Annotated in this window: 106 protein-coding genes, 1 tRNA gene and 3 pseudogenes (1 of these 110 cut by a window edge); 45 read left to right on the plus strand and 65 right to left on the minus strand. The window is 68.6% G+C overall.

The annotated features are described in order from the left end of the window. Positions 1-330 precede the first annotated feature (330 nt). Complete coding sequence (locus BLS95_RS54150; RefSeq protein WP_143043723.1) at positions 331-660, plus strand: hypothetical protein; 330 nt, start codon at positions 331-333, stop codon at positions 658-660. Positions 661-966: 306 nt separating this feature from the next. Here the strand turns inward: BLS95_RS54150 and BLS95_RS15875 are convergent, their stop codons facing one another. Continuing rightward, the gene (locus tag BLS95_RS15875) at positions 967-1,371 is read right to left on the minus strand and encodes a hypothetical protein (RefSeq protein ID WP_245765069.1); all 405 of its coding nucleotides are present in this window, start codon (positions 1,369-1,371) and stop codon (positions 967-969) included. Between the two features lie 816 nt (positions 1,372-2,187). On the opposite strand from BLS95_RS15875, the gene BLS95_RS57890 reads away from it, so the two are divergent. Continuing rightward, complete coding sequence (locus BLS95_RS57890; RefSeq protein ID WP_245765070.1) at positions 2,188-2,412, plus strand: hypothetical protein; 225 nt, start codon at positions 2,188-2,190, stop codon at positions 2,410-2,412. Further along, on the plus strand, positions 2,393-2,668 hold the full coding sequence (locus BLS95_RS55690; RefSeq protein WP_245765088.1) for an MmyB family transcriptional regulator: 276 nt from the start codon (positions 2,393-2,395) through the stop codon (positions 2,666-2,668). Before BLS95_RS57890 ends, BLS95_RS55690 begins: the two co-directional genes overlap by 20 nt. Before the next feature lie 202 nt (positions 2,669-2,870). On the opposite strand, the gene BLS95_RS15890 is transcribed toward BLS95_RS55690, so the two are convergent. Further along, a complete protein-coding gene (locus BLS95_RS15890; RefSeq protein WP_143043724.1) occupies positions 2,871-4,097 on the minus strand; it encodes a glycosyltransferase in 1,227 nt (408 codons plus the stop codon). A gap of 151 nt (positions 4,098-4,248) precedes the next feature. On the opposite strand from BLS95_RS15890, the gene BLS95_RS15895 reads away from it, so the two are divergent. The 3 genes from BLS95_RS15895 (at position 4,249) to BLS95_RS15905 (ending at position 8,883) form a co-directional block, all read left to right on the plus strand. Continuing rightward, entirely contained in the window at positions 4,249-7,113 is a 2,865-nt protein-coding gene (locus tag BLS95_RS15895; protein WP_218135788.1) for an AfsR/SARP family transcriptional regulator, read from the plus strand. Positions 7,114-7,219: 106 nt separating this feature from the next. Then, entirely contained in the window at positions 7,220-8,056 is an 837-nt protein-coding gene (locus tag BLS95_RS15900) for an alpha/beta fold hydrolase (protein ID WP_090931783.1), read from the plus strand. Further along, positions 8,053-8,883, plus strand: a complete 831-nt coding sequence (locus BLS95_RS15905) for a class I SAM-dependent methyltransferase (RefSeq protein ID WP_218135789.1) — start codon at positions 8,053-8,055, stop codon at positions 8,881-8,883. The genes BLS95_RS15900 and BLS95_RS15905 overlap by 4 nt, the downstream gene beginning before the upstream one ends. A gap of 92 nt (positions 8,884-8,975) precedes the next feature. On the opposite strand, the gene BLS95_RS15910 is transcribed toward BLS95_RS15905, so the two are convergent. Next, positions 8,976-9,236 (minus strand): hypothetical protein, encoded by a 261-nt coding sequence (locus tag BLS95_RS15910; protein ID WP_090931785.1) that lies wholly within the window; start codon positions 9,234-9,236, stop codon positions 8,976-8,978. Between the two features lie 32 nt (positions 9,237-9,268). Then, positions 9,269-10,156, minus strand: a complete 888-nt coding sequence (locus BLS95_RS15915; RefSeq protein WP_176993213.1) for a hypothetical protein — start codon at positions 10,154-10,156, stop codon at positions 9,269-9,271. A 302-nt stretch (positions 10,157-10,458) separates the two neighbouring features. Between BLS95_RS15915 and BLS95_RS15920 the strand changes: the two genes are divergently transcribed. Continuing rightward, complete coding sequence (locus tag BLS95_RS15920) at positions 10,459-12,312, plus strand: AfsR/SARP family transcriptional regulator (RefSeq protein WP_090931788.1); 1,854 nt, start codon at positions 10,459-10,461, stop codon at positions 12,310-12,312. A gap of 7 nt (positions 12,313-12,319) precedes the next feature. Here the strand turns inward: BLS95_RS15920 and BLS95_RS15925 are convergent, their stop codons facing one another. Genes BLS95_RS15925 through BLS95_RS15935 form a run of 3 tightly spaced genes read right to left on the minus strand, consistent with a single transcriptional unit; the run spans position 12,320 to position 15,803 of the window. Continuing rightward, positions 12,320-15,127, minus strand: coding sequence for an AfsR/SARP family transcriptional regulator (locus BLS95_RS15925; RefSeq protein ID WP_090931790.1), 2,808 nt, complete (start codon positions 15,125-15,127; stop codon positions 12,320-12,322). Positions 15,128-15,185: 58 nt separating this feature from the next. After that, complete coding sequence (locus BLS95_RS54155; RefSeq protein ID WP_143043725.1) at positions 15,186-15,566, minus strand: hypothetical protein; 381 nt, start codon at positions 15,564-15,566, stop codon at positions 15,186-15,188. Positions 15,567-15,569: 3 nt separating this feature from the next. Further along, positions 15,570-15,803, minus strand: coding sequence for a hypothetical protein (locus BLS95_RS15935; protein WP_090931794.1), 234 nt, complete (start codon positions 15,801-15,803; stop codon positions 15,570-15,572). Between the two features lie 192 nt (positions 15,804-15,995). Between BLS95_RS15935 and BLS95_RS55695 the strand changes: the two genes are divergently transcribed. Continuing rightward, entirely contained in the window at positions 15,996-16,994 is a 999-nt protein-coding gene (locus tag BLS95_RS55695) for a phytoene desaturase family protein (RefSeq protein WP_090931796.1), read from the plus strand. A 702-nt stretch (positions 16,995-17,696) separates the two neighbouring features. Then, positions 17,697-18,644: a cytochrome P450 family protein gene (locus BLS95_RS15945; RefSeq protein ID WP_176993215.1), complete on the plus strand. Its 948-nt coding sequence runs from the start codon at positions 17,697-17,699 to the stop codon at positions 18,642-18,644. 51 nt (positions 18,645-18,695) lie between these two features. Here the strand turns inward: BLS95_RS15945 and BLS95_RS15950 are convergent, their stop codons facing one another. After that, on the minus strand, positions 18,696-19,091 hold the full coding sequence (locus BLS95_RS15950) for a hypothetical protein (protein ID WP_143043726.1): 396 nt from the start codon (positions 19,089-19,091) through the stop codon (positions 18,696-18,698). A 237-nt stretch (positions 19,092-19,328) separates the two neighbouring features. On the opposite strand from BLS95_RS15950, the gene BLS95_RS15955 reads away from it, so the two are divergent. The 3 genes and pseudogenes from BLS95_RS15955 to BLS95_RS15965 all read left to right on the plus strand — a co-directional run bounded on the left by BLS95_RS15955 (position 19,329) and on the right by BLS95_RS15965 (position 22,996). Beyond that, positions 19,329-20,096, plus strand: a complete 768-nt coding sequence (locus BLS95_RS15955; RefSeq protein WP_143043727.1) for a transposase — start codon at positions 19,329-19,331, stop codon at positions 20,094-20,096. A gap of 660 nt (positions 20,097-20,756) precedes the next feature. Then, positions 20,757-21,442, plus strand: a pseudogene (locus BLS95_RS15960) (TIGR00266 family protein). A 654-nt stretch (positions 21,443-22,096) separates the two neighbouring features. Next, positions 22,097-22,996, plus strand: a complete 900-nt coding sequence (locus BLS95_RS15965) for a hypothetical protein (RefSeq protein WP_090931805.1) — start codon at positions 22,097-22,099, stop codon at positions 22,994-22,996. A 191-nt stretch (positions 22,997-23,187) separates the two neighbouring features. Here BLS95_RS15965 and BLS95_RS56840 read toward each other — a convergent pair whose 3' ends face one another. Both BLS95_RS56840 and BLS95_RS56845 read right to left on the minus strand, forming a co-directional pair. Continuing rightward, positions 23,188-24,096, minus strand: a complete 909-nt coding sequence (locus BLS95_RS56840) for a transposase (protein WP_218135791.1) — start codon at positions 24,094-24,096, stop codon at positions 23,188-23,190. Between the two features lie 28 nt (positions 24,097-24,124). Then, a complete protein-coding gene (locus tag BLS95_RS56845) occupies positions 24,125-24,808 on the minus strand; it encodes a transposase family protein (protein ID WP_218135792.1) in 684 nt (227 codons plus the stop codon). Between the two features lie 1,160 nt (positions 24,809-25,968). Here BLS95_RS56845 and BLS95_RS15980 point away from each other — a divergent pair. The 4 genes from BLS95_RS15980 to BLS95_RS15995 all read left to right on the plus strand — a co-directional run bounded on the left by BLS95_RS15980 (position 25,969) and on the right by BLS95_RS15995 (position 29,206). Continuing rightward, positions 25,969-26,700: a replication initiator gene (locus BLS95_RS15980; protein ID WP_342742713.1), complete on the plus strand. Its 732-nt coding sequence runs from the start codon at positions 25,969-25,971 to the stop codon at positions 26,698-26,700. Then, positions 26,697-26,888 (plus strand): helix-turn-helix transcriptional regulator, encoded by a 192-nt coding sequence (locus BLS95_RS15985; RefSeq protein ID WP_090931807.1) that lies wholly within the window; start codon positions 26,697-26,699, stop codon positions 26,886-26,888. The genes BLS95_RS15980 and BLS95_RS15985 overlap by 4 nt, the downstream gene beginning before the upstream one ends. 68 nt (positions 26,889-26,956) lie before the next feature. Continuing rightward, positions 26,957-28,264 (plus strand): tyrosine-type recombinase/integrase, encoded by a 1,308-nt coding sequence (locus tag BLS95_RS15990; protein ID WP_342742715.1) that lies wholly within the window; start codon positions 26,957-26,959, stop codon positions 28,262-28,264. 432 nt (positions 28,265-28,696) lie between these two features. After that, entirely contained in the window at positions 28,697-29,206 is a 510-nt protein-coding gene (locus BLS95_RS15995; RefSeq protein ID WP_090931811.1) for a hypothetical protein, read from the plus strand. A gap of 230 nt (positions 29,207-29,436) precedes the next feature. Here the strand turns inward: BLS95_RS15995 and BLS95_RS16000 are convergent, their stop codons facing one another. Next, on the minus strand, positions 29,437-29,634 hold the full coding sequence (locus BLS95_RS16000; protein WP_143043728.1) for a hypothetical protein: 198 nt from the start codon (positions 29,632-29,634) through the stop codon (positions 29,437-29,439). Positions 29,635-30,027: 393 nt separating this feature from the next. On the opposite strand from BLS95_RS16000, the gene BLS95_RS54165 reads away from it, so the two are divergent. Both BLS95_RS54165 and BLS95_RS16005 read left to right on the plus strand, forming a co-directional pair. Further along, positions 30,028-31,404, plus strand: coding sequence for a hypothetical protein (locus BLS95_RS54165; RefSeq protein WP_143043729.1), 1,377 nt, complete (start codon positions 30,028-30,030; stop codon positions 31,402-31,404). A 134-nt stretch (positions 31,405-31,538) separates the two neighbouring features. Then, entirely contained in the window at positions 31,539-32,102 is a 564-nt protein-coding gene (locus BLS95_RS16005) for an NUDIX hydrolase (RefSeq protein WP_090931821.1), read from the plus strand. On the opposite strand, the gene BLS95_RS16010 is transcribed toward BLS95_RS16005, so the two are convergent. Continuing rightward, positions 32,080-33,303 (minus strand): helix-turn-helix domain-containing protein, encoded by a 1,224-nt coding sequence (locus BLS95_RS16010; RefSeq protein ID WP_090931823.1) that lies wholly within the window; start codon positions 33,301-33,303, stop codon positions 32,080-32,082. The two genes, BLS95_RS16005 and BLS95_RS16010, sit on opposite strands and share 23 nt — an antisense overlap. Before the next feature lie 118 nt (positions 33,304-33,421). Here BLS95_RS16010 and BLS95_RS16015 point away from each other — a divergent pair, with 118 nt between their 5' ends. From BLS95_RS16015 to BLS95_RS16055, 11 genes are all read left to right on the plus strand, one after another. Continuing rightward, the gene (locus BLS95_RS16015) at positions 33,422-33,841 is read left to right on the plus strand and encodes a hypothetical protein (RefSeq protein ID WP_245765072.1); all 420 of its coding nucleotides are present in this window, start codon (positions 33,422-33,424) and stop codon (positions 33,839-33,841) included. Further along, positions 33,838-34,173: a hypothetical protein gene (locus tag BLS95_RS54170; protein WP_143043730.1), complete on the plus strand. Its 336-nt coding sequence runs from the start codon at positions 33,838-33,840 to the stop codon at positions 34,171-34,173. Before BLS95_RS16015 ends, BLS95_RS54170 begins: the two co-directional genes overlap by 4 nt. 303 nt (positions 34,174-34,476) lie before the next feature. Continuing rightward, positions 34,477-35,193, plus strand: coding sequence for a GntR family transcriptional regulator (locus tag BLS95_RS16020; RefSeq protein ID WP_090931827.1), 717 nt, complete (start codon positions 34,477-34,479; stop codon positions 35,191-35,193). Positions 35,194-35,313: 120 nt separating this feature from the next. Then, entirely contained in the window at positions 35,314-35,724 is a 411-nt protein-coding gene (locus tag BLS95_RS16025) for a plasmid replication, integration and excision activator (RefSeq protein ID WP_090931828.1), read from the plus strand. Further along, positions 35,721-36,014: a hypothetical protein gene (locus BLS95_RS16030; protein WP_090931830.1), complete on the plus strand. Its 294-nt coding sequence runs from the start codon at positions 35,721-35,723 to the stop codon at positions 36,012-36,014. Before BLS95_RS16025 ends, BLS95_RS16030 begins: the two co-directional genes overlap by 4 nt. Positions 36,015-36,098: 84 nt before the next feature. After that, positions 36,099-37,523, plus strand: a complete 1,425-nt coding sequence (locus BLS95_RS16035) for an FtsK/SpoIIIE domain-containing protein (protein WP_090931832.1) — start codon at positions 36,099-36,101, stop codon at positions 37,521-37,523. Then, positions 37,523-37,723: a hypothetical protein gene (locus tag BLS95_RS16040; RefSeq protein WP_090931834.1), complete on the plus strand. Its 201-nt coding sequence runs from the start codon at positions 37,523-37,525 to the stop codon at positions 37,721-37,723. Before BLS95_RS16035 ends, BLS95_RS16040 begins: the two co-directional genes overlap by 1 nt. Continuing rightward, positions 37,716-37,865 (plus strand): hypothetical protein, encoded by a 150-nt coding sequence (locus BLS95_RS55700; RefSeq protein WP_176993216.1) that lies wholly within the window; start codon positions 37,716-37,718, stop codon positions 37,863-37,865. The genes BLS95_RS16040 and BLS95_RS55700 overlap by 8 nt, the downstream gene beginning before the upstream one ends. A 38-nt stretch (positions 37,866-37,903) precedes the next feature. Next, on the plus strand, positions 37,904-39,478 hold the full coding sequence (locus BLS95_RS16045) for a replication initiator (protein ID WP_090932070.1): 1,575 nt from the start codon (positions 37,904-37,906) through the stop codon (positions 39,476-39,478). After that, on the plus strand, positions 39,475-39,666 hold the full coding sequence (locus BLS95_RS16050; protein WP_090931836.1) for a helix-turn-helix transcriptional regulator: 192 nt from the start codon (positions 39,475-39,477) through the stop codon (positions 39,664-39,666). The genes BLS95_RS16045 and BLS95_RS16050 overlap by 4 nt, the downstream gene beginning before the upstream one ends. Next, positions 39,663-41,027, plus strand: a complete 1,365-nt coding sequence (locus BLS95_RS16055) for a tyrosine-type recombinase/integrase (RefSeq protein ID WP_090931838.1) — start codon at positions 39,663-39,665, stop codon at positions 41,025-41,027. The genes BLS95_RS16050 and BLS95_RS16055 overlap by 4 nt, the downstream gene beginning before the upstream one ends. 218 nt (positions 41,028-41,245) lie before the next feature. Here BLS95_RS16055 and BLS95_RS16060 read toward each other — a convergent pair. Then, positions 41,246-41,330 (minus strand) — tRNA-Tyr (locus tag BLS95_RS16060). 482 nt (positions 41,331-41,812) lie between these two features. Between BLS95_RS16060 and BLS95_RS16065 the strand changes: the two genes are divergently transcribed. After that, on the plus strand, positions 41,813-42,313 hold the full coding sequence (locus BLS95_RS16065; protein WP_218135793.1) for a YajQ family cyclic di-GMP-binding protein: 501 nt from the start codon (positions 41,813-41,815) through the stop codon (positions 42,311-42,313). Between the two features lie 563 nt (positions 42,314-42,876). Beyond that, positions 42,877-43,347, plus strand: a complete 471-nt coding sequence (locus BLS95_RS16070; RefSeq protein ID WP_176993217.1) for an NUDIX hydrolase — start codon at positions 42,877-42,879, stop codon at positions 43,345-43,347. A gap of 272 nt (positions 43,348-43,619) precedes the next feature. Here the strand turns inward: BLS95_RS16070 and htpX are convergent, their stop codons facing one another. The 7 genes and pseudogenes from htpX to BLS95_RS16105 all read right to left on the minus strand — a co-directional run bounded on the left by htpX (position 43,620) and on the right by BLS95_RS16105 (position 52,916). Next, the gene (gene htpX, locus BLS95_RS16075) at positions 43,620-44,471 is read right to left on the minus strand and encodes a zinc metalloprotease HtpX (RefSeq protein ID WP_090931844.1); all 852 of its coding nucleotides are present in this window, start codon (positions 44,469-44,471) and stop codon (positions 43,620-43,622) included. Between the two features lie 138 nt (positions 44,472-44,609). Beyond that, complete coding sequence (locus tag BLS95_RS16080; protein ID WP_090931846.1) at positions 44,610-46,199, minus strand: NADH-quinone oxidoreductase subunit N; 1,590 nt, start codon at positions 46,197-46,199, stop codon at positions 44,610-44,612. After that, the gene (locus BLS95_RS16085) at positions 46,196-47,866 is read right to left on the minus strand and encodes a complex I subunit 4 family protein (RefSeq protein ID WP_090931849.1); all 1,671 of its coding nucleotides are present in this window, start codon (positions 47,864-47,866) and stop codon (positions 46,196-46,198) included. The genes BLS95_RS16080 and BLS95_RS16085 overlap by 4 nt, the downstream gene beginning before the upstream one ends. 121 nt (positions 47,867-47,987) lie before the next feature. Further along, positions 47,988-49,880: an NADH-quinone oxidoreductase subunit L gene (locus BLS95_RS16090; RefSeq protein ID WP_090931851.1), complete on the minus strand. Its 1,893-nt coding sequence runs from the start codon at positions 49,878-49,880 to the stop codon at positions 47,988-47,990. A gap of 632 nt (positions 49,881-50,512) precedes the next feature. Then, positions 50,513-50,815, minus strand: a pseudogene (gene nuoK, locus BLS95_RS16095) (NADH-quinone oxidoreductase subunit NuoK); the annotation flags it as partial. Continuing rightward, complete coding sequence (locus BLS95_RS16100; RefSeq protein ID WP_245765074.1) at positions 50,815-51,579, minus strand: NADH-quinone oxidoreductase subunit J family protein; 765 nt, start codon at positions 51,577-51,579, stop codon at positions 50,815-50,817. The pseudogene nuoK and the gene BLS95_RS16100, both read right to left, overlap by 1 nt. Further along, positions 51,576-52,916, minus strand: coding sequence for a NuoI/complex I 23 kDa subunit family protein (locus tag BLS95_RS16105; protein ID WP_090931853.1), 1,341 nt, complete (start codon positions 52,914-52,916; stop codon positions 51,576-51,578). Before BLS95_RS16105 ends, BLS95_RS16100 begins: the two co-directional genes overlap by 4 nt. Before the next feature lie 152 nt (positions 52,917-53,068). Between BLS95_RS16105 and BLS95_RS16110 the strand changes: the two genes are divergently transcribed. The 3 genes from BLS95_RS16110 (at position 53,069) to BLS95_RS16120 (ending at position 56,397) form a co-directional block, all read left to right on the plus strand. Beyond that, positions 53,069-54,268: a serine/threonine-protein kinase gene (locus BLS95_RS16110; RefSeq protein WP_176993218.1), complete on the plus strand. Its 1,200-nt coding sequence runs from the start codon at positions 53,069-53,071 to the stop codon at positions 54,266-54,268. Positions 54,269-54,757: 489 nt separating this feature from the next. Further along, positions 54,758-55,237 carry a signal peptidase II gene (locus BLS95_RS16115; RefSeq protein ID WP_090931857.1) on the plus strand — a complete coding sequence of 160 codons (480 nt, stop codon included), beginning with the start codon at positions 54,758-54,760 and terminating at the stop codon, positions 55,235-55,237. 233 nt (positions 55,238-55,470) lie between these two features. Beyond that, entirely contained in the window at positions 55,471-56,397 is a 927-nt protein-coding gene (locus BLS95_RS16120) for an aminoglycoside phosphotransferase family protein (RefSeq protein ID WP_090931859.1), read from the plus strand. Positions 56,398-56,440: 43 nt separating this feature from the next. On the opposite strand, the pseudogene BLS95_RS16125 reads toward BLS95_RS16120, so the two are convergent. The 6 genes and pseudogenes from BLS95_RS16125 to BLS95_RS16150 all read right to left on the minus strand — a co-directional run. Continuing rightward, positions 56,441-56,656 (minus strand): annotated as a pseudogene (locus BLS95_RS16125) (ISKra4 family transposase); the annotation flags it as partial. Between the two features lie 42 nt (positions 56,657-56,698). Further along, positions 56,699-57,664 (minus strand): hypothetical protein, encoded by a 966-nt coding sequence (locus BLS95_RS16130; RefSeq protein WP_090931863.1) that lies wholly within the window; start codon positions 57,662-57,664, stop codon positions 56,699-56,701. 889 nt (positions 57,665-58,553) lie between these two features. After that, positions 58,554-59,495 (minus strand): NADH-quinone oxidoreductase subunit NuoH, encoded by a 942-nt coding sequence (gene nuoH, locus BLS95_RS16135; protein ID WP_090931865.1) that lies wholly within the window; start codon positions 59,493-59,495, stop codon positions 58,554-58,556. Further along, positions 59,488-60,048 carry an NADH-quinone oxidoreductase subunit C gene (locus BLS95_RS16140; RefSeq protein ID WP_090931867.1) on the minus strand — a complete coding sequence of 187 codons (561 nt, stop codon included), beginning with the start codon at positions 60,046-60,048 and terminating at the stop codon, positions 59,488-59,490. Before BLS95_RS16140 ends, nuoH begins: the two co-directional genes overlap by 8 nt. After that, on the minus strand, positions 60,045-60,575 hold the full coding sequence (locus tag BLS95_RS16145; RefSeq protein WP_090932072.1) for an NADH-quinone oxidoreductase subunit B: 531 nt from the start codon (positions 60,573-60,575) through the stop codon (positions 60,045-60,047). Before BLS95_RS16145 ends, BLS95_RS16140 begins: the two co-directional genes overlap by 4 nt. Before the next feature lie 82 nt (positions 60,576-60,657). Next, the gene (locus BLS95_RS16150) at positions 60,658-61,029 is read right to left on the minus strand and encodes an NADH-quinone oxidoreductase subunit A (protein WP_090932073.1); all 372 of its coding nucleotides are present in this window, start codon (positions 61,027-61,029) and stop codon (positions 60,658-60,660) included. Positions 61,030-61,572: 543 nt separating this feature from the next. On the opposite strand from BLS95_RS16150, the gene BLS95_RS16155 reads away from it, so the two are divergent. The 4 genes from BLS95_RS16155 (at position 61,573) to BLS95_RS16165 (ending at position 66,200) form a co-directional block, all read left to right on the plus strand. Then, positions 61,573-63,066, plus strand: coding sequence for a polysaccharide deacetylase family protein (locus BLS95_RS16155; RefSeq protein ID WP_090931869.1), 1,494 nt, complete (start codon positions 61,573-61,575; stop codon positions 63,064-63,066). 33 nt (positions 63,067-63,099) lie between these two features. Further along, positions 63,100-63,189: a putative leader peptide gene (locus tag BLS95_RS59820; RefSeq protein WP_425434727.1), complete on the plus strand. Its 90-nt coding sequence runs from the start codon at positions 63,100-63,102 to the stop codon at positions 63,187-63,189. A gap of 127 nt (positions 63,190-63,316) precedes the next feature. After that, positions 63,317-65,161: a 2-oxoacid:acceptor oxidoreductase subunit alpha gene (locus tag BLS95_RS16160; protein ID WP_090931871.1), complete on the plus strand. Its 1,845-nt coding sequence runs from the start codon at positions 63,317-63,319 to the stop codon at positions 65,159-65,161. After that, on the plus strand, positions 65,154-66,200 hold the full coding sequence (locus BLS95_RS16165) for a 2-oxoacid:ferredoxin oxidoreductase subunit beta (RefSeq protein ID WP_090931873.1): 1,047 nt from the start codon (positions 65,154-65,156) through the stop codon (positions 66,198-66,200). Before BLS95_RS16160 ends, BLS95_RS16165 begins: the two co-directional genes overlap by 8 nt. A 53-nt stretch (positions 66,201-66,253) precedes the next feature. Here the strand turns inward: BLS95_RS16165 and BLS95_RS16170 are convergent, their stop codons facing one another. The 9 genes from BLS95_RS16170 to BLS95_RS16210 are packed head-to-tail and all read right to left on the minus strand — an operon-like array spanning position 66,254 to position 76,543. Beyond that, positions 66,254-66,946 carry a hypothetical protein gene (locus tag BLS95_RS16170; protein WP_090931875.1) on the minus strand — a complete coding sequence of 231 codons (693 nt, stop codon included), beginning with the start codon at positions 66,944-66,946 and terminating at the stop codon, positions 66,254-66,256. Then, entirely contained in the window at positions 66,943-67,905 is a 963-nt protein-coding gene (locus BLS95_RS16175) for an NAD-dependent epimerase/dehydratase family protein (protein ID WP_090931877.1), read from the minus strand. Before BLS95_RS16175 ends, BLS95_RS16170 begins: the two co-directional genes overlap by 4 nt. Beyond that, positions 67,902-69,203: a nucleotide sugar dehydrogenase gene (locus BLS95_RS16180; RefSeq protein ID WP_090931879.1), complete on the minus strand. Its 1,302-nt coding sequence runs from the start codon at positions 69,201-69,203 to the stop codon at positions 67,902-67,904. Before BLS95_RS16180 ends, BLS95_RS16175 begins: the two co-directional genes overlap by 4 nt. A gap of 1 nt (position 69,204) precedes the next feature. Continuing rightward, positions 69,205-70,107, minus strand: a complete 903-nt coding sequence (locus BLS95_RS16185; protein ID WP_090931881.1) for a glycoside hydrolase family 191 protein — start codon at positions 70,105-70,107, stop codon at positions 69,205-69,207. 11 nt (positions 70,108-70,118) lie between these two features. After that, positions 70,119-70,976: an NAD-dependent epimerase/dehydratase family protein gene (locus BLS95_RS16190; RefSeq protein ID WP_090931883.1), complete on the minus strand. Its 858-nt coding sequence runs from the start codon at positions 70,974-70,976 to the stop codon at positions 70,119-70,121. A 13-nt stretch (positions 70,977-70,989) separates the two neighbouring features. Then, positions 70,990-71,742, minus strand: coding sequence for a sugar phosphate nucleotidyltransferase (locus BLS95_RS16195; RefSeq protein ID WP_090931885.1), 753 nt, complete (start codon positions 71,740-71,742; stop codon positions 70,990-70,992). Between the two features lie 21 nt (positions 71,743-71,763). Next, positions 71,764-73,179: a hypothetical protein gene (locus tag BLS95_RS16200; protein ID WP_090931887.1), complete on the minus strand. Its 1,416-nt coding sequence runs from the start codon at positions 73,177-73,179 to the stop codon at positions 71,764-71,766. After that, positions 73,176-74,579 carry a GT4 family glycosyltransferase PelF gene (gene pelF / locus BLS95_RS16205; protein ID WP_090931889.1) on the minus strand — a complete coding sequence of 468 codons (1,404 nt, stop codon included), beginning with the start codon at positions 74,577-74,579 and terminating at the stop codon, positions 73,176-73,178. The genes BLS95_RS16200 and pelF overlap by 4 nt, the downstream gene beginning before the upstream one ends. Positions 74,580-74,581: 2 nt before the next feature. Then, on the minus strand, positions 74,582-76,543 hold the full coding sequence (locus BLS95_RS16210; protein WP_143043731.1) for an Agd3-related carbohydrate deacetylase: 1,962 nt from the start codon (positions 76,541-76,543) through the stop codon (positions 74,582-74,584). A 379-nt stretch (positions 76,544-76,922) separates the two neighbouring features. On the opposite strand from BLS95_RS16210, the gene BLS95_RS16215 reads away from it, so the two are divergent. Then, entirely contained in the window at positions 76,923-77,759 is an 837-nt protein-coding gene (locus BLS95_RS16215) for an AfsR/SARP family transcriptional regulator (protein ID WP_090931893.1), read from the plus strand. 179 nt (positions 77,760-77,938) lie between these two features. After that, entirely contained in the window at positions 77,939-78,808 is an 870-nt protein-coding gene (locus tag BLS95_RS16220; RefSeq protein ID WP_176993219.1) for an NAD-dependent epimerase/dehydratase family protein, read from the plus strand. Here BLS95_RS16220 and BLS95_RS16225 read toward each other — a convergent pair. The 3 genes from BLS95_RS16225 to BLS95_RS16235 are packed head-to-tail and all read right to left on the minus strand — an operon-like array spanning position 78,798 to position 82,986. Continuing rightward, on the minus strand, positions 78,798-80,132 hold the full coding sequence (locus tag BLS95_RS16225) for a hypothetical protein (RefSeq protein ID WP_143043732.1): 1,335 nt from the start codon (positions 80,130-80,132) through the stop codon (positions 78,798-78,800). The genes BLS95_RS16220 and BLS95_RS16225 overlap by 11 nt on opposite strands. Next, a complete protein-coding gene (locus BLS95_RS16230; RefSeq protein ID WP_090931899.1) occupies positions 80,129-82,192 on the minus strand; it encodes a glycosyltransferase in 2,064 nt (687 codons plus the stop codon). Before BLS95_RS16230 ends, BLS95_RS16225 begins: the two co-directional genes overlap by 4 nt. 14 nt (positions 82,193-82,206) lie before the next feature. Further along, the gene (locus BLS95_RS16235) at positions 82,207-82,986 is read right to left on the minus strand and encodes a WecB/TagA/CpsF family glycosyltransferase (RefSeq protein WP_245765075.1); all 780 of its coding nucleotides are present in this window, start codon (positions 82,984-82,986) and stop codon (positions 82,207-82,209) included. A 136-nt stretch (positions 82,987-83,122) separates the two neighbouring features. On the opposite strand from BLS95_RS16235, the gene BLS95_RS16240 reads away from it, so the two are divergent. Continuing rightward, the gene (locus tag BLS95_RS16240) at positions 83,123-83,671 is read left to right on the plus strand and encodes a dTDP-4-dehydrorhamnose 3,5-epimerase family protein (RefSeq protein WP_090932075.1); all 549 of its coding nucleotides are present in this window, start codon (positions 83,123-83,125) and stop codon (positions 83,669-83,671) included. Here the strand turns inward: BLS95_RS16240 and BLS95_RS16245 are convergent. Beyond that, a complete protein-coding gene (locus BLS95_RS16245) occupies positions 83,610-85,088 on the minus strand; it encodes an O-antigen ligase family protein (RefSeq protein WP_245765076.1) in 1,479 nt (492 codons plus the stop codon). The two genes, BLS95_RS16240 and BLS95_RS16245, sit on opposite strands and share 62 nt — an antisense overlap. Beyond that, entirely contained in the window at positions 85,085-85,825 is a 741-nt protein-coding gene (locus tag BLS95_RS16250) for a hypothetical protein (protein WP_090931903.1), read from the minus strand. The genes BLS95_RS16245 and BLS95_RS16250 overlap by 4 nt, the downstream gene beginning before the upstream one ends. 143 nt (positions 85,826-85,968) lie before the next feature. Here BLS95_RS16250 and BLS95_RS16255 point away from each other — a divergent pair, with 143 nt between their 5' ends. Then, on the plus strand, positions 85,969-86,772 hold the full coding sequence (locus BLS95_RS16255; RefSeq protein WP_090931905.1) for a 2OG-Fe(II) oxygenase: 804 nt from the start codon (positions 85,969-85,971) through the stop codon (positions 86,770-86,772). A gap of 54 nt (positions 86,773-86,826) precedes the next feature. Here BLS95_RS16255 and BLS95_RS16260 read toward each other — a convergent pair whose 3' ends face one another. Continuing rightward, positions 86,827-87,714, minus strand: a complete 888-nt coding sequence (locus tag BLS95_RS16260) for a hypothetical protein (protein ID WP_090931907.1) — start codon at positions 87,712-87,714, stop codon at positions 86,827-86,829. A 186-nt stretch (positions 87,715-87,900) separates the two neighbouring features. Between BLS95_RS16260 and BLS95_RS16265 the strand changes: the two genes are divergently transcribed. Further along, positions 87,901-89,061, plus strand: coding sequence for an acyltransferase family protein (locus tag BLS95_RS16265; protein ID WP_245765077.1), 1,161 nt, complete (start codon positions 87,901-87,903; stop codon positions 89,059-89,061). A 42-nt stretch (positions 89,062-89,103) separates the two neighbouring features. Here BLS95_RS16265 and BLS95_RS16270 read toward each other — a convergent pair whose 3' ends face one another. From BLS95_RS16270 to BLS95_RS16310, 9 genes are read right to left on the minus strand one after another with little or no spacing between them, the layout of a single operon-like run. Further along, entirely contained in the window at positions 89,104-89,994 is an 891-nt protein-coding gene (locus BLS95_RS16270) for a glycosyltransferase family 2 protein (protein ID WP_090931911.1), read from the minus strand. Next, complete coding sequence (locus BLS95_RS16275) at positions 89,991-91,445, minus strand: lipopolysaccharide biosynthesis protein (protein ID WP_090931913.1); 1,455 nt, start codon at positions 91,443-91,445, stop codon at positions 89,991-89,993. Before BLS95_RS16275 ends, BLS95_RS16270 begins: the two co-directional genes overlap by 4 nt. A 10-nt stretch (positions 91,446-91,455) precedes the next feature. Next, on the minus strand, positions 91,456-92,421 hold the full coding sequence (locus tag BLS95_RS16280) for a hypothetical protein (RefSeq protein WP_090931915.1): 966 nt from the start codon (positions 92,419-92,421) through the stop codon (positions 91,456-91,458). Beyond that, positions 92,421-93,707: a DUF4910 domain-containing protein gene (locus BLS95_RS16285; RefSeq protein ID WP_245765078.1), complete on the minus strand. Its 1,287-nt coding sequence runs from the start codon at positions 93,705-93,707 to the stop codon at positions 92,421-92,423. The genes BLS95_RS16280 and BLS95_RS16285 overlap by 1 nt, the downstream gene beginning before the upstream one ends. Continuing rightward, positions 93,704-94,723, minus strand: coding sequence for an NAD-dependent epimerase/dehydratase family protein (locus BLS95_RS16290; protein ID WP_090931920.1), 1,020 nt, complete (start codon positions 94,721-94,723; stop codon positions 93,704-93,706). Before BLS95_RS16290 ends, BLS95_RS16285 begins: the two co-directional genes overlap by 4 nt. A 1-nt stretch (position 94,724) precedes the next feature. Further along, positions 94,725-95,375, minus strand: coding sequence for a PIG-L deacetylase family protein (locus BLS95_RS16295; protein WP_090931922.1), 651 nt, complete (start codon positions 95,373-95,375; stop codon positions 94,725-94,727). Continuing rightward, complete coding sequence (locus BLS95_RS16300) at positions 95,372-96,148, minus strand: glycosyltransferase family protein (RefSeq protein WP_090931924.1); 777 nt, start codon at positions 96,146-96,148, stop codon at positions 95,372-95,374. Before BLS95_RS16300 ends, BLS95_RS16295 begins: the two co-directional genes overlap by 4 nt. Further along, the gene (locus BLS95_RS16305; RefSeq protein ID WP_090931926.1) at positions 96,145-97,353 is read right to left on the minus strand and encodes a class I SAM-dependent methyltransferase; all 1,209 of its coding nucleotides are present in this window, start codon (positions 97,351-97,353) and stop codon (positions 96,145-96,147) included. Before BLS95_RS16305 ends, BLS95_RS16300 begins: the two co-directional genes overlap by 4 nt. Then, a complete protein-coding gene (locus BLS95_RS16310) occupies positions 97,354-98,253 on the minus strand; it encodes a phytanoyl-CoA dioxygenase family protein (protein WP_245765079.1) in 900 nt (299 codons plus the stop codon). A gap of 53 nt (positions 98,254-98,306) precedes the next feature. Between BLS95_RS16310 and BLS95_RS16315 the strand changes: the two genes are divergently transcribed. Beyond that, complete coding sequence (locus tag BLS95_RS16315; protein ID WP_090931928.1) at positions 98,307-98,885, plus strand: dTDP-4-dehydrorhamnose 3,5-epimerase family protein; 579 nt, start codon at positions 98,307-98,309, stop codon at positions 98,883-98,885. Here BLS95_RS16315 and rfbD read toward each other — a convergent pair. From rfbD to BLS95_RS16385, 14 genes are all read right to left on the minus strand, one after another. Further along, positions 98,867-99,772 carry a dTDP-4-dehydrorhamnose reductase gene (gene rfbD, locus BLS95_RS16320; RefSeq protein WP_090931930.1) on the minus strand — a complete coding sequence of 302 codons (906 nt, stop codon included), beginning with the start codon at positions 99,770-99,772 and terminating at the stop codon, positions 98,867-98,869. The two genes, BLS95_RS16315 and rfbD, sit on opposite strands and share 19 nt — an antisense overlap. Positions 99,773-99,842: 70 nt before the next feature. Further along, positions 99,843-100,769, minus strand: coding sequence for a dTDP-glucose 4,6-dehydratase (gene rfbB / locus BLS95_RS16325; protein ID WP_090931932.1), 927 nt, complete (start codon positions 100,767-100,769; stop codon positions 99,843-99,845). Then, positions 100,766-101,833 (minus strand): glucose-1-phosphate thymidylyltransferase, encoded by a 1,068-nt coding sequence (locus BLS95_RS16330; protein ID WP_090931934.1) that lies wholly within the window; start codon positions 101,831-101,833, stop codon positions 100,766-100,768. Before BLS95_RS16330 ends, rfbB begins: the two co-directional genes overlap by 4 nt. 2 nt (positions 101,834-101,835) lie before the next feature. Further along, the gene (locus tag BLS95_RS16335; RefSeq protein ID WP_090931935.1) at positions 101,836-103,290 is read right to left on the minus strand and encodes a sugar transferase; all 1,455 of its coding nucleotides are present in this window, start codon (positions 103,288-103,290) and stop codon (positions 101,836-101,838) included. 292 nt (positions 103,291-103,582) lie between these two features. After that, positions 103,583-103,933 carry a hypothetical protein gene (locus BLS95_RS16340; protein WP_090931937.1) on the minus strand — a complete coding sequence of 117 codons (351 nt, stop codon included), beginning with the start codon at positions 103,931-103,933 and terminating at the stop codon, positions 103,583-103,585. Positions 103,934-104,047: 114 nt separating this feature from the next. After that, positions 104,048-104,671 carry a GntR family transcriptional regulator gene (locus BLS95_RS16345; protein WP_090931938.1) on the minus strand — a complete coding sequence of 208 codons (624 nt, stop codon included), beginning with the start codon at positions 104,669-104,671 and terminating at the stop codon, positions 104,048-104,050. Positions 104,672-104,698: 27 nt separating this feature from the next. Beyond that, the gene (locus BLS95_RS16350) at positions 104,699-105,082 is read right to left on the minus strand and encodes a nuclear transport factor 2 family protein (RefSeq protein ID WP_090932081.1); all 384 of its coding nucleotides are present in this window, start codon (positions 105,080-105,082) and stop codon (positions 104,699-104,701) included. A 65-nt stretch (positions 105,083-105,147) separates the two neighbouring features. Beyond that, entirely contained in the window at positions 105,148-106,002 is an 855-nt protein-coding gene (locus BLS95_RS16355) for a DMT family transporter (RefSeq protein ID WP_090931940.1), read from the minus strand. 18 nt (positions 106,003-106,020) lie between these two features. Then, positions 106,021-106,401: a hypothetical protein gene (locus BLS95_RS16360; protein WP_090931942.1), complete on the minus strand. Its 381-nt coding sequence runs from the start codon at positions 106,399-106,401 to the stop codon at positions 106,021-106,023. 36 nt (positions 106,402-106,437) lie between these two features. Continuing rightward, positions 106,438-106,995, minus strand: coding sequence for a GNAT family N-acetyltransferase (locus tag BLS95_RS16365; protein ID WP_090931944.1), 558 nt, complete (start codon positions 106,993-106,995; stop codon positions 106,438-106,440). A 35-nt stretch (positions 106,996-107,030) separates the two neighbouring features. After that, positions 107,031-107,405, minus strand: coding sequence for an MmcQ/YjbR family DNA-binding protein (locus tag BLS95_RS16370; RefSeq protein WP_090931946.1), 375 nt, complete (start codon positions 107,403-107,405; stop codon positions 107,031-107,033). 159 nt (positions 107,406-107,564) lie between these two features. Next, positions 107,565-107,984, minus strand: coding sequence for a VOC family protein (locus BLS95_RS16375; RefSeq protein WP_090931948.1), 420 nt, complete (start codon positions 107,982-107,984; stop codon positions 107,565-107,567). Between the two features lie 284 nt (positions 107,985-108,268). After that, positions 108,269-109,213, minus strand: a complete 945-nt coding sequence (locus tag BLS95_RS16380) for a discoidin domain-containing protein (RefSeq protein WP_143043733.1) — start codon at positions 109,211-109,213, stop codon at positions 108,269-108,271. A gap of 2 nt (positions 109,214-109,215) precedes the next feature. Then, positions 109,216-110,781, minus strand: coding sequence for an alkaline phosphatase D family protein (locus BLS95_RS16385; RefSeq protein ID WP_090931952.1), 1,566 nt, complete (start codon positions 110,779-110,781; stop codon positions 109,216-109,218). 207 nt (positions 110,782-110,988) lie between these two features. On the opposite strand from BLS95_RS16385, the gene BLS95_RS16390 reads away from it, so the two are divergent. After that, positions 110,989-111,219: a hypothetical protein gene (locus tag BLS95_RS16390; protein ID WP_090931953.1), complete on the plus strand. Its 231-nt coding sequence runs from the start codon at positions 110,989-110,991 to the stop codon at positions 111,217-111,219. Between the two features lie 18 nt (positions 111,220-111,237). On the opposite strand, the gene BLS95_RS16395 is transcribed toward BLS95_RS16390, so the two are convergent. After that, positions 111,238-112,370: the 3' portion of a hypothetical protein gene (locus BLS95_RS16395; RefSeq protein WP_090931955.1), read on the minus strand. The gene runs 40 nt beyond the window's last position; 1,133 of the gene's 1,173 nt are visible here — the last part of the coding sequence; its start codon lies beyond the right edge, outside the window — the gene reads right to left on this strand; the stop codon is at positions 111,238-111,240.

Here is a 112,370-nt window from a genome sequence, read left to right on the forward strand (position 1 = left end):
TGTCTCTCCGGGATGCCAGTCCCCCGAACGCCAGTGACCGATGATCCTCACACTGGAGCCCGGCCCTGCCTCCATAGTCATCGTCCGGAAGTGGAACGGGCCCCCTTCCCCGCGCGAGGCGACACGGTACCGTTCCCCGCACTCACCACACACTCGCTCAGCCGGAAATGGACCGGCATGAACCGCTGGGTCAGCTTCGTGCTGGGTCACGCCCATACTGTAGGTCGCTCCGGACAGCCCGTATGCCAGATACCCGGCAGGAGGCGGCCCACAACGAACGTACCCTCGACAACCGTGATGGCCCTCGGCTGGGCTGGCAGACTTCGCCATGTGAGCGAGGTCCTTTTACGCGTCCCCTTCCCGTTCCCAGATGGCAAGTTCCCGCCTGGTCTCGGAGCCGTCGTACAGAGAACAGTGATCTCCGGCAACTTGCCCGCGCTCATCGTGATTCACGATGATGAGAACGACTGGCTCATTGGCGATGACGTCACCGACGCCAGCGATCCGAATGCTTCGGCAGTCTGCCATGTGGCCCACATCGTTGATCTCGATCCGAGCGTGGCCGAAACCGCGTCTGTCCCCTGTGGATACGCCGCGCGCAGAGCCTCAGCGCAAGAGCCTTGGGCTATTGAAGCGTGGCACTACGAAGATGACGAGTAGGTCATGACCTCTGCGTCCGGCGGCACACCACCCTCCTGATCATCCCGTCTGCCGTCGACCCGCCCGAAGGGGAAGCGAGCCAGGGCCACGGGTCAAGGGTGGAGCGCCCCACCGGACGAACGACCCTTGACCCCGTGGCTCAGCTCTGCTCGGCTTGTCCCGAGTCGATGGCGGGCGGGATGATCAGGCTTCCACCTCAGCCACCTACGGCTCAGACAACCGACACGGTGATCATTCCGGAGCCGAAGTGCCCCCCGCCGGAGGCGTGGGTTGACGCTCACCAACATTAGAGTCGAGCGCTGCGGTTCAGGCCTCATTCCAGTTGTCGAGGATGATGACGGGTGCCTCTTCCACATCGAGCCATTCGGCTTCGATGCCCATGCCGGTGGACGCTTCGATGAAGGCGAACGCCGCGCTGAGCTTGCCTCGGTAGTCCTCCGGGTCGAGACTGTCGAGCATGGCGCGGAAGTCGGCCATGATGCTTGGATCACCCTCTTGGAGGGTGTGCTCGGCGAAGATGAAGTCGCGCAGGCGTGCCCGAATCTTGCCGTCGGCTGCGTAGAGGATCGTGTATCCGCCGTTGAAGTGCCAGGTCGTCATCCACACGCGTGACTCCTTGCTGAGTTCGGTGAGGATGTGATCGGGTGTGGCGAAGCCTTGGGAGAACTCGAGGAAACCCCAGGCTCCTTCACTTTCGTAGACGAAGAGCACGGGCAAGTCCTCCTCGCCGGCTCCTCTCTTGGGTATGCCATGATGCGTTCCTCGGGATCTCGGCCTCCGTTCAGCCGCCACAGGAGATCGTCCACTGTGATCTCTTCATGGAGAGGTTGCACGACGGTCCAGCAGAGGGCGCTCTCAAACCACTGCTGTTGGTTGAAGAGATCGCGGTAGTGATCGATCACGTGATGATTGTCACGGAAACTGACAGGAGTGAAACGCCTCTTCGACTGCTCCAGTGGGCTGCGGTGAGGATCACTGCATGGACCGGCGATCGTCCCCAACCGCGTGCGGCGGTCATGCCGTGGCGATCGTGAGATGCATCTGTGCGGCGGCTCGGCAATCCCGGTTGGAGCGTTCGGTCCGTACGACGGGGCCGGCGTGCGGCGGCCCCAGCCTGTAGTCCCGCGCCGTTCGGGACCAGCCCCCAGACCGCACGCCCGGACGGCGGGCGGGCGGAGGGCCGGGGGTACGGCGGCGCACCCGGCCGCCGCTTGAGTACGCGGTAGAGCTGGAGGAACTTTCGGCAAATCCGCCGCACAAGGTCATGTGGAAGCCGCCCAGGAACCACCGAGACCGTAGACCTTCGCGTCGTGGTGAATCCCCGCCAAGCACAAGAACTGCTGACCACGGTGACCTACATAGGACGACGAGGCAGAGGCCGGCGCCTGATGGCCTCTTCGCCCGCATGTACTACGCCGCCCTACTCCCCGCCGAAGCGATCGGCCTCCGCATCCAGGACTGCCACCTACCCGCCTCAGGCTGGGGACGGCTCACCATCGACGTATCCCGCCCAGAGGTCAACACCGAGTGACCGACAGCGGAGACGCCCACGAGGAACGCGGCCTCAAGCGCCGGGGCGGACAGGACGTCCGGCCGGTGCCCATCCCGCCCGAACTCGTCAAGATCCTCCGCGAGCACATCGCCGAGTTCGGAACCGCCGGCGGCCCGTCGCTGCTGCGCGGCCGCGTCGGACCTGCGGTCGTCCCTCGCCGCCTACCCGGAGGATGGACGGCTGCGCACGTTCGTCGATGACCTCCGGCAGCGTAGCGAGCCCTTCAGGGGGCTATGTGCCACCCACGCGGTCGGCGTGCACGCCACCGGGGACACCAAGGTCGTGAACCACCCGGACCTGGGTGCGGTGACCGTGGACTGCGATGTCCTCACCGTACCGGGGGCTGACCTGCGCATCGTCGTCTACTCGGCGCCGCCCGACACCGCGACCGCCGAGCAGTTCGAGCTGTTGAACGTGGTTGGCACCCAGCCGATGGCGAGCCAGAACCCTACGTGACACACAGCCGCGCGCCTCGACCCCGGGCGGTGCCGCGTCCTTGGGTACGTCCGCGCCGTCCCTCCGCGACAACCTCACGCTCCCGGCGCTAGATACAACGGCGTTGTGGTCCTCTTGGATTGTCGATCTCTCCTCCCGCATCGGCGCATAGAGGGAGTTCCTGGCGCATGGTCCTCGGCTCTGTGCTCAGGTGCGGTGAGAGTCAGACTTCATGAGCTGTTGCGTCCACCAGCCGGGAGATCGACTCCAGAGCGTCGTAGCCCGTGAACTTACCCTGGAGCTCCTGCGCACGGGTGCGGTACGAGGGTGTCGACAGAACAGCGTTCACGGCCGCGTGAAGTGTGGCGTCATCCGGTCGGGCGGTGCCCAGGTTGACACCTGCCCCACTCCATTCCACCAGGGCGGCGATCCGTGGTTTGTCCTCGGTGGCGCCCCCGACAACGAGCGGGACGCCGTACCGCAGCGCGGTGTGTACGCCACCGTAGCCACCGTTGGTCACCAGGACGTCGGCGAAGGGCAGCAGCAGGTCGAAGGGGACGAAGTCCGCCAGCCGGGCGTTGTTTGGAACGTTCCCCATGAGATTCCGGACCTCGTCGGCTCCTCCGGGACGCGCCGTGGCCGCCACGACGAGGACATCGGCATCGCCGAGGACGCGCACCGTCGGTATCACCAACTCCTCCAGGTCCATGTTGGCGAACGTCCCCTGCGTGGTCACCACGACCGGGCGGCCTTGCGACAGTTCCTTCCACCATGAAGGCCGCTCGAAGGCGCCGGCAGGAGGCGAGGGCAGCGGGCCGACGAAGCGGAAGGAGCCCGGCAGGTCGTCGCGGGGGTGTTCGAACTCGGGGATGGTCAACTGCAGGTAGTGGTCAGGGACGGTGATCAGACTGCTGAGCACGAACCCGGGAAGCGTCGTTCCGATCGACTCGAACACTTTCTCCAGATGCTGTTGCGCATCCACGAACACCTCCTCGCCCCATCCGGTCGCCGGAGGCGGCGGTGAGATGCCCAGGCTGACAGTGATCGGGCGGGATCCGGCCGTGGACGACAAGGAGAGGGGCAGAGCCCCCAGGAACAGGCTGTCGCTGATGACCGCGGTGGCCGGAAAGTCGGCCAGCAGGCTACGCAGCGCCTCGTACTGTGCCGGGACCGGGTCTCCGAAGATGTGCTTGATGTCGAATCCGGTCCGGGCAGGGCCAGGAGGAAGCAGGTCCCGTTCAGGAAACGCCCGGTCCATCTGCCCCTCGTCGTAGTCGGCCTCCTCGGGGAGCGCTGTGAAGAACGCGCCAATGGCCTCGGCCCGCTCCTTGAACTTGGCTCCGGTGAGGACGGTCACCTCATGACCGCGCTTGACCAGATCGGCGGCGACGGTGAGAAGGGGGGCCACATGTCCGTGCACGGGTGTGGCAGCAATAACGATCTTGGGCACTGAATCTCCGCTCACAAAGAGGAAACAACCGGCGTATCGCCCGTGTTGTTTACTGGGCCGCGATCGTACGTCAACTCTTGTGCGTAAAAAGTGATCAGACGGTCTTCAGTCACGTATGGGGTGGAACGGGGAATCGATGGTGTCGCGCGAGGTGACGGCCTCAGGTCAGGGGGTGCCGGTCAAGGTGCACTTCACGGTACTCGGCCCTGTGCGTGCCTGGCGCGATGGCATCGAGCTGGACCCCGGACCTGCCCAGCAGCGGGCGATGCTGGGGCTGCTCCTGACGCAAGCGGGGCGATCGGTGCCGCTGGGCGAGATCGTGAATGTCCTGTGGGGGGACAAGCCACCGGCCAGCGCGGTCAACGTCGTACACCGGTACGTAGGTATGCTGCGGCGGTTGCTCGAGCCCACGCTCGCAGCACGGGAGGAAGGACGGTGGCTCATCCGCAGATCGGGCGGCTACCGGCTTGACGTGGGCCCCGACGAAGTGGACCTGCTGAGCTTCCGCCGGATGACCGAGGAGGCCCGGCGGAGCCGGATGAGCGGTGACCTCGGAACCGCCCTGAAGCGGCTGACGGAGGCACTCGCGCTCTGGCAGGGTCCGGCCGCCGCCGGAATTCCCGCGGACGTGCGGGCCCACCCGGCTTTCACAGCCCTGGACCGTGAGCAGCTCGCCACCGTTCAAGAGGCCGCGGACTTGGCGTTGAGTCAAGGGGCGGCCCATCACGTGCTGGCGCAGCTGTGGGAGACCGCCGCACGGCACCCGCTGGACGAACCGGTGCAGGCCAGATTGGTGCTTGCTCTGGCGGCCGCCGGCCGACAGGCGGAAGCGCTGGAGACCTGGCATGCCGTCCGTTCCCACCTGGCCGACGAATTGGGCATCAGCCCCGGCGCCGAACTGCGAGCCGCCCAGAAGCAGATCCTCAACCGACAGGTCGCTCCGGCGCTCATCTCCACGGGCACAGCACCCGCGTCAGAAACACCCACAAAGGCGCCGATGCAGCTGCCGCCGGACCTCGTAGCCTTTGCCGGCAGGCGCGCCGACCTCGCCAGGGCTCTCGCCCTTCTACCCGAGGACGGGCGCAGCCCGAAGACAGTGATCATCGGCGTGATCAGCGGCATGGGCGGGATCGGCAAGAGCACGCTGGCGGTGCACCTCGCACACCAGGTCGCCCGCCGGTTCCCGGACGGACAGTTGTACGTCAACCTGCGCGGGTTCGACCCGAATGGATCCGTGCTCGATCCTGAAGAGGCTCTTCGCGGTTTTCTGGCGGCCCTCGGTGTGCCACCCCACCGGATCCCGAGCGGACTCGACGCCCAGGGCGCCCTCTACCGGAGCCTGCTGGCGGATCGCCAAGTTCTGATCGTGTTGGACAACGCCCGCGACGCCGAGCAGATCCGGCCGCTACTCCCCGGCAACTCCGACTGCCTGGTCGTGACGACCAGCCGCGACCGCTTGATCGGTCTCGTCGCCGCCGAGGGCGCCCATCCGTTGACCATGGATCCGCTCTCGGCGGACGAAGCCCGTGAAATGCTCGTGCGCCGTCTCGGCGTGGACCGGGTCGTGTCCTCGCCTGATGCCGTCGACGAGATCATCGCCAGGTGCGCGGGTCTGCCGTTGGCGCTGACCGTGGTGGCCGCGCGTGCCGCCGCCCACCCGCACCTCCCGCTCACCGCAACAGCTGGAGAACTTCGCGTGGCGGACGGCAGCCTCGGCGCCTTCGTCGGCTCGGACCCGGGTGGCGACGTACGATCCGTCTTCTCCTGGTCCTACGGGAGGCTCGGTCCCGACGCCGCCCGGCTGTTCCGGCTCATCTCCGTGCATCCGGGTCCTGACATCACCGTGCCCGCCGCCGCCGGCATCGCAGGGATGCCCGTCGGAAAGGCCGGCCGACTCCTCACCGGCCTGACCATGGCCCATCTCCTCACCGAGCACGCACCCGGCCGCTACACCTGCCATGATTTGCTCCGCGCCTACGCCAACGAACTCGCGCACGCTCACGACTCCGAAGCAGAACGGCGCGCCGCCACGCACAGGGTTTATGACCATTACCTGCGTACCGCGCACGCCGCCGGCCGACTGTACTCCCCGTACTGGAGGACGACCACGCTACCCGCGACCGCGCCCGGCGTGGCCGCCGAGACCTTCGAGGACGACCGGCAGGCCCTGGCCTGGTTCAACCGCGAGCATCTCGTGCTCATGTCCGTGATCGACCAGACCGTCCGAGAAGGCTTCGACACCCACGCCTGGCAGCTGGCCTGGACCCTTGAGCGCTTCTTCGACCGCCAGGGCCACTGGCGCGACTTCCTCACCGCGCAACGGGCCGGCCTGTCCGCCGCCATCCGGACGGGGCACCGCGACGCACAGGCACATCTGCACAGGGGCCTGGCCCGCGCCTCCGCCCGCCTGGGCCGGTACGACGACGCCAACGTCCACGTCCAGCAGGCTCTGCACCTGTTCGACGAGCTCGATGACCGCTCCGGTCTGGCTCATGCCCACCGTTGCCACGGCTGGATCCTCGACCAGCAGGGACGTTACGAGGAGGCACTCGACGCGGCCGGTCGCGCGCTCGACCTGTATCAGTCCGTCGGCGACCATGTGGCGGGAGGCAGCGCGCTGCACGCCCTTGGCTGGACGCATGCTCTGCTCGGCAATCACCGGCAAGCCACCACATACTTCGAGCAGGCCCTCGCCACGACGGACAAGCACCACAACCGTTACGGCGCCGGCGGCACGCTGGACAGCCTCGGCTACGCGCACCACCACCTCGGCGACCATTCGCAGGCCATCGCCTGTTACGAGGAGGCCCTCCAGCTCTACCGCGACATCGGCGACCGCTACCAGGAAGCCGGCACGCTCAGGCGCCTCGGCGAGACGTATCTTGCGACCGGCGACCGGGGCACGACGCGGACCGTCTGGCACCAAGCCCTCGCCATCCTCGACGCCGCCGACCCCTTGGCCGCCGAAGAGGTCCGCGCGAAGCTGCGTCGTATCGACCGACCAGCAGGGCGATGACGCTTTAGCACTTTTTGTTCACATAACTCCTTCTAGATTCTTCGGGCCAACGAAGGCCGCGCCAGGGCGCGGTCTCCTGATCTCGCAGACAGCAGGGGGATATGACATGAGTTACCTCACCGTGAGTGACGGTCAGCTCTTCTACACCGACGAGGGCACCGGTGGAGAGACCGTGCTCTTCGTGCACGGGGGCACGTGCGACTCACACGACTGGGCCCCTCAGATCGAGCCGTTCGCAGCCCGGCATCGGGTGATCACGCCAGATCTCCGTGGTCACGGCAGATCGTCCTCATTCGCGGGTGGTCTCACACCGCGGGACTTCGCCGCCGACCTGGTGTCGCTGCTCGAACATCTCGACAGTGGGCCCGTCGTCGTCGTGGGTCACTCGCTGGGCGCTGCGGTCGCGTCCGTGCTCGGCGTCGAGTTCCCGGATCTGGTCCGCGCCGTCGTCGCCGTCGATCCCGCCTACGGATTCGACCTCGACTTCGCGGCCGGTGTCGCCGCCGCGTTCCGTACTCCTGACCCGGTCGCCGTGGCCGCCGCCGTGCTGGCCGGGATGGAGGCCCCCGCGACCGATCCCGGGCTCGACTGGCTTCCGACCTGGCACCGCCGCCGGACGCTCGGCACCTCTCCGGAGACCGCGGCTGCCGTCTTCCAGGGCCTGTTCGACGCGCCGAACGAGGTGACGTTGCGGCCCGCCGCCGAGGGCTATCTCCGCCGGAGGACCTGCCCGGTGCTGACGGTGTCCGCGAACGCCTCGCTGAAGGCCAAGGGCATAGACCTCGGCTGGGAGGAGGCGGTCAGCCTGCACCCGTACAGTTCGGCGGTGGCCTGGGACGGGGTCGGCCACTGGATCCACCAGGAGAGGGCAGCGGAGTTCAACGAGCTGGTTCTCGACTGGATCGCCGGACTGCCGGCCTCGCCGGCGGAAGGTGCGAATTGACGGACGACCACCCGGCCTACGTGCTCGGCAGTACGGATCTCGAACATCACCGCCTGATGCTGCAGGGGCACATCCTGCGGCCGTGGACGGAACGGTTTCTGCGGACCGCGGGGTTGCGCGAGGGTATGTCCGTCCTCGACCTGGGGTCGGGAGTCGGCGACGTCTCCCTGCTGGCGGGTGAGATCGTCGGGCCGCGCGGCCGGGTGCTCGGCGTCGACCGCGATCCGACGGCGGTGGAGAAAGCGCGGGGGCGCGCGGCGGGTGCGGGACTCTCCGACACTGTCACGTTCGAGGTGACGGCTCTGGAGGATCTCGCCGGCTCGCTGAGCTTCGACGCCGTCGTCGGCCGGTTCGTCCTGCTCTACCAGCGCGATCCCGCGAGGATCTTGCGGAAGTTCACGCGGTTCCTGCGTCCCGGCGGGATCGTGGCCTTCCACGAGATCGACCTCACCAACGAGAATCCCAGCTGGCCGCCGTGCCCGACGTGGGACGACAGCTACGCGCTGCTCGCCGAGGTCTACCGAGCCCACGGAACTCCGCCGGACTTCGGGCGCCGGCTCAACCGGACGTTCGTGGACGCGGGCTTGCCCGGCCCGGAGATCGAGGCCGTAGGAATCGTCGGGGCGAATGCCGGTTCGGCGCTCTTCGACTGGATGGCGCACTCGTTGCGCAGCCTCGAGCCGGCACTGCAGGAGCAGGGACTCGCGCTGCCGTCTGGGCTCGAACCCGATGAGGCGCTCGCCGAGGCGTTGCGCGAGGCCGTGTTCGAGCAGGGCAGCCAGGTGATGGGACCGATCCAGTACGGGGCCTGGACGCGGATGCCCTGACCCGCGAACGGCGGCGGCCGTCGCCCGGAGCCGAATGCTCCGGGCGACGGCCGCCTTGGTGTGATCCGCGCGTGCGTCGCGCCGCTGCCGCGTCAGGACCTGCTCTTCTTGGCCGACATGTTGGCGACGACGGCCACGCAGGCCACAGCCAGGGCGATCTGCACGACGAACACCAGCCAGCCCGTCCCGGCGAAGCCGAACAGGTAGGCGATGCCAGTGCCGACGGCAGCGGCCACGGTGCCCGCGGCGACGGTGGCGAACCAACCGATGTCCTGACGTCCCGGCAGGATGAGCCGGCCTATCAGGCCGGCCACAGCACCGGAGATCACGCAACCGATCAAGAAAAAGAGCATGTCATTCTCCTAGATGAGGTTTCGACAGAGGGTTATTCACTGTCGCTTTGTGATGGGGTGTCCTGCGTTGCGAGGTCGCCGCAGGTGAAGCCGTCCTGGCGCTCGGGGTCGAGCTGGATGCTGCCGAGGTTGGTGGTCTCCATGGGCCTTCTGAAGGTTTCGAGCCGGTCGCAGTCGTACAGGACGTACGTGCCGTCGCTCTCGCCCAGCAGCATCATCCAGCGACCGTCATAGAGGGGCTTGTCGTCATCGGCGCTCTTCAGCACTGTCCACTGGTCCTGAAAGCCGACGTACGACAGGAGGTCGTTGGCCTGCCCGGTCTCCTGGACCTCGATCGCGCCCTGGACGAGCCCGAGGATGAGCAGGAAGCCGAGGCCGATCCCGGTCAGGCCGCCGGTGATCACCTTCATCCCGGCGCGCCCGACCGGCTTGCGGCGCAGCAGCCGGAAGGGGATCAGGAAGGCCGCCGCGCCCAGCCCCACCGCGATGGTGACCATGACGAACAGGTCCAGTTCACCGAAGAGGTTGAAGACGCCCCAGTACGTCGCCCCGCACCACAGCGCCGCGATGGTGGCGGCGATCCATGGCCGCTCCCTGACACGCAGGAACAACCTGCCCGCCGCGCCGCCGGTCATCCTGTCGATCAGCCAGCCCAGTCCGACGAGGACACCGAGCAGCGGGATGGCGACCAACAGGAGCAGGATCAGGGTGCTCGTCATGCGGCCGAGCAGGACCGACTGATCGACGCCCACCTGCTGGGGATTGACGCCGAAGACGGCGTACATCTGCTCCACGCCGATGTAGAGAACGGCGTAGAGCGCCACGGCGATCGGCACCACGACGGACCCGATGCGTTCGAGCAGTGCCAGGACACCGCCCCCGTTCTTCTGGTCCGCGGGGGTGTCGCTCTCCGGATCCACGGAAATGTCCGTGTGTTCCGGCGAAATCCGATGACTCACCATGGGGCACGAACGTAGGGCTCGCCCCGCAAGCGGAAGATTGACGGCGCGTATACCGGGTGATCAGGGCGGCCGAGCGGTCACACGTATCCCGTCAGTTCTTAGGCACAACGCCCCCCTACGCTCGCTGGTGCTCCGGTGGAGCGCCGGGCCGGCCCCCTTCCAGGCGAGGACCGGCAGGTGTGTGCGGGCACCACGGGGAGGTTGTCGTCGCCGGAGACCAAGGGTTCGACGATGGAGTTCGGGGTGGAGGACGATCGATCATGAGTACGGGCTTGCGGTTTTCCCTGCTAGGGCCCGTCCGGGCATGGCGCGGCGAGACGGAACTCGATCTGGGCGCACCCCAGCAGCGAGCGGTGCTCTCCTTCTTGCTGCTGCGTGATGGTGAGGCGGCGTCGGTCGAGGAGATCGTGGACGCGTTGTGGGCGGAGCGGGCGCCGGGGAGCGCGCTGTCCATCGTGCGCACGTACATCTGCCGGCTGCGGCGCTCCGTGTCCTCCGCCGAGGACGACGACCGGGTGATCAGATCCTCGGGCGGCGGCTACGCCATCACCGCGGAGCCGAAGCACGTGGACTGGACCGCCTTCCGTGAAATGGTGCGCGAGGCGCAGGCCCTGCGCCTGCGGGGGAACCTGGCCGAAGCGGCCGACCTGCTACGGAACTCCCTGTCGCTGTGGAAGGGCGCACCCCTGGGCGGAGCCCGCGGCGACTACGTCGACCAGGAGCGGGCCCGGCTGGTCCAGCGCCGGGTGGCCACGCTGGAGGAACAGGTGGCCCTCGACCTGGAACTGGGCCGGCACGCCGAGGTGATCGACGATCTGACGGCGTTCATCGCCGCCGAGCCGATGCGGGAGCGGCTGCGCGAACTGCAGATGACCGCCCTGTACCGATCCGGCAGGCAGGCGGAGGCGCTGGCGGTATACGACGAGGTGCGGCGGTTGCTCGCCGCCGAACTCGGCATCGATCCCTGTGCGGAGCTGCAGGATCTGTACGTGCGCATCCTGCGGGCCGACCCCGATCTCGCCGGCCCGGCACCACGCCCGGCTCCCGCCCCCACGGTCGAACGGCCGCCCGCCCAGGTGCCCGCCGTGCCGCCCGGCTTCGTGGGCAGAGGCGCGGAACTGGCCGACATCCAGAACACCCTCCGTCCCTCGGGGTGGACGCCGGTCGTGGCCATCATCGGGCTCGGCGGCGTGGGCAAGACCGCGCTGGCGGTCAAGGCCGCGCACTCGATGCGGGACCGCTTCCCGGACGGCCAGGTCTACGCGGACCTGGGAGCGTCAACCGGCCGATCGGTGTCCCCCGCCACGGTGCTGGCCTCCTTCCTGCGCGCCTTCGGCGTGCCGGAGGAGCGGTTGCCCGTCCGCCTGGAGGAGCGGGCAGCCCTGTGGCGGACGGTACTGGCCGATCGGCGGGTGCTGATTCTGCTGGACGACGCGATTGACGCGGACCAGGTACACCATCTGCTGCCCGCGGCACCGGGCTGCGCCGCGATCGTCACCACCTGGCGGCACATGATGGACCTGTCCGGCGTGCGCTGGATCAGGCTCGAAGCGCTGCCTCCCGGCGACGCGCTGGAGATGCTCGCCCGGCTGGCCGGCCGCCGGCGGGTCCTAGGGGAGCGGACAACCGCCGTCGAGCTGGTCGAGCTGTGCTCGCACCAACCGCTGGGCGTACGCGTGGCGGCCGACCTGCTGCAGGTCAGACCACACTGGACGGTACGGCAGGTCCGCCTGCGGCTGGAGGACGAGCTGTACCGGCCGGCGGGCACGAACGAGGACTGCGCGCTGATCGAGGCTCCCTTGCTGCGGGCTCAGAGCCGACTCGACGCGCACCAGGCCACGGCCTTCCGGCTCGCGGCGCTGCCCGACCAGGGCGAGCTGACGCCGGAGGCGGTCGCGGCGCTGCTCGACCTGCCCCGGCCGCAGGCGCATCGGCTGCTGGAATCGCTCGTCGACGCGCACCTGCTGCTCGCCGGGCCGCGCGGAACCTATCGCTACCAGCGGCTGGTCAAGGCGTTCGCGAGGCGGCAGGCCTGGGCGCACGAGGGCGTCGAACGGTGCGACGCCGCGCTTCATCGGTTCCTCTCGCAACGCCCCAAGGCCGCTACGGCTTGATGCGGTGTCACCGGTCGCCGCCGAGTTTCGCGATGACGGTCGCCCTGGCCTCGGTCCTGGAGTCGTGAAGGAGTTCCAGGGCCGACCGCCGGCTCGCCCGGGCCGCCTCGTGGTCACCGACGGCCTCCAGGGCATCGCCGAGCCGCTCCAGCACCAGGGCCTCGTGGTCACGACCGTGCCATCCCCGCCCGTCGCCCAGCGTCAGCGACCTGCGATAACTCTCGATGGCGGCGCGGTACTCCCCAAGACCGTGGTGCGCCCAGCCGATCGTGTAAAGGTTGAAGCTCTGGCCGATGAGGCTGCCGAGCTCGGTGTGCAGGGCCAGCGACCGCCGGCTGTGTGACAGGGCCTCGCGATGTTCGCCCAGCCGGATGAGCACCCAGCCCACCGCGTTCAGGGCGCCCGCCTCCTCGAAGGCGCCGGCCCCGTCCAGCCGGGACAGTTCGAGCGAGCGCCGCGCGTGGTGCAGCGCCTCCGCGAAACGGCCTTGCCGGTCGTGCAGGCGAGTCAGCTCGAGGTGCGCGACGGCCTGACCCTTCACATCCCCCAACTCGGTGAGCAGCCGCAGAGCGTCCTGATAGTTCTGGTGCGCCTGGTCGGTCAGTCCGGCGCGGGTGCACGCCGAAGCCAGCGCGTGCAGGGCGTGGGCGTGCATGGACGCCTCGCCCAGCCTGGCCGTGGCCCGCACCGCGATCCGCGCCAACGCCAGCACGCTCTCCGCAGGGCGCATCAACACCAGGTAGGTGTGCGCCGACCAGGCCAGATGCGCGACATGGTGGTCGAGCCCGAGCCGGGCGGCGTGCTCGACGGCGGCGAGGATGACGCTCTCCTCCGCGCTGAACCAGGCCAGCGCCTGAGCCGTGTCGCCGATCCGGTCCGGCGTGACACCGTCGCGCGGCTCGGGCGGGGGAATCACGTTCTGGCCCGGCTTCATCAGCTCCGAGCAGCGGTGGGCCGTGCGGAGGTAATGATCGAGGAATCGGAGCTGAGCCGCCGTGAGCTCCGGTTCCGTGTCCTGCTCGGCGGCCGTCTCGGCGGCGTACGCGCGCACCAGGTCATGGAACGCGTAGCGGCCCCGGACGTGCTCGCTGAGCAGATGCGCGGCGATGAGTTCCGCCAGCAGGGGGCGGGCACGGTCCGGACTCACGCCGATCAGGCCGGCCGCGGCCGTCGCGCTGATGTCGGGCCCGGGCGCGGTGCCCAGCAGCCGGAACAGCCGCGCCGCCGCCGGAGTGAGCGCGTGGTACGACCAGGAGAAAACCGCCCGGGGGGCGGCCGTCGGATCGAAACCGGTAAAGGCATCCAGGCTGCTGCGTTCCCGGCGCAACGCCGCCGCGATGGACGCCAGCGTGAAGGACGGATGGGTCAGGGCGTGGGCGGTGACGATAGCCAGCGCGAGCGGCAACCCGCCACATAGCGACACGATCTGCGCGACCGCGTCCGGCTCCGCGTCCACCCGCTCCGCTCCCAGCCGCGCGCGCAGCAGGTCGGCGGCTTCGCCCGCGAGCAACGGGGCCAAGGTGATCGAGCGGGCGCCCTCGTCGCGGACGAGTCCGTCCAGCCGGTCGCGACTGGTCACGATGACCAGGCAGCCGGTGGCCGCGGCCAGCAGCGGGCGTACCTGTTCGGCGTCCCGGGCGTTGTCCAGCAGCAGGAGCATCCGCCGTCCGGCGACACGGCCACGGAACAGGGCGGCCCGCGCTTCCAGGGTCGCCGGCACTTCCTCGGCGGCCACGCCGAGGCCGGCCAGCAGGACGCGCAACGCCTCATCGGCGCTCATCGCCTGCTCGCTGTGGTGAAAGCCACGCAGGTTGACGTACAACTGCCCGTCTGCGCGGCGGTGGGCCACCTGCTGGGCCCAGTGCACGGCCAGAGTGGTCTTCCCGATGCCGCCCATGCCGCAGATGACCCTGACCATCGCGGCATCCGGCCCGACGGCATCCTCCTCCGCCACCGGCATCTGCTCCAGCTCGGCGCGCCGCCCGGTGAAGACCGGCGGGCCGGCCGGCAGCTGGGCGGGCCTGGTCATGCCCACTTGCTCCACCGAGAGAGCTCTCTCAGCGGCGGGCCGGCCAAGCACGCTCTCTCCGGCGGCCGCCAGCTCCGGCCCGGGGTCGATGCCCAGCCCCTCGGCCAGCCGCTCGCGGACCTTCCGGTAGACGTCGAGGGCCTCGTCCTGGTGCCCGGTCGCGGCCAGCAACTCCACCAGCCGGGCCTGCAGCAGCTCGTCCAGCGGCTCCCTCTCGGCGGCAGCCCGCACTGCCGGCAGCAACCGCGCGGGCATGCCCGCGGCGAGCGAGTGATGCGCGGCCTCACCCACCGCGGCGCCGAATTCCCGGTCCAGAGCGACGAAGCTCGGCCGGGCCCGTACCTCGGGCGCGATCCCGGTCCCCGCAGACCCCCGCCACAACTGCAGCGCCTGCAGGTAACGTTCCACCGCTTCAACCGGGCGCTGCTCCGCCGCGGACGTCCGCGCCTTCACCATGTGCTCGCGGAATCGGAGGAGGTCAGCGCTGGTCGCGTCCACGACGAGCTGATAACCCCCCGCCGCGCGCCGAAGCCAACGGCCCGCCTCACGCGCCCCCAGGTCCGGTTCCAGCGCCCGGCGCAGCATCCCCACGTTCCGGTACAGCACGTTGAGGGCAGTGTCCGGCGGGTCCTGCCCCCACAGGCCGTCGACCAGATCCTCGAGACCGACCGGCCGTCCCCCGGCCGCCAGCAGCAACGCGAGCAGCGCACGCTGTTGCGGGCCGCCCAGACCGACCTCGCGCTCCCCCCGCAAGACCTGCAGCTGACCCAGTACTGCGAACCACATCCGCCCCTGCAGGAGAAGTCACCACCTTTCACGTCATCAGCGAGGGTATGTTCTCCGCTCACGTGCAGATGGCGTTGACCTTGTCCAGAGCGGCTTTCATGCTGGTACGCACCTCGGCCAGCTTGGCAAGGGCCGCGTCCTGGTCGTCGGGATCGATCTGGGCGTTCGTGAAGGTCTCGGCCATGCCGTTCAGAGCCGTCGCGAGGTCACCCTCGGACTGTCCCGCGAGGTCCTTCACCTTGGCGCCCAGATCGGCGTTCAGCTTGTTCATGCTCGCCGCTTCACCGGCCGCGGATTGCGCCTGCGTGGTGTAGTCCTGATACAGCTTGACAATTTGCGCGCACGTGTCGGCATTTCCGCCGCTCCCGCAAGCGCTCAAGGAGCTGACGAGTACCAAAGCAGCGGCGGCGCACCCTCGGCTCAACAGAACACGGAACATGAACTACCTTTCTTTGACAATCGAGACGACGCACACACAGGCGGCGGCCAGCACGAATTCCAACCCGAGAACGAGCCAGGCGTTGTTCGCGAAATCCATGACGTAAGCGAGCCCCGCGACGGCGGCACCGGCGCCGATCGTGGCCACCCACCCGATGCTCTGACGGCCGGGTAAAAGCAGGTGGGTAAGGCAGCCGACAAGCACCCCGACCATCACCGAGCTGAGCAGAAAAAGCACGTGGCGGCCTCCCCTCCACACCTTTTGCTCCGATCGTAGAGGTGCGTCATTGATGAAGAATTGACAGCATGCAAACGAGCCTCCTGCGGTGTACCGGTTGCCGACTTGGGCCGGGACGGGCGAAGTCCGCGCACGATTGATTTCCCGTTTATCCCGGCAGTCGGATTTCGAACATGAACCTAGATTAGGGACATGACATATGACGTGCTGATTGTGGGAGCCGGGCACAACGGGTTGATCGCAGGGGTACGCCTCGCGAAAGCGGGATGGTCGGTGCTGATTCTCGAGAAGGAGCCGAGGCCGGGTGGGGCGGTGCTGAGCGAGGAGCTCACCCTCCCCGGTTTCGTCCACGACGTGTTCTCCACCAACCAGAACCTGCTGCTCGGATCGCCGTTCTACGCCGAACACGCCTCCGCGCTCGCGAAGCACGGACTGAAGTACGCCGTGGGCGGCAAGCCGTACGCCAACGCTTTCCCCGACGGCACCGCACTCGGGGTCGACCAGGACCTGGAACGAACGCTGGCGAGCCTGCGCGAGCGCGACCCGGCGGATGCCGACGGGTGGCTGCGGCTACAGGAGCTGTACGACCTGTTCAGCCCCACCTTGTTCTCTCTCTACACAGCGCCCGTGCCCTCGGCCGCCATGACGTCGGCCCTGGCCAAAGCCGCGCGCCGGCTTCGGCCCCGCGGCCTCACACGTCTGGCGCAACTGCTGGCCAGTTCCACGAGGGAACTGGGCGACGCCTTCTTCACCACTCCCGCGGCCAAGGCGATGGTGGCCTGCTGGGGCATGCACCTCGACTTCGGTCCCGACGTCGCGGGCGGCGCCATGTTCCCCTTCCTGGAGATCTTCACTGATCAGCGCCAGGGCATGTCGATCGTCGAGGGCGGTGCTTCCCGCATGGTGGAGGCTCTGGTGGGCCTCCTGAAGCAGTACGGGGGCGAACTACGCGTCGGCGCCGAGGTCCGGCAGATCACCACCTCCGGCGACACCGCCCGGCAGGTCGTTCTCGCGGACGGCGAGCGCATCACCGCCCGGCGCGCCATCATCGCCAACACCACGCCGACCGCGCTGTTCGGGAGATGTCATCGTGCTGCACACCCTGGACTGCCTCGGCCGCAACCTGCGCGAGGTCCTCAATCTCGTCCGCGGCGGAGCAGCACGCTGCTGACCGCGGTGCAGGCCAGGTAGGCGGCGATCGCCAGCAGCGGGGTCGCTGGTGCCGGCTATGACAGCGCGAGCGAGGAGAGCAGCAGTGTGCCTCCGCCGAGTATCGCCCCGTGAGAGCGGCCGGTCAGCAGTCGCCCGTTACGTACACGACCGGCGCGTCGAACCGCTGATCCACAAGGCACCTCCTCCAGCGAGGCGTCCCCGTCACCGTCTACGACCGGCCGACAGCCGCGACCGCCTTGCTGCCCGACCGATAGCGCGCATACTCCGGGAAGTAGGTGCGGCGCAGATGCTCCTCGGCCGGAAGGGTGACCATCTCGTTGCGCGCTCGCCGCCGCAGCTGGAGGCCGTCTATATGGCGTCAGCTGCGCGTATATCCCGCCGAATTAGCGTTCCCTGCGACCGGTGCCTGGGCGCCGGGGCCAAAAATCCGTCAAGTGACACACGGGGGTTGTCATGACCGCTTCCGCGCTTGGGAGCGCGTTGCCGAGCCCGTTCAGCGCCGTCATCGGCGACGAACGCCATGCCGTTTACGCGGAGCTCGCCGCCAGGGGGCCTGTCCATCCGATCACCACACCAGCCGGCGGACAGGCGTGGCTGGTGACCAGCTACGACCACACGAGGGCGCTGCTGACCGATCCCCGTTTGATCAAGGGCGGCTGGCGGAACACCGCGTACGCGGACAGGCTTCCCGAGGCCGTCGCGCGCGGCATCCACACGACCATGCTCAACAACGACCCGCCGATGCATACCAGGCTGCGCAAGCTGGTGATGCCGAGCTTCAGCCGACGCAAGGTGGAACGGCTGATCCCGCGCATCCAGCAGATGACCGACGAGCTGCTCGCGGCGCTCGACGGTGAGGATAGTGTCGACCTGATCCCCGCTCTGGCCTATCCGTTGCCGATCGGCGTGATCTGCGAGCTGATCGGCATCGCGGAGGAGGACCGGGCCGATTTCCGGGCTTGGACCCCGCCGGTCGTGTCCCCTGGCGTCTTCGGCTTCGACGAATTCCAGGAAGCCATCACTGCTCTGCTCGGCTTCAGCCGCGACCTTGTCCGCTCCAGGCGTCATGACCCGCGCGACGACCTGCTCTCCGACTTGATCAGGGCCGGTGAGGGTGAGGACGGGCTCACCGACGACGAGCTGACTTCGATGATCTTTCTGCTGGTGGTCGCCGGCCACGAGACGACAGTGAACCTCATCGGCAACGGCGTACGGGCCCTGCTCGCCCACCCCGATCAGCTCGCTCGGCTCCGCGAACGTCCTGAGCTGCTCGAACCGGCGATCGAGGAGCTCCTGCGTTATGACGGGCCGGTGCAGAGCACCTTGTCGTACCGGACGACGGAGCCCATCGACGTCGACGGAACGAAGATTCCGGCCGACGCGGCGGTCTTTTTCGCCCTGATGGCCGCCAACCGCGATCCGCACGTCTTTCCTGACGGCGACACCCTGGACATCAGTGGTGAAGCGCCGGCGCACATCGCCTTCGGCCACGGCATCCACCACTGCGTCGGCGCGCCCCTCGCTCGCATCGAGGCCCGCATCGCGATCGGCACACTGATCGAGCGCTTCCCCGGCATGCGGCTCGCTGCTTCTGCGGAGGGTCTGGGCAGGACACCATCAGTGATCATCAACGGTCTTTCCGCCCTGCCGGTTCACCTCCGCGCTTAGAGCGGGAACTCACGTAGGTTCGGCATCTCAAGGCCTGTTCGCCTCGTGGGCTCAGCGCATTGAACGTCGCGAAGAGTATCGGCGGAGAGCGGCTTCGAGTGCGTCCGGCAGAGCAGCGTCGGTGATGACCAGGTCGTCGCCCAGGTTGAGGATGCGCACCTCGCCGTGATCGAGTTCGAGCCGGAGGCCGATCTCCGTCTCGATCCGGTGGTCGATGATGTGGTGAACGGCTCGGATCGACTGGCCGACGAATCGGCTCATCAGAAGGTTTTCTGCGGCGGGACCGACGGTGACCTGGCCGTACTCGTCCATGTCATAGGAGTTGTGTGGTTGATCGAGCGAGTCGTCGGGAGCGGTGTGAAAGCGAACCGGGCCGAGATCGCTCAGGTGCAACCACATATGCACCAGCGATGCTTGATCATCGCAGGGATGGGTGTGCCAGGACACCCGTCCGCACTGCCATGCCCACGACTACGCCCACCCCGGCAAGCCGAAGATCGCCTGGGACGATGAGGAGGCCAAGACCACCCTGGTGAGCGGGCTGGTCACCGACGCGCTCACCCTGCCCAACTGCGTGAGCGGCCAGGATCTGGACGAGGCAGCCGAGCACGCGGTCGGCTTGCTGGCGGTGATCGCCGGTCAAGACGTCGAGCCCGCCGACGACTCCGACAGCACCGACGGACGGTGGCGGATCGCCCGCCGCACCGCCCCGACCGGATCATCCCCACCATCGATCCCGAGGCCCGCCACATCCACAAGAGCGGCCGGCAGCGTGACGACGGCTACAAGGTCCACCTGGCCGTCGAGCCGGAGACCGGACTGTTCACCGCCGTCGCGCTGCGCCCCGGTGCCGGTGCCGCCCATCACGAGACAGCCGTCGCCCCTGACCTGCTCGCCGCTGAACGCGGACCGCTGCAGATCCTGGCCGATGCCGCTTACGCCGCCGCCTGGTTGCGCGCCACCCTCACCGACGCCGGACACCGGCTGCTGATCAAACCGCCCGCGCTCAAACCCGCCGTGGCCGGCGGGTTCACCCTGGACGACTTCATCATCGACACCGGAGCCGGCACAGTCACCTGCCCCGCCGCGCACACCGTCCCGCTCGCCGCCCCGGCAGGCCACTACCAGCAGCGCCGCGCCACCTTCACCGGGTTATGCGCCGCCTGCCCCCTGCGCGATCGCTGCACCACCGCCAAGACCGGCCGCATCGTGACCATCCGCCCCCACCACGATCCGCAAGCCGCCGCCCGGCACCCAGGCCAACGACCGCCGGCTCCATCACCGCGTCGCCGCCCTCAACCTCCGCCGCCTCATCAACCTGCGACTCATCCACACCAATGGCATCTGGACCCTCGATCTCACCGCTCCCTAACGCCGACGCATGCCGACCCGCCCACCAAGATCGTCAGGACACTTCTAGCGCCTGTACGGAGTTGCGGTCGGAGGGGTTGAAGCCAGCCGTGCAGGCCGCTCGCGCAGCAGGCCGGCCGGCATCCGCCGCGATCAGCAAAATCGTCTTGCTTCCCCGGGCCTGTGTTGACAGTGCCCACCTCATCGGGGAGGCCGGACATCGTGGCTCGTCAAAGCCGCGCAGAAGTCGGTCGGCACGGCGACGGGCGATCGGCAGACCGTCCGCAGTTTCGCGGAGCAGTTCGCGACGCTGCTGGTCAGGACCAGCCTTCCCGGGATGCCTGCTCGCGTGTCTTCTGCCTGCTCGCCTCCGGCTTTGTGGGCCAGTAGCCAGGGCGAGGTGATCCATGGCGGCCACGATTGTGGGTAGGTCGCCTGTCCCTGAGTGATCCCGCGCCCACTTCGGCCGTCCCTAACGGCTTTGAGCGGGAAAGCGGCCGATGTTCCGCACGATGGCGGCCACGGCGAGCTCCCTCAGGGACGTCCGGACGTCGCTCGCTTGGCCGTCTCATTCGATCACGGGGACACCTTGGTGATCCGCGAACGCCAGGCTCCGCGAAATCCGTCAGCGAACTGTTCCGTGGCCCGGACGCCGGACGGTCGGCCCGGCTGACGACTGGAGCGTATACGCGAAGTCAACGAGCCATGTGCGGCAGTCCGCCAGAGTCGCTCCGGACAAGATGATCGGGATGGAGGGACTACATGAAGACCGAGATCCGTCACCCTGGTTCGTTCGCAGTCGCGCGCTGCCATCCGGACGGCGGGGAGACACTGCGCGTCGAGGCGGGCGCCATGTACGCGACGAGCGCCGGTGTCCAGCTCCGGGCCAAGGTGGAGGGCGGGCTGCTGCGCGGGCTGGCGCGATCGGCGCTGGGCGGGGAGTCGCTGTTCACCACCCGCTACACCGCTCCGGAGACCGGCGGCTGGGTGGACGTGGCGCACCACCTGCCGGGCGACTCGAGTCTGCCGAGGTACGCGGCGATCGCGCGCTCCTGCTGACCAAGGGATCGTGGATCGCTTCCAGTGACGGTGTGGAGATCGTCACCAAGTGGGGCGGCATGTCCAACCTCATCGCCAACGAGGGCGGCTTCCTCATTAGGGCGCAGGGTGACGGCGTGGTCGTCCTCGGCTGCTACGGTGCGATGGACGTGATTGACCTCGCGGCCGGGCAGCAGGTGGTCGTGGACTCCGGGCACCTGGTCGCCTACGACGACACGGTCAGGAGCAACCTGCGCCGGGCGGTCGAGGGCAAGACGATCCAGTCACTCAAGTCGGGCGAGGGCCTCGTCTTCGAGTTCACCGGGCCGGGCCGGATCATGACGCAGACGCGGAACCCGGGAGCCCTGATCCTGCACCTGTCGGAGGTGCTCCCCTTCGAGCGCGCTTGACATCGCGAGCAGATGACCGGCCAACAGCCTGCCGGAAAGATACGACGTGCCAGACGTGGGTTACGAGGCGGGCTCCGATCCTCGCTACCAAAGTCAGGCCGGGCCTGTCCTGAGATATCGGCGGGCTCGAACCGTCTAGATCTGGGCAGTCCCGCCATCGGCGATTGCAAACACGAAGGCACAGGATCGCCTTAGATCAAGCTCGGAACTTGGCCGCGTATCGGCTGCGAGAGGCCGTAGGACACCGGATCGCCGTAGAGGGCCGGACACAACGCGAGGGGCCCGCCACTGCGCTTCCGCTGGTGACGGGCCTCTTCCCGCTGGTGTGGCAGGTGCAAGGTTCGAACTTGCGTAGGCTGAGCCGACGGTTTTACAGCGGGCTGACGTTCTTGGTCGTAGTGATCCTCTGATCTGCGCATACTGCTCGCGTTCGAGGGTCGGCAGGTGAGATCATCCCGTACATATCCCGCGCCAGTTTCGCGGACGTGCAGGCCCGCACGCACGTCCTCCCGCCGAACATCCCGTCCCCAGTCGAATCGCCGAAGGACCGCAGTAAGGCATGCCCAAGAGGCTTACTTGATCTCCTCCACGGTGAACCAAAGAGAACGGGTGGCACGTCCCAATGGGGTGCGATCTCTTCGGGTAGTCCTCGCCATGCTCGCCGCTCTTGTTCTGATCGAACGTGATAGCGCGGAAGACAAGACCCCACAACTGGATCACGTCGTCACGGCTTCGTGCCCGCAGAGGTCCAGTCCTGACTTGTTTGCCATGCCTCGCCAGCGGCTCCCCTACGACTTCGTCGCGGCCCAGGTCATCCGCTGCCGCTGGGAGTCCCGTTACTTATCGGGCCGGGGGCGCTGGGAGGTGGTGATCCAGGAACACACCGACGGGCCCGCCGACGAACTGATGACCGAGCTACGCCGCCGCTCCGAGAGCTCGTTGTTTCCCCCGATCTGCACGATGGAAGCCATCTTCGTCGACTACTTCGTCCTGGTGGATCCCTCCGGCAGGGCGGTGCTACCCAAGATGCCGACCGGGGTTTGCGGAAAACCGTACCCTTCCGCTCTGAACGCCCTTCGCAGCCTGCCGTACCAGGTGGATGAACAGATACCCATCCAGAGCCTCGAGAGCGAGAAGTCCTTCCGGGCCGGATGCCACGACCAATATCCGGACGTACTCCAACGCTTTGGACGGCTGGACGTAACTCCGCAGACATCGAACCACCCGCGCTCATGGAATCCTCCGCCGGAAGGCCTGCGGGTGTGCGTCTTCCGGATCGAGAACAAGACCGCGGGCAGGCTTAACCCGATGGACCTGCCAATAGGAAGACTCGAGTCCTCACGCATCCTCAAAGGCAGCAGCTTGCGCGCCCTACTCACCGCCCTGGACACCGCACCAGCCAGCGACTGCCACGACCATCACACCCGCTTCGCGATACTGGACCCCGGCTTCCGCGAGGCATACGTCGAGCTCGACGGCTGCCATAACTTGTTGCGCCCCGGTGAAAACCTCCGCCGTCTCACCTCGGATGCCGTAGGAGTTCTCACCCAGTAACCGCCCTGCCAGACGCTCCATGGTGAGGCATCCAGGACGTCTGCGTGGCCCCAGGGGGATCCGATACATCATTCCGTCTGCCGCCAGCTCGCCGGTGTGGTTGGTCCAGAGTTCGAACTTGCGTAACCTGAGCCGACTGTCGACGACGCGTGAATTCAGGGTCTGGCACGAATTCCGTGATCGTGGCGGGTTCAGTCGGCGAGTAGGACGCGTTTGCGCAGTAGGTCGGGGTTGGCTCGCCCGTACATCTGCCGTTTGAGCATCTTGACGCGGTTGACGTGCCCTTCGACCGGGCCGGAACTGTAGGGCAAGGTCAAGCCCGCCTTGGCTGCGTCGAGATCGCGGCGAAGCCCTGTGATGAAGGAGCGCAGTTCGGGCAGGTCGTCGGTATCGGCTGCGGCTATCCAGCGTTCGAGGTGGTGGCCGTGCCGGTTGACCATCATGTCGGCGAAGGTGCGGACGTGGTCGTAGAGCCTGGCCAGGGGTGGACAGGCGGTGGTGAGCGCGTCCAGGTGTTGCTGCTCGTCGGAGGTGAGGGTGGCGGGGTTGCGCAGCAGCCAGCCGGTGGCCTGCCGCACTGTAGACGGAGGCGGTGGTGGCGGTAGTTGCACGGTGGCCGAGCGCCAGGACTGCAGGTATTGGCGGACGGTCGTGGGTGCACCGCGGTAGCCGCGTTCGCGGAGTTCTTGGTAGAGCTGTTCGGCGTTGGTGCAGCCGTCGTTCCAGCGCTGGCGCAGGTAGGGCTCGAAGGAGTCCAGCGCGCGGGGGCGGCGTCCGGTGCCGTCCTTGACCAGCAGTTCCTCGGGGCTGTCGGCGCGGGCGAAGCGGCGTACGGGGTTGCGGGTCAGGCCGAGTTCGGCGGCGATCGCGTGCAGGTCGCGTCCTTGGGCGAGCAGGTGGTGGATGGCGGCATGCCGCTGTCGTGTCCGCTCAGCCAGGCGTCCCGTGCGAGCCGACAACGGCATGTCCGTCCCGGTCGGCTGAGGGCGGTTGCCGGGTTCGGCGACCTCGGCCGGCGGGGTGAGTGGCGGCAGGTCACGCAGGACGGCGCGGTGCTTGGCCAGAGTACGTTCGACGGCTTCGCCGAGGTTTCTCCACATGTGCCAGCGGTCGGCCACCTGGGTTGCTTCAGGTGCACCGCGGGCGGCGCCCTCGGCGTAGCTGCCGGGCGCGGTCGCGGCAGATGATCTGGGCTCCTGGGTGGTCGGTCAGCCAGGTGGCCAGCGCGTCGGCGGAGCGTTCGTCCAGCATGTCGATGGGTAGCCGGGTGGTGATGTCGATCAGGATGGTGCCGTAGCGGTGGCCCCGGCGCAGGGCGAAGTCATCCACGCCGAGTACCTGGGGCGCTGCTTCCAAAATGGGATCGGGCAGGGCTCGGATGATCCGGATCAAGGTCATCCGGCTCACCGCCGTGGCCAGCCGGCTGGTGAGCCGGGCACCGGCCCGGCCATCGAGCGCCAGGGCGATGGACCGTAACGTCTGGAGCAGGGAATGACTGTGGCGACCGTAGCGCACGGTCAGCCCGGGTACCTGTTCGACGAAGGTCTGCCTGCCACACCTGGGGTTACGGCAGAAGAAGCGTGCCACCAGCAGGTGGATCAGCGTCTCCTGGCCGCCGACGGCCGCATCAACGAGCCGCCGTTCGTACCGGCTGTGCACCCTCTTCGACACCCCGCCGCAGGTGGGGCATGCCGCCTGCGACGTGCTCGTTCTCGCCTGGATCCGCACCGACTTACCGGAGCGGGAGACCCCCTCGACGCAAACACCGGCCAGGTGAGGAAAGAAGATCTGCAGATGCTCAGATACGTCCACTCAACATGATCAACAAGCATCGATCTGAGTCCACCTGAAGATCACGGAATCTGTGCCAGACCCAGTATTCGGCCGTCGTTGACACCGACGGGTTTACAGCGGGGTGACATTCCCGACTGCATCAGGCCCCTGACCTCGGCGTACGGTTTTCGCTTTCCCTCTGCCAGGGAAGATCATCCCGCCTATATCCCGCGGGGCAAGGGGCCAACCAACGAGCTCCCTGGAGCCTGCTTCCAGATCGGTTCAATGCAAGTCAGTGGCTGTGTACGGTCTTCCCTTCAGCAGTACACCTGCCATTCCTCATCAGGGACATAGCCCTCTGTCACATCACAGACACGATCGGCCCATTCGCGGGCAACGAAAACCGGGCGCGTCAGGAGGATATCTCCAGCGCGTTGCGCACGCAGTACGAGCCCAAGCTCGTCAGCTCCAAGATCTCCGTACTGCGAGCAGTGGACCGCTTCCGGCAGTCCCCGTGACTGCATGTGATCAACGAACAGATCGACCAACTCGGACGGCACACGTCCAACCAGCCGAAGGCCGTCCATCCTCACCTGAGGACCGTGCCGCGCATCAACCGCGATGCAGGACAGCTGACCAGACTCTGCGTAGTACGTCGTCAGGGCACCCCCGTAAGAGGTGGGCAGACGGAACCACGCAAGGCGCCCTCCACACCTGCAAGGGCCTGTGGAAGGGGGATTCGCATCCAGCGCAGCAATCACCTCGTCATGACTCATCCCGAACCGGAGTGGTCCAACGCTGACGAGCGGCGTGAAATCCCACTGCAGTCGTTCCGTGTCGGCTAAAACGAGGCCTATAGGTTTCATGGACCGCACCCTTTCGATGCCCTGTCAGCTCGTTGCAGCCGCACCCTACCGCGCGAGCAGAAACACTTGCTCGGGGTAAGCCCTCGAGACGATTAGGCAGTGCGTCATGGGCTTCAGCCACATCATTCCTCTCAATGCCGATCGTCCTCACCAGCCCGGCAACGGGGGTCAGCCACGCTACCTCGGTGAGCCAGGGTGAGGAACGAACCCTGGATCGTCGATCGCCCCAGCCATCTACGGCGACCGGCCATGCAGTGGCGATCGTAGGGGTGCATCTGTGCGGCGGCGCGGCAACCCCCGGTCGGAGCGTTCGGTCCGTACGACGGGGCCGGCGTGCGGTGCCCGGCCCGGTGTCCCGCCGCTGGCCGGGACCGGCCCCCAGGCCGCACGCCCGGACGACGGGCGGGCGGAGGGCCGGAGGTACGGCGGCGCGCCGCGCCGCCGCTTGACGAGGACGCCGACCCCCTGCACGTCATCCGCTTCGGCGAACAGGTCGATGTCCAAGGCGTGCTCGCTGGGACCCCGGACGCCGACCAGTGCATCCGGTACCTGTCCAAGTACCTGACCAAGTCCATCGGCAACGCCCTCGACGGCGGCCAGGCCCAGCAAGAGCACGCAGCCCGCATGCTCGACGCCCTCCGCTACGAACCCTGCTCACCCACCTGCCCGAACTGGCTGCGCTACTGCACCCAGCCCAAGGACGCCAAGCCCGGCATGGTCCCCGGCCGCTGCCGTGGCAAGGCCCACAAGCCGGAACACCTCGGCTACGCCGGACGCCGCATCCTCGTCTCCCACAAGTGGAGCAACAAGACCCTCGCCGAGCACAAGCAGGACCGCCGCACCTGGGTCCTGGAAGCCCTCGGCCAGGCCGACGAACCAACCGAACCACACCGCTACGTCTGGCGCTCCCTCCCGGCCGGAGACGCCAACGTGCCACCACTGGCCGTCCGGCTCCTCAGATCCGTCCACGAGCGCCAACGCTGGCGAGCCCACCTCCGAGAGCTGGAGGCCAGAACAGCCGGACAAGATCTTTCGGCAACCGAGGACCAAGGGAGGGCCGCATGAGCCAGCGAAACGAACTCCTGACCGTCCGACAGGTCCTCGACGAGCTCGGCGGTGTCTCCCGCCGCACCTTCTACCGCTGGCGCGAGATCGGCAAGGCACCGAAGGGCATCCGCCTGCCCAACGGCGAACTCCGCATCTACCGCAGCGACCTCGATGCATGGCTCGAATCCCTCCGAAGCACAGCATGACGACCTCGTACGACGTGAAGTTCTGGGAGATCCGGCGGAACAAGTCCAGCAAGTCACCCTCCTATGAGGTGCGCTGGAAGGTCGGCGGCCGGGAGAAGTCCAAGACCTACAAGACCAAGGCCCTCGGCGAGAGCTTCCTGACCGACCTGCGGCAGGCCGCGAGAAGGGGAGAAGCGTTCGACCTGGAGACGGGTCTCCCCGAGTCGATGATCAAGGCCAAGGACGCGCGGACAGTCCTTGACTTCGTGAAGGCGTATGTCGAGGCGCGCTGGCCACACGCGGCTGCCAAGAGCCGTGACAGCATGTCCGATGCCTTGGCCACGGCTCTTCCGGCATTGACGACAAACAGGCCAGGGCGGCCGGACGCTGCGCTCCTCCGTGTTGCGCTGCGCCAGTACGTTCTCCTGCCCGAAGACAAGCGGCCCACGATGCCAGCCGACATCGCGCGGGCCGTCAGCTGGCTGGAGGCGGCATCTCTCAACATGGGAGACCTCAACGAGACCAAGGCCGTCCGCCCGGCCCTGGACGCCCTCACGCTACGCCTCGACGGCAAGAAGGCCGGCGCCAACACGATCAAGCGGAAGCGCGCCATCCTTCACCACGTCTTCGAGTACGCGGTGGAGCTGGAAGAGCTGCCGTTCAACCCGCTGCACCGCATCAAGTGGAAGCTTCCGAAGACCACCGAAACAGTGGACCCACGAGTCGTGGTCAACCCTCGCCAGGCCCGCGAACTGCTCGTGGCGCTCACCTATGTCGGCAAGCGCCAGCGTGGCGGGAAGGGGCGGGGGCAACGGCTGATGGCCATGTTCGCCTGCATGTACTTCGCCGCCCTCCGGCCTGGTGAGGCGGTCAGTCTTCGTGAGCAGGACTGCCACCTCCCCGCGGAAGGCTGGGGACGGCTCACCCTCGACGGCTCACGCCCCGAGGTGAACCGCCGATGGACCGACACGGGAGACGCTCACGAGCTGCGCGGGCTCAAGCATCGTGGCGCGGACGACGTCCGTCGGATCCCGATCCCTCCAGAGCTGGTCAAGATCCTTCGGCAACACATCGAAGAGTTCGGCGTCGCCCCGGATGGGCGTCTGTTCCGCAGCGAACGGGGTGGAGTGATCGCCTCGACGGCTTACACCGAGGTCTGGCAGGAGGCCCGCACACTGGCTCTCAGCCCCGCCCAGGTCGCCTCACCGCTCGCCCGCCGACCGTACGACCTCCGGCACGCGGCCGTCTCCCTCTGGCTCAATGGCGGCGTACCGGCTCCGGAGGTGGCCGCCCGTGCTGGCCATGGGGTGGATGTCCTGCTGCGCGTCTATGCCAAGTGCATCGACGGCCAGGAGGAGATCGTCAACCAGCGGATAGCGGACGTCCTGACCGTATGAGATCACGAACAACATTCCTCGAAGGGCTCCGGCTTCCCCCGGGCCTTTCGGCGTTGCAGGGCCGCATCATCCCGCGCATACTCCGGATCATGGGCGTCTACCTGGGGAAACGCCGCAGAATCCATCCCGCGTATATCCCGTGACCAGCGACAATCAGCCGCTCAGGGCTGCCCACGGTGGCACACCCTTGAAATGCAGAAGAGGCCCCGTAGGGCCTCTGAGCTGCAGCTACTGCTGGTGGCAGGTGCAAGGTTCGAACTTGCGTAGGCTGAGCCGACGGTTTTACAGGGCGTCGCGACTAACGCTCGCACCTATGCCTCGACCTGCTACGCGTCTCCTGCACACGCGCTTGGCTACGGAGATCATTTCCCGCATATTGCACGGCAAGTCGATCACGCCGGGAGGCAGCTGGCACGCCCTGATAATGGTCTCATGAAGCTCCCGACAGAATTGCGTGACCAACTGGCCACGCTTCGAGGCGACCTGCTACACGGGCAGCTTGTCGGCTCTGTCACCGATGCGGGCTGGATTGCCTGCGAGCTGATCGGAGCCGGAGTCGACACACCGACCACCCTTGAGCTGGCCGGATACGCTCTATCCATCGGCTCCATGTCCGAGATCGAGCCGTTGATCCGTCAGGTGTTGTCCGAGTGCGGAATGCCTCCCATAGACCCCCGCCAAGAGCCATGGGCTACCGCCCGCGATATCTCGCTGGCCATGCGGGACGGCACACTACCTATCTCATCCGGAGCCGATTTCCTGATCACTGAGCTAATGGCGAGGTGCGGTTATCCGCCGGAGATCACCGAACTCGTGATCCTCATCGATGACTGGGAAGCCGTACGGGATACGCAACCAACCGATGACGAGCTCCGCGTGCGTGCCGGAAGGATCGCGGAAGCTGCGGAGCTGCGCAGCTCGCACACACCTCCACCTGCCTGATCATCCCGTCTGCCGTCGACCCGCCCGAAGGGGAAGCGGGCCAGGGCCACGGGTCAAGGGTGGAGCGCCCCACCGGACGAACGACCCTTGACCCGTGGCCCTGGTCTGCTCGGCTTGTCCCGGGTCGATGGCGGGCGGGATGATCAGGCTTCCACGCCAGCCACTTACGGTCCTGGCTCACCGGATGGTGATCATCCCGGAGTCGGAGCGCCCCCGCCGGAGGCCCTGGGTTAATCGGGAGTAGAAGCCCTCCCAGTACTCTCGGTGAAGTCGTCGGGACGCGTCTGGCGCAGCTTGCGATGCCGGTCTACGTAGAAGTCGAGGGCTTCGTGAAGAGTGCATTCAAAGGTGTCCTTGATGAGCTTGATGCCTCTGATCGTTTGTCCCTGTATGACGAGGTCGTCTAATCCGGCCAGTTCATCGCTCATGCGGTGATCCTTGAGGTGGGACCACTGCTCCGGCAAACCGTTTTCCGGTCGAGAGTGAGCCCTGGGCGGTGGCGCGGCAACCCCGTGCTGAGGGTTCGGTCCGTACGGCGGGGCCGGCGTGCGGCGCCCGGCCCGGTGTCCCGCCGCCGTTCGGGACCGGCCCCCAGGCCGCACGCCCAGACGGCGGGCGGGCGGAGGGCCGGAGCTACGGCGGCGCGCCGCGCCGCCGCTTGATACCTACAAGAACAATTCGGCAACGAATCTCGGTATCTCGTGGGATAGTTTGGCATCGAGCGATACAAGGAGGGGGATCGGTGGTTCGCTAGGCTCGGCAAGTCGAAAGACAAGATGCTCGATAGAAGTAACGACAATCAGCACAAGGGTGATATGAGCATGTCGACGGATGAGCTAGATGAAGAATGGCCCGATCCTCAACCCGTAAACCATCCAGCCCTATCGGCAGGGATCATTAGCGAAGTTGAGCAGCGGGTAATTTCTCGCCTCAGTGATCGCGGATATCGATTTGTACAACTATCGCAGAATTCTATTGCGATGACGCTGGCCGCTCCGGACAAGGACCCAACGACAGGAAACATCGAGGAGATCCCGCGAAACTGCATCCCCGACCTCGATTTACAGCTATCCTGGAATATAATTCCACACCCTAGATATGAAGGATTTGTTGCGCCGGAGATAGGGTACATCGAATTTGAACTTACGAGCGCACAACGCTCATCGTCCTACATGCTTGCACGACAGATTGCGCGACTACAGCCTGAAGAATCAGCAAACTGTCATCATTCAAGTGATGACATGCAGTTTCCGTCGCTTGAGTTTTCCGGCAATTCATCAACCGATGCAATCATAAATCCTCGACTTCACCTGCACGATTCCAGACTAATGTGCTGCATCGAAGTATCAAATACATCACCACTAGCCGCCCTAGAAAACACATGGAGAGGCGGATTTGGATACAGAGGCTTTACTGGCACCATAAAGTTAAAGCTTAGGGAGCGACCAGACAAAGATGCCCTACTTGCCGAGAGCGAGAGGCTACTGCAGTCCTTTCTATATGAAATAAATGTCCGCCATAACATAACCCTTAATCCACGACGGAGGGATTCGTCCGTCAGATATCTTGCATTGAACCGTTATAGAAGTAGCAACATCGCCACAGCGCGCTTCCCCAGGACGACTATCGCTCCCGAAGTGTCCGCGCTTTTCAACTTCGCAAGTTCCGCAGGCAGGAACTACCCACTCGCATTTTTGTCCTATTATCAAACCTTGGAATATTTTATTCCAGCAGCAGTCCGCCGCAATGCCCTGAGCGATATCCGTAAGGTACTTACAGACTTGCGCTTCGAACGATCAAGCGACGAGTCACTTCTAAGACTTGTTTCGGTGGCCGAAGGCGCGACAAATGCTTCAGAAGCGCAACAATTCAAGACTCTCCTCAAGGAGTGTGTGCGCCAAGAGGAAATCGAAGAATTTCTCCGTAACGATCTCTGGGGCGACCACTTTACAAAGAGAGGGCCAATTGTCGGCGTCGACCCGCTCAATCTATCCGGTACAAATACTGGCCTCATGGAGCGTGCTGCCGACCGAATCTATCGAATCCGAAACCGGATCGTTCACGCCAAGGATGATCCACGATATAGAGACTCGCCAGTGCTGTTGCCACAGAGCGAAGAAGCGGATGCGCTGGGACCAGACGTACAGCTAATACGCCTTCTAGCCATTGAAGTTATCCTGGACAGCCAGACCCGATAGGCGATCGGCCGACTCAAGGCTTATTCATCGATACCTTTGCTTAGCGAGCGGTGCTGCTACTCCGAGCATTACAAGGTATGGCTATTTGCTACAGCTCCTGTACGGAAGAGGGCGCGAGCCGGTAGTTTCACGGTGTGGCTGATGACGCTGAACTGACGCGCTGGGTCGTGCACGGGGAACGGCTGATCTACGACAACCGGTGGATTCGGCTGGGGCTGGCCGATGTGGAGATCCCCGGCGGAGAGCGGTTCGAGCATCATGTGGTGCATCTGGATCGGGCTGCCATCGCGGTCGTTGTCGATGAGCAGGATCGGGTTCTGCTGATGTGGCGGCATCGGTTCGTGTTCGACCGATGGGGATGGGAGCTCCCCGGCGGCCTGGTCGAGGCGGGTGAGGACCCGCTGACGACTGCTGCGCGGGAGGTGGAGGAGGAGACGGGGTATCGGCCCAAGCAGGTCGAGTATCTGGTGAGCTATCAGCCGATGGCCGGCATGGTGGACTCCGAGCACATCCTGTTCCTGGCGCGTGGGGCCGAGTTGGTGGGCAAGCCTGAGGGTGAGGTGGAGGCCGACCGGATCGAGTGGGTTCCGATGTCGGAGATCCCCGGCATGATCGCCCGCGGTGACATCTGGACGTCCGGAACGTTGGTCGGTCTTCTCCAGGCTCAGCACCGGCTCAACGGCCAAGGGCACGGTTGACCGCACGAGACAGTTCCTCGATGCGGCGACGTTGACGCCGGGAGCCGGTCATGGTGGCGAGTTTCTGCGCGCGCTGAATGTGTGGTTGGGCGGCTTCCGGCTCGCCAACCGCAAGGAGGGCATGTCCCAGGTCGCAGCGGACGCCGGATTCGGCGCGGTTGTAGGTGCCATCCATTCCGGCCAGTGCTGAACGAAGGTCCTCGACGATGCTGGGGTCGCCGAAGCGGAGCAGGCAGGCGCCTCTCCAGCGGGTGAAATGGTGGACGTTGATCGACAGGTAAGGCGTCTCGGGGTCGCCGTCCCCTTCGGGGAGGACTGCGGCAGCCTGGTCGAGTGCGCGACGGCATGCGCCCTCGTCGCCGAGGACGGCGGCGGCTTCTGCTTCGGCTGCTGCCAGCCAGGTTCTGAGGCGGGCGGGGACGTGGTCGCGGTGGGTGGCGTGGATGTACTGGAGGAGCTCTGCGGCTTCGGCCGGTCTTCCCAGGTCCATGAGGACATATGCCTGCTCTCCGGAGACGTAGGCGAGGACGGCGGGGTCGTCGGCTTCCCGTGCGGCGGCCTTGGCGCGTTCGTAGTGGTTCCAGGCGTCGTTGAGGGCGACGGTGTTGATGGCCTGCCATCCGGCCAGTGACGCGGTCTCGGCGAGGAGGTGGGCGAGTTGGGCGCGGATCTGAGGGCGCACGGCGTGGTGGTGGGCGCGTTCGATCTGGGCCATCTGGGCGCGCATCTTGTCGGCGATGGCCGGCCCGCCGATGCGGCGATCCTGGAGGCGAAGGTTGTTGGTGTCCGTCGTGAGGATCATGACCATCGTGGGGTCGATGGCTGAGGCGGCGTCCAAGCGGGCGGCGAGTTCGCTGGTCTGCTCCTGGTGCTCGTCGTCGTGATCACCGGTCGGTGAGGCGAGGTCCAGCGGGGCCAGGCCGAGAAGCATGCGGGCGTGGTCGGGCAGGCCGAGTCCGGTGGCGATGCGCTCGAATACCGCGAGCTCCTCGATGGGGCCCGCGGTCCCGTTGATGATCTTGCTGACTCGGGGTTGTGCGATCTCTGTTGCTGATGCGATGCGTACCTGGCTGAGCCCGGCGTATTTCGCGACGAGGCGGAATAGCCCAGCGATATCGCGTCTTCTTAGGATTTCGCGGCTTTCGTCGCGATCCCACACCCATTCTGGTATGTCGATCGGGTCGAAAGCGGTTTTACGCATGCGGTCCTCCGGAAGTCGGCTCCCAGGTGGTGCATTGAGATGCCGCCGACCCTATATGCCTCCGCTGTATAACGCCGTGGGATATGTATAAACGGTCTGGCTCCTCATGCTGTCGGGCATGACAACTCCAGTCAGGTGCACCGAATGCGACGGCCGAGGATGGAAGATCGTCACCCGGCGCGGCCATGCTGCGGCATCGCGGTTGGGCATGGCCGCGTCCGTCAAGGAAGACTGCCTGCACTGTGACGGCCTCGACCAGGGCGGCGCGCGGGGTGAGCTGTTCGAGTGGGAAGTCCGCATCACCATCGGCCAGGGCGAGGGACTGGGGCCGTGTGGGGCGAGCCCGTTCCAGGCCACCGCCATGGACGAGCTGCGCAAGGCGATGCGGGGCATGCCTGAGGACGCTGCCGTGCGGGGGCGCATCGTGCACAGCGTCCGCGACTTCGGCGCCCTCCCCGACGACCACTTCCGCCAGGAGATCTTCCACGCTTCCCTCGACTCGGCGGGCATGGTGCGATTCACGCGGGTGGCCGAATGAACACGGCAAAAATGATCACGATAGATCCGGCTCATTCCGCCGAACTTCTCCGGCAAGCGCTGGCGAGTAAAGGAGTCGTCGCTGATGTTCACGACGGGTACGGGCTCGCGCTCGTATCGGTCTGGGTCGGCCTGGTGGTGTGGTGCGACGGTCAGAATTTCTGGTGGCGCACGGGCTGGAATGCCACACGTCGGCGAGTTATCTATGCCTGGCATCCCGCGATTGACCCGGTACGGGCCGCTCAGCGTGTGGCCATGTACTACGTGGATCTGCGGGCCGCGCATGCGGCGTTCACCCCACTGGCCGATTTCGTCCGCGAGATCGAGCCATGAGCGCAAATGCCTTCTGGGGATGCGGAGTGGAAGCCGTCCGGCGAGGCTCCGTGCTGGTGCAGCATGCGGTGCGGACGGATGGCACGATGGCCTGGTGTGGGGTGTCGGTCCGTCCGGTGATGATCGGTACGTGGCACGTGCCGTTCGCCCCGACCTGCTCGTCCTCCTGCTCAGCGTGCGTTCGGCGCTGGTACAAGGCCCGTGCCGGACTATAGAAGACTTGCCTGAAAGGGCCCTGACAGGTCATCTCTCAGCCAGTACTGTACTTGTGCGGACGAGCGCAAGAGTGAACGGACGGCCAAGATGAGCATGGATTTCGCCCCGCCGAAATACGCCCAGGTCATGCGGACGATTCAGGACCGGATCGAGTCGGGCGAGTACGCGCCGGGTGACATGCTGCCGTCCGAGACTCAGTTGGTGCGCGAACTGGGCATGGGCCGCACTACCGTGGTTCGGGCACTCCAGACCCTGGCCATGCAGGGGTGGATCGAGCGCGAGCATGGGCGCGGCTCGTTCGTGAAGGGGCGTCCCGACAGCGGGGCCGATCGTGTCCGGCCGAGCCTGAGCACGGCGGAACAGGGTGAGAGCGCTGACAGCCTTGTTGAGGTGGCGCACGTTCCGGCCCCTCGGCATGTCGCTCGCCTCCTCAGTGTGGCCGAACGGACGCCGGTGGTCATGCGCAAGCGAGTGACTCGCCAGGGGGATGTCGCGTCGGCGGTGGAGACGGTGTGGGTTCCGTTGGAGATCGCGGTGGGCACCGATCTGGACAAGCCGGAGCCGTTGCGGAACGGCATCCGCCGGCATCTTCAGGCGGTCAAGCATCTGCGGTTCGATCACATCACTGAGCGGCTGTCCGCGCGGAAGCCGACCAGGGAGGAAGCCGAGTTGCTGGGGTCGTCCAACCCGGTGCTCGGCGTGCTGGCGACCGTGCATGACCCGGCGGGTGCCGTGCTGCTGGCCATGAGCCTGGCGCTACCTGGCGGCCTGCATGAGCTTGAGGATGTCTTCAAGGTTAGCTAAGTCTTACCCCATCCCTCCGCCATAACCACTTGTGCGGACGAGTTGGCGGACTTACTCTCAACTCATGCGTACAAGTGGACGAGCGAATGACCGCTCTCCCCCGCTAACGAGAGGAACCACATGGCAATCCAGGGACCCATCCCGATCAGCTTCGACCAGGTCTTCCCGCACGGCTGTTTCCTCGTGGGTCAGGCCGAGCAGGTCAAGGACTTCGACGCCTCGACCAACGGCAGGACCGTCTACGCCAAGGACAAGACGACCGGACAGCCGGTCTGGCAGGTCCCGGTCATGGACGGCGACCCGACCGTCAAGGCGTCCCAGAAGACGGTCGCGGTCAAGATCCTGTCCGAGACCGAACCCACCGCGCCGCCCGCCGTGCCCGGCCTCCCGATCACGCCCGTGGAGTTCGTCGGGATGACCGTCACGCCGTACGTCGGTCAGACCGGGCGGCTGGCTTACTCCATCCGGGCGACGGCGATGCGCCCGCCGCGCACCAAGCAGGCTCCCGTCGGCAAGGAGGCGGCGGCGTGAACTTCGGCCCCTACACCTACGTCACGCTCTCGATGGAGCCGGACGAGCCCACGCACGTGGATGTCTCCTTCTACACGAGCGGCCTGCAGGCCCGATCCAGCGTGATCAACGAGCGCCGTCCGTCCCTGTCGATCATCAGCCGGGACGCCAAGGTCGCCGTCTCCACCACCGGAGCTGGGCCGGTCTCCAACGCCGACCTGGCCATCGCCCGCGAGATCTTCACCGCCGCCGCCCAGTACCTGGCCGACTGCGAGCGCCTGCACGCCGAACACGACCAGACGGCGTCCTGACAGACAAGGCGGGGCCGCTGGAAGCGGCAACTTCCGGCGGCCCCTCGGTTCTCCCTGATCTCACTCACGAGAGGTTCCCAGCATATGTTCAAGCGGCTGCCTGGCGACGAGGCACGCAACCTCGTCACCACCACTCCCGACACGGCCGTCGTCTTCCGACCGGCCGTCATCCAGACCCCCGCCATCCTGACTCTGATCATCTTCGCCTGGCGTCTCCTCGCCGGACTCATCCGGCTCCTGTGGCGGCATCCCGTCGCCATGCTCGCGACGCTCACCCCCGTCGTCCTCACACTGCTGTACGGCTGGCAGACGGCGCTGCTGCTCACGGCACCCGCCCCGGCAGGTCTGGCGGCCTGGGCCCTGACCCACTGGACCAGCTTCGTCCGTCTGATCGGCTGGCGACTGCTGGCCTGGTGGCGGCTCGTCTGGGTCTACCGGCGGCACTGGCAACCCGTCATGATCGTCTCCGGTCTCGGCAGGCACCTGTGGGGCCGTGACTACCTCCCCCGGCTCGGCAAGGTCACCTGCACCCCGTGGGCCGACCTCGTCGCCGTCCGCATGCTCAAAGGACAGTCGGTCAAGGACTGGGCCGATCGCCTCGACCACCTCGCCCAAGGGTTCGGCTCCGCGTCGTGCCGGGTGGCGCTGTCACGGGGCGGTCGTCTCACGCTCACCTTTCCCCGGCATGACCCGCTGGCCGAACGCATCCCGGCGCTTCCTGTGCCTGACTCGCCAACCGCAGGGCCGGTCGAGATCGGCAAGCAGGAAGACGGGCGGCCATGGCTGCTCAAGGTGCACGGCACACACGTCCTGGTCGCGGGCGCCACCGGGGCGGGCAAGGGTTCCATCATCTGGTCTGCCATCCGCGGGCTCCTCCCGGCCGTCCGCGCGGGCCTGGTCGAGATCTGGGCTCTGGATCCCAAGCTGATGGAACTGTCCTACGGACGTGCCCTGTTCGGCGACCGATACGCGGCCACCCCTGAAGACTGCGCCGATCTCCTCGACCAGGCCGTAAGCGTCATGCAGAAACGCGCTGCCCGCTTCGCCGGTATTCAGCGCTCCCACACCCCGACAGTGGATGACCCCTTCGTGCTGGTCGTGGTCGACGAGGTCGCGTTCCTGACCGCCTACCAATCCGACAGAGAGCTGAGACGGCGGATCTCGGCCGCGCTGGCCACCCTCACCACGCAGGGCCGCGCGGTGGGCGTGGGAGTCCTGGCGGCGCTCCAGGACCCCCGCAAGGAAGTCATGAACATCCGCAACCTGTTCCCCGACAAGATCGCACTCCGGCTGGACGAGTCCGAACAGGTGGACATGGTCCTCGGCGACGGCGCACGGGACCGGGGAGCACTGGCCGACCACATCTCACCCGTCCCCGGACTGGGTGCCGGCGTCGGCTACGTCCGGCTGGAAGCCTCGCCCGACCCGATCCGCGTCCGCGCGACCTACGTCTCCGACACCGACATCCGCGCCATGGCCGACGCCTTCGCTGCCGGAGAGGACGTCTGATGAAGGTCTGCTTCCACGGCACCGCCGAAGAGATCGAGCTGGTGGCAGGACGTTCGGTCCTCGTCATGCTCACCGTCCGTGATCTACCTCGCGTGCGAGCGTTCGAGGTCTTCCACACCCGCATCAGCCGTCACCCATACGAGGGCCTCTACCGGCTGTGCGCCGAGCTGGCCGAGACGGAGGGCAGCGACCATGCGTGAGCTCTCCTGCCTCCTGGACGGGCTGCGCTGCTCGGCCTGCCTGAGCGACAACACGCTCTGGCTGGACCTGGCGGCGGGCCTGGTCGAGTGCCGCGAGTGCGGCCAAGGCGCCCTCATCGACCACCATGGGGAGGAGCTGTGACCTACGACCGCGCGCTGCCTCGCGCCGAACGACTGGCCATGCCCCTGGCCCGCGACGTGGCCGAAGAGGTCGCCAAGCAGTACGGGGTGTGCATCCGGCCCGTCCCGCTCAAGCGGCTCGACACCCACACCGGCCTCTGGGAGATCATCGACGTCCCGTGCGGAGCCACCCTGGAGGCCAAGTGCCCACCGTGCGCCAAGCGCAACCGGCACCTGCGCATGGCCCAATGCCGGGAAGGCTGGCACCTCGACCAGGAGCCGACCATCACCCCGGACGAACCGAACGACGAACAACGCTGGCTGGTCGAGTTCCGCGCCGACGTCCAGGCCCAACGCGACCAGGCCGACCAGGAAGGCCAGGACACCACCGACCTGGACGAGCTGATCGACGGGCTGGACGAGGAGATCAATGCGGCGGGCATGCGTGGCAACGTCCTCGGCCGGACCGTCCCCAAACGCAACCGCTCGACCAAGCGGCGGCAGGATGCTCCCGAACTGCCCAAGCGCAAGATGATCAACTCCACGCTCGGGCGGACCTTCACCAGTTCGGACGGCAAGATCTACCGGCCTTCATTGTTCGTGACACTCACCCTCCCGTCCTACGGCAAGGTCAAGAACGGCGTTCCTGTCGATCCCGACACCTACGACTACGCGCGGGCTGCCCGTGACGCGCTGCACTTCTCCAAGCTCATCGACCGCTTCGTGCAGAACCTGCGCCGCGTCGCTGGTTACGACGTGCAGTACTTCGCCGCTGTGGAGCCTCAGAAGCGGCTCGCGCCGCACCTGCACATGGCCATCCGCGGAACCCTGCCACGCGCGGAAATCAAGCAGATAGCCGCCGCCACCTACCACCAGGTCTGGTGGCCGGCGGCCGACCGGGTCGTCTTCGACGGTGACCACCTGCCCGTCTGGGAGGACGGCACGGGCTACCTCGACCCCAGCACGGGCGAGGTGCTGCCCACCTGGGACCAGGCGCTCGACCAGCTCGACACGGACGAGACGGCCGATCCCCTGCATGTGATCCGCTTCGGCGCCCAAGTGGACGTGCAAGGCGTGCTCGCGGGCAGCCCGGACGCCGACCAGTGCATCCGCTACCTGTCCAAGTACCTCACCAAGTCACTCGGTGACAGCCTCGACCCGGACGACCAGGCCCAGCGCGACCACGCCGCACGACTGGCTGAGGCGCTGCGCTTCGAACCCTGCTCCCCGGCCTGCCCGAACTGGCTGCGCTACGGCGTCCAGCCCAAGGGCGCCAAGCCGGGCATGACTCCCGGCCAGTGCCGCAGCAAGGCGCACAAGCCCGACCACCTCGGCTACGCCGGACGCCGCGTCCTGGTCTCCCGCAAGTGGTCCAACAAGACCCTCGCCGAACACAAGCAGGACCGCCGCACCTGGGTCCTGGAAGCCCTCGGCCAACCTAACGAACCTACCGACCCACACCGCTACGTCTGGAAACCCGTCCCGGCCGGAGACGCCAACATCGCACCGCTCGCCGTCCGCCTCCTCCGATCGGTCCACGAACGGCAACGCTGGCGAGCCCACCTCCGCGAACTGGAAGCCAGAGCAACCGGACAAGATCTTTCGGCAACCAAGGACACGGGGAGAGCCGCATGACCACGCGAGACGAGCTGCTGACCGTCCGCCAAGTCCTCGACGAGCTCGGCGGCGTCTCCCGCCGAACTTTCTACCGCTGGCGCGAGATCGGCAAGGCACCAGAGGGCATCCGCCTGCCCAACGGCGAACTCCGCATCTACCGCAGCGACCTCAACGCCTGGCTCCAATCCCTCAGGAGCACCGCATGACGACCTCCTACGACGTGAAGTTCTTCGAGATCGCCCGCAACAAATCCAGCAAGACCCCGTCATACGTGGTCCGCTGGTCCGTCGCCCGGAAGCGCTCCTCCAAGACCTACCGAACCAAGGCCTTGGCCGAGAGCTTCCTCTCCGACCTGCGGCAAGCCGCCAAACGCGGTGAAGCGTTCGATGTGGACTCCGGGCTTCCGGCATCCATGCTCAAGGCCAAGGATGCCAGGAGCGTCCTGGAATTCGCCCAGGCGTTCATAGAGATGAAGTGGCCACACGCGGCGGCCAAGAGTAGAGACAGTATGTCCGACGCCCTCGCGACGGTCCTGCCTGCACTGACCGAGGAACGAGCGGGCCGCCCGGACGCTCGCGAGCTGCGCGTAGCTCTCCGCAAGTGCCTCCTTCTGCCCGAGGACAAGCGACCGAACGCCCTGCAGCAACACGCCGCTGCGGTGGCCTGGCTGAAAGCGGCCTCGCTCGACCTGGCAAGCCTGGAAGAGGCCAAGACAGTACGGCTCGCCCTCCACGCCCTGACCTTGTGCCTCGACGGCCAGGCCGCAGCCTCCACGACGATCGCCCGCAAGCGCGCTGTCTTCCATGCCCTCCTTGAGTACGCGGTGGAGCTGGAGGAGCTTTCGGCAAATCCGCTGCACAAGGTCAGGTGGAAGCCGCCCAAGACCACCGAGACGGTAGACCCGCGCGTCGTGGTGAATCCGCGCCAGGCGCAAGAGCTGCTGACCGCGGTGACCTACGTCGGACGACGCGGCAGAGGCCGGCGGCTGATGGCTCTCTTCGCCTGCATGTACTACGCCGCCCTACGCCCGGCCGAAGCGGTCGGCCTCCGCCTCCAGGACTGCCACCTGCCCGTCTCAGGCTGGGGACGGCTCACCATCGACGTATCCCGCCCAGAGGTCAACACCCAGTGGACCGACAGCGGGGACGCCCACGAAGAACGCGGCCTCAAGCACCGGGGCAGACAGGACGTCCGCCCCGTTCCCATCCCGCCGGAGCTGGTCAAGATCCTCCGCGAGCACATCGCCGAGTACGGGGCCGCCAAGGACGGCCGGATCTTCCGCAGCGAGCGAGGCGGCGTCGTGGCCTCGACCGCCTACACCGAGGTCTGGCAGGACGCCCGCCTCCTGGCATTCACGCCCGTCCAGGTCGCCTCTCCACTCGCCAAGCGCCCCTACGATCTCCGGCACGCGGCTGTCTCGCTCTGGCTCAACGCAGGTGTCTCAGCCCCGGACGTGGCCGAACGAGCGGGCCACGGCGTCGATGTTCTCCTGAGGGTCTACGCCAAGTGCATCGATGGCCAACAGGAGATCGCCAACAAGCGGATCGGCGACGCCCTCACCGCATGACCACGTCCCAACCGTCCCCAGAGCCCCGGCCGATCACCGGGGCTCTTCTTCTTGGCCGCGTATTGGCCGAAACCAGCAGCCGACCTGCGGAAACGTGCTCAAGATCATTGCACGTATATTGGTGGACCAGCGACAACAGGCCACTCAGAGCGGCATCTGGCTGCACACCCCTGAAACGCAGAAGAGGCCCCGAAGGGCCTCTGAGCTGCACTTACTGCTGGTGGCAGGTGCAAGGTTCGAACTTGCGTAGGCTGAGCCGACGGTTTTACAGACCGCTCCCTTTGGCCACTCGGGCAACCTGCCGTGCCATCCGCTCTCGCGGCGACAGACAGAAGGATAGCGGACTTCCGAGGTGTACGTGACACCAGTTTGTCCGTACTGGATCATGGTTAGCGGCTGCGCCGAAACAGGGGGCGGCTGCGGCGTGTGAGTACTGGGGGGAAGGATGGGGTGGCGAGGGACGGGTCGGGGGCTTTGGTTAGGCCCAAGCGGCGGTGGGGCTGGGGTTGTGGAGCGGGTCGGGGCAGGGGGGTGGGTTGGGTGGTCCGGGGCGATCTTTAGGGTTTGGTGCCGGGGTGGGGGAATGTGGCGGCGGGTTAACCGCGTGATTGGTATCGATCCGTGTGAAACCGTAGGTGAGGTGTGAAACGGGATCCTTTGCTGTACACGGGTGGGCAAGGGGTTGGGGTCCTGCACAGCGCGCCGATGCTGGCTAGGCTCGTTCGCTGGGTCCACTCGCGTACGCCGGGAAGCAGGATCCGCAGGATGCTTTCGCAGCTGAGAGGATGGGTGTTTTGGCCGATTCGTCTTTCGACATCGTCAGCAAGATCGACCGTCAGGAGGTCGACAACGCTCTGAACCAGACGGTCAAGGAGATCGGGCACCGCTTCGACTTCAAGGGCACCGGGGCGGCCATCAGCTGGTCCGGTCAGGACAACATCGAAATCAAGGCGAACAGCGAGGAGCGGGCGAACGCCGCACTCGACGTGTTCAAGGAGAAGGTGGTCAAGCGAGGGCTGTCCCTGAAGATCATCGATGCGGGCGAGCCCAAGTTGTCGGGCAAGGAATACCGCATGCTGGTCAGCCTCAAGGAGGGTATCGACCAGGAGCACGCCAAGAAGATCTCCAAGATGATCCGCGACGAGGGTCCCAAGGGGGTCAAGGCGCAGATTCAGGGCGAGGAGCTGCGAGTCAGCTCGAAGAAGAAGGATGACCTGCAGGATGTCATTTCTCTCCTCAAGGGGAAGGACCTGGACATCGCCCTGCAGTTTGTGAACTACAGGTAGTGGAGCGGCGCGCGAGCCTGCGGCCGGCCTGCTTGGCTTCATGCTCCGATCTTGGGGCCGCGCCGCGCTTCACGTGCACGTACGCGCCCTTCGAACCTTGTACGACATGCACACCGGGCCATGGATGCCGTCATGGGCGGGGTCCGCGATCGTTCGTGTGCGCTCTTGGGATTTGGGCCACTCCGGGACACGCGTGTACGTGTGTTGGCACTACGCGTGATCGGCCGTGTGGAGTGGCCCAGAGTCATCGTCGGTGTCGGTCCGCATCGCGCTGTTCACGCCTTCGCTGCTCAGTACGTACCGTGCTCCCGCTGTCGTCCTATCTGGCCTCCCTCGCAGGTGTTGGGCGAGATTTTGCTGTGGGAGGAGGGGACGTGTTGTTGGGCGTTCTAGCTTCGGGTTCCAGGGCTCGTGGGGGTCGGGGTGGGCCGGCGCGCTGATCGTGTTGTCAGGGGTGTTGTGGACGTTCCCTGGAACTGTGGCTGGGGGGATGGGGCGTTGAGTCGCGGTGCGTCCGGTGGGGCCGGCGGGGTTGGCGGGGTTGGATCGTAAGCTCATTAGTCGTGACAAAGATCCCCCTGCGCCGGGTTACGGCGCGTGCCCTGCCTGTTGACGACCAAGGCCGGGTGCTTCTGCTCTACGGGTTCGAGCCCGCGAACGCTGATCGGCCGTTCTGGTTCACCATCGGCGGGGCCCTGGAGGACGGTGAGACTCTGCAGGAGGCGGCGGCGCGGGAACTGTACGAGGAGGCCGGGATCCGCGTCGAGGCTGCGGACTTCACCGGACCGTACGGGAGCGGCACGATCGAGTTCTCCTGGGGCCAGTACGCCATCACCCAGGATCAGACCTTCTTCGCTATCCGGGTGGGCAATGCCGCCGTGTCGTTCGATCACATGGAGCAGATCGAGAAGGACACGACGACCGCCTACCGGTGGTGGAGTGTCGAGGAGCTCGAAAGTACCCAGGAGACGTTCTTTCCCGAGGACCTCGCGGCGATCTTGCGGAAGATCACGAAGGGCGGGGAACTCGCGTAGGGCCCGCTATGAGCGGCGCTGTCGGCAGGGTTGAGCCGGAGACGAGCAGTCCGTACGAGTCCGTAGGCGAGCCGGGGCTCCCCCCTGCCCGGGGCGGGCAGTTGTCTCCCGCTGCCCGCCTGTCGGCAGCGGGAAGGTCAAATGAGGGCATCGGCGGCGGGTTTGAGGGTTATGGGGCGGGTTGGGGGGTGAAGGCGGCCGATCGGCGGGACGGGGTGGAGGGTGGATCTCATGCCGGTCAGCCAGGATCTGTCCGTACTCGGGCCCGTGGGTCAGCGGCGGTAGCCGGCCATGCGCTCCAGGCGGGCGACTCGCTCGGAGGTGGGCGGGTGGGTGGAGAACAGGCGGCCGAAGCCCGAGCCGCTGAACGGGTTGGCGATCATCATGTGGGAGGCCGAGGTGAGGCGGCTGTTCTCGGGGAGCGGCAGCCGGCGGGCGCCCATCTCGATCTTGCGAAGCGCGGAGGCCAGTGCGAGCGGGTCGCCCGTGAGTCTGGCGCCCGATTCGTCGGCCTGGAATTCCCGCGTACGGGAGATCGCCAGTTGCACCATCCCGGCCGCCACCGGCCCGAGCACCATCATCAGGAGCGCGCCCACGAAGCCTGGACCCTCGTCGTCGTCCGAACCGCCGAAGAAGACGGCCACGTAGCTGAGCCAGGTGATCATCGTGGCCAGTGCGCCGGCCACGGAGGAAATGAGGATGTCCCGGTTGTACACGTGTGAAAGCTCGTGCCCGATCACCCCGCGCAGCTCGGCCTCGTCGAGCAGCTTGGTGAGGCCGTACGTCACGCAGACCGCGGCCTGGCGCGGGCTTCTGCCCGTCGCGAACGCGTTCGGCTGCACCGTCGGCGAGATGTAGATGCGGGGCATCGGCTGGCGCGCCTGAGTGGAGAGCTCTCGCACGATCCGGTAGAGCGTGGGCTGCTCGACCTCGCTGACCGGCCTGGCCCGCATGGCCGACAGCGCGATGCGGTCGGAGAAGAAGTAGGCGACGCCGTTGCTCACCAGGGCCAGGATGAGCGCGAGTCGCGCACCGGTGCCGCCGCCCAACCACGCGCCCACCGTGATGATCAGCGCGGACAGCCCTCCGAGCAGAACGGCGGTGCGCAGACCGTTGTGGTGCAAGGTTCCCCCCTCCGTGGTGTGGGTCCATCAGATCCAACGTTGATGACCCAGCTCTCGTTCCCCGGCGTGCTCAGCTGAGGGCGGAGTGCGACTTTCATGCCTGCTGCGGCATGTCTGTTGACACGCCCGAGCAGCACGTCAGCCGAAGGCGGACAAGGAGGTCATGTCCAGGACCACCTGGGGGGCGAACGAGAACAGGACGGCCACCACGAGGGCGAGGCCGATGGCCAGCCACGTTGTGGCGGGCGGGCGGTGGGGGGTGGGGGATGCTGGGGGGAGGGACTCTCCGGTGGCCGAAGGGATAGGCGAGGTCGGGGCCCGGGACGTTCCTGGGGTTGGGGTGAACAGGCGGGCTGTCCAGGTGGCGTAGTAGTAGAGGCCGATCACGGTGTTGACGGCCATGATCAACGCCAGCCAGCCGGAGCCGCCGACGACGAGCTCGCGGAAGACGAAGACCTTGGCGAAGAGCCCGGCCAGGCCCGGCGGCAGACCTGCCAGGCAGACCAGGCAGAACGCCAGCGCGAGGCCCGCCGCCGGGCTCCGGAACGCCAGGCCCCGGTAGTCGTCGAGCTCATTGCGGGTGACGGTCCTGGAGATGAGCATGACCACCGCGAACGCGCCGAGGTTCATGGCGGCGTAGATCACCAGGTAGGCCATGGACGTGCCGACCGCGCCCGAGGCGGCGGTGATCGCGAGGGGGGCCAGGATGTAGCCGGACTGGGCGACGGACGACCAGGCCAGCAGCCGTACGGCGGAGCGCTGGCGCATGGCGAGCAGGTTGCCGGCGGTCATGGTCAGCGCGGCGACGATCCCGATGATGGGCGCCCAGGTGGCGGCCTGCCCGGACAGGCCCACGACCAGTACGAGGATCAGCCCCGCGAACCCCGCCGCCTTGGAGATGACCGAGAGCAGGGCGGCCACGGGAACGGAAGCGCCCTGATAGACGTCGGCGGCCCACGAGTGGAACGGCACAGCGGCGATCTTGAACGCGAACCCCGCCACCACGAGCACCACACCCACCGTGACGACCGCGGGCAACCCCTGGACGAGCGCCGGGTCCACGCCCGGTGCCTCGATCTGGCCGCTGAACACGGCCGCCAGGCGGGACAGGTAGATGGCGCCCGCGATGCCGTACAGGAGTGAGACCCCGAACAGCATGATCGCCGTCGAGACGACCGACACCACGAACAGTTTCACCGCCGCCTCCGAGGCGCGGCCGTCGTAGCGTTTCATCGCGGTCAGGGCGAAGACCGGGAGCGAGACGAGTTCGAGGGCCACCACGAGCATGACGAGGTCACGGGAGGCGGGCAGGGTGATGGCGCCGACGAGGGTGCAGAGCAGCAGGAAATACCACTCGCCCACGGGGATGCCGCCGTCCGCCAGCTGGGTCATCGACATCAGGACGACCACCACGGCCGCGACCAGCACCATGCCCGCGAACACCAGCGTGAACCGATCCGCCACGAACGAGCACATCGCCGGCCCCTGACCCGCCGGCCCGGCCAGGTTGGGCGGGACGCAGAAGGTCGACCGCGGCGGACCGCCGCTGAGCGCCTGGGCGACGACGAAGGCGAGGGAGATCGCCACACCGGCCAGGGTGACGAGTCCGAGCGCCGTCCTGGTGCCGGGGCGGGCGGGGAGGAACGCGTCGAGCAGCAGCACCAGAGCGGCCACCAGGGCGAGCACCAGCGGGGGCGCGATCACGTAGTAGTCGATCTGCTGGATCATGAGACGGCTCCCAGCAGGACCTGCACCGCCGGGGTGGTGAGCGACAGGAGGAGGCCGGGCCAGAGCCCGAACAGCACGGTCAGGACCACGAGCGGGGTCCAAGCCAGTAGTTCGTGCCTGGTGATGTCCTCTTGCCGGGGGTCGGGCGGTCCGGTGCTCGGGTCGAGGGTGATCGTTGCCGGGAGCCGTCCGGACGAGGCCGCGGGGGCGGTGGGGCGTTCGTCGGGGGTGGCGTGGATCGGGTCGGGCCGCGGGGTGCCGGCCGGTGTCCCGGGGAGCGGCTGCGGGGTGGTGTCGTGGGGGCGGCCGTGGGTGACGCGCGACAGCATGACCAGGAAGTAGGCCGCCGTCAGGAGCGCGCCCAGGCCGCCGATCACCATGTACGTGAGGAACAGCCCGCGTGGCAGCCCGTTCGCCGGTTGGAACGCCCCGAGCAGCGCCAGCATCTCCCCCCAGAACCCGGCCAGCCCGGGCAGTCCGAGCGAGGCGATCGCCGCGAACGTGAGCACCGAGCCCAGCCGCGGCACCCTGGCCAGCAAGCCGCCGCCCAGCGAGGGCATGTCGGCGGTGTGGTGACGTTCCTTGATCGCCCCGGCCAGGAAGAACAGCAGGCCGGTGATCAGGCCGTGGGCGACGTTCGCGAAGAGGGCGCCGTTGGTGCCGACCGGGGTCAGCGTCGCGAAGCCCAGTAGTACGAAGCCCATGTGGCCGACGGACGAGTAGGCGATCATGCGTTTGAGGTCGCGCTGGGCGAGGCAGGCGAGGGCGCCGTAGACGATCCCGACCACGGCGAACGCACCCAGCCACGGCGCCACCGCCGCCGCACCCTCCGGGAGGACGGGGATGGCGATCCTGGCGAAACCGTACGTGCCCATCTTCAGCAGCACGCCGGCGAGCAGCACCGAGCCCACGGTAGGCGCCTCCGTGTGGGCGTCGGGCAGCCAAGTGTGCAGCGGCCACATCGGCGTTTTGACGGCCAGGCCGATGCCGATGGCCACGAACGCCAGGATCTGCACCGATCTCGACATTCCGCTGCCGTGGGCCGCGGTGAGCGCCTCGATGTCGAGCGTGCCGGCCTGGGCCCAGACGATCAGCAGGCCGAGGAGCATCACGACCGAGCCGAGCAGGGTGTAGAGGATGAACTTGACCGCGGCCCCCCGGCGTCCCTCGCCGCCCCAGATGCCGATCAGGAAGTACATCGGGATGAGCACGATCTCGAAGAAGACGAAAAAGAGCAGCAGGTCGAGGGCGAGGAACGTACCGATCATGCCTACTTCGAGGACGAGCAGCGTGAACACGAGCGCCCGGGGCCTGTCACTCATGAACGGCCCGGAGTCCCTCGTCCTGCCCCAGCACAGGTAGACGAAGCACAGGAACGTCAGCAGCGCCGTGAGCGCGACCAGCGGCAGCGAGATCCCGTCGACGCCGAGGTGGAAGCGCAGCCCCAGGCCGGGGATCCACGGCACGTCCACCTCGAACTGCGGCGCCGCAGCCCTGCCGTAGTCGAACGTCACGACGAGCAGCACGGCCGGCGCCAGCGCGATACCCGAGACGACCAGCCCGTACGTGCGCAGGATCGGGCGGAGGGCGTGCGGGGCGAGGAGGAGCAGGAGCGCGCCGAGCAGCGGCACGGCCAGCAGCGTGATCGGAAGCCAGCCACCCATCATGTGGACACCACCGCCCCCGGCGAACGACCCGATCCGGGACGACACGAACGTGCCCCGGCCGTGACGGCTCTCCGGCCTCTGGTTGGGCGGGCTGTCAGGGCTTCGGAAGGAGGCCGGGCCGTCATGTGAACACCACCGCCCCCACCGCGATCAACAGGACACCGGCGAGCACGCCGCTTACGTAGAGTTGGACGTTGCCGTTCTGGGCCAGGCGTAGCACCCCGGACAAGCCGCGCGCCGACCTGCCCGAGCCGCGCACCGCCCCGTCCACGACCACGTCGTCCGTCCTGACGACCAGCCTGGCCAGCGCCAGCACCGGGCGTACGAACAGGGCGGCGTAGAGCCCATCCACGTAGAACGCCCGCTCGCACGGCCCTCTCAGCGGCCCCAGCAGGCGGGCCGGGTCGGCGATGGGGTCGCTGCGCCAGAACGCGTAGACCACCCCGGCGCCGAGCAGGGCGAGCACGACGCTGATGGCCGCCACGCCGAGATCCAGGTGCGGCTCGCCGGCGAAGCCCAGCAGCAGGGCCGGGACCGCGAGGAGGACGATGGGCACGAGCATCGTCCTGGGGGCCTCCCTGACGTCCACGACGTGGGCCGTGCCGGGCTCCGGTTCGGGGAGCGCCACGGCTCTCGTCTCGCCGAAGAAGGTGCGCAACCAGGCTCTGGCGGCGTACGCGCCGGTGACGGCGACGGTGGCGAGCGCGCAGCCGTACAGGAGGAACGCGGCCGCGTCCGTCAGGACGCTTGATGACAGCGCGTCGTCCATGGCTAGCAGGACGCCGTCCTTGCTGAAGAAGCCGCTGGCCGGGGGGATGCCCATGAGGGCGGCGAAACCTATCGTCATCGTGACGAACGTGACCGGCAGCTCCCGGCGCAGGCCGCCCATCTGGGTCATCAGGTTGGAGCCGACGTGGTGGATCACGGCGCCCGCGCAGAGGAACAGCAGCGCCTTGAACGCGCCGTGGGTCAGCAGGTGGAAGATCGCCGCCGTGTCGGAGTTCGCGGCGAGGCCGCCTGCCATGTACGCGAGCTGGCTGACCGTGGAGTAGGCGAGCACACGTTTCAGGTCGTCCTGGGCGAGCGCGGCCAGCGCGGCGCCCAGCATGCCCAGCGCGGCGACGACCGCCAGCACGTCGAGGGTGGGCGGGGCGTGCTGGAACGCCGGGAAGAGCCTGGCCACGATGAAGATGCCGGCGGCGACCATGGTGGCGGCGTGGATCAGGGCGCTGATCGGGGTCGGGCCCGCCATGGCGTCGGGGAGCCAGGTGTGCAGCGGCACCTGGGCGCTCTTGCCCGCCACCCCCGCCAGCAGGAGCATCGTGGCGGTCACCAGGGTGGCCGTGGACATTTCCGGCACCTTCGCCAGCACCTCGCTGATGCGGAAGCTGCCTGCCGCCGTGCCGAGGACGAAGATGCCGAAGAGGAAGCCGACGTCGCCCAGGCGGGTGACGAGGAACGCCTTGATCGCCGCGCGCGAGTTGGCCCGGTCTTCCCACCAGTGGCCGATGAGGAGGTAGGAGCAGAGGCCCATGATCTCCCAGCCGACGTAGAGGACCAGGAGATCACCCGCGTAGACCACCAGGAGCATGGCGCTGGTGAACAGGCTGATGAAGGCGCTGTAGGAGGGATAGCGCGGGTCGTCCTTGAGGTAGCCGACCGAATAGATCTGTACGGCGAGGGCTACGAGGGTCACCAGGACGCCGAGGATGCTCGACAGGTTGTCGGCCTGGAGGGTGAGCGAGATCGGGATGCCGCCGGTGACTATCGTGCCGTAGGTCTGGCCTGTGGGGGGTGAGGTCGAGGTGCCGTCGCTGAGGAAGGCGAAGCCTGGGCCCCAGGCCAGCCAGATGGTCACGAGCGCCGCGGCGGCTGTGGGCAGGATCGCCAGCCAGGCCGCTCGGGTGTTGGCCCGCTGATTCGCCGCCTCGGCTGTGGGGTGGGCTTTGATCTCCTTTACGGTCTGGTGGGGCCGCGACGTGGGCTTGGTGGGTCCGGGCACGGCTGCGGGCACGGCCGGCGGGTACTCGGCAGGCGTGGGCTCGGCAGGCGTGGGCGGGCTTGGCGCAGACCTGTCAGGTGCAGACCCGCCAGGTGTGGACAGGCCGGATGCGGACCGGCCGGGTGACGGGTCGCGTGGCGCGGTGGTGGTCGTGCGGTGGTGCGGCCAGCGAGAGAGAAGCAGCGCTGCGGAGGCGGCGATGAACGGTAGGAGCACGGCTAGGAGCGGGAATGTCGTCATAGCGTGCCACCTCGCTTGACGGGCTGCTCGCCCTCACGTCCGTTTCCTGTCCCTGTGGCCTCCGCCTGGCCCTCGGTCACGGCCGCTTCCGCCCGGTTCTCGCCGTCCGTGGCGTGATCCTGCCTCGCCGGTGCTGCCTGTCCAGTCTCTGTGTGTTCTGAGTGGGGGTATCGGCGCTTGGCGGGCTCGTCATCGTCGCGCTGTCGGTCATCGGAGGTGGGGGCGTTGGTCAGGTGGTCGGATTGGCCGTGTGCCGGTGTCGTTCGGTCGGGGGTGGCGAGGCCGCTCGGGGCGGTGAAGTCATTCGGCGCGGCATGGTCGCTGGGGGCAGCATGGTCGCTGGGGGCAGCATGGTCGCTGGGGGCGGTGAGAATTGCCGATGGGTCACGGTGGTCGTCGGGGGGTTCGGCGAGGTCTCGCAGGTGGTCGATGTCCACGGTGCGGCGGTTGCGGTAGAGCGCCAGGATGATGGCGAGGCCCAGGCCCACTTCGGCCGCTGCGATGACAATGACGAACAGCGTGAGCACCTGGCCGCTGTGCAGGCGGTCGCCCAGCCATACGTCGAACGCGACCAGGTTGAGGTTGACGGCGTTGAGCATCAGCTCTACCGACATCAGCACGAGGATCGTGTTGCGTCGGGCGAGCACGCCGTAGACGCCGATGGAGAAGAGCAGCGCGGAGATCACCGCAGGGTAGACGATATGCACTACCTACCCCCGGTCTGGTCGGGCGGCGGGGTACCGGCATCCTGTTCGGGTGATGGGCTGCCGGCTTTTTGGGCCGGTGGATGTGTCTCCGGGCCAAGCGGCTGCGCGGGCGTTCGGGGGCTCGTTCCGGCTTTTTGAGCGTTTGGCTGCGTGCCTGTAGCAACTGTCTGGGCGGGAGGTTGGGGGCCCGTGTCGGGTGTCGGGGTGGGTGCCTTCTGATCAGGTGGTGGGGCGCCGCGGATGTCTGTGCGGGACAGGACGATGGCGCCGATCAACGCGGCCAGTAGCAGAACCGACAGGGCCTCGAAGGGCAGGACCCAGGTCGCGAACACGCTGGCGCCCAGCTCCTTGGCGGCTCCGCGGCCCGGTCGCAGCGGAGTGTAGGCCGTGCGGAAGCCGTCGATCACCACCGTTACCAGGATGGCTGCTGTTGCCACCGCCACCAGGGCCGCAACCAGGCGGTTGCCGCTGTCGAGGTCCGCGGAGCGTCCGATGGGGGCGCGGGTGAGCATGATGCCGAACAACATCAGCACCACCACCGCGCCCACATAGATCAGCACCTGGACCCAGGCCACGAACTCGGCCGTCAGCACGAGGTAACCGCCGGCCAGTGCACCGAAGCAGACCACCAGCCACAGGGCGGCGTGGACCAGTTGTTTGGTCGTGACGACAAGCAGCGCCGATCCAACCGCTACCGCGCCCAGCAGCAAGAAAACGATCTCTTGCCCTGTGGGTGACAGGTAGGAGGGCACCGCCTCGGTCACGACTCCTCCTCGGACTCCCTTGTCTCGTCAGGACCGAGCCGCCCGGGCGGCCGGATGGACCGTGGATCGGCCATTCGGCGCCTGCGCGGGCTCGGGGCAGAAGTCTGCTCCTCCGGCTCGGGCTTCGATCGCGGGTCGCCCTGAGCTGTGGACAACTTTTCTGGCGGCGACTCGCCTGTGGATGAAGCCTGTCCTTGAGACTGCTGGTGGTCTGTGGCGCGGCCGGAGCCCGGCTCAGTTGGTGCGGTCGGATCGGTGTCCGCCGCCATGCCCTTCGGGACGGCATCCTCGCTGGCGGCATCCTCGCCAGCGACGCCTCTCGAGACGGCGTCCGTTTCGGTCTCGGAGGCTGCGGCTGTCGCGTCCGCTGTGGTCGGGACGGCCTGCGTCTCGTCTGAGGAGGCGATGTCGTTCCTGCCCAGGGAGACGGCGCTTTGGTCAGAGGCGAGGTCCGTCCTGGTCCCTGTGGGAACGCTGGTGTCGCCGGTGTCTGTTCTAGCGTCTGTGGACAGGCTGCCGTCTGGTGCCGCTTCTGGTGTGTGGGTCTGTTGCGGCTGCTCTGAAGGGGTGGCGGAGGGCTCGTCCTGGGGCGGGAGGGCGCCTGGGGGGCGGATTCCCCGTACGTTCGAGATCGAGCGGCGGGGGCGTTCGGTCGGCGTTGGTGATGGCGCCGCAGGGGCTTTTGCGGGTGCGTCTGTGGTGCTGTTCGCCGGTTCGGGGGCGGGGGGTGTGGATGCTGGGGTGGGCGGCTCGCCCGTGGGTGCTTCCTCGGGGCGGCGCGTGGTGGGGGTGCGTCGGGGCTGGGCGGGCTTCGAGGAGTCCGTACGGGTGCCTGCCGGGCGGCGGGGAGCGGCGGTGAGCTCCTTCGGTGGCTCGGCGCCGGGGTCGTGGGCCGGAGGTGGGGGGACCGTGGGGGTCCAGGCAGCCAGTCTGTCCTTTTCGTGGAGGAGGTTGCGGATGTCGCCTTCCGCGTACTCGAACTCCGGGGACCAGAACAGGGCGTCGAACGGGCACACCTCAATGCAGATGCCGCAGTACATGCACAGGGCGAAGTCGATGGCGAAGCGGTCGAGGACGTTGCGCTGGCGGGCGCGGCCGCCCTCAGGGGCCGGGATCGTCTCCTTGTGCGAGTCGATGTAGATGCACCAGTCCGGGCACTCTCGGGCACAGAGCATGCAAGAGGTGCAATTTTCCTCAACCAGGGCGATGACGCCTCGGCTGCGGGGCGGCAGGGCGGGCTTGACCTCGGGATACTGCTGAGTGACGGATTTGCGCAGCATGTGGCGAAGGGTGATGGTCAGCCCTTTCGCCAGTCCGACTCCCGGAATGCGCGCCATGGTTCAACATCATGACGTACTTGGCCGCAGACGTGAATGCGCCAGCGCGTTGTCCCCAGTTTTTCCACAGCCATCCACAGGTTGACAGGAGGTTATCCACAAGCTGTGCGGGTGCCCGATATGAACCACGTCATGGCGATAGTCTCTCCGCCATGCAGCAGAGCCATCAGGTCCGTCCCGGTGGCGGGGCTTGGGCGGCCGCCGTCGTATGGGCCTGCCTGCCCCTGTTCACGTGTGGCCTGGCGACTCCGTTCAGCATCGGGTTCGCGGCCTACTGGATGCGGAGCGTCTGGCAGGCCCTCGCGGCGTCCGTCTATCTCGTCGCCATCGGTTCCTTCGTGATCTCGGCGCTCGCCTACAACGACTTCGAGGACATTCCTGAGCCGTTGGGCGGGCTGGTGACAATGGGGCTGGTCGTCAGTTGGATCGGCGGGGTCATTCACTCGGGAGTTCTGGTTCCGTACATGGTCCGGGCTCGGCTCAGGGCGCCGGTCTACCAGTCGGCGCAGTTCAGGACGCCGGCCTACCAGCGGGTGGACGTGCGGCAGCGGACCACCGCGCCCTCGCACACCCGGCATCCCGGGCAACCGGAGTGGGTCGGGCACTATCGGGTGCTCAAGTCGCTCGGGCGCGGTGGGCAGGGGGCGGTTTATCTCGCCGCGGCGCCCAACGGGGCGCGGGTGGCCGTGAAGGTGCTGCACGATCTGGTGGATGAGACGGCGCGGGCCAGGTTCGTCCGGGAAGTGGACGCGGCCCGGCGGGTGGCGACGTTTTCCACAGCCAGGGTGCTCGATGTCAACATCAGCGGCCTGCACGCGTACATTGTCAGCGAATACGTGGAAGGGCCGTCGCTAGAGCAGCTCGTGCGGAAGCACGGGCCTCGGGACGAGGACAGCCTGACGCGACTGGCGTTGTCCACAGCGGGGGCGTTGGCGGCCATCCACAAGGCGGGGGTCGTTCATCGTGACTTCAAGCCGAGCAATGTGCTGATCGGGCACGATGGGCCGCGCGTGATCGACTTCGGGATCGCGCGGGCTCTTGACCAAGTGACTGTGACTTCTGGGAAAGTGGTGGGAACGCCGCCTTACATGTCGCCCGAGCAGCTGACGGGGGACGCTGTGGGGCCGGCTTCCGATGTGTTCAGCTGGGCAGTGACGATCATGTTCGCGGCTACGGGGCGGCCGGCGTTCGGGGAGGACACTGTGCCTGCCGTGTTCAATCGGGTGCTGACGTTTCATCCGGACTTATCGCCGTTGCCGCCTGGGTTACGCGGTGTGGTGGGGACTTGCCTCAGCAAGCGGCCGGAGGACCGGCCTTCGGCTTCTGACGTGATGCTGTCGATCATTCATTGAGCAGTTGACCTTGATTGAGCTACTGAGTGGGCGTCGATTTTGGGCTGGTTCTGCCGGTTCTGTCTGAGTGCGAGGGGTCAGCGGAGCCCCAGGGAGCGAGTGGAGCTCGAGAGGTGAGTGAGCCCCCAGGGGCGTATTGAGCTCGGATCGGGCTGGTGCTGGAGCAGGGGGATGGTCCGGGGGGTTCGTTGGGCGGGCTGGTTGGCGAGCGGTCGGATGGTGTCGGGCGGGAAGTTGCCTACGTTGTCGGGCTTCCTGTGGATGGCGATCTTCCTGTTGGGTGGATCGGTGTTCGGCAGTACGGTTTCCCGTCCGCTACGTACCGGGAGAGGCCCTGCCTGGATGCATGCTCAGGGTGCCTGGCCTGCGCGCGAAGGGGTCGTTTCGCTAGATTCGAGGCGCAAAGGTGCCTATTGCGAGATAGAGGTAAGGGTGTCGGACGGGCAGACTGCGCAGGCTACGAGACGGGGTTTGCGGCCATATGGATGGATGCTCGTGCTGGCCGCGATCGTTCTCCTCGTAGACCAGATCTCCAAGTTCTGGGCGCTCTCGGCGCTTTCGGACGGCGAGAACATCGCGGTGATTCCACAGCTGATCCACTTTCGGCTGTTGCTGAACCCTGGCGCCGCCTTCTCGATCGGGGAGGGGGCGACCTGGGTGTTCGCCCTGACCGCGGCCGCTGCGGTTGTCGGCATCCTGTACGTGGGACGGCGGCTGCGCTCAACCGCCTGGACCATCGTGCTGGGTGCGATGCTGGGCGGTGCCACGTCCCATCTGCTTGACCGGCTTTTTCGGCCCCCTGGCTTCGCCCACGGGCACGTCGTCGACTTCATTGACTATGGCGGGCTGTTCGTCGGGAATGTCGCCGACATCGCGCTCGTCGGAGGCTGTGCTCTGCTCCTGGTGCTCAGTCTGCGTGGTGTTCCGATGGGGGGTGTGGGCGACAAGGAAGGTTCCTCCTCTTCGTAGTGGGGTGTGGAGGGCTGGAGGGTTCCTCGTTCAGGCCGTACTGGGATGACTGCTCGTTTCTGTTGGATGCAGTTCCTCCTGAGGGAGGAGTTGGGCAGGTCATCGATGATCAGATGTGATCGCGCCTGGGTAAGGTGGGTGCATGCTTTGACGCCTGCCCGGCAATCGGGCGCCTCCGTTGCCTCCTTCGTTCGTCGCAGATCGACCCTGGACCCACGCAGGAGATGCCTTTCATGAACACGTCGACCTCCATCGACGTTCCCGGCCTGTTCGCCGCGTCTTATGGTGCGAACGGTGCCGAAGCGCGTGCTTGGCTCGCCGGTTTGCCTCGCCTCGGCGGTGAGTTCCTGGACCGCTGGGGGCTGCGGCCGGACGGTCCGGCCGCGTACGGCATGGCCTCGCTGGTCCTGCCCGTACTTCAGTCCGACGGGACACCCGCCGTCCTCAAGCTTCAGCAGCTCCGGGAGGAGACCGCCGGCGCCGCGCCCGGGCTGCGGGCGTGGCAAGGCGACGGCGTTGTGCGCCTGCTCGACTATGACGAGCAGAGCGGCACGCAGTTGCTGGAACGCCTGGATGCCGCCCGGCCGCTATCCACGGTGGCCGACGATGATGCGGCCATGCAGGTCCTGGCCGAGCTGATGGCCCGCTTGACGTCGGTTCCTGCCCCAAGGGATGTGCGACGGTTGTCTGACATCGCCGGGGCCATGCTCGTTCAGGTCCCGCAGGCTGTGTCGGCGCTGCGCGACCCTGGCGAGCAGCGGCTGGTGCGCACCTGCGCGTCCGCCGTGGCCGAGTTGGTCGGCGAGCCTGGTGATCGCCTGTTGCACTGGGATCTGCACTACGACAACGTCCTGGCCGGGGAACGGGAACCCTGGCTGGCCATCGACCCTGAACCGCTGGCCGGCGATCCGGGGTTTGAGTTGCTGCCGGCACTGGACAACCGGTGGGAGGAGGTGGAGGCCACCGGTGATGTGGCTCGCGCGGTGCTGCGCCGCTTTGACCTGCTGACCGAGGTCCTCGGCCTCGATCGGAGGCGGGCAGTCGGCTGGAGTCTTGGCCGCGTGCTGCAGAACGCATTGTGGGATATCGAAGACGGCAAGGCCACGCTCGAACCTTCCCAAGTCGGCATCGCTATGGTGCTGCTGCGCCGTCGGCAATGAAACAGGGACGGCTTAACAGCTCCTGCAGTTTCATGGGTGACGATCAAGCGGTGAGGTCGTGCTCCTCCCTTCGGTAGCGGGCATGGTGGATGCGTTGGTGCTCTTGGGCGAGGTGACAGTGCCAATAGGCAGCGAGATCACCATTAGCGATCAGGGCGCGGAGTTTCAGGATGGCTTCGGCTCCGGCCAGGCCGCGGCGAGCACCGGTGATGTCCAGGCAATCACCGATCTGGTGGCGGCAGGCGCCCTCGATCACGCCCTTTTCTGTTTGGGTGCGAGGGGTGGGTGGGTGCGTGGGTGGTTATGGGGTTGCTTCCTGTGTGGAGTTGAGGAAAGTGAGGTATTCGTCGCGGGTTAGGCGGTGGGCGGAGAGGGACAGGTTGTGGCGGGTGGCGAAACGGTTGGCGTCTTCTGGGGGCCAGAGGCCCGGGAGGTGGTGGAGGGAGCGGCCGGTTCTGTCGAGGATGAACAGGCCCGTCAGGCCGTCGTACCTGTAGAGAAGGAGGCGGAAGGCTTGGCCTGGGGCTTCGCCTATGCGTAGCTCGGCCAGGACCTCGTTGCCGTGGTTCACCAGGAGTTTGTTGTTGGGCTTGGTGCTCAGGTAGAGGCCGCCGGTTGAGGACAGGGCGGTGCCTTTTTTCACCCGGCGGCGGTGGAGTCTTGTGGTGACCGGGCGGATGACCAGCAACAAGGGGCTGAAAGCCACGGCCAGCCATTTGGCGTCCAGCAGGTCCAGCACCACGTGGCCGATGGCGGACAGGCCCCGCCATGCGCCCCATATTCCCAGGGACGTCAGATAGACCATCAGGGCTGCGCCCGTTACTCCTGCGAAAATGACCATCGGCTTTTGCCATTTGCGGAGGGAGGAGGCTGATAAGCCTCGGAGGCGTTGCCAGCCTGGGGCGCGGGCGGCGAGGACCCTGCGTACGTTGACGGACGGTTCGGCGCGGGCGTCCTCCAGTGGGATGCCTGCCTGGTGGGCGAAGTCCTTGAGGTGGCTTGCGTGCCATTCGCCTGGGAGGTCCAGCAGGACCAGGCCGTCGGCGTCCAGTGCCGCCACTCCTTGGCTGGAGTGGCGCTTTTGCTTGCTGTTGGCGATCGTTACTTGCTGGTCATAGTTGTAGTGGTAGAGACGGGTCGGCGTCACGCGTACCGAATGGCCGGTGGCCTGGTCGGTCGCGGCCAGAGTCTGTCCGTCGGAGGTCAGCGCGGTCTTTGGGCAGCGGCTGCCCTTTATCGCGCCGGCGATTGGCAGGATTTGATTCACTCGGCATTCTCCCCAGAGGCCCCCTTGCCTGATAACGACGAATAAGGTCGGCATAAAGTTTCCGCGTCAGGTCACGGTGGCGCGTTCTCCTTGTGCAGCGGCTGAGGTCCGGGCGACGGCTGTTAACGCCATGGGATTGATCCGGCCTGGGTGCTGCGGGATCGGGACTGTTGGCGCTGCAGGTTCGCGCGGTGGTGCCGGGGGTGGACGCGGGGTGACGTTGGGGAGCCGGCTCCAGGCGTCGGGACGGGATTCGGGTCTGGACGCCGTGCGACTGGGCTTCCGGTGGTGGCGCTTGAGGTGGCGGCGCTTGAGGTGGCGGCGCTTGAGGTGGCGGGGCTTGAGGTGGCGGGGCTTGAGGTGGCGGGGCTTGAGGTGGCGCGCGCCTTCGGTGGCGGGGCCTTCAGGTGGCCGGGCTTGAGGTGGCCGGGCTTGAGGTGGCGGGGGCCTTCGGATGGCGCGCCTTGGGTGGTGGGCGCCCTGGGTGGCGGGCGCCTTTGGGTGGCGGGGGCCTTCGGGTGGCGGGGGCCTTCGGGTGGCGGGGGCCTTCGGATGGCGCGCCTTGGGTGGTGGGCGCCTTGGGTGGCGGGCGCCTTTGGGTGGCGGGCGCCTTTGGGTGGAGCGGTGAGTCAGGCGTCGGGTTCGTGGGGGCTGGGCTATGGGTGCTGTGGGGGTTGCGGCGGGGAGTCGAGGTGGGATGCGACGTCGGGCCGCGGGGTTGGGGTTGGGGTGGTCGGCGTTGCTTGTGGAGTGGGGGGTGGGATGTGGGTTGGCCTTGTGGGTGGTGGCTCACGGCCGCGGTCGGTATTCCGCGCTGGTCGTGCACGCTGAGGGGTCCCGGCCCGGCGGTGAGCTGTGCGGCGCTTGGGGCTGTGGGAGTGGGTGGGTGTTAGAGGAGGACCTTGATCACGCCTGTTAGGGCCAGTTGTACGAGGGCCAGGGGGACGAGGACCGCCCAGGCGAGTTTCTGGAGTTGGTCTTCGCGGAGCCGGGGGTACGTCACGCGGAGCCAGATGACGACGAACGACAGCAGGAAGACCTTGGCCAGGGTCCATGCCCAGCCGGGCAGGAGCGGGCCCTGCCAGCCGCCCAGGAACAGGACGGTGGTCAGGAAGGACAGGACCACGATGCCTGCGTATTCGGCGAGCATGAACAGGGCGAAGCGCATGCCGGTGTACTCGGTCATCGGGCCCATGATGATCTCGGATTCGGCGATCGGCATGTCGAACGGGGGGCGGCGTAGTTCGGCGAGGCCGGCCAGGAAGAAGACGACGCCGCCGATCGCCTGCCAGGGCAGCCACCACCACTGCCACGCCTCGACGATCCCGGGGATCGACAGCGTGCCGGCGGCCATCGCCACCGAGGAGGCCGCCAGGACCAGAGGCAGCTCGTACGACATGAGCTGAGCGGCCGAGCGCATGCCGCCGAGCACCGAGTATTTGTTGGCCGAGGCCCAGCCGGCCATGATCGAGCCGAGCACGCCGATGCCCATGACGGCGAGCACGAAGAAGAGGCCGAGATCGAGGTCGACGGCCACGAGGTCACGGTCGAGGGGGATGACGATCAGCACGACCAGGTACGGGATGAGCGCCACGCCGGGCGCGATCATGAAGATGCGGCGGTCGGCCGCGGCCGGGATGACGTCCTCCTTCTGTGCGAACTTCACCCCGTCGGCGATGAGCTGCGCCCAGCCGTGGAAGCCCCCCGCGTACATGGGGCCCAGTCGCGACTGCATGTGAGCCATGACCTTGTGCTCGGTCTGCCCCACGATCAGCGGCAGCACCAGGAACACGATGAGGATGACGACGAAGCTCAGCACCACTTCAAGCATCGGGCGGCCCCCAGTCGGCTGGCACTCCAGGCGGAAGCGTCTTGCGGCGGCTCGGGGCGCCGTGTCCGGATTCGCCGGGTTCCTTGGCGCCGGGCCACGGCTTGGCCACCCGTGCCGCCAGGACGAACTCCTTGCGCAGCGGATGCCCCTCGAAGCCGTCGGGCAGGAGCAGCGGCACGAGGTTGGGGTGATCGTCGAAGATCACGCCGAACATCTCGTACGTCTCGCGCTCGTGCCAGTTCGCTCCCCGGTAGATGTCCACGATGCTGAGGAGGTGGGGGCTTTCGCGGGGCACGCGGGTGCGCAGGAGGAGGCGTTCGCCGGCGGGCGGGTGATAGACGTGGGCCACCACGAGGAAGGCCTCCGGCGGGTCGTCCACGCCGGTCAGCCAGTCGAAGAAGGCGTAGCCGAGGTCGTCGCGTACGAACGTCACCAGTTCGACCCAGTCGGCCGGGCCGACGTCGATCGTGGTGTCGCCGTAAGACTCGGAGATCTGGGCCCGCTCGCCGAACCGCTCCGAGAGCCGCTCCCGGCCGCCGAACCCCGCGTTCACGCCTCCTCCGCGTGGGGGCGGGACCAGACGTAACGGTCGCTGAGCTTCTCCCCCGCGATCTTCTCCTGCAGCTTCATGATGCCGTACAGGAGGGCCTCCGGGCGGGGCGGGCAGCCGGGGACGTAGACGTCGACGGGGACGATCTGGTCGACGCCGTTCGTCACGCAGTAGGAGTCCCAGTACGGGCCGCCGGTGTTGGAGCAGGCGCCGAACGAGATCACGTATTTCGGGTCGGGCATCTGCTCGTAGAGGCGCTTCACGGCCGGAGCCATCTTGTCGGTGACCGTCCCCGAGACGATCATGAGGTCGGCCTGCCTGGGACCGTTCGCGAACGGGATGACACCGAACCTGATGAAGTCGTGCCTGCTCGCGGAGGTCGCGATGAACTCGATCGCGCAGCAGGCCAGCCCGAAGTTGAACACCCACAGGGAATAGCGCCTGCCCCAGTTGAGCACGAACCGCATGGGTTTGGGCGCCAACCGGGAGATCGGGCCGACTGTGGGCATCGGGAGGTCCGTTGCTGCCATGGTGACCATTCTTGCGCGGATCGCAGGTCACGCAAAGGGATCTCCGCCGGGGGGCCTGCCGTCCCCGCCGTCCGGGCGAGCGCTAGGTCCAGGTGAGTACGCGCTTCCGCCAGGCGTACACGATGCCGAGGGCGATGAAGCCGAGGAAGACGAACATCTCCACCAGCGTGGTCAGGCCGTATCCCGGGGCGTCGAAAACGGTGGCCCAGGGGAACAGGAAGACGGCGTCCACCGCGAAGACCACGTAGAGGTAGGTGAAGACGTAGTAGCGGACCTGCGACTGCGCCCATCCGTCCCCGACCGGGTCGACCCCGCACTCGTACGTGGTCAGCTTCTCGGCGGTGGGACGGCTGGGGCGGAGGAAGCGGTTGGCCATCATGGCGCCGGCCACGATGGCGACACCGATGGCCAGGAGTGCGGCGACGAGCGCGTAGGACCCGAAATAGCCGTCCATGACGGGATGGTAACCCAAGCCGGGGCGACTGACCCGCTCGGATGCAACTCCACATCCCAGGTCGGGTACGCGGCCGACGGGTGGCGGGGCCGGTGGATGGCGGGTGGCGGGTGGCGGGTGGCGGTGGGTGGCGGGGCCGGTGGGTGGCTGGTGGTCGGTGAATGGCGGGGGGTGGGCGGCTGGTGGCTGGTGGCGGCCGGTGAATGGCGGGGCCGGTGGACGGCGGGTGGCGGACGGCGGGTGGCGGACGGCGGGTGGCGGACGGCCGGTGGATGTCCGGTGGTCGGTGAATGGCGGGTGGTGGGTGGCTGGTGGCTGGTGGCGGACGGTGGATGGCGGGGCCGGTTGGAGTGGGGGTGTTTGGTAGGGGTTGGGGGCTGGGCTCGGGGCGTTGGGCCGGGGTTGCTCGGTGTGGGGGTGGCGGGGCTGGGGAGTGGGTGGGTACCCAGGGTGGGGCAAGGGTGGGTCAAGGGATGGGAGGTATCGGATCAAATCACATCAAATGACCATAAATCACAAGATCAATCCCATAACGTGACATACATGCACAAAGCGCGATTCTTCACCGGAATCGCTCTGCTGGCCCTCACCACCGGCGGCTGTGGCCTGATCACCGCCTACCCCGAGCGGGACATCATGGTCCCGGCAGAGCCGACGCTGGTCGACTTCGTCGATCCGGCGACCGTCGTCGGTCTGTACACCAGGACGATGGCCGTCGGCGACCACACCAGCCAGCGATACGTGCACATCAACTACCCCGAGTTCGCCAACGCCCCGGCACTCAACCACGCCCTCAAGACCGAGGTCCAGCGCCAGCTGCGCGTCTTCCGCGCCCGTACCGGCGCCCCGGACGACGGCCGGCACCCCGAGCTCAACGTGGGCTGGCAACTGTCCGCCGCCTCTCCCCAGGCGCTCGCGGTGCGCCTGCGCAGCGGCGAATTCGTCGGCGGCACCTGGGGCAACTCCACCCGTACCTACTGGTACGACCCGCAGGCCGGCAAGGCCGTCGACTCCACCGGGCTGCTCGACGGGAGGGGTGCGCTGGAGCGGCTCGCCGGGCTGGTCAGGGAGCAGCTCAAGAAGCGGGGGCCGCAGGTCGACTGGCAGAGCGTGACCACGGACAGCGACCGGTTCGACTCCCTGGCCTTCAACGGGAGCGGGGACCTGGTGGTCGAGTTCGACGACTGCCAGGTCGCGGCGTGCTCGCTCGGGCGGGTGGCGGTGGCCGTGCCGGGCGCCCAGGCGGCGCCGCTGCTGTCCGCGCTGGGGCGGCGGGCGCAGGAGAGCGTCCGGGCCAAGGCGAGTATCAAGGCCAAAGAGAGCACGGAGCAAGAAATCACGCTCCCCGGCCCGCCCACGACCAGCCCGCCGGCCACCAGCAGCCAGGCGGGCACCGTGGACTGCGCGGCCGTCAAATGCGTGGCGCTGACCTTCGAGGACGGGCCGGGGCCGAACACCGGCAGGCTGCTCGACATCCTGCTGCAGAACCGGGCGCGGGCCACGTTCTTCACCGTGGGCAGCAACGCCGTCGCGCAGCCCGGATTGCTGCACCGCATGAGGGACGAGGGCCACCTGATCGGCAACCACAGCTGGGGGCACCTGGACCTGGCGCGGCAGACGAGCAGCAAGATCGCCGACTCGCTGCGACGCACCCAGGACATGGTGTCGGGGACCATCGACCAGACCCCCACGCTGGTACGGCCCCCGTACGGAAACGTGAGCCCGGTGTTGCGGGACGTGTCGGCCCAGCTCGGCCTGTCGCTGGTGACCTGGGACGTCGACTCGGGAGACCGGCCCGGCGCGAAACCAGAGGACATAGTGGGCCGGACCGTGCGTGCGGCGCATCCAGGTGCGATCATTCTTATGCACGACATCCGTCGGGAATCCGTTGACGCGGTTCCGGACATCCTCAAAAGGTTGCGGGGGAAGGGTTACAGCTTCGTCACCGTTCCTGAGTTGTACGGCCCTGCCGGGATGCAGGCCGGACGCCTGTACAGGTCAGGGAACGAGCTGCCGAGTAAGCAGCCCCTGACGTAGCACACGTGTTGGGGGGACGTATAGTTGGCGCTCGTGACCCGAACCGTCCTGTTCGCCCGCCTGCATGTGGACCTCTGCAGGCTCGCGTCCGGACTGTGTCGTCGTTCTCCCACCTCACACTGACTCCGACCGTGACCGCGTTTACCCGCTCTTTACGGGTTGAAAACGCGTGACCTTCCGAGGATCTAGCATGGAAACAGAGAACGCGCCCAAAGCAACCGCGCCTTGGCGCGTCGAGGAGGACTGAGCTGTGACGAAGCAGGTCCAGCAACTCGACCGCGTGATCATCAGGTTCGCCGGGGACTCCGGCGACGGTATGCAGCTCACCGGCGACCGCTTCACCGCGGGCACGGCGGAGTTCGGCAACGACCTGTCGACACTCCCCAACTTCCCGGCCGAGATCCGCGCGCCCGCAGGCACTCTGCCAGGCGTGTCGAGCTTCCAGCTCCACTTCGCGGACCACGACATCCTCACGCCCGGCGACGCGCCGAACGTGCTCGTGGCCATGAACCCGGCGGCACTCAAGGCCAACCTCGGCGACCTGCCCCGGGGCGCCGACATCATCGCCAACACCGACGAGTTCACCAAGCGAAACCTGCAGAAGGTCGGCTACGACGCCAACCCGCTGGAGGACGACTCGCTGAGCGAGTGGCGGGTGCACGCCGTGCCGCTGACATCGCTCACCGTGAAGGCGCTCGAGGATTTCGACCTGTCTAAAAAGGACGCCGAACGGTCGAAGAACATGTTCGCCCTCGGCCTGCTGTCGTGGCTCTACCACCGGCCGACCGAGCACACGATCAAGTTCCTGGAGCAGAAGTTCGCCAGGAAGCCCGACATCGCCAAGGCGAACATCGCGGCCTTCCAGGCGGGGTGGAACTACGGGGAGACGACCGAGTCGTTCTCCATCTCCTACGAGATCAAGCCCGCGCGGCTGGCTCCCGGCGTCTATCGCAACATCTCGGGTAACCAGGCGCTCGCGTACGGGCTGATCGCGGCCAGTGTGCAGTCCAAGCTGCCGCTGTTCCTGGGCTCCTACCCGATCACCCCGGCCAGCGACATCCTGCACGAGTTGTCCAGGCACAAGCGGTTCGGGGTCCGTACCTTCCAGGCGGAGGACGAGATCGCGGGTGTCGGCGCGGCGCTGGGGGCCGCGTTCGGCGGGGCGCTGGGCGTGACCACCACGTCCGGTCCCGGGGTGGCGCTGAAGGCCGAGACGGTGGGCCTGGCGGTCACCACCGAGCTGCCGTTGATCATCGTGGACGTCCAGCGAGCGGGCCCGAGCACCGGCATGCCGACCAAGACCGAGCAGACCGACCTGTTGATGGCCATGTTCGGCCGCAACGGCGAGTCGCCGGTGCCGATCGTGGCGCCGATGTCGCCGAGCGACTGCTTCGACGCGGCCATCGAGGCGGCCCGGATCGCGGTCAAATATCGCACGCCGGTCATGCTGCTCTCGGACGGTTACCTGGCCAACGGCTCGGAGCCCTGGCGGCTACCCGAAGTTTCCGAATTGCCCGACATTTCGCAGACCTTCGCCACGGAGCCGAACGGCGCCGACGGCGAATACCTGCCGTACAAGCGTGACACCGAGACCCTGGCCCGCCCGTGGGCCATCCCCGGCACGCCCGGCCTGGAGCACCGCATCGGCGGCATCGAGAAGGCCGACGGCACCGGCAACATCTCCTACGACCCGGACAACCACGACCTGATGGTCCGCAGCCGGGCCGCCAAGATCGCCGGGATCGACGTGCCCCCGCTGGAGGTCGACGACCCCGACGGGAACGCCCGGGTGCTGGTCATCGGGTGGGGCTCGACGTACGGGCCGATCGCGGCGGCCGTGCGCCGCATCAGGAGGAACGGCGGCACGGTCGCCCAGGCGCACCTGCGCCACCTCAACCCGCTGCCCGCCAACACCGGCGAGGTCCTCAAGGCCTATGACAAGGTGCTGCTGCCGGAGATCAACCTCGGCCAGCTCGCCCTGCTGCTGCGGGCCCGCTACCTCGTCGACGTGATCAGCTACAACCGTGTGCGCGGGCTCCCGTTCAAGGCCGAGGAGCTGGCCGGAGTCATCCAGGACGTGATCGACAGTGACTGAGCTGGTCAACGGCAAGGGGCTGAGCCTCATCCCCAAGGCCGACGTGAAGCAGAGCCTCAAGGACTTCAAGTCCGACCAGGAGGTGCGCTGGTGCCCGGGTTGCGGTGACTACGCGATCCTGGCCGCCGTGCAGAGCTTCCTGCCCGAGCTGGGGCTCAAGCGCGAGAACATCGTGTTCGTGTCGGGCATCGGGTGCTCCTCGCGGTTCCCGTACTACCTCAACACCTACGGTTTCCACTCCATCCACGGCCGGGCCCCGGCCATCGCGACCGGACTGGCCGCCTCCCGGCCCGACCTGTCGGTGTGGGTGATCACCGGTGACGGGGACGCGCTGTCGATCGGCGGTAACCACCTCATCCACGCGCTGCGCCGCAACGTCAACCTCAACATCCTGCTGTTCAACAACCGGATCTACGGGCTGACCAAGGGCCAGTACTCGCCGACCTCCGAGGTCGGCAAGATCACGAAGTCGACGCCGATGGGGTCGCTGGACAAGCCGTTCAACCCGATCTCGCTGGCCATCGGGGCCGAGGCGTCGTTCGTGGCCAGGACGATCGACTCCGACCGCAAGCACCTGCAGTCGGTGCTGCGCGAGGCCACCGCGCACCGCGGCACCTCGCTGGTGGAGATCTACCAAAACTGCAACATCTTCAACGACAACGCCTTCGAGCAGCTCAAGGACCCGGCGCTGCGGGACGACATCACGCTGCGGCTGGAGCACGGCCGGCCGATCGTGAGCGCCTCCAAGGCCGTCGTACGCTCCGCGAGCGGCGGCATCGAGGTCGTGGCCCGCGAAGGCGTGAGCGAGGACCGGATCGTCGTGCACGACGCGCACAACCCGGACCCGTCGGTGGCCTTCGCGCTCAGCAGGCTGGACGAGCCGGCGTTCGAGCACGTGCCGATCGGGATCTTCCGCCAGGTGGCCCGCCCGGCCTACGACGTGCTCATGGCCGAGCAGCTCGACGAGGCAGTGGCCCAGAAGGGGCCGGGTGACCTGAGCGAGCTGCTGCTGGGTGGCGACACCTGGCGCATCAACTGAGACAGGGCGTCTGAGCGCCGCCGCTCGCCCGCGGGGCGGCGGCGCGCCCGCTCTCAGATGCGCGACAGCACCCGGTCGCTGACGAAGCACAACATGCCGAACTCCCGGGCCCGCCGCATGGCGAAGTCGCACAGCTCGTCGTTGTCGGCGTAGTCCAGGGCGTACAGGTCGAGGTCCAGCCCCAGCAGCCGCTCGGCGACGGAGGCGTGCACCTCCAGCACGTCGTCGGGCCACGGCGCGTAGCTCTCGGTGTCCACCCAGCGCGCCGAGAACGACTCGAACAGGATGCCGTCCACCAGCTCCGCGATCTGCGGCAGCAGCCCGAACCCCCGGTTGGCCAGCAGGTAGGCGGGCCGGGCCTCCTCCCTGATCGCGGCGATGAGGAAGAGCAGGTGCGGCAGGTCCTCGGGGTAGTTCTGCTCGATGTTGAGCGTGTCCAGGAACAACCCGCTGAACCCGGCGGCGATGGCCGTGGTCGCCTGGTCCACCACGTGGGCCACCCAGCGGGGGTCACCGGTGTGGACGAAGGCGCCGCCCCAGTCGGGGTTGCGCTCGGCGCGGTGCCAGGGGGCGGGCGGTCCCACGTCCTCGGTGAGCGACAGGTACGCCAGCGTCTGCACGCCGCGCTCGCGCAGCAGGTCCAGCTCGTCCCGGGCGTAGAAGTCGGCCTGCAGCACGACCTTGTCGAACCTGGACAGCCGTTCCAGCTCCCCGGCCCCGTAGTAGAACGCGATGGGCTGCGTCATGGTGTCCCCGTTCCCGGATACGACTCCCGGTACCACTCGTACGTCCGGCGTACGCCCTCCTCCAGGGCGACGCGGGGCTCGTACCCGGTCAGGTCGCGCAGCAGGGTGAGGTCGGGGCAGCGGCGGGCGACCGAGCCGGCGGGCGCGGGCACGTGGCGGACGGCGGGGTTGACGCCGGCGATCCGCAGGACGAGCTTGGCCAGGTCGCCGATGTTGGTCTCGGCGTCGTTGCCGATGTGCACGATCCGCCCGGCGGCTTCGGGCGTGGCCATCAGGCGCAGCACGGCCTCGACGGCGTCGTCCACGTAGCAGAAGGCGCGGCTCTGGTCGGCGCCGTACAGGGTGAAGGGGTTCTCGCCGCGGGCGGCGCGCAGCGACAGCTCGGGGATGACGTGGTCGGCGCCCATGCGCGGGCCGTAGACGTTGTGGAAGCGGCCGACGACGGCCTCGAACCCCTTCGCCCGCGCCGTGTGCAGGACGGCGGCCTCGCCGAGCGCCTTGCTGATCGCGTACGTGTACCGCGGCGCGCCCACGTCCTCGATCACCAGCGGCACGTCCTCCGGCGTGGGCACGGGCACCAGCCCCGCGCTCACCCCGCCCGCGTACGCCTCGCTGGTGGAGGCGAAGAACAGCCGGTCGCCGGGGCCGAGCCACTCGAGCAGGTGCATCAGGGCCAGCGTGTTGACCCTGATGACCCGGGCGGGGTCGGACTCGACGTTGCGCACGCCGACGACCGCGGCCAGCATGTGGATCTGGTCCCAGCCGCGTTCGAGCCCGGCGTACGAGGCCGGGTCGGTGAGGTCGGCCGAGCGCACGTCGGCGGCGAGCCCGTCCAGCGCGGTGTCGCGGCGCCCGCGCGAGAAGTCGTCGACGACGGTGACGGCGTGCCCGGCCGCGCGCAGCCGCCGCGCCAGGTGCACGCCGATGAACCCGGCGCCGCCCAGCAGGAGGACCCTCATGCCCCGCTCCTCTCGGCCAGGTAGCCGATGCCGGCGTAACGCACGCCGTGCCGGGTGACCGCGGCCTCGTCCAGGATGCGCCAGGAGTCGAAGAGCACCCGTACGCCGCAGGTGGCCATCCTGGCCTCGACCTCGATGCCGCGGTAGTCGGGATGGTCGTTGACCACGATCATCGCGTCGGCGTCGGCGAACGCCTTGTCCAGGCTGACGGGCTCGCCGCCGTACTCGCGGATGACGTCGTCGGAGACCAGTGGGTCGTGCCCCTTGACCACCAGCCCGGCCGCGCGGAAGACCGGCATCATGTCGGCGATGGGCGTGCCGCGCATGTCGTCGGTGGCCGGCCAGCCCTTGTAGGCCCAGCCCAGCACCGACAGCCGCACCCCGTCGGCGTGCCCGAACGTCTGCCTGACCAGCTCGACCACCCGCTCGGCGACGTGCACGGGCAGCCGCTCGTTGAGCGCCCTGGCCTGCCCCACCAGGTACGGCCGGCGCTCGGGCCCAGTGCTGGACAGCATGATGTACGGGTCCTTCGACAGGCACCCGCCGCCCACGTAACCGGGCTTGGCCAGGTCGGGCCGCGGGTAGTCGAGGTTCGTGGCCCTGATGACCTCCAGCGGGTCGAGCCCGTGCTGCTCGGCGATGAGGGCCAGCTCGTTGCCGAAGGCGTAGATCAGGTCGGTGTGGCAGTTGTTGGACAGCTTGACCATCTCGGCCGTCTCCAGGCCGGAGACCGGCACGATCTGCTCCACCAGGCCGTCGAACAGCTCGATCCCGGCCCGCAGGCTGTCGTCGTCCAGCCCGCCGATCACCTGGGGCAGCTCGACCAGCTCGCGCAGCGCCTGCCCCTGGATGGTGCGCTCGGGCGCCATGACCAGCCTGGCCCGGCTCCAGCGGGCGGTGAGCGCGGGCAGCACGATGGCGCGGCTGGCGCCGATCGGCACGGTGCTGCGCACGACGACCAGGGTGCTCGGGCGCTCGGCCACGTGCTCGGCCGCGGCCCGCAGGTTGCGCAGGTCGGGCTCGCCGGTGGACAGGTCCACTGGGGTGGAGACCGACAGGATCGCGGCGTCGAGCGGCTCGGCGGGCAGCCGGTCGGAGATGAACACGCTGCGGTCCAGGAACTCCGCGAAGGTCTCCTCGACTCCCGGTTCGAACACGTGGATCCGCCCGTTGGACAGCGCCTCGACCACCCGGGGGCTGACGTCCACGCCGTGCACGACGTAGCCCTTGCGGGCCAGCGCCGCGGTCAGCGTCAGACCCACGTAGCCCATGCCGACAACGCCGACAGTTTTCGGCATCTCATGCTCCTTCCTTTCCGTGCTTGCAGGGGGGACTGACGCGATCGAGGTCGACCACGGTGACGTTTCCCGCGAAGCGGTGCTTGCGGTAGCGGGCGCAGGCGGCGGCGACGTTCGCCGGCCGGCTCGCGTAGTCGGTCGCGAGCACGGCTTTGCCCAGCGCGCGCAGGGCCAGGGTGTGGTCCAGGTTCCCCCGGCACCAGGACTGGCGGCAGGGCCGGTCGGTGGCCCTGAAGAACAGCTCCTCCATGCCGATGCCGTCGATGGCCGCGGCGTACCCGGGCTGGAGGCGCAGCTCCGGGGAGTTCTGCGGCACGACGAGGAAGCCGGGGCGGGCGGCCTTGGCGTACGCGCTGACGCGGATGACCAGGCCTGCCATCTTGCGGGCGAGGCTGTCACGGGTCTCGCCCGGCACCCGCGCCAGGTCGATCTCCTCGTAGGCGAGCGGCGTGTCCAGGTAGACCCCGTCGAAGCCGGCCCGCAGGGCCTGGTCGATGCGGGGCCGGACGACCCGGCTCCACCAGTCGGGCTCCCAGTACCGGACGAAGTGCTCGTCCGGCCAGTCCGGCCAGACGTTGAGCACCAGCGCGCCGCCGCGCAGCGCCCGGTACTCGGTCCTGAACGTCTCGATGGAGCCGATCTCGAAGTAGGCCAGGACCTTCTTGCCGCTCGCGCGCACCCGGGCGATCTCCGCGGCGGTGAAGTAGCCGCCTGTGGTGCCGTCCCGGGACAGGTCGACGATCGCGAGCTGGTGCGGCGCGCGCTCGACCGTGTCCAGGCGCCCACCGGGATAGCCCTGCAGGACATAGGTGAAGCTCGTCACCTCGTCCAGCGCGAGGGCAGGGGGCGGGGCCGGGCGGGCGGCACAGCCGGTCAGCGCGGTCAGCGCGAGCAGCCGTCCCATCCAGCCTCTCCTCACACCATCGCCTTGACCGAGTCGGCCAGCGGGGTCCCGGCCCGCCAGCCCAGGACGCGCCAGGCCCGGCCGATATCGGCCTGGCTCCAGCTCACCGCCCTGGATCTGGAGTGCTCGGGGGCGCTCTCGCGTACCTCGCCGGTGAAACCCGCCACGGCGGTCAGCAGGGTGACGGCCTCGCGGACCGGGACCGCGCGGCCGCTGCCCACGTTGATCACCCGCGCGGGCAGCTCGCGGGCGAACGCGGCGCGCACGACGGCGTCGGCCACGTCGCGCACGTCCACGAAATCGCGCATCGCGCCGAGGGGGCCCAGGTCGAGGTGCCCGCTCGCGGTCCTGAGCAGCTCGCGGGCGCGGCCGAGCACGTTCTCGGTGGAGACGCCGGGGCCGACGAGGTTGAACAGGCGCAGGGACACGCCGTCCACCGCGCCGGCCTGCTCGACCATGAGGGTGCCGGCCAGGTGGCTGATGCCGTACGGGCTCGTGGGGCGGGCCGGGTCGTCCTCGTGCTGGGAGCGGCCGGGCTCGCCGGGGCCGTACTCAGCGGCCGAGCCCAGGCGGACGTACCGGGCGCCGGGCGCGACGGCGGCGATCGCGTCGAGGAGGAGCGCGGTGACCCCCGCGTTGCCGCGCAGCAGTTCGTCGTGCCCGCCCGACATCCGGCCCACGCAGTTGACCACCACGGACGGGCGGGTGAAGCGCAGCAGGCCGGCCACGTCGGCGGGGGTCGCGGCGAGCAGGTCCAGCTCGGCCCGGCCGGGGCAGACCAGCCGGTCGGCCCGCGGGTCCTCCGACAGCAGCAACCTGACCTGGCGGCCGAGGAAGCCGGTGGCGCCGAACAGCACGACCGTGCTCATCGAGGGGCTCACCTCACCCGTTCCCGCGACGCCGGACCTGGCCGGCGGGCGCGGCCGTGGACGGCAGCAGCAGCGACCGGTACTCGTCGAAGCGGGCGTTGGCCTCGTCGTAGTCGTCGGGCCGCCCGATGTCCAGCCAGTAGCCGTCGAACTCGTAGATGCTGGGCGGCAGGTCCCTGTCCAGCAGGTCGAGGACCAGCTCGTCGAAGCCGAACGGCATGCCCTCCGGATACTCCGCGATCGTCTTGCGGGAGAGGGCGTAGACGCCCATGCTCACGTGATAGCTGAGCAGCGGCTTCTCCCTGAAGCCGACGATGCGGCCGCCCTGCGCCTCCAGCACGCCGAAATCGATCTTCACCACGCGCGGCGAGGTGGCCACGGTCAGCGGCGCGTCCGAGTCGACGTGGCGGGCCAGCAGGTCCGCGTAGTCGATCGTGGTCAGGACGTCGCCGTTCATGACCAGGAAGTGCTCCGGCAGCCGGTCCCTGATCGGGAACAGCGGCCCGATCGTGGACAGGGGCACCACCTCCTCGGTGTAGTCCACCTCCAGGCCCCAGCGCGAGCCGTCGCCGACGAAGGCGCGGATGAGCGGGCTCAGGTGCCCGACCGCGAGCGTGGCGCGGGTGAAACCCTGGCTGGTGAGCTGCAGCAGGATGATGTCGAGGATCGCGTACTCCTCACCGATGGGCACCAGGGGCTTGGGCAGCGCGGAGGTGTACGGGCGCAGGCGGACACCCTTCCCGCCGGCGAGTATGACGACGTGCATGGGTCCCTCCAGATGGTGAACTCAGCGATACTGCTTGACGTCCCTGAGGCTGCGGCTCATCAGGGCGAGCAGGATGACGAAGAACAGCGACGCGGCGCCCAGGAAGAGCAGCACGTCGGCGAGCGCCGGCGAGCCGGCGGGCAGCAGCAGCCGCCCCACCGGGTGCACGGCCAGCGCGACCCCCTGGGCCAGGCACAGCAGCACCACCTTGCCCTGGTTGGCCAGCAGGAAGGCCAGGAAGTACGCCCCGCCGACGGCCACGTGGGCGGCGGCCATGGCCACGCTCTCGTACGAGAGGGTGCCGGTGAAGTACAGGAACGACAGCGGCAGCGCGGCCAGCACGGACAGGGTGGCGAGGCAGATCAGCACGCCCTTGGCCAGCAGCCGGCGGCTGTGCCGGGTGAACTCGGCCGGGTAACACACCTTCCGGATCGCCGCCCTGGCCTCGTCCTCGAACACGTGCGCCCGGTATTCCAGCACTCCCATGCCGAGCACGAGCCCGGCGCCGGCGACCGCGATGTCGGTCCTGTCCAGGACGTATCTGGCCTCGGCCTGGAGCAGGAATACGGCGGTCAGCAGCGCGTACAGGAAGGATGGGAGCAGGGCGCGCACGTCGGGGCGAACGAGCGTGCGCAGCGGGGGTTCGGCGGCGGGCGGGTCGCCGCCCGCGGCGAGGGTCAGCAGGAGCGCGGCGCCGACGACCGCGGCGATGCAGACCACTCCCACGCAGACCGCCAGCAGGCCGACCCGGCTGTCGCCGATGGCGATGTAGGCGATCCCGGCCATCACGGCGGGCAGCATCATGGCGGCGAGCCAGCCCTCGCGCCGGTAGAACAGCAGGATCCCGGAGGCGATCTGGAAGGCCATCTGCATGACGCAGAGCGCCACCAGCGCCACGGGACCGTTCCTGACCAGGGCGAGCACGGAGGCCATGCACATGGCGGCGACCACGCCGAGGATGAGCCCGGTGCGCAGCGTCCGGCCCGCCGAGCGCGGGAAGCCCTTCCCGACCAGCGAGTACGCCAGCTGCGCCGCCGCGCTGCCGAGCACCCAGCCGATCCCCGTGGTCAGCACGAGGCCCGGCACCAGCCACTGCGTGCCCACCAGCCCGGAGGCGGCCGGCAGCAGCGCCGCGGGCAGGCCGTACAGCAGGCCGTGCAGCATCTGGGCGAGCGGCCTGGCCCGCCGGAGCACGGCGCCGGCCGGCGGGCGCGGGGTGTTCATGGCGGCGATGTGCGAGTAGGCGGCCTCGGCGAGGGAGAAGACGTCGTCGTGGCCGTACCGCTCCCGGGCGATCTTGTCGTTGAGGCCCTGGGACTCCAGGATGGCGGCGACCTGGAGGGGTTCGACGGCCCGGAAGATCCCCGAGCCCATGGGCTCGATGAGGTCGCCGATCGAGCGGGGTGGCTGCTCGTCGTTGGGGGCGAGGGTGGTCATGGAGCGTCTCCCAGGAGCTCCGCGTAGACCGCGCGGTAGTCGTCCAGGGACTGCTGGAGGGTGAAGCGTTCCAGCACGCGGGCGCGGGCGAGCGCGCCCAGCCGGCTGCGCAGCGCGGGATCCTCCAGCAGGCGCACCGTGGCGTCCGCGACGGCCACGTGGTCGCGGGGCGGCACGACCATCCCGGCCTCGGCCACCGCCTCGGCGACGCCGCCGACGTTGGTGCACAGCACGGCCCTGCCGCAGGCCATGGCCTCCACGACGCTGTAGGGGAAGCCCTCGGAGATGCTGGTCAGCGCGATGACGTGGCCCGAGTGGTAGGCGAGGACGGGGGTCGAGACCCGGCCCTCGAACGTGGCGGCGCCCGCCAGGTCCAGCTCGTCGATGAGGTCCAGGCAGCTCTGGTGGTAGCTCTCGTTGCCGGCCGGCACCCCGCCGAACATGCGCAGCCGGGCGTCGGGAAGCTTGTCCCGGACCACCGCGAACGCGCGGATCAGCGTGTGCAGGTCCTTCAGCGGGTCCACCCGGCCCATGAAGACGATCGTGGGCACCTCGGGATCGGCCTCGGCCGGGGGGAAGTCGGCGGGATCGACGCCGTTGTACATGATGCGGATGCGGCCGGGGTCGGCGCCGTTGCGGATCTGCCAGCGCCGGTTGTACGACGAGTGCGGCGCGATGCGGTCGGCCGCGACGTACGCGGCGGCGACCAGCCGCCTGAAGAAGCTGAGCAGCAGCACCCGGACGGCGTGGGAGACCGGCTCGTCCACGTACTGCAGGTATCGCTCCCTGAGGTAGACGCCGTGCTCGGACAGCACGATGGGGGTGCCGTACTGCCATTTGGCGGTCATCGCCATGAGCGGGCTCAGGCCGTTCATGGCGACGTGCACCAGGTCCGTACGCGGCGGCGGCTCGGACAGCGGGCGCAGCATGTGGCCCATCAGGTCGCCGGCCGTGATCGCGTCGGCCAGGTTGAGCCCGTCGGTCCTGTTCCAGTACCAGGCGTCCATGAGCTGGGTGAGCGAGTCGTTGGCGGTGAGCGCGCCCACGAGGTCGCCGCCGTCGTGGGCGTAGCGGTAGAGGGACTCCAGCACCGACAGGAACTCCTCACTGCCCGCGCCCATGACGGCAGGCGTGAGGACCATCTCCAGGAAGCGGCCGTAGATGTCGGCGAATTCCGGGCCCGGCGCTCGCGTGGAGCGCCGGGGCCTGGCCTTCCACAGCGGCACGGACACGATCCGGCCGAGGTTGGGCGGCAGGTCCCAGACGGGACGCTCCGCGCCGTCCACGGTCATCGTGACGACGTCCCAGGTGTGCTCGGGCATGCCCCTGATGAGCTGGTCCATCCACACGCTGACCCCGCCCATGGCGAAGGGGTACGTGCCTTCCGACACGAAGGTCATTCTCACGGCCGCACGCTCGCGGGGACGGTGACGGGGGTGCCGGGGGTGAGGGTCAGGTGAGCGATGGTGTCGGTGCCGTACGCGGTGGCGCCCGCGGCGGCGGCGTTGGTGGCGAAGACCGTGGTGGCGGCCGTGGTCTCGAACGTGATCGTGCCGGCCACCCGGTCATGGACGGCGTCGACCCCGGCGAGCCCGGCGAAGTGCTCGGTCCGGCTCTCGACGTACCGGGCCAGCGTGCCCCAGTCCGGGGTGAGCAGCGGCACCTTGTAGTAGCCGTTGTACTTGGCCATGACGGCCTTCAGCCAGTCGAAGACCAGGCTCTGGTTGCCGCCGTAGTTGCGCAGGTTGCCCTGGTGGAACGTGTGCGTGTAGACCGAGCCCGACATGACGTGCTGCATCGCCACGTCGCTCTCGTGGCCCAGGATCTGGGCGTAGGTCTGGTCGACCGGCCAGTACGGGAACTTGCCGCCCGGCCCGTAGTAGGAGTTGTAGAACAGCGTCTCCTCGGGGGGCGTGGTCGTGTGGTAGGCGATGTTCGTCGGCCAGTCCGGCACGATCATGAGCGAGGGTTCGAGCGGGTGCCGGATGCCGCAGTTGAAGCAGGACGGCTGGTGGCTGCCGAATGACATGTTGCCGTGCAGGTATTTCACGCCCAGGTCGGCGGCGGCCTGCAGCAGGTTGGTGTTGGAGGAGGCCAGCCCGAAGTCGGTCGGCGGGTCGATGTCGTTGTTCGGGTCGGGGTGGTAGACGCCCAGGCCCGAGTACTCGCCGGTCTTGAGCACGGTCGGGTCCACGCTCAGGCCCAGCGCGGCGGCCCTGGTGAGGTTGTCCTGGATCTCGGCGCGGCTGGTGGCGTAGTCGGTGAAGTTCATCTTGGGGTGGCTGTAGGTGTGGTTGATCCAGGCGAACGAGCTCGCGCGGCAGCGCGAGTAGCTGGTGAGCGGGTCAGGGCTGAGGAACGCCAGGCAGGACGAGAAGGCGGCCGGGTTGGCGCCGTCGCCGTTGTAGGCGATGTTCAGCTTGAAGGCGGCGGCCAGCGGGTTGGCGGCGCGGAAGCTGTTCTGCTGGGTGTAGGTGCTCGCCGCGTCGTTGCTGGTCAGCCGGTAGCCGGGGTCGGTCTCCAGGTGGCCGTCGGCGTAGAGGTGGTCGGTGGAGTTGAACCAGTCGTCCACGTCGGCGTTGAGGTAGTGGCGCTGCTCGCCCAGGAACAACCCCCTGCTCGCCCACCGGAACAGGCCGAAGGTCAGCAGGTCGGCCTGGGGCAGGTACTGGTTGGAGGTGAAGGTCAGGGCCATCCGCTCGCGGCCGTCCGTGGAGGTACTGCGCACGCCGAGCACGTCGGAGCCGGCGGTCATGATCACGTCGGCCGCGCAGCCGGCGGCCACGGTGGAGCGGTACACGTACGAGAGCGAGATCGGCACGTTCACGCCGGTCTTCAGGTAGTCGAAGACGTTCGCGCCGGTCGCGGTGAGAGCGGTGGCGATGGGGGTGTCGCCGATGCCACCCTCGGTGCCCGCGCGCAGGCAGTAGTCCTCGGGCCAGGTGCCGTAGGCCGTGTAGAGGGAGACCTGGCGGACGCCGTAGTCCCGCTCGTACGCCCATAAAACGTTCCACTCGGTGGCGTCGAGACCGCTGACGTAGGCGGAGCCGTCGAAGTAGAGCAGCGAGTTGTTGGTCAGCAGGATGGCGTTGTACGCGCCGGTGCCGTCGGGCCGGACGAGGTCGGCCGCGGTGAGTGCCTGGGCCCTGCTGTAGAGGATGTCGTAGCGGGCGCCGACCCGGTCGAGGACCGATTTCCAGGTCGCCACGCCCCAGTCGTCCGGGGCCACGGCGACGATGAGCGCGCGTAATGCCACCCGGTCGGCGGCCGCCGCCCTGGTCGCGGCCGCCGACGTGGCGACCGAGGTCGAGCGCTTGATCGGTATCGTGCCCTTGAGCGTGGCCAGTGGACCTAACTTGTCCACATTTGGACGCTGGACCGGCGCGCGCGGCGGCGTGCCGTGGGCGTGCGAATCCTTGGGCCCCGATACGGCGGCCGCCGATTTCCCGGGAGCGAGCCCGAAAACCAGCAGGACCATGCTGACCAGGACGATCAATGGCCTTGATCGCAGTAAAGACATCTGATGAAATTGCCGAAAAGAACTCACCATATCCCCCCATTCGGCGCTTTTACCCCGAATGCACTGAAGGCCGACACAGGTATCATCGGCCAGCCTTGAGTGTGCTTACGCCCCGTTTCACTTGCGTTTCAGAGCAGTTTCTGGAGTGGCGTTTCCCGGCGGAATAGAAGGTCTTATCCTAGATCGGCGGGAAGGGCCCGAGACGCGCAGTCAGGGGATACTCATGCAGTTCGGCATTCTGGGCGCGCTGGAAGTCATGGACGGGGAGCACCAATTATCCCCGCGCTCGATCAAGCAACGCAGCCTGCTGGCCCTGCTGCTCTGCCACCACGGGATGGTCGCGCAGAGCGAGCTGCTGATCGACGCCCTCTGGGGCGCGGAGGCCGGTGACGCCGGCGGCCAGCGCCTGCGGCTGCAGCTCCACCGGCTCAGACGCACGCTGGGTGAGAGCGTGCCGATCTCGCACCGGCCGACCGGATACCAGTTGCGCGTGCCGGACGACGCCGTGGACGCCTGGCGTTTCGAGTCCCTTGTCCGCGAGGGCCGCCAGGCGCTGCTGGCGAAGAACGTCGCCAGGGGCAGCGACCTGCTGCGGACCGCGCTCGACATGTGGCGCGGTCCGGCCCTGTCCGGGCTGAACGACATCTCCTTCCTGCACCGCCAGGCCACCCGGCTGGAGGAGCAGCGGCTGGCCGCGCTGGCCGACCGCATCAACGCCGACCTGCGATTACGCCGGCACTCCGAGCTCGTCGGGGAGCTGTCCGCGCTGGTGCGCGAGCACCCGCTGCGCGAGCGGTTCCGCGGGCAGCTGATGATCGCCCTCTACCGCAGCGGGCGGCAGGCCGAGGCGCTGGACGTCTACCGCGACGGGCGGCACATCCTCACCAAGGACCTCGGGCTGGAACCTTCCATGGAGCTGCGCCGGCTGCAGGTGGCCATACTGACGAGCGACTCGTCGCTGTCGGACGGGCGGGTGCCGGTGGGCGGCCGGGCCGTGCACCGGCGCGGCGGCCACCGGCACGTCCAGGGATGCCCGCACTGCTCCAAACGACTGCGCTAGCGCGCCCGGCGGCATTCACGGTTGGATGGGCCTGCTTGTCCGAGCGGGCCCCGATCGCCGCTGCTCGATGGGGCCGGCTCTGTGCAAGCAGGCTCCGATCGCCGCTGCTTCGATGGGGCCGGCTTCGTCCGAGCGGGCCCCGATCGTGTGCCCGCCGACCCGGAGAGGGGCGCTGTCCGTTGGAGTGGCAAGACAGGCGCGTGCTGGTGACGGGGGCGTCCGGGTTCATCGGCGCCCACCTGGTCAGGCGGCTGGCCGAGCTGGGCGCGGACGTCCACGGGGCGAGCCGGAGCACGGGCGCCGACCTGCGGGACGCCGGGGCGGTCACGGCCCTGTTCGCCACCGTCCGCCCCGAGGTGGTCTTCCACCTGGCCGGCGAGGTGAACGGGGCCAGGGACGTGTCCGTCGTGCGGGCGACGCTGGAGGGCAACCTCACGGCCACGGTGAACGTGCTGACGGCCGCCGGGCCCGGATGCCGGGTGGTGCTGGCGGGGTCGAGCGAGGAGCCGCGGCCGGGGAACGGGCACTGCCCGCCGCCCTCGCCGTACGCGATGGCCAAGGCGGCGGCCACCGGCTACGCCGAGCTCTACCACCGGCTGTGGGGGCAGCCCTACACGATCGTGCGTCCGACCATGGTGTACGGGCCCGGCCAGCGCGACACCGCCAAACTGGTGCCCTACGTGACGCTGGCGCTGCTCAGGGGCGACAAGCCCCGGCTGACCAGCGGCGCCAAGCCGGTGGACTGGGTCTACGTGGACGACGTGGTCGAGGCCTTCGTCCTGGCCGGGCTGAGCGAGCGGGCGCTGGGCCAGGCGTTCGACGTGGGCACGGGCACGCGGGTGTCGGTGCGGGAGGCGGTCGAGCTGCTCTACCGGATCGCCGGGGAGGAGTCGCCGCCGCCGTTCGGGACGGTCCCCGACCGGCCGCTGGACGTGCCGCAGACGGCCGACCCGGGGCCCGCGCTGGAGCTGATCGGCTGGCGCCCGCGCACCGGGCTGGAGGAGGGCCTGCGGCGTACGGTGCGGTGGTTCGAAGGGCTCACGGAGTGATCTTGTAGATGTGGTAGCTGTACTCCTTCGCGAAGGAGTCGGAGAAGGAGCCGCCGGAGACGGGCACCTCGCGGTTCTCGAACAGCACCTCCACCTTGCTCGGCGAGAGCCCGCCGGGCAGGCGGAACGAGCGCACCCCCGGCTGCACCCCCCTCTTGAGCATCGCGAACACGTAGTAGGAGCCCTGGTGCTCCTTGAGCATCGTGTCGAGCCCCTGGCCGAAGGAGTAGTAGTCGAGCGACTGGGTGTTCAGCACGGGCGCGAGCTGCCGGAGCTGCGCGTTCACCTCGGTGACCGCGGGCCTGGTCCGCGCGCCGCACGCGTCGCGCAGCGCGTGCTGCGTCTGGCACGGCCCGCCGAAGCTGTGGTTGAAGTAGATGACGCCCCTGGCCTCGTGGATGATCGAGTTCATCACCGCGCCCTTCACCTGCTCCGGCTCGATGCCGCGGGTGTCCTCCGGGGCGGGCCAGCCGACCTCGACGAAGGCGTAGATGGGCTGGCGCTCGCCGTCCGCGGCGTCGAGCTTGCGCTGCCGGTCCAGCAGCGAGCCGTAGTTGGCCGACAGGCGGCACTGCTCCTGGGGGATGTTCAGCCAGCCCTCCGCGTCCTGGCAGGCGTAATGGCTGGTGTACCAGTAGACGTCGAGTGAGACGAGGTCGGTGTAGTCGTTGACGAACCGCCCGGCCTGCGCGTCGTTCTGCCAGATCATGACGCCCTTGCCGTAGTTGGCGTAGTGCGGGCGGCCGTCGCCCTTGGGCAGCCGCTCCTTGAGCGTCTTCATGACCGTGTAGCCGCAGCGTTCCTTGTGCGGGTCGTCGGGGATGCACAGCGGGCCCTGGCCGGGGAAGTTGCCGGTCCAGCCGTCGTCACCCGGCCCGGCCCACATGTCGGCCTCGTCGGTGATCAGCCAGGCGACCGTCTCCGCGCCGTGGCCGGGCAGCGGCTTGCTCGGGATGGCGAACATGCCGTTGTTCCTGATCAACGCCATGTCGCTGGTCTCGGTGAGCTCGACGTAGGTGTTGATGCCGGCCGCGCGGTCCTTGTCGACGTCGTCCTGGGTGATCACCGACTCGTACCAGACGCCGATGGGGAAGAAGGAGTCCTTCGTCCAGCCGGCCGCCGCCGTGGCCGGGAACTTGGCGTAGTAGGCGGGACCGCCCTCCCACGGCACACGGCCGAGCTCCGCCGGCTGCGTCGGCCCGCTCGGCCGGGGCGTGGCCGGGGGCGTCGCCGCCGGCGGGTCGGCCAGGCCGCGCGGGACGAACCAGAGCAGGGCCGCTATCGCGAGCACCGCCACCGCGAGTAACGCGCCACGCCTTGTCATCCGCTCTCCCCCTCGGCCAGCGCCATGAGCTCTTTCGCGCGTGACGACCACGACGCGTCCAGCACGGACTCACGCAACTCCGCGGCGGAGCGGAGCCCGCCTTGCTGGAGGGTCGCTCTGATGGCCGCCACGAACCCGGCGGGATCGGTGGCGACTCTTACCCGATCAGTGTAATTCGCGAGTTCGGCGAAGTCCGTGCTCACGACGGGCAGGCCGAGTGCGAGATATTCCTTGAGCTTGATGGGGTTGGAATGGCGGATCCAGGAATTGTCCAGCCACGGCATGATGGCCACGTCGAAGCCCGAGCCGTAGGCGGGAATGCGTTCGTACGGGCGGAAGCCGAGCCAGTGCACGTTGGGATATTTCGTGAGCCGCTCCATCGGCACCGTGGCGTCGCCGATGAGCACCAGCGAGACGTCCGACAGCTCGACCGCGACTTTCTCCAGCAGGTCGAAGTCGACCACGAAATCGTCCAGCGCGCCGAAGAACCCCACTCTCGGGCCCGGGATGGCCGCCAGGTCCTCCGGCAGGTCGTCTGTGCGGGTGAAATGGTCCAGGTCCACGCCGTGGTCCAGGAAGTGCGCGCGGTCACGGGTCAGGGCCGCCTCCTCGGCCAGCAGCGCCCTGCTGACGTAGACGACGCGGTCGGCCCGGGTCAGCAGCTCGCGCTCCAGCCCCTCGATGGTGGCACGGTCCGACTCGGGGAAGGACGAGTGCCGGTCCGAGCGGTTGAACACCAGCGACCGCCTGGCCATCGGGCGCACCACGTCCCAGGCGGTGGGGATGGTCACCACGATCACCGGGCGGGCCAGCCCCAGCGCCCGGCACACCACCCGTACCTGGGCGCGGACCAGGGACGCGTTGCAGCGCCGCAGCAGCGGCGAGCCGTAGAAGGGCAGCGGCAGCGGGGACATCACGTAGAAGCCCGGCATCGGCCGGCGCACGAACTTGGCGACGCTGCGCAGCTTGCGCACGATGCGCCTGGTGACCTGGGTGGACCTGCCCGGGGTCGGCATGCGCATGCCGATGCTGTTGACCACGAGCACCCTGCGGTGCGCCGCGACGGAGCGCATGAGCTGGAAGTCGGAGTGCGCCCGGTTGTGGTACCACCAGTCCTGCGCCGAGAAGCAGACGTATCCGGGGGCCTGCGACGGTCCAGGGGCGGGCTGCGCCTCCACGGGCCAGCGGGGCATCCGCCACAGCGCCCGCAGGGCGGCCCTGTGCCGTGCGCCGCCCGTCCTGCCTCGGGTGAGCGCCCTGATCGTCTCGTTGAGCACGACGGCGAGCCACATGAGCAGCGCGCGCGGCCGGCCGTGGCGCTCCCGGTGCAGCCTGACCCGGTTGGCCGCCGACAGCGCCCAGAGACGGCTGGAGACGGCCTGGTCGCCGCCCAGGTGCACGGCGTGGGCGGCCTCGGCGTAGCGCACCGCGAAGCCGCGATCCCCCGCCCGCAGCATGTACTCGGTCTCCTCCGAGTACAGGAAGTACCTCTCGTCCAGCGGGCCGAGGGCCTCGGCGCAGCGCGCCGACACCAACCAGGCGGCGCCGGTGGCCCAGTCGGCCGTGCCGTCCCGCTCGTAGTTCGCGGGGCTCACGACGAGCTCCCCCAGCGCGGGCACCCGCCCGGCCCGGTGGCCGCCCAGCAGCGCCTCCCCGAGTGCTCTGAGCACGGTCGGCCGGCGGCGCAGCGACAGGTGCGGCTCGCCGGAGTCACCGGTGATGCGGGGCACCGCGATCCCGGTGCCCGGCACGGCGAGCGCCGCGCGCAACGTGTCGATGGAGCCGGGTAACAGGCGGGTGTCCGGGTTCAGTACGAGGACGTCGCAGCCCGGCGCGGCGGCGATGCCGGCGTTCACCCCGGCGGCGAACCCGCCGTTGCGGCCCGTGGCGATCACCTCGACGCCGGGCAGGGCCTCGCGGGCCACCGCGATCGTGTCGTCCGTCGAGTCGTTGTCGACCACGATCACCCTGGCGTCCCCGGCCCCGGCCGGGGCCAGGGAGCGCAGGCAGTCTCCGATCACGCGGGCGCTGAAGTAGCTGACGATCACTATCGCGAGCATGCGGGCGTACCCTCTCAGGAGCGTCGGAAGCGGCTGAGCAGCGCCCGGGCGAGCAGCGCGACGGCGAAGGGGGCGTCCTCACGGAGATAGCGCCTGGCCAGGCGGCGTGGTTCGAGCGCGAGCCGGTGCAGCCACTCGCCGCCCACCGACTGCAAAGCGCGCGGCGCGCGGCTGAACTGGCCGGCCGCCATCGGGATGCCGGCGCCGCACCCCAGATACCAGGCGGCGGGCACCTCCGCGCGCAGTTCCTCGATCAGCCGCTCCTGCTTGGGGAACCCCAGGCCCACCAGCACGAGGTCGGGTCCGGCCGCCGCCACCCTGCCGACCGCGTCACCGCGCGCCGCGGGATCGCCGTCGAAGCCGTACGGCGGCGAGTGCGTGCCGGCGATCCTGAGCGTGGCGTACCGGGCCACCAGAGCGGCGGCGGCCGCCTCGGGCACGCCCGGGTCGCCGCCCAGGAGGTAGACGGAGCGGCCGTCCGCCGCCGCCCGCTCGCTCAGCGAGTGGACGAGCGAGGACCCGGTCACCCGCTCGGGGATCGGCACCCCGGCCAGGCGGCCCGCCCACACCACCGGCATGCCGTCGGCGACCACCAGCTCCGCCCGCTCGACGAGCGCGGTCAGGAGAGGGTCCCGGGCCGCCGCCCTGACGATGTCGACGTTGGCGGTGACGATCGTGCCGCCCCGGCCGCGCGCCCAGGCTCGGGAGACGTGCGCGGCCACCTCCGCCTCGGTGAGGGAGGTGATGTGGATCGTTCCGACGCGCGCACGCGCCGGAGGGACAGCCGCGGTCAATGAGGGATCCGGAATGTCGTCGCTCCCTTCCCAGGGCCGAGTCATCCCGACCATCCACGAAATAAATCGACATGCACGAGAGCCCCGTTACGCGTGGGTCTGGCAGATGTCGTCGCCCTTCGGCGAATATGAGCGCATGAGAGTGGAGCAAGGGGCCTTCGAAGGCGTGCTGCTGTTCGTCCCCACGCCGCACTACGACCACCGGGGCATGTTCACCCGGACCTTCGACGCGGCGGTGGCCGCCGAGCACGGGCTCGACCCCGCCGCATTCGTGCAGGACAGCCAGTCCCGCTCGCGGCTCGGCACCGTCAGGGCGCTGCACGGACGCTCGGGCCGGGGCGAGGCCAAGCTGGTCAGGTGCGCCCGTGGAGCGATCCACGACGTGCTGGTCGACGCGCGGCCCGGCTCACCCACCTTCGGCCGCATGGCCGCCGTGCGGCTGGACGACGAGACGTTCACCCACCTGTACGTGCCACCGGGGCTGCTCCACGGTTACCAGGCGCTGACCGACCAGGCGGACGTGTGTTACCGCATCGACAGGGAGCACGACCCGTCCGAGGACATCGCGGTCCGCTACGACGACCCCGACCTCGCCATCGACTGGCCGCTGCCGGTCACGGCGATCAGCGAGCGGGATCTGTCCGCGGGCTCGTGGAAGGACGCCCGTCAGCGCCTGCTGGACTGAGCCCCGGGTCCAGCGGAGGTGACGCGGCCGGCCGGTCACGCAGCGGGTCCACGGGAGGGGACGTGGCCGTCCGGCCGTGCCGCGCCTCGCGCATGAGGACGCCGGCCGCGCCCACGAGCAGGAACGACAGGCCGGTCACCACGGCGTACGAGCGCAGGTCGAAGGTGGCCGCGCCGATCAGCGGCACCACCAGGCAGGCCGCCAGCGTCAGCCCGAGGTCCCGGCCGGCCGGATCGCTCATCAGGTGCCTGGCGCGCAGCGCCGACCAGATGCCCGCCACGAAGAGCCCGGCGAACGCGAGCACGCCGATCACCCCGGTCTCGACGGTGGTGAGGATGTACTGGTTGTCGAAGACCAGATACTTGGGCGCGTACCAGGTGCCGAGGCCGCGGCCCAGCCACGGGTGCTTGGCGATCTCGGTGGCCGCGGCGGAGTAGTCCATGATGCGCCAGCGCAGGCTGGAGTCGTTCGACAGGCCCGTGAACAGGGTGATGATCGCGCCGAGCACGCCAGGGACCACCAGCCGCACCCCCACGACGAACACCAGCACCGCGCCCGCCGCGATCAGACGGCGCACCTTGGGCCAGCCGATCAGCAGCACCACGGCCGCGCCCGCCAGGCCGACGAAGGCCGAGCGCGAGACGGAGAAGACCATGCCGGCCCCGATGAGCGTGGCGCAGATCCACCAGCGCACGGACGGTTTGCCCTGCTCGTGGGCCCGGAAGGCGTAGTGCAGTGCGATCGGCAGGATCATCGCGCACACGACCGCGAACTCGATGGGGTGCCCGGTGGTCGCGGCGACCCGGCTGAGCCCGTTCCGCTCCAGGATGAACAGCTCCTCCTGGGTGAAGCGCAGGCCGGGCAGGACCATGTACCTGGTCGGGTCGATCTGGAACAGGAACTGCAGGGCCGCGATCACCCCGAGCACCGCGCCCATCACGGCGACGCTCTTCAGCACCAGGTCCAGCCGGTCCCTGCCGCGCACGCCGTCCACCATGAGCAGCACCACGCCGATCATCGCGGTGGCGGAGACGAGCATGTGGTCGGCCAGGTCGAGCTCGTCGCCGGGCAGGAACCCGGCGGTGGCGTAGGCGTACGTGGCCAGCAGCGAAGCGCCGTAGACGAACACCATGGTACGGACGAACGTACGGCCCTTGGCCACGCCGAGCGTGTCGGTGAAGTGGGCGCAGAACCACCACGCCATCGCGAACAGGCCGACGGCCTCGGCGGGCGTGATCGCGAACGACAGGCCACGGAAGACGAGCCTGGCGGGCACGATCATCAGGATCACCACGAAGACGACGCCCGCCGTGGCGGCGTCGGCCCGATGCGGCACCGGCCGCCGGGCCCTCCCCGGGACGGGCTCGCCCACGGGCGGGGCGAGATCGTGCGCGGGGGCCGTCCGCGTCGCGCTCACGGCCGCAGCACCAGCCCTTCGGCGCCGGCTTCCGACGCCGGATCGGCCTCAGTGTCCCGCGTGGGCGCCGCCTGCCGGCTCAGACGCCTGCGCCGCAGCGCCGCCGCGAGGCTCTCCGTGGCGAACCCGGCCGTCAGGCAGGCGAACAGGCCGAGAGCCAGTACGGCCGCGGCCGAGCGGCTCTTGCCGCCGCGCTGCTCCTGCGGCGTCGTGGGCGCGACCATGTCGGTCAGCTGGATGAACGTGCTGCGCGGCGCCTTGAGCAGACTCTGGCGCGCGGCCATCTCCGCCTTGGCCCGTTCGACCAGCTTGGTGACGAGGGTGTGCGCGACCTCCGCCGACGGGCTCCTGGCCTCGATGATCACGAAGGGGCCGCTGGCCAGCAACTCCGGGTTGGCGCTGCCGTTGTTGACCGTGTACGTGGTCTCGCCGCCCGGCGGCGCGCCGAGCTGCGCCGCGGTCTCGGGCGCGCTCAGCACCTGCAGCAGGATGGAGGCCGAGACGTTGAGCGCGCCGTCGTAGTTGAGCAACGGGTTCGTCCGCGGGTTGGGGTACTTCGGGTCCACTGGAACGCTCCCGCCCGTCGGCGGGATCGTCAGCACCAGCACCGCGTTCGACTGGTAGATGACGGGGATCGTCTGGTAGACCCCGTACGCCGCGGCCAGGGCCAGCAGGAACGCCGGGACGGTGACGTACCACCTGCGGAAAACGACCAGGACCGTCCCCCAGAAGTCCAAGACGCTTCCTCCCCCTCCGCACAACTCTCCCCAAGGGAATCGGCATGAGCAGCACCCGGCGTTACTGGGACTTTTGTAACGGGATCGGTCCATCAGGCGATTGCCACGCGGGGACAAACACATCGACTGGTGGGGAGCGGTCCATGCAGAAAGTCGACAACTTCACCTTCCGCCGCGAAGACCTCCTTCCACTGGGGGACAAACTGCGCGACAGCTTTCTCAACGCGAGCCCCTTCCGGCACGTGGTGATCGACGACTTCCTGCCGCCGAACGTGCTGGAGCCCGTCCTGGCCGAGTTCCCGGAGCCCAGAGACGTCGAGTGGCAGCGGTTCGACAATGCCCAGGAGATCAAGCTGGCCCTGGCCGACACCGAGCGCATGGGGCCCGCCACCCGCCACCTGCTGGCGGAGTTCAACGGCCAGGTCTTCATCGACTTCCTGGAGCGGCTGAGCGGGATCGAGCACCTCGTGTCCGATCCGCACTACGACGGCGGCGGGCTGCACCAGATCAAGCCGGGGGGCTTCCTGAAGGTGCACGTGGACTTCAACCGGCACCGCAGGCTCAACCTCGACCGCCGGCTCAACGGGCTGCTCTATCTCAACAAGGAGTGGGAGGAGTCCTACGGCGGCCACCTGCAGCTGTGGAACAAGGACATGACCGAGTGCGAGCACAAGATCCTTCCGGTGTTCAACAGGTTCGTGCTCTTCGCCACCACCGACGACGCCAACCACGGCCACCCCGAGCCGCTGACCTGCCCCGACGACCGGGCCCGGCGGTCGATGGCGCTCTACTACTACACCAACGGCCGCCCTGAGGACGAGGTGCTCGACGAGCACGACACCAAGTTCAAGCAGCGTCCGGGCGAGGAGTGGAAGAGCAGCCTCCGCCAGACCGCCCGCCGCTGGGTGCCGCCGGTCCTGGCGGACCTGGCCACCCGCCGCAAGTGACCCTGCGGTAACCGACAACGCACGCGGATCGGCGAGCGGGGACGACTGACCGGCTCAGTGACCGTCGCCGATCCGCACGATGTCGATGGGGCCGGTCTCGTCGAGGTCGCCGGGCACCGGCGCCGATCCGTTGATGCCGGGCTTGCGGCCCACGACCTCGCGTACGGGCGGCTCCTCGGGGTCCTCCGGTTCCCCGGACTCCCCGGGCTCTTCGGGCTTGTCGGGCTTGTCGGCTTCTTCGGCGGCCGGGCTCACCAGGGCGTCCTCGGCCGGCTTCCGGAGCAGCGGCTGCATGAACGGCGCCAGCAAGCGCCTGCGCACGATCGCGTACGCCGCCGCGAACCCGGCCACCACGCCCAGCAGCGCCCCGCCCACGGTTCCCTGCAGCTTGATGGACATGTCACCCTCGGGCGGGAGCCGTACCACCTCGTCGGCCTGCACGAACGTGATCGGGTGGGCCTTGAGGTCGTTCTGCCGCTCCTCCAGTTCGGTCCGCAGCCGCTCCTCGGCGGCGGACAGCACCTTGCTCGCCGTGACGGGAGAGTCGCTCTCGACCTGCATGTAGACGAACGGCCCCGTGGTGCCCACCCCGAGCAGCGTGGGATTGGTACGCCCGTCGTCCACGACGAGCTCCGTCGGCCCGCCGTCCGTCACGCCGACGGACTTGAAGACGTCCGTGGTGTTCATGGCGAGGATGAGGATGCTGGCGGTGGTCCGGAGGTCGTCGCTGAACTGCAGCAGCGGGTTCGTCTGCGCGAGCGGCTTGGTCGCGTCGATCGATCCGCCGCCCGACGGCGACACCAGCACCAGGGACACGCTGGTCACATAGCGCATCGGCATCGCGAAATATCCGGCGAAAGCCAGACCGACGGCGAGCAGGAGCACTGGAACCCCGACCAGCGGCTGGCGCGCGAGGCCGAGAATGGCCTTCCAAAACTCCATATAACCCCCGCCCGATATGCCAAGCAACGGGGCGTCGGAAACCCCCCGGGAGACCGTTCCAACGGGTACATCGGCTTTCCCGACCTGGGTGTTACGCCAACCTTTGTTACGGACGCGGTATTCACAGCGATACACCACACGGTGGCCGAAAACTGGCCTGTGCGGGGGTGGCGCGGGATGGGCTCGTTGACGGAAGACACCTCTGGCTCCGCGACCGGCGCGCGACCAGGTGGTGGCGGCGCGCGGCTGGGCGGGCTGGACGGGATCAGAGGGCTGGCGGCACTGTTCGTGGTCCTGCACCACTGCCGGTTGCTGGCCTTCTCCGGCTTCCCCGCCGACACCGGACCCTGGTGGGCGAGCTGGCTGCTCTACGGTCACTTCGCCGTAGTGATCTTCATCGCCCTCTCGGGCTTCTCCCTGGCGGTCTCCCCCGCCCGGGCCGGGTGGCGGCTCGACGGGCTGCGCAGGTTCGCCCGCCGCCGCGCCTGGCGCATCCTGCCGCCATACTGGGCGGCGCTGCTGTTCAGCCTCGTGGTCGCGTGGACGCTCGTGCCGCAGCCCGGTCAGCCGGTCCCCACCGGCAAGAGCGCGCTGATCTACGGGCTGCTGCTCCAGGACGTGTTCGGCTCGCCGAGCCCCAACGGCGCGCTCTGGTCGATCGCCATCGAGGCGCAGCTCTACTTCGTCTTCCCGCTCCTGCTGCTCGTCGTGCGGCGGCTGGGAATCGTGACCATGCTCGCGGCGGTCACCGCCGTCGTGGTGGCGGTCGGGCTGCTGGCTCCCGGTGTCCCGCTGGTCGCGACGCTGATGCGGCTGACCCCGCAGTTCGCCGTGCTGTTCGCGGTCGGCGTGGTCGCGGCCCGGGTGGTACGGGTCCCTTCGCGGTTTCCCCTGCACTGGGCGGCCCTGGTCGCCGTCGTCCCCGTGTTCGTACTGATCGCCGTGCGGGGCCCGGAATGGACGGTGGCGAACTTCTTCTGGGTGGACCTCGCCCTGGCGCCGGCGGCGGGGCTGCTGCTCGCGGCCGTGGCCCAGGGTCGGCCGAGGCCCCTGGTCAGCCTGCTGGACACCCGGCCGGTGCGCTCGCTCGGCTCCTTCTCCTACAGCCTCTACCTGGTGCACGCGCCCGTCGTGGTGACGATCAACCATTTCGTGGTGGCGCCCCACCTGGCTCCCGGCGTGCTCAGGTTCGTGGTGCTGACGGCGCTGGCCGTACCGGTGTCCGTGGTGTTCGCCAGGTGGTTCGCGGCGCTGTTCGAGCTGCCGTTCCAGCGGCACCGCAGCTGGCCCGCCCTACGTGCGGCGGCCGGGGCGCGCTGGGCGCGGCTGCGCCGGAAGCCCGCCTGAGGCGGGCTGTGCTCATCGGCCGCCCCTGAGGCGGCCTCGCGGTCACCGGCCGACCAGTGTGGCGGCCATGCTCATCAGCTTCCTGCCGCGCCGGGTGGCGGTCGTGCCGTGGCGGCGCAGGTACATCCGCGCCACCACGGCCCGCCCCCTCCGCCGCTGGGCGGGCGTGAGCGGCACCTCGCCGAGGGCCCGCAGCAGCTCCCTGCACTGCAGCGCCGTGGCGAAGCGCACGTGCCAGGACGGCGCCCCGATCTTGCGCGCGATGTCGGCCAGGTGCTGGACCTCCCAGGTACGGCCGGCGAGGATCTCCGGCACGTGTCCCCACGGCCCGGCCAGCGCCATCCTGGCGGCGAAGATCTCGTCCTCGCGCAGGAGGACCCGCCCGCGGTTGACGCCCAGCACCCCCTCCCGGCGCATCAGGCTGTAGAGCGGGTCCATGGCGAGCGGGTCCTCGTTGAGCATCCGCAGCGACTCACTGAACCGGTCCACCGGGTCGTCGGCGAGGTAGCCGCTGCCGGAGTAGGGGACCGTCCTGGAGGAGCCGTCGGGGCCCGTGTAGGCCTGCTGGGTGGTGACCAGGAGCAGCCGCTCGTCCTGCTCGAAGACGCGCAGGCACCGGGAGACGTAGTCGGGCGCGAGCCAGTTGTCGTCGCCCACCCAGCGGTAGAACGTGCCCCTGGCCCGGGCGATGGCGTCGCTGAAGTTCGGGATCTGGCCGATGTTGCTCGGCTGCCGGTGGTAGACGATCCGCGCGTCGGTGGCGGCCAGGTCGCGGCAGATCTCCTCCGTCCTGTCGGTGGAGGCGTTGTCGCAGATCACCAGCTCCAGGTTCGGATGGTCCTGGCCCAGTACGGAGTGGACCACCTTCTCGACGCGGTCGGCCCCGTTGTAGACCGGCAGGCCCATGGAGACCAGCGTGTCGCCGAGGTTCATACGGCGCTCCTTCTCTTGACGAGCTTCATCAGCACGGCGGTGGGCGCCACGATCAGCACGAAGACCAGCAGGCCCGCACCGCCCGCCACGATCAGGGTCACCAGGGCGGGACCGCCCTCGGTCAGCCACTCCAGCGACAGCATCACCGCCCCGGCGACCAGGCCGCCGATGGCGGGCCGTACGAGGGCGGGCAGGACCGGCCCGAGGCGTACGCCCACCCGGTGCAGGATGAACAGCGCCATCGGCAGCGTGACGAACACGGCGACGAGCGCGTGCGCGATGGCCGCGCCCCTGATGCCGCCCACGTTCGCGCCCACCACCAAGGACGGCAGCAGGGCCACGGCCCAGCCGAGGTTGAGCACGACGGTGGTCTTGGTGGCGCCCAGCCCGGTCAGGATGTCCACGGCCAGGAAGGAGATGAGCATCCTGACGATCATCAGGACCGCCAGCCAGCGCAGCACGCCCGCGGAGAAGTCCCAGCGCGCCCCGTACAGGAAGTCGATGAGGGGGTGCGCGAGCACGGCCATCACCAGGGCGGGCGGCAGGACGAAGGCCACCATGACCGGGACCGACCTGCGTACGCCCTCCGACAGCGCCGCGGGCTCCTCGGCCAGCCGCGAGAAGCTGGGCAGCGACACGTAGCGCAGGGCGGTGCCGATGATGCCCGGCACCCAGCTGGACACGTTGAAGGCCAGCAGGTAGTAACCCAGCGCCTCGGTGCCGAGCACGTCGCCGACGACGATGTAGCTGGAGTTCATCAGGACGGCTTCCAGGCCGAAGCCGACGGCCGACGGGATGCCGAAGCGCAGCAGCTTCGTCGCCACCTCGCGGTCGAACCCGATCTTGACCGGCACCCAGCCCCAGAAGAAGATCAGCACCCCGGTGATCACCGAGGCGCAGACCTGCCCCCAGGCGAAGCTGTAGGCGCCCGCGCCGTTGAGCGCGAGGGTGACGGCCACCGCGGCGTTGGCCACGAAGCCGATCATGATGGCCAGCGTCAGCTTGTCCTGGTCGAACCTGCGCAACAGGGCCGCACTGCGCACCGCGGTGAACGCCTCGATGAGGATGATCGAGGTGAGCAGCCTGACGACCGGCGCCGCGTCCTCGTTGCCGGCCATGCCGGCGAAGGTGGGGGCGAAGGCGTAGAAGACCGCGTACAGCCCCGTCGCGAAGAGGAAGCTGAGCACGGTCGCGGTGGGCGCCATGTCCTCCAGGCGGCCCCGCCACTGCACGGTGGCCGCCTGGATGCCGATGTCCTTGATGTGCATGACGATCTGCGTCGCCGCGAGCGCCACCGCGTACGTGCCGAAGTCATCAGGGGCGAGCACCCGGGCCAGCACCAGGCCCATGGCGAAGGAACCTGCCTTGGTGACGAGGTTGCCGAGCAGGCTCCAGCGTAAGCCTCGTCCTGCCTTCGCCCCGATCTCGTCGACACGCTCTGAGTTGTCCATCCGTGCCTTTCTAGGTGGAGACCCGTTCGAGCCAGATTTCCCGCCAGAAGGGCACGAACTCGCGCGGGCAGTTGAGGCTGTACACGCCCTGGCAGATCACGTTCTCCAGCGTGATGCAGGGTTGTTTCATGGTCAGCATCCGGCCGGTCCGCTCGTCGATGCAGCGCTCGACCCTGGACCGGACGCGGACGACCTTGCCGCAGTAACGGGCCATCTCCTCCTCGAAGCCGAGACCGCGGTTGAGCATGTGCTCGTTGAGCGTGCCGAGGATCTCCTGCTTCGACTTGACCCTGACCAGCTCGCCCGGCCGCAGGCCGAGCGAGCCCGTGGGCGTCCTGCCGCGCAGCCCCGGCTTGAGCAGGCCCCAGCGGCGCCCGCCCAGGAACCGCAGCCGCTTCGGCAGGAAGCGCTTGCTGGAGTCCTGCACCCGGTTGAACAGGCCGATGAACAGGCTCGTCAGCGTGCGGATCGGTCCGGCGTTCCCGGTGCGGACGTCGGTGACGTACTGGCCCAGGCTTCTGACCGGCAGGCAGACGGGGGCCGCCCGCAGCAGTTCGGTGGCCTGGCACACGAAGCGCTCCTCGCCCGCCTCCGGCGGCCTGCGGGTGCTGATCTGCAGCAGCGAACGCAGGGCGGCGTCGGGCGGGGCGGTCGTCGCGGGCGCGCTGCCCGGCTCGACCCGCCTGATCCAGGCTTCCTTCCAGTACATGGAGCAGGCCGTCTGGCAGCCGCCGTGGCCGGAGCCGTCGCAGCGGGCGCCGGTCAGGTGCACGGCACGTTCCATCTTCCTGAGCCCGGTGGCCGTCTGCGTGTCGCAGAGCTTGTGGGCCACCTTGTGCACGGTCAGCCGCCGGCCGCAGTACGCGGCCATCTCCGGCATGAAGGGCAGGCCGTCGAGCTCCCCCCGCTCATCGAGCGTGGCGAGGATCTCGGCTTCCGACCGCACTTCCACCAGATCTCCGACCTTGAAACGCATCACGCCTTCTCCTTCACCAGTCCGGCATCGAGCAGTGCCAGGGCCGCCCCTTTCACAGCGGCGAAGGGCAACTCGGATCGTCGGGCGATGTCGAGCAGGCTGTGCTCCCCGTCGGACAGGTTCAACACCCATAACATCGCCAGTTGCGCCTGTTTCGTGTCACTCCGTCCACCGAGAGATTCGTAGAGCCCGCGCCTGCCGAGTTGCGGCTCGCCGTACGGGCTGAGGTTGAGATAGGTACGGTTGCCCTCCAGTACCTCGACCACCTGGGTAAGGGCGTCGAGGGTGTCGGCCATGGCGGCCGGAGTGACGAACCCCGGGTTGTCCCCCGAGGTGTGATATTCCGGGTACTGGGCGTACGGCGTCCTCGTCAGGCTGCCGAACGGCAGGTCGAACCCGGGCGAGCAGAACTGGCGCTCGTCGTACCCGTACGGCGAGAAGTCCAGCACCTCGTGCGGCCGGTCACGCAGCACGTACGTGACCGCCCGGTCGATGACGGCGTCCCCGCGCCGGCTCCGCTTGTACGTCAGCGCCCCCGGATCCCCCGCGCACGCCAGCGTGAGCCCGCCCGCGACCAGGCGCACGCGTTCCCGGTTGAGCGCCAGCCAGGTGATCGCCCCGATGGTCCCCGGCATGAACAGGAACCGGTAGGTGTAGCGGGGCCGCCGCAACCCGCGCGCCAGCGCCACGGCCACCGCGACGCCCGCCAGGTTGTCGTTGGCCAGCGACGGATGGCACACGTGACACGACACGACGACCTCGTCGGCCAGCTCGCCGGGCACCACGTGCTCGGCGATGGTCAGCGAGCCGTCCGCCAGCGTGGAGTCGATCAGCACCTCGTAGGGCCCCTCGCCGAGCCCGTCGAGCACGCGCCGGCTGAGGCAGAACCCCCAGGTCTCGGCGTAGTAACTGGTCCGGTAGGGCACCAGGTCCGGCTGGTCGGGCAGCGTGTGCAGGTGCGGCCGCAGCTCCTCCAGCGTGTACGTCCCCGACACCGGCACGCTGTAGCCCACCACGTGCAGGTTCGACTCCCGGAAGTCGATCACCCGCCGCCCCGCGGCGTCCTTGACGTAGGCGTCGCGGATGTTCCACTCCTTCGGCACGTTCCAGTCCAGCACCTCCGTGCCCGTCGGCACCTCGGTGACCGTCAGCGGCAGATGCTCGCCGACGATCTCCAGGGTCCGCCGCAGGCCGTCGCCGGTGATGCTGCGGCACAGCGGGTACAGCCGCTCGACCAGCGCGTGCATCTCCTCCCCGGACATTGAGGGAGGCGTCGGATCCGTCACGGGCGCAGCTCCGCGCCGATGGTGCCCGCCTCGCGGCGGTCGGCGAGCCGGGTCAGCCGGGTGAAGCGCCGGTCGAAGTCGTACTGGGTCAGCCCGTAGGCGCGGTAGGCCGCCGTCAGCTCCTCGGCGCCCGCCCTGACCGTCCAGCGGGTGTCGAAGCCGGGCAGCGCGGCGCGTATCCGGGAGAAGTCCACCCGGTAGGAGCGCGGATCGCTGCCGGTCTCCCCGGTGATCACCAGCTCGGCCCCGGGCACGGCCGCGACGACCTCCTCGGCGATCTCGGCCACCGTCACGTTGTTGCGCTCGCTGCCCACGTTGAACGCCTGGGCGTGCACGGCGTCCCGTGGCGCCTCGATCGCCCGCAGGAACGCCTCGGCGATGTCCTCGGCGTGCACCAGGGGGCGCCACGGCGTGCCGTCGGACAGCACCCTTACCTGGCCGGTGAGCACGGCATGGCCCACCAGGTTGTTCAGCACGATGTCGGCCCGCAGCCGGGGCGAGAACCCGAACGCCGTGGCGTTGCGCATGAACACCGGCGAGAAGTCGTCGTCGGCCAGCTTCGCCAGGTCGTCCTCGACCCTGACCTTCGACTCCGCGTACGGCGTCACCGGCCGCAGCGGCGCGTCCTCGGTCACCAGCTCGTCGCCCCCGGAAGCGCCATAGACCGAGCAGGTGGAGGCGTAGACGAACCTGCGCACCCCGGCGTCCCTGGCCAGCCGGGCCAGCCGCACGGAGGCGTGGTGGTTGATGTCGTAGGTCAATTCGGGGGCCAGCGAGCCGAGGGGATCGTTCGACAGCGCTGCCAGATGCGCCACGGCGTCCACGCCGGCCAGCAGCTCGGCGGGCACGTCGCGCAGGTCGACGGCGTGCCCCGGCGGGTCGTCCGGCACGGGGCCGAGCACGCAGTCGGCGAACAGTCCCGAGTCGAGTCCGATCACCTCGTGCCCCGCCTCCAGGAGCACGGGGACCATCACGCTGCCCAGGTAGCCCTGGTGTCCGGTCAACAGGATCCGCAAGTCAGCCTCCAGCCAGATCAATGGTCAGTTTGTTCACGTGGAACGCCTCGGCGTAGCGGGCGTTGCACTCGATGCCCCGGATGCGGGCGAGCCCCAGGAAGGTCTCGCGGTCGTACCAGGGGCGGTGTCGTTGTGAGGGGTAGTGCTCCTGCAGCAGGCCTACCTTGGTCTCGGCCACGCCGTCGGCGAGCGGCTGGTAGACCGTGGGCCGGCCGAGGTCGCCGTCCCACTTGACGATCTCGTAGCCCAGCGTCAGGTGGTCGCGCCAGACCGTCGGCACCAGCTCGGCCAGGCCGCGGTGGTCCTGGTGGGCGTCGCCCCTCCAGGGGGCGAAGATCAGGTCGGGCCGCGTCCTGGCGCGCAGGTCCTCCAGGGCGTTCTTGGCCTCGTCCCAGTGCGCCGGCAGCCGCCCGTCGGGCAGCTTGAGCACGGTGAGCCGCAGGTCGGCGCCGGGACAGAAGGCCGTGAGCGCCGCCAGCTCCTCGTCCTCGCGCTCGGTCCCCCCGCCGGACAGGACCAGCGCGTCCACCCGCAGCCCCGGGCGGGCGGCGCAGAGGGTGTGAAGGCTCGCGCCCGCCCCGATCGCGATGTCGTCGCAGTGGGCGCCGAGCGCGACGATCCCGTCCCGCGCCGCGGGCCGCAGTCCGATCATGCTTCCCACAGCGCCCAGGGCCGCTCGCCTCTCGCCCAGGAACGATCCAGCTCCAGCCGCTGGTTGACGGTGTCGCTCGGCCGCCAGTAGCCGCGGTGCGGGTAGGCCAGCAGCCGCCCCCGCTTGGCCAGCTCGGCGCAGCCGTCCGCGACCAGGTCGCCGTTCTCCGGGATGTGGTCGAAGACGTCCTGGCGGAGCACGAAGAAGCCGCCGTTCACCCAGAGCGGCATCTGGCTGACCGGGGTGATGCCGCCGACCAGCCCGCCCTCGCTGACGTCGATCACGTGGAAGGTGTTCGTCGGCGGGACCACCATCATCGAGGCCCCGGCCTCGGAGGCGGCGAAGCGCTCGATGATGTCCGGCAGCGGCGCGTCGGTGAGCACGTCGGCGTAGTTGGCCAGGAACATCTCGTCCCCGCCCAGGTAGGGGCGGGCCCTGCGTAAGCGCTCGCCGATCGGGGAGTCGAGCCCGGTGTCGATCAACGACACCTGCCAGTCGGAGATGTCGGTGGACAGCAGCTCGATCTTCCCGTCACGCAGGACGAAGTCGTTCGACCCCGTCTCCTGGTAGGTGAGGAAGAAGTCCTTGATGTGCTGGGCGCCGTAGCCCAGGCACAGGATGAACTCCTTGTGCCCGAAGTGCGCGTAGTAGCGCATGACATGCCAGACCAGCGGGCGCGGGCCCACCAGCTGCATCGGCTTGGGCATGTCGCCACCCGGCAGGTCGCTGCGCATGCGGCTGCCGCGCCCGCCGCAGAAGAGGACGACTTTCATGCGACGACCTCCAGACTCGGTATGGGGAAGACCAGCGCACCGCCCCACTCGCGGACGTAGGCGAGCTGCTCGACCAGCTCGTCCCGCAGGTTCCAGGGCAGGACGAGCACGTAGTCGGGCCGGTCGGCGGCGATGCGCTCCGGCGCGTGGATCGGGATGCGCGACCCGGGAGTGAACTTGCCGTGCTTGTACGGATTGCGATCAACCGTGTACGCCAGCAGGTCCGGCCGGATCCCGCAGTGGTTGAGCAACGTGTTGCCCTTGCCCGGGGCCCCGTACCCGGCCACGGTCTTCCCGGCGTCGGCGGCGTCGATGAGGAACCTGAGCAGGTCCCGCCGCACCTTGGCCACCCGGGCCGCGAAGTCCTCATACCCCGACAGCTCGTGCAGCCCGGCGGCCTTCTCCCTGGCCAGCACCTCGACCACGCGCGGGGAGACCGGGGCCTCCTCCGGCCGGGCCCACAGCCGGATCGACCCGCCGTGCGTGGGCAGCAGCTCCACGTCCACCAGGTGCAGCCCGCCGGCGGCCAGCGCCTGCTGCGCCGAGGCGACCGTGTAGTACTGGAAGTGCTCGTGGTAGATCGTGTCGTACTGGTTCAGCTCCATCAGCGTCAGCAGGTGCTGCACCTCGATGGAGACCCGCCCGTCGTCGGCCACCAGCGCGCGCAGGCCCCGGGTGAAGCCGACGATGTCCGGGATGTGGGCGTAGACGTTGTTCGCCACCACCAGGTCGGCGGGCCCGTGCTCGGCCCGCACCCGCTGGCCGACCTCCGGCGAGAGGAAGTCCGTGAGCGTCGGCACGCCCTTGTCGATGGCGGCCCTGCCGACGTTGGCGGACGGCTCGATGCCCAGGCAGCGCACGCCCCGGGCGACCACGTGCTGCAGCAGGTAGCCGTCGTTGCTGGCCACCTCCACCACGAACGAGTCCGGCCGCAGCCCCGCCCCGTCCACGAACCGGCGGGCGTGCTCGACCCAGGAGGTCGAGTAGGAGGAGAAGTAGGCGTACTCGGTGAACGTCTCCTCCGGCGTGATCAGCGGCGGCAGCTGCGCCAGCCAGCACGTCGTACAGACCTTCAGGTGCAACGGGTACGTGGGCTCGGGCGCGTCGAGCGCCTCCGCGGTCAGGAACAGCTCGCACGGCGGGGTCGCCCCGAGGTCCACGACCCCGGCCAGCCCGCTCGCGCCGCACAGTCGGCAGGCGGTCATTCAGCTCACTCCAGCCAGGGCCCGGGCCTCGTAGTCCAGCGCGAGCTCTTCGGGCATCGCGGCCAGATCGTTACAGCGCACGAAGTCGCGCAGCGTGGTGCCGGTGCACTCGGCGTCCACGTTCGGCGCCCCGCGGTGGGCGCGCACGTCGGCGAGGTGCACGGTGCGGAAGTCGATGCTGAACCTGGTCCGGCCGGAGGTGTTCGGCACGGTCGAGTGGAGCTGGGCGCCGGAGAACATGAGTGTGCCGCCGGCCTCCGGCACCACCCGGACCTGCGGTTCCAGCTCGATCGGCTCCTCGGGCCTGGGCTGCACGCGGGTGTCGCTGCGGACGTGGCTGGCCGCGCTCACCCGGCTCGTACGGTTCCACTCGGCGTAGTCGTAGCCCGCGCTGCCGTTGCGCACCGGCTGGTCGAAGTAGCGCGGGTGGAAGGCCATGACGTTCTCCGGCACCACGTCGTAGACCGGGATCCACCAGTTGACCTGGCTGAACGGCGCCGAGTACCAGCAGTCGCGATGCGGGTGGAAGGCGTAGGAGATGCCGGAGACGAGGTAGTCGTTGGAGGTGGACGTGCGCAGCCTGGGCACGTCGAAATAGGTCTGGCCGAGGTCGCAGCCGCGCTCCTCGATGACCGCGGGCAGCAGCTCCTTGCACCGTGGATGGTGGATGAAGCGGGGCTTGAGGTCGGCGAGTAATTTCGCGAAGTCCTCGACCGGCATCTCGTGCTGGGCGGTCTCGGGGTCCAGGTCGCCGAACGCCTCGGAGATCAGCTCCCGGGTGAACTTGATCAGCTCGGTCGTGGCGGGTGAGGCCGCGTACACGAACACCTCGCCCTGGAAGAGCAGGGTGCGCCGGGTCTCGTCGGTCACGGCGCTGTCAGAGAAGACCGCGGTCATCATGAAATATCCCTCTCTCTATCTGTTTTGCGGAGAAAATCTGGCATGCTGCGATCATGGATCGCCTCTCCATCGAGGGCGCGTGGCATCACCGGCCCACCGTCCACACCGACTCCCGGGGCAGCCTCGCCGAGACCTTCAGAGCCGCCGGGCTGCCGCAGCGGCTGGACGTGGCCCAGGTCAACTGCAGCGTCTCCAACGCGGGAGTGCTGCGCGGCGTCCACTTCGCCGCGGTCCCACCCGGCCAGGCGAAATACCTGATGTGCGTGTCCGGCCGGATCCTGGACGTGGTCGTGGACGTGCGGGTGGGGTCGCCCACCTACGGCCGCTGGGAGGCGGTGACGCTGGAGGAGGGGACCCGGGGCGCCCTGCTGATCGCCGAGGGGCTCGGCCACGCGTTCATGGCGCTGAGCGAGCAGGCCACGGTCATCTATCTGTGCTCGCAGCCGTACGCGCCGGGCCGGGAGCACGGGGTCCACCCGCTGGACCCGGCGATCGGCATCGACTGGCCGGCCGGTCTGGAGCCGGTGCTGTCGGACAAGGACGCCAAGGCCCCCACGCTGGAGGAGGCCCGGGTGGCCGGACTGCTGCCGGACTACGAGACGTGCAAGGAGTTCTACGCCACGTTGCATTGAGGACCCGCCTTCGCGTCCTGCCGGGTCGCGCTCGTGCCGTTCGGATCCTGCCTCGTGGTCCCCGTCAGCACCGGCCAGGCGGCGTGCAGCGCCTCCCGCCAGTGCCGGATCGGCGCCCACCTGGTGTGCGCCAGTACGCAGTTGACCGGTCGCCGAGCGGGCCGCGGGAAGGCGGCGAGGGACACCGGCCGCACGCGCCCGGCGTCCGTGCCGAGCAGCGTGAAGATCTCCTTGGCGAGCCCGCACCAGGTGGTCTCCCCGGCGCTGGTGCCGTGGTAGACGCCGGGCGGCAGGTCAGACTGCGCCAGCCGGACCAGGAAGTCGGCCACGTCGGCCGTCCAGGTGGGCTGCCCGCGCTGGTCGTCGACCACGTCGACGGTGGGCCGCTCCCCCTCCAGCCTGATCATCGTGCGCACGAAGTTCGTCCCGTGCGCGCCGTAGAGCCAGGCGGTGCGCACCACGTAGTGTCCATGCTCCAGCGCCGCGCGCTCCCCGGCGAGCTTGGTCCGCCCGTAGGCGTTGACCGGCCCGGTGGGTGAGTCCTCCCGGTACGGCTGGGGGTCGTCCCCGCCGAAGACGTAGTCGGTGGACACGTGCACCAGCCGCGCCCCCACCCGGCCGCACGCCTCGGCCAGCCAGTGCACGGCGTGCCCGTTGATCGCCAGCGCCTCCGGCTCGCGCGTCTCCGCGTCGTCCACCGCCGTCCAGGCGGCGCAGTTGATCACGACTCGCGGGCGGTAGGCCGACACGAAGTCGCGTACCGCGCGTTTGTCGCACAGGTCCAGCTCGCGGTGGCCGAGCGCGAGCACCGGCTCGCCCGTCACCGCGGTCCTGTCGAGGGTGTCGGCGGCCAGCATCCCGCCGCCCCCCGTGATGAGCCACCTCATGATCGTCCTTGTCTCCGGGTGCCGGATGGGGGCCCGGTGGTGGTCGCCGAGAATCCGAGAACCGACCCGATCAACCGAGCCACCACTCCCGGTGATCGGCGTACCAGCGGACGGTTTCCTTCAGCCCCTGCTCGAACGGGATCTCCGCCCGGTAGCCCAGCGCCCGCAGCTTGGTGTCGTCCAGCGAGTACCTGCGGTCATGACCCTTGCGGTCCATGACCTGCTCCACCAGGTCCCATCCCCGGCCACAGGCCTCCAGCAGCAGCCCGGTCAGCTCCCGGTTGGACAGTTCGGCGGTGCCCGCGATGTGGTAGACCTCGCCCGGTTCGCCCCGCTCGGCGACCAGCCGGATGCCCGCGCAGTGGTCCCGTACGTGGATCCAGTCCCGCACGTTGCCGCCGTCCCCGTACAAGGGGACCTTCAGCCCGCACAGCAGGCGCGTCACGAACAACGGGATGATCTTCTCGGGATACTGCCGCGGCCCGTAGTTGTTGCCGCACCGGGTGATCGACACGTCCAGCCCGTGCGTGATCGCGTACGCCTGGGCGATCAGGTCACCGCCGGCCTTCGAGGCCGCGTACGGCGACCGAGGCCGCAGCGGAGCCCTCTCGTCCCAGGAGCCGATGTCGATCGACCCGTACACCTCGTCGGTGGACACCTGCACCACCTTGGCCACCCCCGCCTCCAGGCATGCCTGCAGCAGCGTCTGGGTGCCCAGCACGTTGGTCCGCACGAACTCGCCCGCGCCCTCGATCGACCGGTCCACGTGCGACTCGGCCGCGAAGTTCACCACCAGGTCGTGACCCGGCACGACCTGCCTGAGCAACTCGGCGTCGCAGATGTCGCCGTGCACGAACTCGTGCGGCACGCCGTCGAGATTGGCCCGGTTGCCGGCATAGGTGAGCTTGTCGAGGACGGTCACGGACACGTCATGCAAACTGCGGGCGAAGTGCGAGCCGATGAACCCCGCACCACCCGTCACCAGGACTCTTGTCATGAACTGATCTGCACCTTGCTGTGATCGCCCAGTACGAGACGATGGGCTCTGGGCGTGTTCGGCGCCGGGGTGACCTCGACGTCATGGCCGATCAACGACGACTCGATCCGGCCCACCCCGGCGATCGAGGCCCTCGGCAGCACGATCGAATACTCGATCTCGCTGTCCACCACCGCGCACCCGGCCCCGATCGAGGTGAACGGCCCGACATAGCTGTCACGGATCCGCGCGCCCCGGCCGATGATCACCGGGCCGACGACCCGGGACCGCTCGACCACCGCGTCCGGCTCCACCACCACCCGGCCCACCAGCTCGCTGGCCGCGTCGACCCGCCCGGCCACGCCGGGCTCGACCGACTCCAGCAGCAGCCGGTTGACCTCCAGCATGTCGGTGACGTTGCCGGTGTCCTTCCAGTATCCGCGGATAACCGAGGAGTCCACCCGCAACCCCGCCTCGATCAGGCCGGCGATCGCGTCGGTGATCTCCAGCTCGCCCCGCCGCGACGGCTTCAGCTCCGCCACCGCCGCATGAATGGCCGGCCCGAACAGGTAGACCCCGACCAGCGCCAGATCGCTCTTGGGCCGCTCCGGCTTCTCCTCCAGACCGATCACCCGGCCCTCGGCGTCCAGCTCGGCCACCCCGAACTGGGTCGGGTCGGCCACCCGGGTGAGCATGATCTGGGCCGCCGGCCGCTCCCTGGCGAACCGCTCCACCAGGTCGGTGATGCCGCCCACGATGAAGTTGTCGCCCAGGTACATCACGAAGTCCTCCTCGCCCAGGAACTCCCGGGCGATCAGCACCGCGTGCGCCAGCCCCAGCGGAGCCTCCTGCCGCAGGTAGGTGACCTGCAGCCCGAACTCCGAGCCGTCGCCCACGGCCGCCTCGATCTCCGCCTGGGTGTCCCCGACCACCAGGCCGAGCTCGGTGATCCCGGCCGCCGCGATCGCCTCCAGGCCGTAGAACAGCACCGGTTTGTTGGCGACCGGCACCAGTTGTTTGGCCGAGGTGTGCGTGATGGGTCGAAGCCGGGTGCCCGACCCCCCGGCGAGCACGAGTGCCTTCACAGCTAGTAAGCCCCTTCTCCACGGGTGACGACGGACCAGGTCTTCCAGAGGATCTGCAGGTCGAGGATGAGCGACCAGTTCTCGACGTACCTCAGGTCGAGGCGTACGGACTCCTCCCACGTCAGGTCCGAGCGGCCGCTGACCTGCCAGAGGCCGGTCATGCCCGGCTTGACCACGAGGCGGCGGCGGACGTCGGCGCCGTACTGGTCCACCTCGTCGGGCAGCGGCGGGCGCGGGCCGACGAGGGACATCTCGCCGCGGATGACGTTGAGGAGCTGGGGCAGCTCGTCCAGCGAGTATCGGCGCAGGTGGGCGCCTACGCGGGTGATCCTTGGATCGTTCCTAATCTTGAAGAGCACCCCGTCGAACTCGTTCGACTCGACCAGCGCGCCTTTGAGCTGCTCCGCATCAGCCACCATCGTGCGAAATTTAACCAAGCGGAAGGTTTTGCCGCCTTTGCCAACCCTGGTCTGGTGGAAGAACGCCGGGCCCGAGCTGGTGAGGCGGATCATCAGCGCGATGCCCAGCAGCGGCAGCGCGAGCAGCACGAGGGCCATCGCCGCCCCCAGCCGGTCGAAGGCGGACTTCACGACCTGCCTGGCGCCGTCGAACTCGGGATGCTCCACGTGCAGCAGCGGCATCCCGGCGACCGGCCTGATGCTGATGCGCGGTCCCGCCACGTCGAGCAGGGCAGGGGCCACGAAGAGATCGGTACGCGCGCTCTCCAGGCTCCACGCCAGCCGGCGCAGCGCGGCCCCGTCGAGCTCCGGGCAGGCCAGGACTGCCACGGCGTCGGCCCGCTCGCGCTCCACCACCCTCGCCACGTCGCCGAAGGAGCCCAGCACCGGTATCCCGTCCAGGTCGACGTCCACCGTGTCGTCGGGAAGGCAGGCTCCCACCACCCGCATTCCGTGATAGGGCTGCCGCCTGAACTGCATCACCAGGTCGAGGATCGACTCCCGGTGCCCGACCGCGATCACCTCGCGCATGTAGTCCCCAGCCGCTCTCCTTCGGTGGAGACGTTTGCGCATCCGGTAGCGGTAATAGAGCGTGATCAGCAGCGCCAGCGGCAGCATGGCCATCACGAAGCTGCGCGCGATGGCGGTCTGCGTGGCGTAGGCCAGGATGGCGACGGCCGCCATCAGGCCGATGCCGCCGTTGAAGACGGCCTTGAACTCCTCCGTTCCCTCCCCGTTCGCGCGCTGGCGGTAGGCGCCGCCCATCAGGAGCGCGACGGGCCAGGCGATGACCAGCGCGAATCCCAGGACGAACTCGACCAGCGGGATGAACGCCCCGGCGCCCAGTCGCACGCCCAGCACGCACAGGCACGCGAGCAGCGCGCACACCGTGTCGCCGCATAACAGGAGCCGTAGGTACGCCCGCGTCCAGATGCTCGACGCACGGCGTGGCACGGCCTTGAGGAGAACGGCAACGGACTCCCCAGTCCCCACCCTCATAGCACCACCCTGTGACAACTCTGTGCACCGCGATAACTTGACGTTCCTTGAACCACATGGGTTGACAAGTCCCACGCACAATCAAGGGCGGCGGCCCCCACTAAAGAGTAAAGATCAATTCCGCCATCGGGAATAACGTCAAATGTCCACAACCGGACGATAGTCGGGTGACTCTGGGGCTTGACGGAACGATCCAAAGGTGGCAGCGGCGGAGCCGAGACCGTGAAGTTTACGCTGGTATTTCGCCAGGTTACCGGCCGATGAAGCGGCCAGCCGGGGGCGGAATCGCGGGCTAGTCGTACTCCAGATCCGGCAATGCGGACGGCGGATCCGGGCTGCGCCAGACGACCACAACCCCGTCGTGCGCGGAATTGGCGGCTATTGTCAGTCGCTCAAGGTCGAAATCGGGCAGGTAGCGCAGCCGGGCGAGAAATGTGGCATCCGTGGCCGAACGCGGCACCACGCAGCCTTCCCCGTCGCGGTCGAGCAGGATGTAGAGGACATCTTCGGCGGCTTCGGCCGCGACACGGACCTCCACCACGTCCTCCCACGCGAGGGCCTCGACGCTACCGTCCGCGTAGTGACGGGTGACGCCCTCTTCCGTGACGTACACGTAGGAGTCCGGCATCGGGTTGCCGTGCATGGGCGCGATTCTTGCGAGTTCGGGGGCTGTCCCGCAAGGGTTCATCGTCAATGGTACGAATCGCCGTACAAGGGGCGGGGCCCGCCAGCAGCCAGGGCGCATTCCGGGGGTGGCTCAGTGCGCGCCCCAGGAGTGGCTGAGGTGGGCCGCCACCGCCGCCCGCGCGGCGTCCCGCGGACCGCCGGCGATCGCGTCGAGCAACTCGCGATGCTCGCGGACCAGGACCTCCCTGTCCGTGTACACGTCGCGCAACCGCACGAGCCCGAGCCTGGTCTCGGCGGCCAGCGCGCCGTAGAGGCGCTCCAGCCGGGGGCTCCCGACCGCCTCGATCAGCGCCTCGTGCAGGGCCATGTGCTCGGCCACGGCCTCGGACCAGGGCCCGTCGGCGGGCAAGGCGGCCATCCGGGTCAGCGCGGCCTCCGCCGTCGGCACCCGCCTCCCGGCCACGGCCTGGGCCATCAGGTCCTCCAGGGGCCGGCGCACGTACATGAGATCGTCGAGATCCGAGATCGTCACTTCGGGGACATAGGCGCTGCGGTTGCGCTCGCGCCTGAGCAGCCCCTCGTGCACCAGCATCGCCAGCGCCTCCCGCACGGTGGGCCTGGCGACCCCGTAGGTGGCGGCGATCTCCTGCTCGGGCAGGGAGGTGCCGGGCTCGATCTCGCCGGAGAGCACCCTGCCGCGCAGGGCGTCGGCGAGGGCCCCGACGGTGGAGACGGGTCTGAGCGGCAACGTCACGGCTGCGACTCTAGTGCGGATGAGGCACTACCAGCGCTCCACGAGGTGCTCGCGACCGGACGGCGGTTCGTACGGCTCCGGCCAGTAGTCGGTGACCCGGCTGATCAACCCCTGCTCGGAGACCTCGAACCACACGCATGCGTCCTGGTGCTCGGCGCCGACCCGCGCGTCGAGCAAGGCCGCCGCCTGGCGGCCGTCGGCGACGACACGCCGAACCTCAAGGTGCCAGTCGCCGGGATATTCGCTGTTGAACTGGAGGAAGGCCGCTTTCCCGCGGATCCGTTCGCGGGTCTGCGGCATCTCGTAGATCACGTCCTCGGCGAGCAGTTCACTGAGGGCCGCCCAATCACGCCGCTCAGTGCTGTCGACATAGGCGTCCACGGCATGACGGGTCCTGGATGTCTCGTCCATGCGTCGGACCTTACAGCCGATCACCGACACCCGGCCGGGCCGCCTGCCCACGCCGAACCCCATGGTCACCGCACCGCCTCCCTTTCCGGTACGGCCACCGCCACGAGGCCGAGTGCCAGCAGGACGAGCCCCGCGACCGAGACCGGGGCCAGCCGCTCGCCCAGCACCACCAGGCCGAGCAGCGCGGCGACCGCCGGTTCGGTCAGGGCCAGGGTGGCGGCCGTGGCCACGGGGGTGGTGCGCAGGCCCCGGCCGTACAGGAAGTAGGACAGGGCGGTGGTGCCGAGCCCGAGGTAGAGCACGGCGAGCAGCCCGCGCGGCGCCGCCAGCCACTCGAATCCGCCGAGCACCAGGACGGGCACCATGATCGCGGCCGCCCCGCCGAACATCACTCCCATCACCGCCCCGGACTCGGCCCCCCGGTCGATCGCGGAGGCCGCCATGACGGCGTAGAACGCGTACAGCAGCCCGCCGAGCAGTGCGAGCAGCACTCCCGGCAGCACCTGCCCGCCCGCCTCGGCCCCGCCGCCCGCGATCAGCGCCGCGCACCCGCAGACGGCGGCCGTGGTGGCCAGGGTCCACCGCCCACTGGGCCGACGGCCGTGCAGCGCCCAGGAGAGCAGCCCCGTGAAGACGGGCCCGCTGCCGATGGCCACCACGGTGCCGATCGCGACCCCGGTGCGGCCCACGGCGGCGAAGAAGCACAACTGGTACGCCGCCACCGCGACAGCGCCCAGCAACAATCCCGGTGAGATCGCCCTGCGCAGGCCGGAGCCGGCGAAGAGGGCCAGCGCCGTGCCCCCGATGACGAGCCGGGCGGCGGCGAGCGCCACGGAGTCGGCGGAGACGAGCAAGCCGGCCGTACCGGCGGTTCCCCACAGCGCGGAGGCGGCAATGACGGCGAGAGGTCCGTTCTTCATCGGACCATTGTCTGACAATCAGACAATGCCGTCCAGTAGCCGGTCGATGATTCGCGCCGCCGGTGCCGCCACCTCCCCCGCGTAGTCGTCGAACACGGCCAGGCCGTCGTGGATGTTCGCCAGGTTCTTGCCCGGCAGTTGGAGCAGCGGCGGCTCGTCCTCGGTCGTGATCGCCCCTGTCACGTGGAAGGACTCGCCCGTGGCCGCGATGGAGACCTCGAAGCGCAACTCGCGCCCGTCGGGCAGCATGAACACGGTGCCGACGCGGACGCCGGCCGGCGGGAGGAAATAGGAGAAACGCTCGCTTCTTATGAAGGGGTGATGTAAGTCCGCGAGAATCTCCGACGCCCGGCTGAGGGCCGCCAGCAGCCCGGCCGCGGCCAGACTCTCGCTGTCCATCCGAAAAGGGTAGATCAGCGGACCGGGCACTGCCAGTCAGTCGGTGGCCAGCCGCACATGCCGCTCAACGTCATAAGGCGCACTCCCACCACCGCCCCGGCCCCGCTCGATGCCCATCGCGTGAAATCCGGGCTTGCCCCGCTCGACGCCCATCGCCTGGAACCCGGCTTTGCCTCGCTCGATGCCCATCGCCTGGAAGCCGGCCTTGACCGCGACCCTGCACGAAGCCGGGTTGTTCATCCGATGTCGGAGCTCCAGCCGGCGGAGCCCGCGCTCGCCGAACGCCCACCGGGCCATCGCCCCGGTGGCCGCCGCCGCGATCCCCCGCCCCCTGGCCGCCGGCACCACCCAGTAGGACACGCAGCCGCTGCCGCCGTGCCCATCGATCCCCAGCACCGCGACGTTGCCCACCACCCGCCCGCCGACCGTCACGGCGAACGCGTGCCCCGCCCCCTGCCAGGAGGCGATCCAGCCGTGGGCGTCCTGCAACGTGAGGACGGGAAAGGGCGCCTGCCGCCGCAGATCGGGCACCTGGAAAGCACTGAGCACCACAGGCGCGTCACCCGCACGCCACTCCCGCAACCTGACGTCCACCTTTCACCAAGCACCCCCGAAACCCCCACAATTCCCTACAGAACGCCACCCTCCCGGGGCGCGATCTGATGCGCCGCCTCGAAGTCCGCCACCATCCCCTTGGGCGCCGTCAGACACCATGCCTCGGCCATCAACTCGAACAGCTCATCTGAGTCGATCCTGTCCAGATGCACCACCACCCATCCGAACCGCCCGGCCGTGAACTGCACCTCGAACACGTCGGGCCGCTCGGCCACCAGCGCGATCTGCTCCTCGATCGTTGCCTTGAGCCCGACGGTCTCGGTCGCCTCCCACAGGTAGGCGAACCCCTTGCCGTGCACCTTGAGCCCGATCCACTCGCCTCCATGGCTCATCCGGACGTCAGGCAACCGGTCCAGCAGGTCGAGAAACTCATCAACGCTCACACCCATGCCGCCTGTGTACCAGACCCGCCCGACACTTCGGCCAGGAACGGACGGCTCCCGCACTCCTCACGGGCGGCCGGATCGGCCAGAGCCGATCCGCGCCACCGGCCTCACCCGTAATAGCGCAAAGGGGCTCCACCCATAATGGCGAAACCCGTCCGCGTCTCACTCGTAGTAGCGGACTTCGAGCACATTGCCATCCGGGTCGGGAAAATAAATCGTCTCGGGTGCGATGCCCCGGGCGCCGAAGGAGTTGGTGCCCGTCCCGGTGATCTCCACGCCGCTCTCCTTCAGCCGAATCTGGAGCGCGTCGAAATCCTCCTTGCTTACGGCCAGGCAGAAATGATTGATCGGATGCCCGGCGGTGCCGTTCACCCCGGTGCCCTCGTCCACCCCCCTCGAAGCGTCGTAGGACATCAGGTCGAGGATGGTCTCGGGCGAGATCCGCACACTCGGGAAAGCCGCCTTTCCATCCTTGAACTCCTCGGCTCGTACCCCGGGCAGACCGATCACCTGCTCGTAGAATTGCAGTGAGCCGAGCTGATCCGAGACCCAGCAGACGAGATGATCAAGGCGCACGTCCATGAAATACCTCCGCTCCCGTCCAATATCTGTCGCCCGAATCCCGCTGTCCATGGTTCAGGCGCCCGGACGTGATAACCGCGTTATCCAAATCATGGAAGGGCCGGATGACAGCCACGTAAACATTCCTTGTCGTCCTCTGACGAAAAGCGCGACGACCCCGACCGCGAGCACCGCCGCGGAGCCAGGAGTCCGCCTCGCCCTGGAGGCCGGATCCCGGCCCGCCGAGGGACGGCCACGCAGGTGACCGTCCCTGGTTTCCAGGCCGGGGCGTTCCCGAGCCGACGTCAGGAAGCGAAGGCCTCCAGCTCGACGATCCGCGAATAGTCGTTGGCGCCGTTACCTGCCAGCAACAGCACGCGCAGGTCGGTCGTGCGCACCGGCTCGAACGTCGTGTCGACGACTCCCTGGGTGTTGCCGCGTACCGACGCGACGGTCTTCCACTGGCCGTCGCTGAACGTCTGGACGTCCCAGTCCTTCAGCCCGTAGCGCGCGGCCGGGTACTTCGTGCTGTTCAGCGTGTGCAGGGTGACGCGCCCCACGGTCTGCGGGCCGTCCCACCGCAACTCGAACCAGTCCGGCCAGATCGTCGAGTTGCCGTCGTTCCAGCCGGTGGTGGTGCCCCAGTGCGCGCCGTCGGTGTCCCCGTCGACCGCACCGCAGACGGGGTAACCGGCATGGGTGCTGGAAGCGCTGATCTTGGAGGCCGACCGGGCGAGGTCGCCGTTCGGGTCGGGAGCCGTGGCGGTCACGTTGACCGACGCGTTCGCGGTGGACTTCCCGGCCGACACCTTGACCGAGTACGACCCCGGCTCGGTGCCCAGCGGCGCCGTCACCGGGATGGGGACCTGGGCGGTGTAGCCCGCGGGCAGGTACGTCGAGATCACGGTGCGCTGCAGCGCCAGGGGGCGGGCGGCCGACAACGTGGCGTCGGCGTAGACGGCCTGCGTGCCCGGGTTGGTCAGCCGTACGGTGATCGGGGCGCCGCCGCACTGGCCGGTGGCGATGTTCAGCCCGGCCGAGTCCGCGGCGACCGAGACCTGGATGCCGGGTGTCTGGGGCGGCTTCCCGTGCCCGGAGCCGCTCGCGTTCGCCGCCGCGTTCGCCGCTGTGTTCGCCGCCGCGTTCGCGGCCGTGGGCGTCACTGTGGGCGCCACCAGCAGGGCCACCGACGCCGCGGCCAGGACCGCCACGGAAGTGCGCGGCCGGCGCAGGAAAGTGAAGTGGGTCATGGTCATACCGCCTTCAGGCCGGGCTCGGCCCGCTCGGAGACAAAGGAGGTCCGGGTCTCGACGGGGGCTCCGCGGCGGGTCACGTACGGCAGGACCCGGTAGTCGGCGCGCATCTCGTCGCGGTTCACGTCGAAGGTGACGTAGCCCCGCTGCCCGTTCTCGAACTTGCTGTGCGGGTTGGCCTGCAACTGCAGCTCCAGCTGGGGGCTGGTGTCGAACCCGTCGCGTCCGCTGCTGATCGAGGTGCCGACGAACTCGACGCCTACCGTCTGCGAGTTCATGTCGTCGAAGTTCAGTTTCAGGTCGTTGGCGTAGTTGGTGTGGGTGTCGCCGGTGACGACGCAGACGCCTTCCACCCCGCGCTCGACGATGCCGTCGAAGAGCCGCTGCCGGTCCTCGGGGAAGCCGTCCCAGGCGTCCGCGTTGAGGCCGGGCGGGTTGGCGAGCGTGGTGCGCTGCTTGGCGAGCATCACCTGGTTGGCGATGACGTTCCAGCGGGCCCGCGACTCGCTCAGCCCGTCGAGCAGCCAGTCCATCTGGGCCTCGCCGGTGATGGTACGCGGCTGGGCGTTCCGGTACTGCCGGGTGTCGAGCACGCTGACCTGCATCAGGTCACCGAAGTCGAACCGCCGGTACAGCTGCGCGTCGGGCCCGGCCGGCAACTGCTCCAGCCGCAGCGGCTGGTGCTCCCAGTAGGCGCGGTAGGCGTTGGCACGCTGGACGAGGAAGTCCTCGACCGGCACGGTGCCCTTGACCCCGCCGGCGTAGTTGTCCACCACCTCGTGGTCGTCCCAGGTGAGGACCCAGGGCAGGGCCGCGTGCCCGGCCTGCAGATCGGGGTCGGACTTGTACAGCGAGTAGAACAGCCGGTACTGGTCGAGCGTCACCGGCGCGGCCTGGAAGATGTCCGGCACCTGGGCGGAGGTGTCGAACCGGTCGCCGGCCACGGTGTTCACGGCGTTCTCGTAGATGTAGTCGCCGAGGAACAGCAGGACGTCCAGGTCCTCCTCGGCCAGGTGCTGGTAGGCGGTGTAGTAACCGTCCGGGTACGCCTGGCACGAGGCGATGCCGAACCGGAACCTGGAGACCCGGTCCCGGGCCTCCGGCGCGGTCTTCGTCCGCCCGGTCATGCTCAGGTAGGAACCGGTACGGAAGCGGTAGAAGTACTCCCGGCCCGGCTCCAGGCCGCGCGCGTCCACATGCACCGAATGGCGATATTCCGGCTGGGCGGTCGCCGTGCCGGCACGTACGACCTGCCGGAACCTGTCGTCCGTCGCGACCTGCCACTCGACCTTGTAGTTCTTGTCCGGCATCCCGCCCATCGGATCGAAGATCTCCGGGGCGAGGCGGGTCCACAACACCACCGCCGTCGGGAGCGGATCCCCGGAGGCGACACCAAGTGCGAACGGGTCCGAGCGCAACTTCTTCGAGTCGGCACTGGCCGTGTTTCCGCTCGCGAGGTTCGTCCCGAACGCCAGCGCCATCGCGGCACCGCTGACGGTCAGGAACCTGCGCCGGGTGTGCGGCGCGGCCCGCCGAACCTCATCCTCCTGCGAGGAGCTTGTCATCAAGGCAGCCTTTTCCTAGATCGGATAGATCGGGACAAAGCTCACCATTGGCACATAGCGGAAGGATGGTAGGAGGTTGACTGATCAGCGGCCACCGCATGAACCCAACTCGATCACCACCAGAACACCACGCCTCACCATCCCCACGCGCCCCCGCACCGGACAACTCCTGGCGGACCCTCATGCCGACGTGAAAAGCTCCCGCCCGTGACCGAAGAGCAGAAACGCGCCGACCCCGACTGGCGGCGCCACGAGACCCCGGAGACGATCGGACTGGTCGGCCTCGTCGCCATCGCCGGCGGCATCCTGCTGGCCGTGATACAGGCGAATTCCGGCGCCCCGAATTCGCCCTTGTGGATAATCACCTTCATCGGGATCGCCCTGGTGGGCGTCGGCCTCCGCATCGAGGCCGCGATCCGCGATCGATCCCGCCGCTGAGCACGTACCGGTTCCGCCCTAGTTCCGCCGGGTGAGCACCCAGTGCCAGGAGTCGTCGCCGCCGCGGTCGCGGTTGCCCGTGAGCTGGGTCGTGCGCTCGCCGTCCACGCTGACCAGCACGAGACCGTTGTCGAACTCGCTCCCGCACGTGCCCGCGCACCCCAGCGCCAGCACGTTGTCGTTGTCGGCCCAGGCCAGCGTCTGCAGCACCACCTGCTTGCCCGGCCTCGCCGGCGGCAGGTCACGGCTGAGCACCCGCGTGCCGTCCGGCGAGACCTTGGACCAGGCCGAGTAGTCGATGTACTGGTCGCCGGGCGGGCCCTCCTGCCGCCTGCCGTCGAGGCTGAGCCACAACCTGTCGGGCATGGTGTCGGTGGGCTCCCACAGCATGGACCCGTCCAGGCTCCAGCCGAGGTCCTGGCGGCCGTTCGAGTTTCCGGGCTGTACGGTGCCGTCCAGGGCCGGCAGCCGGTGATAGGCGGCCTCGCCGGTGGCCACGTCGATGAGGTAGTAGCCGATCCGGGGGCTGGCCGGGAACGCGACGTCGAAGGAGTGCCGGCTCGCCCGCTTCCGGCTCGGCTCCGGATACCGGGAATACGCGGTGGCCAGGACCTTGGTGCCGTCGGGCGACCACACGAGCGAGCCGACGTCGTGCTCCAGGTCGATCCAGGCCATGACCTCCCTGCTGTTCATGTCGAGGATGCCCACCCGCCTGCCGATCATGTCCCCTTGCAGCACCGCGGCGAGTTGCAGCCCCGGGGCCACGTCCAGCCAGGCCCAGGCGGTCTTCTCGTAGCCGTCGGAGCGGGGGTCGTACAGATACCAGGTGCGCCGCACGCGCTCCGCCCCGTCGGGCAGCGGCTCCTGCCAGGTGGTCCAGTAGGCGGAGACGGCCACGTCGCCCGCCGCCACGAACCTCTTCGGCGGCGCGTTCTCGATGTCGGCCCGCACGTCGGTGGACGTCACCGTGGGCAGGACGGGCACGCTCACCCCGTTCGCCGGACGTACGGTCGTGTTCGGGCCGTGCAGCCCCACGGCGAGCACGGCTACGACGACGGCCAGCCCCGTGGCCAGCACGGCCGCCGCGACGGGCGACCAGGCGCGCCTCCGTAGCGCCCGGTCGGCCAGGTGATACGGCACCCGCACCTCAC

The sequence above is a fragment of the Nonomuraea jiangxiensis genome, from assembly GCF_900099965.1.
GTDB lineage: Bacteria > Actinomycetota > Actinomycetes > Streptosporangiales > Streptosporangiaceae > Nonomuraea > Nonomuraea jiangxiensis.

What these genes read in the sequence shown, in the direction of transcription:
- BLS95_RS15965 (WP_090931805.1), top strand. Translation starts at nt 22,097, where the DNA reads ATGCTCGCCGCTCTTGTTCTGATCGAACGTGATAGCGCGGAAGACAAG.
- BLS95_RS15920 (WP_090931788.1), top strand. Translation starts at nt 10,459, where the DNA reads ATGAGTACGGGCTTGCGGTTTTCCCTGCTAGGGCCCGTCCGGGCATGG.
- BLS95_RS16375 (WP_090931948.1), bottom strand. Translation starts at nt 107,984, where the DNA reads ATGGACGTGCGCCTTGATCATCTCGTCTGCTGGGTCTCGGATCAGCTC.
- BLS95_RS16380 (WP_143043733.1), bottom strand. Translation starts at nt 109,213, where the DNA reads ATGACCCACTTCACTTTCCTGCGCCGGCCGCGCACTTCCGTGGCGGTC.
- rfbD (WP_090931930.1), bottom strand. Translation starts at nt 99,772, where the DNA reads ATGAGGTGGCTCATCACGGGGGGCGGCGGGATGCTGGCCGCCGACACC.
- BLS95_RS16225 (WP_143043732.1), bottom strand. Translation starts at nt 80,132, where the DNA reads ATGACAAGGCGTGGCGCGTTACTCGCGGTGGCGGTGCTCGCGATAGCG.
- BLS95_RS16300 (WP_090931924.1), bottom strand. Translation starts at nt 96,148, where the DNA reads ATGAAAGTCGTCCTCTTCTGCGGCGGGCGCGGCAGCCGCATGCGCAGC.
- BLS95_RS54170 (WP_143043730.1), top strand. Translation starts at nt 33,838, where the DNA reads ATGAACACGGCAAAAATGATCACGATAGATCCGGCTCATTCCGCCGAA.
- BLS95_RS16155 (WP_090931869.1), top strand. Translation starts at nt 61,573, where the DNA reads ATGCACAAAGCGCGATTCTTCACCGGAATCGCTCTGCTGGCCCTCACC.
- BLS95_RS16240 (WP_090932075.1), top strand. Translation starts at nt 83,123, where the DNA reads ATGAGAGTGGAGCAAGGGGCCTTCGAAGGCGTGCTGCTGTTCGTCCCC.
- nuoH (WP_090931865.1), bottom strand. Translation starts at nt 59,495, where the DNA reads ATGCTTGAAGTGGTGCTGAGCTTCGTCGTCATCCTCATCGTGTTCCTG.
- BLS95_RS16360 (WP_090931942.1), bottom strand. Translation starts at nt 106,401, where the DNA reads ATGGACAGCGAGAGTCTGGCCGCGGCCGGGCTGCTGGCGGCCCTCAGC.
- BLS95_RS16260 (WP_090931907.1), bottom strand. Translation starts at nt 87,714, where the DNA reads ATGGAGTTTTGGAAGGCCATTCTCGGCCTCGCGCGCCAGCCGCTGGTC.
- BLS95_RS16335 (WP_090931935.1), bottom strand. Translation starts at nt 103,290, where the DNA reads ATGAGGGTGGGGACTGGGGAGTCCGTTGCCGTTCTCCTCAAGGCCGTG.
- pelF (WP_090931889.1), bottom strand. Translation starts at nt 74,579, where the DNA reads ATGACCTTCGTGTCGGAAGGCACGTACCCCTTCGCCATGGGCGGGGTC.
- BLS95_RS16280 (WP_090931915.1), bottom strand. Translation starts at nt 92,421, where the DNA reads ATGCGTTTCAAGGTCGGAGATCTGGTGGAAGTGCGGTCGGAAGCCGAG.
- BLS95_RS16065 (WP_218135793.1), top strand. Translation starts at nt 41,813, where the DNA reads ATGGGTGTTTTGGCCGATTCGTCTTTCGACATCGTCAGCAAGATCGAC.
- BLS95_RS16340 (WP_090931937.1), bottom strand. Translation starts at nt 103,933, where the DNA reads ATGCACGGCAACCCGATGCCGGACTCCTACGTGTACGTCACGGAAGAG.
- BLS95_RS15900 (WP_090931783.1), top strand. Translation starts at nt 7,220, where the DNA reads ATGAGTTACCTCACCGTGAGTGACGGTCAGCTCTTCTACACCGACGAG.
- BLS95_RS16200 (WP_090931887.1), bottom strand. Translation starts at nt 73,179, where the DNA reads ATGACCACCCTCGCCCCCAACGACGAGCAGCCACCCCGCTCGATCGGC.
- BLS95_RS16275 (WP_090931913.1), bottom strand. Translation starts at nt 91,445, where the DNA reads ATGGACAACTCAGAGCGTGTCGACGAGATCGGGGCGAAGGCAGGACGA.
- BLS95_RS56840 (WP_218135791.1), bottom strand. Translation starts at nt 24,096, where the DNA reads ATGTGGAGAAACCTCGGCGAAGCCGTCGAACGTACTCTGGCCAAGCAC.
- BLS95_RS16000 (WP_143043728.1), bottom strand. Translation starts at nt 29,634, where the DNA reads ATGAGCGATGAACTGGCCGGATTAGACGACCTCGTCATACAGGGACAA.
- BLS95_RS16085 (WP_090931849.1), bottom strand. Translation starts at nt 47,866, where the DNA reads ATGATGGGTGGCTGGCTTCCGATCACGCTGCTGGCCGTGCCGCTGCTC.
- BLS95_RS16115 (WP_090931857.1), top strand. Translation starts at nt 54,758, where the DNA reads ATGCTCGTGCTGGCCGCGATCGTTCTCCTCGTAGACCAGATCTCCAAG.
- BLS95_RS55695 (WP_090931796.1), top strand. Translation starts at nt 15,996, where the DNA reads ATGACATATGACGTGCTGATTGTGGGAGCCGGGCACAACGGGTTGATC.
- BLS95_RS54165 (WP_143043729.1), top strand. Translation starts at nt 30,028, where the DNA reads ATGTCGACGGATGAGCTAGATGAAGAATGGCCCGATCCTCAACCCGTA.
- BLS95_RS16150 (WP_090932073.1), bottom strand. Translation starts at nt 61,029, where the DNA reads ATGGACGGCTATTTCGGGTCCTACGCGCTCGTCGCCGCACTCCTGGCC.
- rfbB (WP_090931932.1), bottom strand. Translation starts at nt 100,769, where the DNA reads ATGACAAGAGTCCTGGTGACGGGTGGTGCGGGGTTCATCGGCTCGCAC.
- BLS95_RS16370 (WP_090931946.1), bottom strand. Translation starts at nt 107,405, where the DNA reads ATGGGTGTGAGCGTTGATGAGTTTCTCGACCTGCTGGACCGGTTGCCT.
- BLS95_RS16035 (WP_090931832.1), top strand. Translation starts at nt 36,099, where the DNA reads ATGTTCAAGCGGCTGCCTGGCGACGAGGCACGCAACCTCGTCACCACC.
- BLS95_RS16305 (WP_090931926.1), bottom strand. Translation starts at nt 97,353, where the DNA reads ATGACCGCCTGCCGACTGTGCGGCGCGAGCGGGCTGGCCGGGGTCGTG.
- BLS95_RS16310 (WP_245765079.1), bottom strand. Translation starts at nt 98,253, where the DNA reads ATGATGACCGCGGTCTTCTCTGACAGCGCCGTGACCGACGAGACCCGG.
- BLS95_RS16385 (WP_090931952.1), bottom strand. Translation starts at nt 110,781, where the DNA reads ATGACAAGCTCCTCGCAGGAGGATGAGGTTCGGCGGGCCGCGCCGCAC.
- BLS95_RS16055 (WP_090931838.1), top strand. Translation starts at nt 39,663, where the DNA reads ATGACGACCTCCTACGACGTGAAGTTCTTCGAGATCGCCCGCAACAAA.
- BLS95_RS16215 (WP_090931893.1), top strand. Translation starts at nt 76,923, where the DNA reads ATGCAGTTCGGCATTCTGGGCGCGCTGGAAGTCATGGACGGGGAGCAC.
- BLS95_RS16175 (WP_090931877.1), bottom strand. Translation starts at nt 67,905, where the DNA reads ATGAGGGTCCTCCTGCTGGGCGGCGCCGGGTTCATCGGCGTGCACCTG.
- BLS95_RS16145 (WP_090932072.1), bottom strand. Translation starts at nt 60,575, where the DNA reads ATGGCAGCAACGGACCTCCCGATGCCCACAGTCGGCCCGATCTCCCGG.
- BLS95_RS16045 (WP_090932070.1), top strand. Translation starts at nt 37,904, where the DNA reads ATGCCCCTGGCCCGCGACGTGGCCGAAGAGGTCGCCAAGCAGTACGGG.
- BLS95_RS16040 (WP_090931834.1), top strand. Translation starts at nt 37,523, where the DNA reads ATGAAGGTCTGCTTCCACGGCACCGCCGAAGAGATCGAGCTGGTGGCA.
- BLS95_RS55700 (WP_176993216.1), top strand. Translation starts at nt 37,716, where the DNA reads ATGCGTGAGCTCTCCTGCCTCCTGGACGGGCTGCGCTGCTCGGCCTGC.
- BLS95_RS16050 (WP_090931836.1), top strand. Translation starts at nt 39,475, where the DNA reads ATGACCACGCGAGACGAGCTGCTGACCGTCCGCCAAGTCCTCGACGAG.
- BLS95_RS16015 (WP_245765072.1), top strand. Translation starts at nt 33,422, where the DNA reads ATGACAACTCCAGTCAGGTGCACCGAATGCGACGGCCGAGGATGGAAG.
- BLS95_RS16255 (WP_090931905.1), top strand. Translation starts at nt 85,969, where the DNA reads ATGCAGAAAGTCGACAACTTCACCTTCCGCCGCGAAGACCTCCTTCCA.
- BLS95_RS16185 (WP_090931881.1), bottom strand. Translation starts at nt 70,107, where the DNA reads ATGGGACGGCTGCTCGCGCTGACCGCGCTGACCGGCTGTGCCGCCCGC.
- BLS95_RS16020 (WP_090931827.1), top strand. Translation starts at nt 34,477, where the DNA reads ATGAGCATGGATTTCGCCCCGCCGAAATACGCCCAGGTCATGCGGACG.
- BLS95_RS16010 (WP_090931823.1), bottom strand. Translation starts at nt 33,303, where the DNA reads ATGCGTAAAACCGCTTTCGACCCGATCGACATACCAGAATGGGTGTGG.
- BLS95_RS15925 (WP_090931790.1), bottom strand. Translation starts at nt 15,127, where the DNA reads ATGTGGTTCGCAGTACTGGGTCAGCTGCAGGTCTTGCGGGGGGAGCGC.
- BLS95_RS16025 (WP_090931828.1), top strand. Translation starts at nt 35,314, where the DNA reads ATGGCAATCCAGGGACCCATCCCGATCAGCTTCGACCAGGTCTTCCCG.
- BLS95_RS16295 (WP_090931922.1), bottom strand. Translation starts at nt 95,375, where the DNA reads ATGATCGGACTGCGGCCCGCGGCGCGGGACGGGATCGTCGCGCTCGGC.
- BLS95_RS16110 (WP_176993218.1), top strand. Translation starts at nt 53,069, where the DNA reads ATGCAGCAGAGCCATCAGGTCCGTCCCGGTGGCGGGGCTTGGGCGGCC.
- BLS95_RS16315 (WP_090931928.1), top strand. Translation starts at nt 98,307, where the DNA reads ATGGATCGCCTCTCCATCGAGGGCGCGTGGCATCACCGGCCCACCGTC.
- BLS95_RS16180 (WP_090931879.1), bottom strand. Translation starts at nt 69,203, where the DNA reads ATGCCGAAAACTGTCGGCGTTGTCGGCATGGGCTACGTGGGTCTGACG.
- BLS95_RS16195 (WP_090931885.1), bottom strand. Translation starts at nt 71,742, where the DNA reads ATGCACGTCGTCATACTCGCCGGCGGGAAGGGTGTCCGCCTGCGCCCG.
- BLS95_RS16270 (WP_090931911.1), bottom strand. Translation starts at nt 89,994, where the DNA reads ATGAACCTCGGCGACACGCTGGTCTCCATGGGCCTGCCGGTCTACAAC.
- BLS95_RS54155 (WP_143043725.1), bottom strand. Translation starts at nt 15,566, where the DNA reads ATGTTCCGTGTTCTGTTGAGCCGAGGGTGCGCCGCCGCTGCTTTGGTA.
- BLS95_RS16355 (WP_090931940.1), bottom strand. Translation starts at nt 106,002, where the DNA reads ATGAAGAACGGACCTCTCGCCGTCATTGCCGCCTCCGCGCTGTGGGGA.
- BLS95_RS16120 (WP_090931859.1), top strand. Translation starts at nt 55,471, where the DNA reads ATGAACACGTCGACCTCCATCGACGTTCCCGGCCTGTTCGCCGCGTCT.
- BLS95_RS16230 (WP_090931899.1), bottom strand. Translation starts at nt 82,192, where the DNA reads ATGCTCGCGATAGTGATCGTCAGCTACTTCAGCGCCCGCGTGATCGGA.
- BLS95_RS15945 (WP_176993215.1), top strand. Translation starts at nt 17,697, where the DNA reads ATGCTCAACAACGACCCGCCGATGCATACCAGGCTGCGCAAGCTGGTG.
- BLS95_RS15910 (WP_090931785.1), bottom strand. Translation starts at nt 9,236, where the DNA reads ATGCTCTTTTTCTTGATCGGTTGCGTGATCTCCGGTGCTGTGGCCGGC.
- BLS95_RS16170 (WP_090931875.1), bottom strand. Translation starts at nt 66,946, where the DNA reads ATGACGCAGCCCATCGCGTTCTACTACGGGGCCGGGGAGCTGGAACGG.
- BLS95_RS16190 (WP_090931883.1), bottom strand. Translation starts at nt 70,976, where the DNA reads ATGAGCACGGTCGTGCTGTTCGGCGCCACCGGCTTCCTCGGCCGCCAG.
- BLS95_RS15995 (WP_090931811.1), top strand. Translation starts at nt 28,697, where the DNA reads ATGAAGCTCCCGACAGAATTGCGTGACCAACTGGCCACGCTTCGAGGC.
- BLS95_RS16350 (WP_090932081.1), bottom strand. Translation starts at nt 105,082, where the DNA reads ATGGACGAGACATCCAGGACCCGTCATGCCGTGGACGCCTATGTCGAC.
- BLS95_RS16080 (WP_090931846.1), bottom strand. Translation starts at nt 46,199, where the DNA reads ATGATCCAGCAGATCGACTACTACGTGATCGCGCCCCCGCTGGTGCTC.
- BLS95_RS15985 (WP_090931807.1), top strand. Translation starts at nt 26,697, where the DNA reads ATGAGCCAGCGAAACGAACTCCTGACCGTCCGACAGGTCCTCGACGAG.
- BLS95_RS16105 (WP_090931853.1), bottom strand. Translation starts at nt 52,916, where the DNA reads ATGGCGCGCATTCCGGGAGTCGGACTGGCGAAAGGGCTGACCATCACC.